The organism is Acinetobacter sp. MYb191, assembly GCF_037572605.1.
Lineage (GTDB): Bacteria > Pseudomonadota > Gammaproteobacteria > Pseudomonadales > Moraxellaceae > Acinetobacter > Acinetobacter johnsonii.
Genome location: NZ_JBBGZP010000015.1, coordinates 57,672 through 171,064 on the forward strand (window position 1 = coordinate 57,672; position 113,393 = coordinate 171,064).

Annotated in this window: 121 protein-coding genes and 4 pseudogenes (1 of these 125 only partly in view); 80 read left to right on the forward strand and 45 right to left on the reverse strand. The window is 42.3% G+C overall.

Annotated elements, in window-relative coordinates:
- Both WH214_RS10420 and WH214_RS10425 read left to right on the forward strand, forming a co-directional pair.
- A protein-coding gene (locus WH214_RS10420) for a TPM domain-containing protein (protein WP_339422080.1) crosses the window boundary here: on the forward strand, positions 1-256 show its end. The gene continues 305 nt to the left of window position 1, outside the view; 256 of the gene's 561 nt are visible here — the last part of the coding sequence; its start codon lies beyond the left edge, outside the window; the stop codon is at positions 254-256.
- Positions 257-451: 195 nt separating this feature from the next.
- Positions 452-886, forward strand: coding sequence for a pilin (locus WH214_RS10425; protein WP_339422081.1), 435 nt, complete (start codon positions 452-454; stop codon positions 884-886).
- A 77-nt stretch (positions 887-963) separates the two neighbouring features.
- Here the strand turns inward: WH214_RS10425 and WH214_RS10430 are convergent, their stop codons facing one another.
- Both WH214_RS10430 and WH214_RS10435 read right to left on the reverse strand, forming a co-directional pair.
- Positions 964-1,383, reverse strand: coding sequence for a type IV pilin protein (locus WH214_RS10430; protein WP_339422082.1), 420 nt, complete (start codon positions 1,381-1,383; stop codon positions 964-966).
- 156 nt (positions 1,384-1,539) lie between these two features.
- Positions 1,540-2,919, reverse strand: a complete 1,380-nt coding sequence (locus WH214_RS10435) for an O-antigen ligase family protein (RefSeq protein ID WP_339422083.1) — start codon at positions 2,917-2,919, stop codon at positions 1,540-1,542.
- Positions 2,920-2,973: 54 nt separating this feature from the next.
- Here WH214_RS10435 and tfpZ point away from each other — a divergent pair, with 54 nt between their 5' ends.
- Positions 2,974-3,720 (forward strand): TfpX/TfpZ family type IV pilin accessory protein, encoded by a 747-nt coding sequence (gene tfpZ, locus WH214_RS10440; protein ID WP_339422084.1) that lies wholly within the window; start codon positions 2,974-2,976, stop codon positions 3,718-3,720.
- 56 nt (positions 3,721-3,776) lie between these two features.
- Here the strand turns inward: tfpZ and bfr are convergent, their stop codons facing one another.
- From bfr to gmk, 6 genes are all read right to left on the reverse strand, one after another.
- Positions 3,777-4,241, reverse strand: a complete 465-nt coding sequence (bfr, locus tag WH214_RS10445; protein WP_339422085.1) for a heteropolymeric bacterioferritin subunit Bfr — start codon at positions 4,239-4,241, stop codon at positions 3,777-3,779.
- Positions 4,242-4,493: 252 nt separating this feature from the next.
- Positions 4,494-4,688, reverse strand: coding sequence for a bacterioferritin-associated ferredoxin (locus WH214_RS10450; RefSeq protein WP_279744400.1), 195 nt, complete (start codon positions 4,686-4,688; stop codon positions 4,494-4,496).
- A gap of 153 nt (positions 4,689-4,841) precedes the next feature.
- On the reverse strand, positions 4,842-5,225 hold the full coding sequence (locus WH214_RS10455; RefSeq protein ID WP_339422086.1) for a RidA family protein: 384 nt from the start codon (positions 5,223-5,225) through the stop codon (positions 4,842-4,844).
- Positions 5,226-5,294: 69 nt separating this feature from the next.
- A complete protein-coding gene (locus WH214_RS10460) occupies positions 5,295-7,394 on the reverse strand; it encodes a RelA/SpoT family protein (RefSeq protein WP_339422087.1) in 2,100 nt (699 codons plus the stop codon).
- A 223-nt stretch (positions 7,395-7,617) separates the two neighbouring features.
- Complete coding sequence (gene rpoZ, locus WH214_RS10465) at positions 7,618-7,899, reverse strand: DNA-directed RNA polymerase subunit omega (protein ID WP_004978050.1); 282 nt, start codon at positions 7,897-7,899, stop codon at positions 7,618-7,620.
- 77 nt (positions 7,900-7,976) lie between these two features.
- Complete coding sequence (gmk, locus tag WH214_RS10470; protein WP_005401338.1) at positions 7,977-8,600, reverse strand: guanylate kinase; 624 nt, start codon at positions 8,598-8,600, stop codon at positions 7,977-7,979.
- Positions 8,601-8,734: 134 nt separating this feature from the next.
- Between gmk and ispH the strand changes: the two genes are divergently transcribed.
- From ispH to rplS, 12 genes are all read left to right on the forward strand, one after another.
- On the forward strand, positions 8,735-9,685 hold the full coding sequence (ispH, locus tag WH214_RS10475; protein ID WP_004978047.1) for a 4-hydroxy-3-methylbut-2-enyl diphosphate reductase: 951 nt from the start codon (positions 8,735-8,737) through the stop codon (positions 9,683-9,685).
- A gap of 166 nt (positions 9,686-9,851) precedes the next feature.
- Positions 9,852-10,313 carry a GspH/FimT family pseudopilin gene (locus tag WH214_RS10480; protein WP_058870400.1) on the forward strand — a complete coding sequence of 154 codons (462 nt, stop codon included), beginning with the start codon at positions 9,852-9,854 and terminating at the stop codon, positions 10,311-10,313.
- Positions 10,310-10,810 carry a type IV pilus modification protein PilV gene (pilV, locus tag WH214_RS10485; protein ID WP_184117989.1) on the forward strand — a complete coding sequence of 167 codons (501 nt, stop codon included), beginning with the start codon at positions 10,310-10,312 and terminating at the stop codon, positions 10,808-10,810. Before WH214_RS10480 ends, pilV begins: the two co-directional genes overlap by 4 nt.
- The gene (locus WH214_RS10490) at positions 10,810-11,715 is read left to right on the forward strand and encodes a prepilin-type N-terminal cleavage/methylation domain-containing protein (protein ID WP_087011740.1); all 906 of its coding nucleotides are present in this window, start codon (positions 10,810-10,812) and stop codon (positions 11,713-11,715) included. Before pilV ends, WH214_RS10490 begins: the two co-directional genes overlap by 1 nt.
- On the forward strand, positions 11,712-12,437 hold the full coding sequence (locus WH214_RS10495) for a pilus assembly protein PilX (protein WP_322853180.1): 726 nt from the start codon (positions 11,712-11,714) through the stop codon (positions 12,435-12,437). The genes WH214_RS10490 and WH214_RS10495 overlap by 4 nt, the downstream gene beginning before the upstream one ends.
- A 332-nt stretch (positions 12,438-12,769) precedes the next feature.
- Positions 12,770-16,351: a pilus assembly protein gene (locus WH214_RS10500; RefSeq protein WP_339422088.1), complete on the forward strand. Its 3,582-nt coding sequence runs from the start codon at positions 12,770-12,772 to the stop codon at positions 16,349-16,351.
- Between the two features lie 14 nt (positions 16,352-16,365).
- On the forward strand, positions 16,366-16,839 hold the full coding sequence (locus tag WH214_RS10505; RefSeq protein ID WP_339422089.1) for a type IV pilin protein: 474 nt from the start codon (positions 16,366-16,368) through the stop codon (positions 16,837-16,839).
- A complete protein-coding gene (locus WH214_RS10510) occupies positions 16,840-17,298 on the forward strand; it encodes a type IV pilin protein (RefSeq protein WP_339422090.1) in 459 nt (152 codons plus the stop codon).
- A 145-nt stretch (positions 17,299-17,443) separates the two neighbouring features.
- Complete coding sequence (rpsP, locus tag WH214_RS10515) at positions 17,444-17,701, forward strand: 30S ribosomal protein S16 (RefSeq protein ID WP_004718284.1); 258 nt, start codon at positions 17,444-17,446, stop codon at positions 17,699-17,701.
- 28 nt (positions 17,702-17,729) lie between these two features.
- Positions 17,730-18,278 (forward strand): ribosome maturation factor RimM, encoded by a 549-nt coding sequence (gene rimM / locus WH214_RS10520; RefSeq protein ID WP_004978035.1) that lies wholly within the window; start codon positions 17,730-17,732, stop codon positions 18,276-18,278.
- A gap of 27 nt (positions 18,279-18,305) precedes the next feature.
- Positions 18,306-19,046 carry a tRNA (guanosine(37)-N1)-methyltransferase TrmD gene (gene trmD, locus WH214_RS10525; protein ID WP_335998677.1) on the forward strand — a complete coding sequence of 247 codons (741 nt, stop codon included), beginning with the start codon at positions 18,306-18,308 and terminating at the stop codon, positions 19,044-19,046.
- A gap of 140 nt (positions 19,047-19,186) precedes the next feature.
- Complete coding sequence (rplS, locus tag WH214_RS10530; protein WP_004691454.1) at positions 19,187-19,561, forward strand: 50S ribosomal protein L19; 375 nt, start codon at positions 19,187-19,189, stop codon at positions 19,559-19,561.
- 59 nt (positions 19,562-19,620) lie between these two features.
- Here the strand turns inward: rplS and WH214_RS10535 are convergent, their stop codons facing one another.
- From WH214_RS10535 to WH214_RS10545, 3 genes are all read right to left on the reverse strand, one after another.
- Positions 19,621-20,592: an esterase/lipase family protein gene (locus WH214_RS10535; RefSeq protein WP_279697167.1), complete on the reverse strand. Its 972-nt coding sequence runs from the start codon at positions 20,590-20,592 to the stop codon at positions 19,621-19,623.
- 173 nt (positions 20,593-20,765) lie between these two features.
- Positions 20,766-21,731, reverse strand: coding sequence for an esterase/lipase family protein (locus WH214_RS10540; protein WP_339422091.1), 966 nt, complete (start codon positions 21,729-21,731; stop codon positions 20,766-20,768).
- A 54-nt stretch (positions 21,732-21,785) separates the two neighbouring features.
- Entirely contained in the window at positions 21,786-22,817 is a 1,032-nt protein-coding gene (locus tag WH214_RS10545) for a lipase secretion chaperone (protein ID WP_339422092.1), read from the reverse strand.
- A 154-nt stretch (positions 22,818-22,971) separates the two neighbouring features.
- Between WH214_RS10545 and truB the strand changes: the two genes are divergently transcribed.
- The 3 genes from truB (at position 22,972) to WH214_RS10560 (ending at position 25,296) form a co-directional block, all read left to right on the forward strand.
- Complete coding sequence (truB, locus tag WH214_RS10550) at positions 22,972-23,877, forward strand: tRNA pseudouridine(55) synthase TruB (protein ID WP_339422093.1); 906 nt, start codon at positions 22,972-22,974, stop codon at positions 23,875-23,877.
- Positions 23,878-23,911: 34 nt separating this feature from the next.
- Positions 23,912-24,679 carry a sulfite exporter TauE/SafE family protein gene (locus tag WH214_RS10555; protein WP_236769228.1) on the forward strand — a complete coding sequence of 256 codons (768 nt, stop codon included), beginning with the start codon at positions 23,912-23,914 and terminating at the stop codon, positions 24,677-24,679.
- A 158-nt stretch (positions 24,680-24,837) separates the two neighbouring features.
- Positions 24,838-25,296: a hemerythrin domain-containing protein gene (locus tag WH214_RS10560; RefSeq protein WP_004978028.1), complete on the forward strand. Its 459-nt coding sequence runs from the start codon at positions 24,838-24,840 to the stop codon at positions 25,294-25,296.
- Positions 25,297-25,338: 42 nt separating this feature from the next.
- Here WH214_RS10560 and WH214_RS10565 read toward each other — a convergent pair whose 3' ends face one another.
- From WH214_RS10565 to serA, 3 genes are all read right to left on the reverse strand, one after another.
- Positions 25,339-26,211: an EamA family transporter gene (locus tag WH214_RS10565; RefSeq protein WP_184118014.1), complete on the reverse strand. Its 873-nt coding sequence runs from the start codon at positions 26,209-26,211 to the stop codon at positions 25,339-25,341.
- A gap of 177 nt (positions 26,212-26,388) precedes the next feature.
- Entirely contained in the window at positions 26,389-27,264 is an 876-nt protein-coding gene (locus WH214_RS10570; protein WP_078425491.1) for an EamA family transporter, read from the reverse strand.
- Positions 27,265-27,402: 138 nt separating this feature from the next.
- Positions 27,403-28,635, reverse strand: coding sequence for a phosphoglycerate dehydrogenase (gene serA / locus WH214_RS10575; protein WP_004691438.1), 1,233 nt, complete (start codon positions 28,633-28,635; stop codon positions 27,403-27,405).
- 364 nt (positions 28,636-28,999) lie between these two features.
- Between serA and WH214_RS10580 the strand changes: the two genes are divergently transcribed.
- Complete coding sequence (locus WH214_RS10580) at positions 29,000-30,409, forward strand: FAD-binding oxidoreductase (RefSeq protein ID WP_339993324.1); 1,410 nt, start codon at positions 29,000-29,002, stop codon at positions 30,407-30,409.
- Between the two features lie 140 nt (positions 30,410-30,549).
- Positions 30,550-30,921: a hypothetical protein gene (locus WH214_RS10585; protein WP_004978014.1), complete on the forward strand. Its 372-nt coding sequence runs from the start codon at positions 30,550-30,552 to the stop codon at positions 30,919-30,921.
- Between the two features lie 97 nt (positions 30,922-31,018).
- Here the strand turns inward: WH214_RS10585 and WH214_RS10590 are convergent, their stop codons facing one another.
- A complete protein-coding gene (locus tag WH214_RS10590) occupies positions 31,019-31,267 on the reverse strand; it encodes a LuxR C-terminal-related transcriptional regulator (protein WP_339422095.1) in 249 nt (82 codons plus the stop codon).
- A complete protein-coding gene (locus tag WH214_RS10595) occupies positions 31,267-31,587 on the reverse strand; it encodes a PAS domain S-box protein (protein ID WP_339422096.1) in 321 nt (106 codons plus the stop codon). Before WH214_RS10595 ends, WH214_RS10590 begins: the two co-directional genes overlap by 1 nt.
- A gap of 435 nt (positions 31,588-32,022) precedes the next feature.
- On the opposite strand from WH214_RS10595, the gene WH214_RS10600 reads away from it, so the two are divergent.
- Positions 32,023-33,360, forward strand: coding sequence for an MFS transporter (locus tag WH214_RS10600; RefSeq protein WP_339422097.1), 1,338 nt, complete (start codon positions 32,023-32,025; stop codon positions 33,358-33,360).
- A gap of 278 nt (positions 33,361-33,638) precedes the next feature.
- The gene (gene craA / locus WH214_RS10605; protein ID WP_151836793.1) at positions 33,639-34,868 is read left to right on the forward strand and encodes a chloramphenicol efflux MFS transporter CraA; all 1,230 of its coding nucleotides are present in this window, start codon (positions 33,639-33,641) and stop codon (positions 34,866-34,868) included.
- Positions 34,869-34,981: 113 nt separating this feature from the next.
- Here craA and WH214_RS10610 read toward each other — a convergent pair whose 3' ends face one another.
- The 5 genes from WH214_RS10610 to WH214_RS10630 all read right to left on the reverse strand — a co-directional run bounded on the left by WH214_RS10610 (position 34,982) and on the right by WH214_RS10630 (position 40,361).
- Positions 34,982-35,281, reverse strand: coding sequence for a DUF3817 domain-containing protein (locus WH214_RS10610; protein ID WP_078389988.1), 300 nt, complete (start codon positions 35,279-35,281; stop codon positions 34,982-34,984).
- Between the two features lie 114 nt (positions 35,282-35,395).
- Complete coding sequence (yccS, locus tag WH214_RS10615; RefSeq protein ID WP_339422098.1) at positions 35,396-37,546, reverse strand: YccS family putative transporter; 2,151 nt, start codon at positions 37,544-37,546, stop codon at positions 35,396-35,398.
- 215 nt (positions 37,547-37,761) lie between these two features.
- Entirely contained in the window at positions 37,762-38,313 is a 552-nt protein-coding gene (sodC, locus tag WH214_RS10620; RefSeq protein WP_339422099.1) for a superoxide dismutase [Cu-Zn] SodC, read from the reverse strand.
- Between the two features lie 144 nt (positions 38,314-38,457).
- Positions 38,458-39,579 (reverse strand): AI-2E family transporter, encoded by a 1,122-nt coding sequence (locus WH214_RS10625; RefSeq protein WP_168158788.1) that lies wholly within the window; start codon positions 39,577-39,579, stop codon positions 38,458-38,460.
- A 137-nt stretch (positions 39,580-39,716) separates the two neighbouring features.
- On the reverse strand, positions 39,717-40,361 hold the full coding sequence (locus WH214_RS10630) for a ParA family protein (RefSeq protein ID WP_339993330.1): 645 nt from the start codon (positions 40,359-40,361) through the stop codon (positions 39,717-39,719).
- 123 nt (positions 40,362-40,484) lie between these two features.
- Here WH214_RS10630 and WH214_RS10635 point away from each other — a divergent pair, with 123 nt between their 5' ends.
- A complete protein-coding gene (locus tag WH214_RS10635; protein WP_131230694.1) occupies positions 40,485-40,958 on the forward strand; it encodes a Holliday junction resolvase-like protein in 474 nt (157 codons plus the stop codon).
- A gap of 62 nt (positions 40,959-41,020) precedes the next feature.
- Here the strand turns inward: WH214_RS10635 and WH214_RS10640 are convergent, their stop codons facing one another.
- Positions 41,021-41,665: a class I SAM-dependent methyltransferase gene (locus WH214_RS10640; RefSeq protein ID WP_339422101.1), complete on the reverse strand. Its 645-nt coding sequence runs from the start codon at positions 41,663-41,665 to the stop codon at positions 41,021-41,023.
- 175 nt (positions 41,666-41,840) lie between these two features.
- On the opposite strand from WH214_RS10640, the gene WH214_RS10645 reads away from it, so the two are divergent.
- Positions 41,841-42,401 carry a hypothetical protein gene (locus tag WH214_RS10645; protein WP_004691412.1) on the forward strand — a complete coding sequence of 187 codons (561 nt, stop codon included), beginning with the start codon at positions 41,841-41,843 and terminating at the stop codon, positions 42,399-42,401.
- A 218-nt stretch (positions 42,402-42,619) separates the two neighbouring features.
- Here the strand turns inward: WH214_RS10645 and WH214_RS10650 are convergent, their stop codons facing one another.
- Complete coding sequence (locus WH214_RS10650; protein WP_004691410.1) at positions 42,620-42,952, reverse strand: HopJ type III effector protein; 333 nt, start codon at positions 42,950-42,952, stop codon at positions 42,620-42,622.
- Positions 42,953-43,339: 387 nt separating this feature from the next.
- On the opposite strand from WH214_RS10650, the gene crcB reads away from it, so the two are divergent.
- The gene (gene crcB, locus WH214_RS10655) at positions 43,340-43,717 is read left to right on the forward strand and encodes a fluoride efflux transporter CrcB (protein ID WP_004977981.1); all 378 of its coding nucleotides are present in this window, start codon (positions 43,340-43,342) and stop codon (positions 43,715-43,717) included.
- A gap of 123 nt (positions 43,718-43,840) precedes the next feature.
- On the opposite strand, the gene WH214_RS10660 is transcribed toward crcB, so the two are convergent.
- Both WH214_RS10660 and WH214_RS10665 read right to left on the reverse strand, forming a co-directional pair.
- Complete coding sequence (locus WH214_RS10660; protein ID WP_004691406.1) at positions 43,841-44,095, reverse strand: type B 50S ribosomal protein L31; 255 nt, start codon at positions 44,093-44,095, stop codon at positions 43,841-43,843.
- A gap of 129 nt (positions 44,096-44,224) precedes the next feature.
- Positions 44,225-45,523, reverse strand: coding sequence for an ABC1 kinase family protein (locus WH214_RS10665; protein WP_339993334.1), 1,299 nt, complete (start codon positions 45,521-45,523; stop codon positions 44,225-44,227).
- Positions 45,524-45,716: 193 nt separating this feature from the next.
- On the opposite strand from WH214_RS10665, the gene WH214_RS10670 reads away from it, so the two are divergent.
- Positions 45,717-45,926 carry a DUF1737 domain-containing protein gene (locus WH214_RS10670; protein WP_004691402.1) on the forward strand — a complete coding sequence of 70 codons (210 nt, stop codon included), beginning with the start codon at positions 45,717-45,719 and terminating at the stop codon, positions 45,924-45,926.
- Between the two features lie 55 nt (positions 45,927-45,981).
- Here the strand turns inward: WH214_RS10670 and WH214_RS10675 are convergent, their stop codons facing one another.
- Both WH214_RS10675 and WH214_RS10680 read right to left on the reverse strand, forming a co-directional pair.
- Complete coding sequence (locus WH214_RS10675; RefSeq protein WP_234964128.1) at positions 45,982-47,283, reverse strand: MATE family efflux transporter; 1,302 nt, start codon at positions 47,281-47,283, stop codon at positions 45,982-45,984.
- 101 nt (positions 47,284-47,384) lie between these two features.
- A complete protein-coding gene (locus WH214_RS10680; RefSeq protein WP_035326225.1) occupies positions 47,385-47,846 on the reverse strand; it encodes a DMT family transporter in 462 nt (153 codons plus the stop codon).
- Between the two features lie 124 nt (positions 47,847-47,970).
- Between WH214_RS10680 and hemW the strand changes: the two genes are divergently transcribed.
- The gene (gene hemW, locus WH214_RS10685) at positions 47,971-49,125 is read left to right on the forward strand and encodes a radical SAM family heme chaperone HemW (RefSeq protein ID WP_339422103.1); all 1,155 of its coding nucleotides are present in this window, start codon (positions 47,971-47,973) and stop codon (positions 49,123-49,125) included.
- Between the two features lie 254 nt (positions 49,126-49,379).
- Here the strand turns inward: hemW and WH214_RS10690 are convergent, their stop codons facing one another.
- A complete protein-coding gene (locus WH214_RS10690) occupies positions 49,380-49,757 on the reverse strand; it encodes a hypothetical protein (RefSeq protein ID WP_339422104.1) in 378 nt (125 codons plus the stop codon).
- A 502-nt stretch (positions 49,758-50,259) separates the two neighbouring features.
- Here WH214_RS10690 and hchA point away from each other — a divergent pair.
- The gene (hchA, locus tag WH214_RS10695) at positions 50,260-51,129 is read left to right on the forward strand and encodes a glyoxalase III HchA (protein WP_339422105.1); all 870 of its coding nucleotides are present in this window, start codon (positions 50,260-50,262) and stop codon (positions 51,127-51,129) included.
- Between the two features lie 124 nt (positions 51,130-51,253).
- Here hchA and WH214_RS10700 read toward each other — a convergent pair whose 3' ends face one another.
- Entirely contained in the window at positions 51,254-52,015 is a 762-nt protein-coding gene (locus WH214_RS10700) for a substrate-binding domain-containing protein (RefSeq protein ID WP_339422106.1), read from the reverse strand.
- A 360-nt stretch (positions 52,016-52,375) separates the two neighbouring features.
- The gene (locus tag WH214_RS10705; RefSeq protein WP_078389970.1) at positions 52,376-54,199 is read right to left on the reverse strand and encodes an acyl-CoA dehydrogenase C-terminal domain-containing protein; all 1,824 of its coding nucleotides are present in this window, start codon (positions 54,197-54,199) and stop codon (positions 52,376-52,378) included.
- A gap of 231 nt (positions 54,200-54,430) precedes the next feature.
- Between WH214_RS10705 and WH214_RS10710 the strand changes: the two genes are divergently transcribed.
- On the forward strand, positions 54,431-56,848 hold the full coding sequence (locus WH214_RS10710) for a hypothetical protein (RefSeq protein WP_339422107.1): 2,418 nt from the start codon (positions 54,431-54,433) through the stop codon (positions 56,846-56,848).
- A 42-nt stretch (positions 56,849-56,890) separates the two neighbouring features.
- Here the strand turns inward: WH214_RS10710 and aroE are convergent, their stop codons facing one another.
- The 3 genes from aroE to hemF all read right to left on the reverse strand — a co-directional run bounded on the left by aroE (position 56,891) and on the right by hemF (position 59,211).
- Positions 56,891-57,679, reverse strand: coding sequence for a shikimate dehydrogenase (gene aroE, locus WH214_RS10715; protein WP_339422108.1), 789 nt, complete (start codon positions 57,677-57,679; stop codon positions 56,891-56,893).
- A gap of 98 nt (positions 57,680-57,777) precedes the next feature.
- On the reverse strand, positions 57,778-57,984 hold the full coding sequence (locus WH214_RS10720) for a hypothetical protein (RefSeq protein ID WP_126035159.1): 207 nt from the start codon (positions 57,982-57,984) through the stop codon (positions 57,778-57,780).
- Between the two features lie 285 nt (positions 57,985-58,269).
- Entirely contained in the window at positions 58,270-59,211 is a 942-nt protein-coding gene (gene hemF / locus WH214_RS10725) for an oxygen-dependent coproporphyrinogen oxidase (protein WP_339422109.1), read from the reverse strand.
- A gap of 267 nt (positions 59,212-59,478) precedes the next feature.
- Between hemF and hemN the strand changes: the two genes are divergently transcribed.
- A complete protein-coding gene (gene hemN, locus WH214_RS10730) occupies positions 59,479-60,843 on the forward strand; it encodes an oxygen-independent coproporphyrinogen III oxidase (RefSeq protein WP_445206364.1) in 1,365 nt (454 codons plus the stop codon).
- Between the two features lie 59 nt (positions 60,844-60,902).
- Here hemN and ribA read toward each other — a convergent pair whose 3' ends face one another.
- A complete protein-coding gene (gene ribA / locus WH214_RS10735; RefSeq protein ID WP_159151594.1) occupies positions 60,903-61,505 on the reverse strand; it encodes a GTP cyclohydrolase II in 603 nt (200 codons plus the stop codon).
- 305 nt (positions 61,506-61,810) lie between these two features.
- On the opposite strand from ribA, the gene dxs reads away from it, so the two are divergent.
- The 8 genes from dxs (at position 61,811) to WH214_RS10775 (ending at position 70,943) form a co-directional block, all read left to right on the forward strand.
- On the forward strand, positions 61,811-63,712 hold the full coding sequence (gene dxs / locus WH214_RS10740; protein WP_339422111.1) for a 1-deoxy-D-xylulose-5-phosphate synthase: 1,902 nt from the start codon (positions 61,811-61,813) through the stop codon (positions 63,710-63,712).
- Positions 63,713-63,828: 116 nt separating this feature from the next.
- A complete protein-coding gene (locus WH214_RS10745) occupies positions 63,829-64,659 on the forward strand; it encodes an inositol monophosphatase family protein (protein WP_004691373.1) in 831 nt (276 codons plus the stop codon).
- A 735-nt stretch (positions 64,660-65,394) separates the two neighbouring features.
- Positions 65,395-67,317 carry a DEAD/DEAH box helicase gene (locus WH214_RS10750; RefSeq protein WP_339993342.1) on the forward strand — a complete coding sequence of 641 codons (1,923 nt, stop codon included), beginning with the start codon at positions 65,395-65,397 and terminating at the stop codon, positions 67,315-67,317.
- 402 nt (positions 67,318-67,719) lie between these two features.
- Positions 67,720-68,538 (forward strand): ABC transporter ATP-binding protein, encoded by an 819-nt coding sequence (locus WH214_RS10755; RefSeq protein ID WP_004691369.1) that lies wholly within the window; start codon positions 67,720-67,722, stop codon positions 68,536-68,538.
- Complete coding sequence (mlaE, locus tag WH214_RS10760; RefSeq protein ID WP_004691368.1) at positions 68,535-69,314, forward strand: lipid asymmetry maintenance ABC transporter permease subunit MlaE; 780 nt, start codon at positions 68,535-68,537, stop codon at positions 69,312-69,314. Before WH214_RS10755 ends, mlaE begins: the two co-directional genes overlap by 4 nt.
- Positions 69,314-69,988, forward strand: coding sequence for an outer membrane lipid asymmetry maintenance protein MlaD (gene mlaD, locus WH214_RS10765; protein WP_339422112.1), 675 nt, complete (start codon positions 69,314-69,316; stop codon positions 69,986-69,988). The genes mlaE and mlaD overlap by 1 nt, the downstream gene beginning before the upstream one ends.
- A gap of 20 nt (positions 69,989-70,008) precedes the next feature.
- Positions 70,009-70,644 carry an MlaC/ttg2D family ABC transporter substrate-binding protein gene (locus WH214_RS10770; protein ID WP_004691364.1) on the forward strand — a complete coding sequence of 212 codons (636 nt, stop codon included), beginning with the start codon at positions 70,009-70,011 and terminating at the stop codon, positions 70,642-70,644.
- Positions 70,645-70,655: 11 nt separating this feature from the next.
- Positions 70,656-70,943 (forward strand): STAS domain-containing protein, encoded by a 288-nt coding sequence (locus WH214_RS10775; RefSeq protein ID WP_004691363.1) that lies wholly within the window; start codon positions 70,656-70,658, stop codon positions 70,941-70,943.
- A gap of 82 nt (positions 70,944-71,025) precedes the next feature.
- On the opposite strand, the gene WH214_RS10780 is transcribed toward WH214_RS10775, so the two are convergent.
- Positions 71,026-72,039: a CorA family divalent cation transporter gene (locus WH214_RS10780; RefSeq protein WP_004691361.1), complete on the reverse strand. Its 1,014-nt coding sequence runs from the start codon at positions 72,037-72,039 to the stop codon at positions 71,026-71,028.
- Positions 72,040-72,191: 152 nt separating this feature from the next.
- On the opposite strand from WH214_RS10780, the gene WH214_RS10785 reads away from it, so the two are divergent.
- A complete protein-coding gene (locus WH214_RS10785) occupies positions 72,192-72,791 on the forward strand; it encodes an LOG family protein (protein WP_339422113.1) in 600 nt (199 codons plus the stop codon).
- Positions 72,788-73,192 (forward strand): NUDIX hydrolase, encoded by a 405-nt coding sequence (locus WH214_RS10790; protein ID WP_339422114.1) that lies wholly within the window; start codon positions 72,788-72,790, stop codon positions 73,190-73,192. The genes WH214_RS10785 and WH214_RS10790 overlap by 4 nt, the downstream gene beginning before the upstream one ends.
- Here WH214_RS10790 and WH214_RS10795 read toward each other — a convergent pair whose 3' ends face one another.
- The gene (locus WH214_RS10795) at positions 73,193-73,840 is read right to left on the reverse strand and encodes a ComF family protein (RefSeq protein ID WP_339422115.1); all 648 of its coding nucleotides are present in this window, start codon (positions 73,838-73,840) and stop codon (positions 73,193-73,195) included.
- Entirely contained in the window at positions 73,827-75,872 is a 2,046-nt protein-coding gene (gene recG, locus WH214_RS10800; RefSeq protein WP_339422116.1) for an ATP-dependent DNA helicase RecG, read from the reverse strand. The genes WH214_RS10795 and recG overlap by 14 nt, the downstream gene beginning before the upstream one ends.
- Positions 75,873-75,905: 33 nt before the next feature.
- Between recG and WH214_RS10805 the strand changes: the two genes are divergently transcribed.
- Together WH214_RS10805 and WH214_RS10810 are read left to right on the forward strand one after the other, a co-directional pair.
- On the forward strand, positions 75,906-76,721 hold the full coding sequence (locus WH214_RS10805) for an NAD-dependent epimerase/dehydratase family protein (RefSeq protein WP_339422117.1): 816 nt from the start codon (positions 75,906-75,908) through the stop codon (positions 76,719-76,721).
- 240 nt (positions 76,722-76,961) lie between these two features.
- On the forward strand, positions 76,962-77,753 hold the full coding sequence (locus tag WH214_RS10810; protein WP_339422118.1) for a DUF4393 domain-containing protein: 792 nt from the start codon (positions 76,962-76,964) through the stop codon (positions 77,751-77,753).
- 139 nt (positions 77,754-77,892) lie between these two features.
- On the opposite strand, the gene plsB is transcribed toward WH214_RS10810, so the two are convergent.
- Positions 77,893-80,466, reverse strand: coding sequence for a glycerol-3-phosphate 1-O-acyltransferase PlsB (gene plsB, locus WH214_RS10815; RefSeq protein WP_339422119.1), 2,574 nt, complete (start codon positions 80,464-80,466; stop codon positions 77,893-77,895).
- A 291-nt stretch (positions 80,467-80,757) separates the two neighbouring features.
- On the opposite strand from plsB, the pseudogene WH214_RS10820 reads away from it, so the two are divergent.
- Together WH214_RS10820 and WH214_RS10825 are read left to right on the forward strand one after the other, a co-directional pair.
- Positions 80,758-81,630, forward strand: a pseudogene (locus tag WH214_RS10820) (acyl-CoA thioesterase).
- 230 nt (positions 81,631-81,860) lie between these two features.
- Positions 81,861-83,120, forward strand: coding sequence for a dicarboxylate/amino acid:cation symporter (locus tag WH214_RS10825; RefSeq protein ID WP_339422121.1), 1,260 nt, complete (start codon positions 81,861-81,863; stop codon positions 83,118-83,120).
- Positions 83,121-83,175: 55 nt separating this feature from the next.
- Here WH214_RS10825 and WH214_RS10830 read toward each other — a convergent pair whose 3' ends face one another.
- From WH214_RS10830 to WH214_RS10855, 6 genes are all read right to left on the reverse strand, one after another.
- Complete coding sequence (locus tag WH214_RS10830; protein ID WP_339422122.1) at positions 83,176-84,120, reverse strand: metal-dependent hydrolase; 945 nt, start codon at positions 84,118-84,120, stop codon at positions 83,176-83,178.
- 140 nt (positions 84,121-84,260) lie between these two features.
- Entirely contained in the window at positions 84,261-85,121 is an 861-nt protein-coding gene (gene yihA, locus WH214_RS10835) for a ribosome biogenesis GTP-binding protein YihA/YsxC (RefSeq protein ID WP_339422123.1), read from the reverse strand.
- A 103-nt stretch (positions 85,122-85,224) separates the two neighbouring features.
- On the reverse strand, positions 85,225-85,674 hold the full coding sequence (locus WH214_RS10840) for an RrF2 family transcriptional regulator (RefSeq protein WP_339993350.1): 450 nt from the start codon (positions 85,672-85,674) through the stop codon (positions 85,225-85,227).
- Positions 85,675-85,763: 89 nt separating this feature from the next.
- The gene (gene hmpA / locus WH214_RS10845; protein WP_067762922.1) at positions 85,764-86,972 is read right to left on the reverse strand and encodes an NO-inducible flavohemoprotein; all 1,209 of its coding nucleotides are present in this window, start codon (positions 86,970-86,972) and stop codon (positions 85,764-85,766) included.
- Between the two features lie 149 nt (positions 86,973-87,121).
- The gene (locus tag WH214_RS10850; RefSeq protein ID WP_339422124.1) at positions 87,122-88,705 is read right to left on the reverse strand and encodes a helicase HerA-like domain-containing protein; all 1,584 of its coding nucleotides are present in this window, start codon (positions 88,703-88,705) and stop codon (positions 87,122-87,124) included.
- A gap of 8 nt (positions 88,706-88,713) precedes the next feature.
- Positions 88,714-89,922, reverse strand: coding sequence for a PLP-dependent transferase (locus WH214_RS10855; RefSeq protein ID WP_339422125.1), 1,209 nt, complete (start codon positions 89,920-89,922; stop codon positions 88,714-88,716).
- A 161-nt stretch (positions 89,923-90,083) separates the two neighbouring features.
- Between WH214_RS10855 and WH214_RS10860 the strand changes: the two genes are divergently transcribed.
- The 31 genes and pseudogenes from WH214_RS10860 (at position 90,084) to WH214_RS11010 (ending at position 107,255) form a co-directional block, all read left to right on the forward strand.
- Entirely contained in the window at positions 90,084-90,821 is a 738-nt protein-coding gene (locus WH214_RS10860; protein ID WP_339422126.1) for a type 1 glutamine amidotransferase, read from the forward strand.
- 264 nt (positions 90,822-91,085) lie between these two features.
- Positions 91,086-91,397 (forward strand): 30S ribosomal protein S10, encoded by a 312-nt coding sequence (gene rpsJ / locus WH214_RS10865; RefSeq protein ID WP_000070912.1) that lies wholly within the window; start codon positions 91,086-91,088, stop codon positions 91,395-91,397.
- Positions 91,398-91,457: 60 nt separating this feature from the next.
- Positions 91,458-92,096, forward strand: a complete 639-nt coding sequence (gene rplC / locus WH214_RS10870; RefSeq protein WP_004691328.1) for a 50S ribosomal protein L3 — start codon at positions 91,458-91,460, stop codon at positions 92,094-92,096.
- A gap of 11 nt (positions 92,097-92,107) precedes the next feature.
- Complete coding sequence (gene rplD / locus WH214_RS10875; RefSeq protein ID WP_004691326.1) at positions 92,108-92,710, forward strand: 50S ribosomal protein L4; 603 nt, start codon at positions 92,108-92,110, stop codon at positions 92,708-92,710.
- Complete coding sequence (gene rplW, locus WH214_RS10880; protein ID WP_004691323.1) at positions 92,707-93,027, forward strand: 50S ribosomal protein L23; 321 nt, start codon at positions 92,707-92,709, stop codon at positions 93,025-93,027. Before rplD ends, rplW begins: the two co-directional genes overlap by 4 nt.
- An 11-nt stretch (positions 93,028-93,038) precedes the next feature.
- Positions 93,039-93,863, forward strand: coding sequence for a 50S ribosomal protein L2 (gene rplB, locus WH214_RS10885; protein ID WP_004691322.1), 825 nt, complete (start codon positions 93,039-93,041; stop codon positions 93,861-93,863).
- A gap of 19 nt (positions 93,864-93,882) precedes the next feature.
- Positions 93,883-94,158 (forward strand): 30S ribosomal protein S19, encoded by a 276-nt coding sequence (gene rpsS / locus WH214_RS10890; protein WP_004281508.1) that lies wholly within the window; start codon positions 93,883-93,885, stop codon positions 94,156-94,158.
- Positions 94,159-94,167: 9 nt separating this feature from the next.
- On the forward strand, positions 94,168-94,497 hold the full coding sequence (gene rplV, locus WH214_RS10895; RefSeq protein ID WP_004691320.1) for a 50S ribosomal protein L22: 330 nt from the start codon (positions 94,168-94,170) through the stop codon (positions 94,495-94,497).
- A gap of 1 nt (position 94,498) precedes the next feature.
- A pseudogene (gene rpsC / locus WH214_RS10900) lies at positions 94,499-95,315 on the forward strand (30S ribosomal protein S3).
- The gene (gene rplP / locus WH214_RS10905; protein ID WP_004691317.1) at positions 95,255-95,668 is read left to right on the forward strand and encodes a 50S ribosomal protein L16; all 414 of its coding nucleotides are present in this window, start codon (positions 95,255-95,257) and stop codon (positions 95,666-95,668) included. The pseudogene rpsC and the gene rplP overlap by 61 nt, the downstream one beginning before the upstream one ends.
- A complete protein-coding gene (gene rpmC, locus WH214_RS10910; RefSeq protein ID WP_004650482.1) occupies positions 95,668-95,865 on the forward strand; it encodes a 50S ribosomal protein L29 in 198 nt (65 codons plus the stop codon). Before rplP ends, rpmC begins: the two co-directional genes overlap by 1 nt.
- The gene (rpsQ, locus tag WH214_RS10915; RefSeq protein WP_004691314.1) at positions 95,862-96,119 is read left to right on the forward strand and encodes a 30S ribosomal protein S17; all 258 of its coding nucleotides are present in this window, start codon (positions 95,862-95,864) and stop codon (positions 96,117-96,119) included. Before rpmC ends, rpsQ begins: the two co-directional genes overlap by 4 nt.
- A gap of 92 nt (positions 96,120-96,211) precedes the next feature.
- On the forward strand, positions 96,212-96,580 hold the full coding sequence (gene rplN / locus WH214_RS10920; protein WP_004657680.1) for a 50S ribosomal protein L14: 369 nt from the start codon (positions 96,212-96,214) through the stop codon (positions 96,578-96,580).
- Between the two features lie 9 nt (positions 96,581-96,589).
- A complete protein-coding gene (gene rplX, locus WH214_RS10925) occupies positions 96,590-96,907 on the forward strand; it encodes a 50S ribosomal protein L24 (protein WP_004691313.1) in 318 nt (105 codons plus the stop codon).
- Between the two features lie 15 nt (positions 96,908-96,922).
- Entirely contained in the window at positions 96,923-97,459 is a 537-nt protein-coding gene (rplE, locus tag WH214_RS10930) for a 50S ribosomal protein L5 (protein WP_004691311.1), read from the forward strand.
- 9 nt (positions 97,460-97,468) lie between these two features.
- Positions 97,469-97,774, forward strand: a complete 306-nt coding sequence (gene rpsN / locus WH214_RS10935; RefSeq protein ID WP_004691309.1) for a 30S ribosomal protein S14 — start codon at positions 97,469-97,471, stop codon at positions 97,772-97,774.
- A 12-nt stretch (positions 97,775-97,786) separates the two neighbouring features.
- Entirely contained in the window at positions 97,787-98,182 is a 396-nt protein-coding gene (rpsH, locus tag WH214_RS10940) for a 30S ribosomal protein S8 (protein ID WP_004691308.1), read from the forward strand.
- 13 nt (positions 98,183-98,195) lie between these two features.
- Complete coding sequence (gene rplF / locus WH214_RS10945; RefSeq protein WP_004691306.1) at positions 98,196-98,729, forward strand: 50S ribosomal protein L6; 534 nt, start codon at positions 98,196-98,198, stop codon at positions 98,727-98,729.
- Between the two features lie 14 nt (positions 98,730-98,743).
- The gene (rplR, locus tag WH214_RS10950) at positions 98,744-99,094 is read left to right on the forward strand and encodes a 50S ribosomal protein L18 (RefSeq protein ID WP_004650473.1); all 351 of its coding nucleotides are present in this window, start codon (positions 98,744-98,746) and stop codon (positions 99,092-99,094) included.
- Between the two features lie 2 nt (positions 99,095-99,096).
- Positions 99,097-99,594 carry a 30S ribosomal protein S5 gene (rpsE, locus tag WH214_RS10955; RefSeq protein WP_004691304.1) on the forward strand — a complete coding sequence of 166 codons (498 nt, stop codon included), beginning with the start codon at positions 99,097-99,099 and terminating at the stop codon, positions 99,592-99,594.
- 6 nt (positions 99,595-99,600) lie between these two features.
- Positions 99,601-99,777: a 50S ribosomal protein L30 gene (gene rpmD, locus WH214_RS10960; RefSeq protein ID WP_004691302.1), complete on the forward strand. Its 177-nt coding sequence runs from the start codon at positions 99,601-99,603 to the stop codon at positions 99,775-99,777.
- A 3-nt stretch (positions 99,778-99,780) separates the two neighbouring features.
- Positions 99,781-100,221, forward strand: a complete 441-nt coding sequence (rplO, locus tag WH214_RS10965; RefSeq protein ID WP_004691300.1) for a 50S ribosomal protein L15 — start codon at positions 99,781-99,783, stop codon at positions 100,219-100,221.
- Positions 100,222-100,266: 45 nt separating this feature from the next.
- A pseudogene (gene secY, locus WH214_RS10970) lies at positions 100,267-101,586 on the forward strand (preprotein translocase subunit SecY).
- Between the two features lie 19 nt (positions 101,587-101,605).
- Positions 101,606-101,722: a 50S ribosomal protein L36 gene (rpmJ, locus tag WH214_RS10975; RefSeq protein ID WP_000867907.1), complete on the forward strand. Its 117-nt coding sequence runs from the start codon at positions 101,606-101,608 to the stop codon at positions 101,720-101,722.
- Positions 101,723-101,829: 107 nt separating this feature from the next.
- A complete protein-coding gene (gene rpsM / locus WH214_RS10980) occupies positions 101,830-102,186 on the forward strand; it encodes a 30S ribosomal protein S13 (protein ID WP_004691296.1) in 357 nt (118 codons plus the stop codon).
- A gap of 19 nt (positions 102,187-102,205) precedes the next feature.
- On the forward strand, positions 102,206-102,592 hold the full coding sequence (rpsK, locus tag WH214_RS10985; protein ID WP_001040166.1) for a 30S ribosomal protein S11: 387 nt from the start codon (positions 102,206-102,208) through the stop codon (positions 102,590-102,592).
- Between the two features lie 12 nt (positions 102,593-102,604).
- Positions 102,605-103,231: a 30S ribosomal protein S4 gene (rpsD, locus tag WH214_RS10990; protein WP_004691294.1), complete on the forward strand. Its 627-nt coding sequence runs from the start codon at positions 102,605-102,607 to the stop codon at positions 103,229-103,231.
- A gap of 16 nt (positions 103,232-103,247) precedes the next feature.
- Positions 103,248-104,255, forward strand: a complete 1,008-nt coding sequence (locus WH214_RS10995; RefSeq protein ID WP_004691292.1) for a DNA-directed RNA polymerase subunit alpha — start codon at positions 103,248-103,250, stop codon at positions 104,253-104,255.
- An 18-nt stretch (positions 104,256-104,273) separates the two neighbouring features.
- Positions 104,274-104,639, forward strand: a complete 366-nt coding sequence (gene rplQ / locus WH214_RS11000) for a 50S ribosomal protein L17 (RefSeq protein WP_004691290.1) — start codon at positions 104,274-104,276, stop codon at positions 104,637-104,639.
- A gap of 195 nt (positions 104,640-104,834) precedes the next feature.
- Complete coding sequence (locus tag WH214_RS11005; protein ID WP_339422127.1) at positions 104,835-106,325, forward strand: flavin-containing monooxygenase; 1,491 nt, start codon at positions 104,835-104,837, stop codon at positions 106,323-106,325.
- Between the two features lie 138 nt (positions 106,326-106,463).
- Positions 106,464-107,255, forward strand: a complete 792-nt coding sequence (locus tag WH214_RS11010; protein WP_339422128.1) for an alpha/beta fold hydrolase — start codon at positions 106,464-106,466, stop codon at positions 107,253-107,255.
- Positions 107,256-107,289: 34 nt separating this feature from the next.
- Here the strand turns inward: WH214_RS11010 and WH214_RS11015 are convergent, their stop codons facing one another.
- The gene (locus WH214_RS11015) at positions 107,290-108,462 is read right to left on the reverse strand and encodes an acyl-CoA dehydrogenase family protein (RefSeq protein WP_339422129.1); all 1,173 of its coding nucleotides are present in this window, start codon (positions 108,460-108,462) and stop codon (positions 107,290-107,292) included.
- Positions 108,463-108,654: 192 nt separating this feature from the next.
- On the opposite strand from WH214_RS11015, the gene WH214_RS11020 reads away from it, so the two are divergent.
- From WH214_RS11020 to WH214_RS11040, 5 genes and pseudogenes are all read left to right on the forward strand, one after another.
- Positions 108,655-108,912, forward strand: coding sequence for an FAD assembly factor SdhE (locus WH214_RS11020; RefSeq protein WP_004977895.1), 258 nt, complete (start codon positions 108,655-108,657; stop codon positions 108,910-108,912).
- A gap of 5 nt (positions 108,913-108,917) precedes the next feature.
- Positions 108,918-109,304 carry a protein YgfX gene (locus WH214_RS11025; RefSeq protein WP_339422130.1) on the forward strand — a complete coding sequence of 129 codons (387 nt, stop codon included), beginning with the start codon at positions 108,918-108,920 and terminating at the stop codon, positions 109,302-109,304.
- Positions 109,305-109,824: 520 nt separating this feature from the next.
- Positions 109,825-110,862 carry a hypothetical protein gene (locus WH214_RS11030; RefSeq protein ID WP_004977889.1) on the forward strand — a complete coding sequence of 346 codons (1,038 nt, stop codon included), beginning with the start codon at positions 109,825-109,827 and terminating at the stop codon, positions 110,860-110,862.
- 71 nt (positions 110,863-110,933) lie between these two features.
- Positions 110,934-111,506 (forward strand): rhombosortase, encoded by a 573-nt coding sequence (gene rrtA / locus WH214_RS11035; protein ID WP_004977887.1) that lies wholly within the window; start codon positions 110,934-110,936, stop codon positions 111,504-111,506.
- Between the two features lie 182 nt (positions 111,507-111,688).
- Positions 111,689-113,291: pseudogene (locus WH214_RS11040) on the forward strand (TRAP transporter large permease subunit); the annotation flags it as partial.
- Positions 113,292-113,393: the final 102 nt, after the last annotated feature.

The window sequence follows — 113,393 nt, forward strand, 5'->3', positions numbered from 1 at the left end:
CGGGATTTTGCTTTACTTAAATTTGTGTGAACGCAAAGTCGAGATTGTCATTGACCGTGGGATACAGCAAGCCACCACACAGCAGGTATGGAGTGAGGTCTGTCAGAGCATTATTGAAAAAATGGCACAGCGAGAGTATCGGCTGGCTTTAACCGACGGTGTTACACAAATTGGGAGTATTTTGGATCATTTTTATGCCAATAAGATAGAAGACAAAGCTGATGAATTGAGCAATTCGCCAATTATGTTGAACTAGAAAGAGGTAAACTGACAATATTTGTCAGTTTTTTACATAAAAAATACAATGCCAAAAAATAAATTTTTAAATAGTGAAATAAAGTGCTGTTTTTTATTTGAAAATAAATATAATAAAAGTTGGCATAATACATGCTAATTACAAAGTAGCTTAAAAAGCTTATAAAAAATTAACAAAACATTTGTGGAGAATGTTATGAAATCAGTTCAAAAGGGTTTCACCCTTATCGAGCTAATGATCGTTGTTGCGATTATCGGTATTCTTGCAGCGATTGCGATTCCTGCTTACCAAGATTATATTGCGAAATCTCAAGCTGCATCAGGTTTAGCAGAAATCACGCCAGCAAAAACGCAATTTGAGTTAGCTGTAAATGAAGGTAAGACACCTTCTATCACTGCTTCCGATCCTGGTTTTATCGGTGTAACCGCTAGTAGTGCGCGTTATTGTACGGTTTCTTTAGTCGGTACATCACCAAACTTTACTGGTATTGAATGTACATTGAAGAATGGTAATGCAACAAAAATTAATGGTAAAACTTTAACTTTGAATCGTGATGCTGCTACAGGTACATGGAGCTGTGCAACAGGTGGTAGTTTGGAAGCGAAGTATAAACCTGGTTCATGTTCATAATTTGAATTCAAAAAAAAGAGAGCTAAGGCTCTCTTTTTTTGAATTCAAATTAATTGATTTAAAGCTAAACTAATAAATTAAATACAAGGTGTAGGTAAGTATTTATTTGGAATATCAATACTTTCACATGAAAAATGACCATTGGTATTACGTGAGAAATAGAGTTCAGCTAAATTTCCTATCCCATTTTTATTTTTGAGCTTACAACTAATGGCTTTATCTGCAACACCGAAGGTGTCTGGAGCGGTAACACTAATTATGCAAAAGTGTGTAGAGCTTTGCAAGCTGATATCTTCAGCAGTTGTAATGGCTAAATAGTTATGATTTGCATTAATTTCATAGGAGGCTATACCTTCTGAGATCTCATAAAAAGCTGAGTTAATGCGACTTTTAATCATATAGCTTTGATATAAATTAATTGATATCGCTGCGAGTATGCAAATAATGGCAACAGCAATTATGAGTTCAATCAATGTAAATCCCATGTTTATTTTCATTAAAATTCTCCTTCATTATATGAAACAGAGCAAAAACAATACCAAACATATTTTAATATAAATCAGTGTCTTGTGTTTTATAGATCATATCTGACAAAAAAATTGTCAGAAGTTGTCAATAATTGCAAATTAATATGAGCAAAATTGTTAGTTTCATTATTTATGTAAATTGGATATAGGTAGTAGATGTATAGCTCGCCCTTGATCCCAAAAATTAGGAGCACCGAAATCATCAATACTTATACATGTATCGCATAATATATCTTGTCCATGAATATACAATAGGGAAATTAATGATAAGTATGAAATAATGGCCCATAGTTTTTTGTTATATTGAAAATAATTCGTTGGTTCTGAAATAGTATAAACTTTTAAAAAACTCAGTAAAAAAGCTATAAATGTAAGGCTGATAATTTGGCTTACTGGGTATACGAAACTTCCAGAAAGTAAACTATTAAAGAAAATAGCAATTGCTCCTGCGATAAGGAAGATGGGGATATTTTTACGTTGCTTATAGACTGCTTGTATGATGGGAATTAAGCTTAATATGAGAATAAAGATTGCAATACCCCATTCTGATAGTGATTTTAGAAAAAAGTTGTGCGGGTGAGTTGGTAATAGAAATGGTGTATGTAACATAAAGTTATTTCCACCAACGCCAAGGATAGGGTGTTCAAACCAAAGATGTACAGCTTTTTCCCATAAATCGAGCCTTCCACTACTGGTAATGCGGTTAATAGATGGGCCTATCGCTTCAGAAAGTGAGAGGTGATAGAGGTTAAATATGACTAAAGCCAAAATAAAAGAAATGATCGGGAGTTTTAAAAATTTACGTTGATGATTGGGTGTAAATATTAAACTGACACAGAGACCAATAAAAATAGATAGTAAGCAGGCACGTGCACCATGGAATAGAAAGCTTAAGAGGTAAATAGTGGACACAATATATAAGCTACTTTTTAATAGCTTATTTTTTTGAAAGTCAAAATTAGAATAAATTGGCTGTAACCAAATGAGAAATAAACATGGAAGTAGAGCATCATCCAACATTCTAATATTCGTAAAGGATTGCGTCCAAACACCGTCTCCTCCTTGTAGTCGATTAACTAGTGCAATTGGTAAGAAAATAAGGCTCAACATTGGTAAAAATGCAATAGATGTAGCAATGTTTTTGGAAAGTTTAGAGTAGTTTTTTATTAAAAATGAATAAATTAAAGTAAAATTGATGAGTAAAAAAATTAAACTGGCTTCTGCCATCGCACGATCAAAGGCTGTGGAGAAGCTTATGGTTAATATTGCTAAGAATGATATCGAAATAATTGAAATAAAGGTTAATAAATGCGCTTTCCTTGATTCTATAAGATATTGATTTTTAATTAAAAAAGCGGAAAAAGCAAAAGTAAATAAAATAAGTATTTCATAAATACGCCATGCATCATAGGGATAGCTGGTCCAATAAATACTTAAGCTGGAATAGGCAATGAAGCAAAAAAAGGGAATAAGAATAAGTAATATCTTGGAGATATAATTTTGCATTGAAGTATAATTTTAAAAATTTTACATATTGTAAACAAAGTGAAGGGAAAGTAAATGACGGATACGCTTCAACTATTTCGTGAAAAGTTTAATGCATTTTTAATACATCTATTCGTATCAGTTTTAATTCTATTTATCGTTTTTTTGATTGTATATTTTTTGTTATACCCTTACCCGCTACTGACAGCTACAGGAGGTAAAGAGATTTTATTAATTATGGTCATGATTGATATTGTTCTAGGTCCTTTGCTTACTTTTATTGTATACAGAAAATATAAAAAGACACTCAAGTTTGACTTGGCTATCATTGGTCTGATTCAACTTATTGCATTGATATATGGCTTATCCAGCATGGTTTTGGCAAAACCATGTTGGATTGTTTTTAATCAAAATAAATTTGAGCTTATTCAATGTAGTCAGATTGTGGGAGATACTGGGAAATCAGACTACCAGTTAGCTCTGTTTGAGCGTCCTATTTTTAGAGCTGTAATGTTGTCTCAGGATCCTAAGCTAAAGTCGGAACAAGTCTTTGATGAAGTTTTGAGTGGTATATCTCTAGCGCAGCGACCAGAAAATTATGTAGACTTATCTAAAGTCACAGAAAAAATACAAGAGCAGGCTCAAAGTGTAATGCTGTTAAAACAATATAATAATGCAAAACAAGTTGATAGTATTTTATCTAAATATCCTCAAGCAACTAGCTTTGTTCCTCTAAAAGCAAATGCTGTTGATATGACTGTTTTAATCAATAAAGACAAAGGTGAAGTACTTAAGATCGTCGATCTTCGCCCTTGGAAGTAAACCTAAAACCATAATAAAAAACCTGCATATGCGGGTTTTTTATTGATGAAAAAGTCTTAAATTTGACTTTGAATATAATTCTCTACACCGATGGTTTCAACTAGATCGAGTTGTGTGATTGTCCAGTCTAACCATTCTTCTTCTTTTTCTAAAATCTCTTGAACAAGATCTCGAGTAACGTAGTCCAACTGCTCTTCGGAAAGCTTAATAGCGGCTTGAATGGATTCAATGTTCTCTTTGGTTTTACGGACATCACAGTTAAGAACTTCAACAGTATGTTGGCCGATGTAGAGTTTACCCAAGTGTTGTAAGTTTGGTAGACCTTCTAAAAAAAGAATACGTTCAATGATTTTGTCAGCATGCTTCATTTGGCGTATCGATTCTTTATACTCGGCAGAACCGAGTTGCTCAATTCCCCAGTCATTAAACATACGAGAGTGTAGGAAGTTTTGGTTAATGGCAGTTAAATGATGATAAAGCACCTGATTTAACTGATTAATTACATCACGATTGCCTTTCATGAGAAAGCTCCATTCAAACTGCGGCTTAAAAATAATATCAATAACTTATGAGAAATATCTTAAACAACAAAGTGGTTTTTGGCGAGTAATTTATAGAACAGCAAATGAAAATCGCAATCAAAAGCATGCGGGATCGAAATTCTATTTTGGGTGTTTTACAAAAGAAAACCCGCCTAGAGTCATAAGCGGGGGAGGAGCTACTCATACAGAGTAAATTTATAATTATGGTTTTCTAGCAAATCAATCAAATATCTAGGCCGCAATGGCTAAGCGTGAGGCAATGGCAGATACTTCAGCACTGATAATTGAGCGTGCTTCCGGTGCACAGCGACCACAGCATGTTCCGAGATCCAGCATCTCGCGAACTTCGCGATAACTGCCCGCACCATTTTCAATAGCGTCTTTAATATCTTGATCTGTAATACCACGGCATAAGCACACGTACATTTCAGCAAGCCACATGAAAGAAATAAGATAAGTGATATTATTGATAATTGTTATCTTTTGTCAATAAAAATCATTTGAAATCTCATTTGTCTTTATTGGAGTTTTGGATAAAAAAAAGCCACTCAATCGGTGGCTTTTTTTTAAAAATATAACTTATTGATTAATAATCACAATACCGTCCATCTCTATTAACGCATTTTTAGGTAGGCTGGCTACACCGATCGCTGCGCGTGCAGGGTAAGGTTGTGCAAAATATTCGCCCATAATTTGGTTGACCAACTGGAAGTTTGAAAGATCGGTTAAGAAAATATTCAACTTCGCGATATCTGCCAGCGTTCCACCAGCAGCTTCGCAGACAGCTTTTAAATTATCAAATACACGGCGAATTTGTGCTTCAATGCCTTCAACCAACTCCATACTGTATGGGTCTAAACCGATCTGACCAGAAAGGTAAAGTGTATTGCCGACTAAGATTGCTTGCGAATAAGTGCCGATCGCAGCAGGGGCATTTTCAGTATGAATTACTTGGCGGGACATCGTGTTCTCCTATTTTATTCACCATCAATCATAGCCTAGATTGGCATTAAAAGGTGCGGATTTAAACAATTAACTCGCAATCGATGTTTCCGCAATACTCACTGGTTGAGCCAGTCGACTAATACGCGGGAAGCCAAAATGCATACGTAGATCGCGAATGATTTTTGCAATTTGCTTGCGATTGTGTACCACAACATTGACATAAGTCTTGTCATCTTGATTGCGTACCATTTCGACCCCAATTTTTTCTTTACGGCATTGATAAATTAGGTCGGAAATTTGTTCATCATCCATGGCCATGTTAATCAATAAATATGCAGTGAAACTAATTTCTTCTTCGTTCTCATTAGTCCATTGCAACGGCATGATGTTTTCAGGGTGTAGATGTTGTTCATGCAGCAGATTGTGACAACGCGCACGATGCACAATAAGGCCGCGGCGTGATAAATGTCCTTGAATTGGGTCACCCAACACAGGGTTACAGCAATGCGCGTATTTGACATCGACACCTTCAGTACCTTGAATGAGTCGGTCAGATTCCTGTGCACTTTGGTCATGCGCAAACAAATGATTCGCGACCAACTGCGGCAGTAAATCGCCCACGGCAATTTGCTCGAATAATTGGTCTTTACTTTCGATATGTCGCCATTGTAAAAGCTCTAACCAATCTGATTCGGTTAAATCTTTAATGGATACATTGAAGAGCTTTAAAGCGCGATTTAAAGCTTGCTGTCCAACAAGGCGTTGTTCTTCGATGTCTTGTTCACGCAATATATTTTGTAAGGCACGACGGGCTTTTTGCGTATTGACGAAGCTGAGCCAATCAGGGTTTGGGGTGGCCAAAACATCAGTAATAATTTCAATCACCTGACCACTGTGTAATGGCGTAGAAAGTGGTTTAGTTTCCCCATTGATTTTCGCACCTACCGCATGGTTACCTAAAAATAAGCTGGCAGAATATGCAAAGTCGACTACCGTTGCCCCTTGCGGTAACTCGTGTAGATGACCTTGTGGGGTATACACCCAAATTTTCTCTTGGTGTAAATAATCGAGCAGTTCGCTAAAAGTGGTTTTAGCACAGGCTCCATCGATCAAGACATTCAAGTTCTGCATCGAGGCTTGAATCGCAGAGCGGCAAGCTTGTGGAGCACTATCGCCTAGGACCACACCAAAACGCGCCGCTTTACGCATCAGCTCGGTTTGAATGGTGACTGATAAGGTTGTGTTTTCACCTTTTAAGCGTAGTAGCAGTGATTGGTTACCACCTGGGAGGGGTTTACGAATATGGTCTGCAAAGTGTAAAACTTGAAAACTCTCTCGCAACACATCGGCTAAGCGGTCACAGTCAGCAATGCTATTTAGAATAATTTCAAAGGCGTGACTATGCGTGAGTTCATGTAGATCAATATCATTTTTAACAAAGTGGCGTAATAGTTCGATATTGTTATTTTTCTTTTTAATGCGACCCGAGATTTGATGGGTTTTTAACAGCTCAGTGAGATTATTTTCCCATTTGCTTTGATATTCACAGCGTTTGGGTTTGGTTTGTAGGAGGGCTTCTTGGACATTGTTATACATGTCGAGATCAAGATTTTGATAACACAAATGTTCGAGGTTATCGCCCATCTCATTCATACCAACAATACGTGCCATTGGGACAAAAATATCAAAGGTTTCTTGGGCAATACGTGCACGCTTATCAGGACGCAATGCATCCAAGGTGGTCATGTTGTGATAGCGATCAGCCAGTTTAATAATAATGACACGTGGGTCTTGTAGTGTGGCTTGCAGAATTTTTCGGAAAGAAGCGGCTTTGTTATATTCTTTATCGCTGGATTGGCTAAGCTTGGTGACGCCATCGACCAGTTCGGCGACAGTTTTTCCAAATTTTTCTGTAATATCTTCTTTGCTAAAGTCTGTATCTTCAATCACATCATGTAAAAGTGCCGCCATCAGGGTTTCGGCATCTAGACGCATATGCGCTAAAATACAACTTACCGCAATTGGGTGCAAAATATAGGGTTCGCCACTTTTACGGGTAATACCATCATGGGCAATATCCGCATAATCACAGGCCGCAAGCACTCGCTCGACGTCGCTTTCAGTTAAGTAAGCATCGATAATAGTTTTGAGCTGTTGTTTAGCTTGGCTGACCATTGGGCCTGGCATAAAACACCTTTAAGACGTAGCAATTACAAGAAAATTTTACTGATTCCCTAATGAAAAGCATATTGCATGAGTTGTCAATTTATTCATTGAGAGAAAAGCAAAAAAGATACACCTAAACCACGATGAATCCTATCTTCTAGTTATAACGTGTATTGCACAAATATAAAAGTTATCCAATAAAAAAGCCTAGTTAAAAACTAGGCTTTTAAACGATAAATTTTTCTTATTGGAAAGAAAAACCATCTAAATTCAAATTGTTTGCAGAAAGTGCAAGATCAAGACTTGAAGTTTGGTAGTCTTGCTCACGTTGTTTCAAAATATCTTTAGAAACATGACCGATTGCGATTTCACGTAATGCAACAACAGTCGGTTTGTCATTGTCCCACTCAACAGTAGGTTCAATGCCTTGACGTGCCAATTGACGCGCGCGTTTGCTTGCCACTAGTACAAGCTCAAAGCGGTTGTCTACATGGTCTAAACAATCTTCAACGGTTACGCGTGCCATAAGAGTTCTCGTTACAAAGGCTAAAATTAAACAGACTGTGCAGTATAAGGTGCTTTGTCTGTAGACTCAAGTTTTAATCACTTTTCAACAGGGGTGATCAGCTCAGAAATCATTTTTTGATGACGGCTCGCTTGTTGAGTAATGACTAAACGATTGGCAATAATCACAGACTCAAGATCGTGCAAAGCTTTATTAAAGTCATCATTAATAATTACATAGTCGAAGTTAACATATTGTTGCATGTCTTCAACTGCACAGCCTAAACGACGCTCAATCACTTCAACCGAGTCTGTACCGCGGTTAGACAGACGTTGACGCAGATCAAACTGGCTTGGTGGTAAAATGAAAATTTGTTTAGAGTCAGGAAAAAGCTTACGAACTTGCTGTGCGCCTTGCCAGTCAATTTCTAATAGAACATCATGGCCTTTTGCGAGTTGTTCTTTCACAGTAGCTTGAGCTGTACCGTAGTAATTACCAAATACTTCGGCGTATTCAATAAAACCACCTTGCTCAACCAAGGCCAAAAATGAGTCTTTTTCGGTAAAATGGTAATGTACACCATCAAGTTCGCCGGGACGTTGCCCACGTGTAGTATGAGAAACAGAAACGTGAAGGTTCGTTACACGGTCAAGGAGGGCTTTTACGAGGGATGTTTTGCCTGTTCCTGAAGCTGCAGAAACGACAAACAAGAGACCCGACATGATATTTTTCCTGATATGATAAAATATCTTCTCTATTTTAGAGCAGACAAGGTTTAAACGAAATAGCAAGGCGTCACTTTGTTTGCATTTATTTTATTAGTTTCCGCTGATTGAAAAGTGGTATCGAGGAACATATGGAAATTGTATTGGCCAATCCACGTGGTTTTTGTGCAGGTGTTGACCGTGCGATTGCCATCGTAAATCGTGCGCTTGAGTGCTTTAATCCGCCCATTTATGTACGACATGAAGTGGTGCACAATAAATTTGTCGTGGACGATTTACGTCAACGTGGCGCAATTTTTGTCGATGAATTGGATGAAGTACCTGATGACAATATTGTAATTTTTAGTGCGCATGGGGTTTCTAAAGCAGTACAGATCGAAGCCGAACGTCGTGGTTTAAAGGTTTTTGATGCAACCTGTCCATTGGTGACCAAGGTTCATATTGAGGTCACTAAATATGCCCGTGAGGGGGTTGAGGCCATCTTAATTGGTCATGAAGGCCACCCTGAAGTTGAAGGTACCATGGGGCAATATGACCTGAAAAATGGTGGTGCGATTTATTTGGTTGAAGATGAGCAAGACGTGGCCGAGCTTCAAGTGCATCATCCTGAGCGCGTGGCTTTTGTTACTCAAACCACGTTATCGATCGACGATACTGCAAAAGTGATTGATGCGTTACGGGCGAAATTTCCTGAGATTCAAGGGCCGCGTAAAGATGACATTTGTTATGCAACTCAAAACCGTCAAGATGCGGTGCGTGATTTAGCAACCCAATGTGATGTGGTGTTGGTGGTCGGTTCACCAAATTCATCTAATTCGAACCGTTTACGAGAATTGGCCGAGCGAATGGGTAAAGCCGCTTATTTGGTCGATAATGCAGATGAACTTCAACAGGCATGGTTTGAAAATATCGCCAAGGTTGGCGTCACAGCGGGTGCATCTGCACCTGAAATTTTAATTAAGCAAGTAATTCAACGATTACAAGATTGGGGCGCAACACCACCACAAGAGCTTGCTGGAACGGAAGAAAATATTACCTTTAGTTTGCCAAAAGAGTTACGTATTGCGGTAACTCAAGCCTAAAAGGTGGATTGGTTAACATTCTAATTTTATTGAAAAATTGACAGATGATTGTAAATTGGCAATCATCTGTTTTTTTATGCCTTTTATCCTGTATTGTGCTGATTGTGTAAAGAATTAGAATATGATTTTAAATAGGGTAAAGTTTTGTTGCCTTGGGGGAGGGAGTATGCAAAATAAACATAAAGGGTTCACCTTAATTGAGCTGATGGTGACGATTGCTGTTATGGCAATTATCGCGATGATGGCTGCACCTTCTTTCGGGGATATGTTACAGCGCCAAAATTTAAATAAAAGTACAAAAGAATTGGTTGCTACTTTAAATCAGGCAAGGGCAAAAGCTGCTTTAGAGCGTAGAGAAATTACAGTTGAATTATTGTCTGCGGATGAAAATACTGACGATACGTTGAATTGGATGCCAGTCGGTAAGTCCAGTTTAAAGACTGGTCGTGCGACAGAAATAGTTTTTATGCCGACAGGCCTAGTGAAAGATCCAGCAGCAAATCAAATCATTGCCACAGATACGAGTTTTGAAATTTGTGATGCATCTTCTGATCCTAAATATTCCAGAATGGTCACGATATCTAAAATGGGGGCGATCCAGCAGATCGTTGAAGGGGATTGTTCATGATAACTATAAAAAAGCAAGCAGGTGTTGGGTTAATAGAAGTATTGGTTGCCTTGCTGATTCTTGCAGTTGGTGTACTTGGTTTTGTAGCGTTGCAATATCGAGCAATTGAGGCATCTAGTGAGGGGGCTAACCGTGTGCAAGCAATTAATTTGGCACGAGATTTAGCTGAGAAAATTCGTGTTAATCGTGATCAGTTGGGTGTGTATGCTACGGCTGTTGCGGGAAATGCAACCAATATCACCAATCCGAATTGTTACACAGCATTTTGTACGCCAGCACAAATGGCGCGTTTTGATGCTGCACTTACAAATTTGTCTGCTCAACGGGTGGGGATGACAGTCAATATGTTTGCTTGTCCAGAGGTGAGCAATGGTCGAAGATGCATTTATGTTGCTTGGGGGGATACCAGTGCAACCAATGCAGATGGTTTAAATAACTGTACTACAGCAGGTGCTTACCGTGATGAATCGACTTGTGTAGTCATGGAGGCCTACTAATGAAAATACAAAAAGGCTTTACACTTATTGAACTCATGATTGCTCTAGCTCTTGGACTCATTGTGGTTGCAGCAGCAGCAATGTTGTTTTTGACAGGGGTGAAAAGTAGTCAAGTACAACAAGGGATGGCGGACTTACAAGACAATGCAAATTTTGGGCTTAACTATATAACTCAGGATCTTAGATTAGCCAATCTAGATACTGTTGAAGCTGCGATGAATGACGCTTTACTTCATGGGGGAGTTGTTTTGAGTCAATCCAATTTGCCTACAGGAATTCAAGCTGGTGTGGGTGATGTTTTATTAAGCCAAAGTAATGGTGATGCAGTTGGTCGTGATAATGAGTGGACTGGTGCATCGAATGTAACTCAAAACAGTGATCAACTCGTAATTCAGTATAAACCAGCACAAACAGGTGGTTTTGATTGCGAAGGGCGTGAAATTACGACAGTAGATCGTATGGTTATTCAGCGTTATTTTTTGCGAATAGATGCAAATGCTGGGGCTGGGGAGGGGAACCCTTTAGCTTTGGCATGTGATGCTGGTAACTATAGTGACACCAATCTTGCTCGTTATGGTGATGCTGGTGAAATCATTATGAAACGCGTTGATCATTTTCGTGTATTGCTTAATGTGAGTAATGCTACTGGTAACCGTCGATATATAGGTATTCACGAATATATGGCATTGACAGGGACTAAACCGCGTATTTTAGGGGTGAGTTTAGGTGTGCTCGCACGCTCAGGCCAGTCTACGGGTCAAGAGGTGTCGACAGCACAAGACAATGCTTTTGTAGTGTTAGATCAAGATGTAGCAATTGGAGCGAATGGGAATCCGCAAGGTTTTATTCGTCAGGTCGTGACTCAAGAGGTTGCAATACGTAACGCGTTGGGGGAGAGAGAATGATGATTAAACAACAACATGGCTCGACACTCATCGTCGTATTAATCCTTTTATTGGCGATCACTATTATTGGTACATTAGCTATTCGTCAAAGTATGGTGTCATTAAATATTGCGACCAATAGTCAAGCTCAACAACTCATGATTCAAAACTCTGATGCTGCAACATTTAATGTTGAGGATACAAATAATTTATTACGCAGTTTAGCAGCTGATGGCATGTTTGGTTTTATTAAAGGTCCTGAAAACAAAGGTAAAGAGTTAGTGTTTTGCTATAGAGGCAGCCGAGCTCAATTCTTTACTTTGTCGCAAGCGAGCATGGTCTATGTGAATGATAGTGGAAATATTGTGAATACGGATCAAGGAGTAAGTGGCTTCTGTCGAACAGGAGCGAATAATGCAAACTTTTTTACCAGCGAACGTAGAGCTGTCATGACCCAAGTATCTGTGAGTTTTACAAATTCGGTATCATCTACACCATTCCAAGACTCAGTTCGTGGCACGGATGAAGAACTATCTAAAATTCAAAAAACAGATCGAGTGATTGTGAATACGACTTCACTAATGCCTGCACTTACTTCAGCAGATACAGATGATATTGATGATTGTTTAGATAGTCATATTAGTAATAGTTCAACGAATGGTGTAGCAAATTGTCTATCGGATTTAAATGTACCTTTTACAACACATGTCACTGAATATACGTTAGGTCAGGCATTTCTTTAAGGGTGAATGAAATGAAAATTAAAAAGAAAGAACAACTTATAGCTCATCCTTTAAAGAAAGCATTGGCTGTGAGCTTATCAGCTCTTATGGCAGGATTTGTGTTTAGTGCAACTGCTTCATATGCGAGTGATATTGAGATTTATCAACAAGCACGCTCAGGAAATATCTCTTTAATGTTTGTATTGGATATTTCAGGAAGTATGAGATATTTTGATGCAAATAATCAGGAGCTTACCAGTTGTAGCAGCGGTGCGAGAGAGACGGCATTTAGTGGGAATGGAATTTCTTATAATCGACGTTATTGTGAAATTAGTAGTCGAGAATATTATTACATGCGCTCTGGTGGGAGAAATAACCGTAAATGGTATCGTTGTGGAGGAGCTGCATCAGGGAGTACATCAGTAAATAAAACGGATTGTACTTATGCGCTAACTAGTGAACCAAGTCTTTCTGGACTTGATGATGATGGTGGTGGCAACCCGCAATATTATTATAAGAATGGAGCATCTACTCCTTATTATGATCGTATCACTTTAGTTAAGGATGCAATGTACCAGCTTTTATATGGCGCAAATGCCATTGGTAAAGATAAATTTTTTGGATTGACAACCTATTCTATTAATGGTGATGGTACTCGGGGGCAAGTTCGTATTCCTGTTCAAAGGCTAGGTTTAGATACTGAAGCCACCTTAGCTTCTGAAACACATCGTAAAAGCCTAATGACAGAAGTAGCGAATCTTGAGGCTAATGGCGGTACACCAACAGCGAATGCGTATGCAGAAGCTGCTGCGTATATGTTGGGTACCTCTACTTCAAATCGTAATAGATATGCATATTATAATAGTTATTGGTATGAGTGTAGTGGGCTTACTGGTTCTACTTGTACTTATACTGGTAATCGTTATTCATCGGTTGCTCGAACTTATGGAGCGCAATCGTGTAATTTAGCCGCAAGTAATGGTTCTTTTTCTGCAACATGTTATTATTCTGCGACCAATTCGGCATCTGGACAATATGCTGCGGGTAGTGGTGTATTAGCAACTGATTACTCAAAATATAAAATGCCAACCTCTTTATCTGCACAGTTAGAGCCAGATGCAGATACCAAGCAGTGTAGTGGTCAAGGTATTTATGTTCTAACCGATGGTGTTCCAAATGGGAATAATTCGGCACAGAGTTTAATGCAAACTGCGTTAGCTGGAAGTAGTGCATTTACCTGTTCTGATTCAAGTGGTGGGTGGGATTGTGTAGAAAAATTTAGTACGCGTATCTTGAATCAAACAACCAATGCTAGCCCACGTGACTTAAAACTCAAAACAGCTGTTGTTGGATTTGGCTCAGCTTATAACTCAATCCCTTCGTATAATAAAAACTTATCTGAAGAAGAAAATATCGCATTACTAGGCACGGTGAATGATGATAATGACGAAAAACGTGCAGCGCGTTGGGGTATCCGTGGTCAAGGTGGTTGGTATGCGGGTACAAGTTCTCAAGACGTTATTGATAGCGTAAACGATTTTATTAATAACTTGTCAACAGAAATTCCAGCTGTAACAACAGGAACATCAACGATCCCAAATGATCAATTAAATCCTGCTGCATTGCAAAATTATGCATATTATCCACAGTTCCAACCGACCCCTGATAAGAGCTATCAATTATGGGCGGGTAATCTGAAAAAGTATAAAGTTACTAGTACAGGTACGCTGGTCGATAAAAACGATGATGTTTTTGTCAATAGCCAAGGTAAAATTGGTGATAACTACGATTTATGGTCTGCCGATGCGGTTACGGGTGTAAATCAGGATGATGAATCCATTCTTGGTAGCAGTAAAAATAGATTGGTTGGTGGTGTCAAATCACGGTTAAAACTACGTTCAAATACGAATGGTGCAATACAGCGCAAAATATTAACAGACAGACCTGCAACAGCAACAAATAATGAATATTTAGATGCAACTACATTAAGAGCGTTGGATTTAACTTTGGTCAACAGCACTGATCCAGCTAGAGGATATTTATTATCATTGCTTGGTTATCGTGTAAATGCCAAACAACCTCAAACCATTACAAATACGTCGATTGCTCAAGCCGAGGAGTTGCGTCAGGTGGGTGCTGTAATGCATTCTTCGCCATTACTTCTTACAAATCAAGGGAAAGTGACATATGAAAATGGTGTTCTAGGCTCTGAAGAGCGAGATGACTATATTTTATTTGGAACCACGCAAGGTGTTTTGCATATAGTTGATGCAGATACTGGAGAAGAAAAATTCGCATTTTTACCGAATAGTATGGTGGAAAACCAAAAGGATGCATTGTTAAACTTTGATACCACGATTGGTGGAATGGATAAGTTGTATTATGGGGTCGATGGTCCTTGGACTTCTTATACTGAATATGTGAATGCAGCAGATGATATGTTAACTGTTGGGGCGGGTTTAAATAGTCGATCAGGTAAACAGATTGTTTATGGCGGTTTACGTATGGGTGGGCGTAATTATTATGCGCTGGACTTAGCTGATATCAATAATCCAACACTTAAATTTACTATAACCCCGCCTGCATTAAGTCAGTGTTCGAGTGCAAATCCGCTTGCGTGTATGGGGCAAAGTTGGTCTAAGCCTACATTGACTTGGATCAATTGGAAAGGGACCAAAAAACTGGTTATGTTAGTTGGTGGTGGTTATGATGCGGAGGGGCTACCAACATCCATTAGTAGTATGCCTGAGACTACAGCGGCAGAACGCGCAGCTAAACAAGCAAAAATCAAATATTACCGTGGTTATGAATATAATGACTATGCTCAAACCAATAAGATTGGTTCTGGTGTGTATATGTTTGATGCGCTCGATGGTAGTTTGTTGTGGTGGGCAAGTGCGAATGCAACAGTGCATACATCACCAACAACAGCAAACCCTGGCCCGACTTATGCTCCAACAAATGGTACAGCCAGTTCTTATGATGTAGACATGAAATATAGTGTGGTGAGTCAGATTAAAGCTGTAGATAGAGACTCTGATGGATTAACTGATCACTTATACTTTGGTGACTTAGGTGGTCAAGTTTGGCGTATCGATTTAAATAATAAAGCTGGTGCGAATACAGCATTATTTGCCAAACAGCCTACAAAAGTACTTAATTTAAACAATGGTACATACAGTCCACGTTTCTATGAGATGCCTAGTTTCTCAACATATTCAGAAGGTGGAACAATTTTTGGTGTTGTATCGATTGGTAGTGGAAACCGAAGTCAACCTCTCGCAGAATATAGTACAAGTACCGATTATAAACACGATGGTGTTTTTAACTTATATGATAAAGACGTAGCGAGAAGTGATTTATTTAACTTAACGAGTGCAAATGCCTATAGTGTTACGTCGAATGATTTACATACCAAAGGTGTGAGTTTATTGGCTGAGGGAAGTAGTGTTGGAACTACTGCAATTAATCAACTCGTTGCACTTGATAATACCAATAGATTTGCTATTACCACTTATAGAGCTCCTTATGCCTTAACTCAGGGTTGGTACTACTTATTTAAGTCCTCTCTAGTACAGAGTGAGAAGGTGATGTCGACACCATTGGTTATCAATAATGACATGTTTGTAACTACTTTTGATGGAAGTCGAAATGGAATGTCAGGAGACTGTGGGGCTGGTGTAAAGGGTGAAAGCTTCATGACTTTATTCTGTATGCCGTATGGGCAATGTAATGGTGGGACATCTACTTCTTATAGGCTAAGTATGGGGGCAGGTATCGTGGGTGGTGCTGTTGGTGCAGGTGATGGTAGTGGGATGCAGCGACTTATTGTTGCAAACGTAGATACATCAGGGGTTACGGGCAATGCTATTTTAGATAAACGTTACAATACTGGGAATAAACTGATTCCTCAGCGTTGGTACGATCGACGTTAATTTAAGGAGGAACTATGAAAAAAATAATAAAGTCCTCTGGATTTACATTGATTGAACTAATGGTTGTTGTAGTAATTGTTGCGATTTTCGCAGCAATTGCTATACCGTCATACCAAGAGTATGTACGACGCGCGGTAGCCAGTCAGGCACAACAAGAGATACAGCGATTAGCTACTTTGTTAGATCGGCATAAAGCGCGTAATTTTAGTTATCGAGGATTTACGACGACAAGTGCAGTATTACCTGTGGGAGCAACCGGCTCTGCGATTAAATATACATTGACGATCAGAGATGGAAATGATCCAGATTTAGAGTTAACAGATGATGATGCTGCAGGTCGGAATTGGGCAATTCAAGCTGTGAGTTCGGACGATAAAAATTATACGATGCTACTTACAAGTACAGGGATGCGTTGTAAGAATAAAACTACAGCAAATGTTGATTTTGAGAGTTGTGGCAGTACCGCGAATGGTAGTGAGGAGTGGTAAATGAATAAAGGATTTACGCTTATTGAACTCATGATTGTGGTTGCAATTATTGGTATCTTGGCTGCTATCGCATATCCATCTTATCAAGAGCATGTACGAAAAACAAAGCGTGTAGAAGCTCAGGCTGAACTGGTTGCCCTAGCTAACCAAATTCAGCGTTATAAAGTATCCAACTTTAGGTTTTTATTGGCGAATGGTAACCCGATCACATTGGAAACATTAGGTTATACACTCAATGCAAATGATAATCTTGAAATTCCACAAGATAGTGATCCATTGTATGAAGTATCTTTAACAGATGTTGCAGCAAATACATGGACATTAACAGCCACTCCCATTGATGGAACCATTCAGGAAAATGATGGGGTTAGTATTTTGAATCACCGCGGGGAAAAATGCTGGACTAAAGGTGCATCGACTTGTGCCCTAAGTGAAACATCCAACTGGGACGGCAGATAAAATCCAAATTCAAAACTGTGGATAAACAAATTTTAATCTTTCTTTCGCAGCAAAGATAACGTAAAATATTGCCCTCTATGAAAGGGGTTTGAAATGTTCCGGTGGTCGGGGCAGGGATAATCCGTAAAAACTATAAGGTTGTATCATGGTAGTTATTCGTCTTGCACGCGGTGGTGCTAAAAAACGTCCGTTCTATCAAGTTATTGTAACTGATAGCCGTAATGCACGTGACGGTCGTTTCATCGAACGTATTGGTTTCTTCAACCCAACAGCTCAAGGTAAAGCAGAAAAACTTCGTTTAGATGCTGACCGTTTTGCACACTGGGTTGCTCAAGGTGCTCAACCATCTGAACGTGTTGCTTCTTTAGCTGCTCAAGCTAAGAAAGCTGCAGCTACTGCATAATTTTTGCTAATTAAGTAGTAGGTAGCCCATGACACCAACACAGAATGTTCCCGAAGATCGTATTCAGATTGGACAGTTACGTTCAGCATATGGATTAAATGGGTGGCTCTGGATCTATTCCAATACAGAACCGATGAGCAACATCTTTGACTATCTGCCTTGGTACATTGAAACCAAAGCAGGTTGGCAAACAATAGATGTAAAACGTTGGAAACCGCATGGCAAAGGCTTAGTTGTTTCGCTCAAAGGCGTCATTGATCGCACTGCAGCAGATAACCTAGTTGGCGCAAATGTCTGGATTTCAAAAGCGCAACTTCCTAAAGCAGGAATGGATGAGTTTTACTGGTCAGATTTGAAAGGCTTAACAGTGTTAGGTTTGGATGATGAAGAACAAGAAGTAAATCTCGGAAAAATCCATGAAATGTTTGAGACAGGTGCCAATGATGTGATGGTGGTTCACGCAACACCAGACAGCGTTGATGCTGAAGAGCGTATGATTCCATGGCATAAAGATGTGGTGCAACGCGTTGATCTCGAAGCTGGTCGTATCTACGTGAATTGGGGCGTAGATTACTAATTATTTTTGGAAATACGGGGGTCTGCGATGTTTTTTGCAGTCATTACGCTTTTTCCTGAAATGTTTGAAGCGATTACAGCCTACGGTATTAGCGGGCGTGCAGCAAAAAGTGATTTAGTACAAGTAACTTGTATTAATCCTCGTGATTATGCTGAGGGCAACTACAAACGAGTGGATGAACGTCCATTTGGTGGTGGTCCAGGTATGGTGATGATGGCTGAGCCTCTGGCAAAAGCAATTCAACATGCCAAAAAGCTTGCCATGCAAGCAGGTGCAGTTCATGTTCCTGTGGTGTATATGTCACCGCAAGGAAAAACCTTAAATGAGCCTGCAGTACAACAGTTTGTCGACTATGATGGATTGATTGTATTGTGTGGTCGTTATGAAGGGGTTGATGAACGTTTGATCCAAAAGTATGTTGATCAGGAATGGTCCATAGGGGATTACGTTTTATCGGGTGGCGAGCTTCCTGCGATGGTTTTATTAGACAGTATTATTCGGAGACTTCCGGGTGCAATGTCTGATGAACAGTCTCATGTGCAAGACTCATTTGTGGATGGTCTTTTGGACTGCCCACAATATACCAAGCCAGACCATTTTGAAGGTTTGGATGTCCCTGAAGTCTTAAAATCGGGACATCATGCCAATATTGAGAAATGGCGGTTTTTGCAGCGTTATCAACGAACACAACAACGCCGACCTGAGTTGGTGGAAAATGTGGAGTTGACGAAGCAGCAAAAGAAATGGCTAACAGATTTGAATACTTAATTCAGAGTATTCTTTTAATAGGCTCTTTGTGCATTGAAGTGGTCAAGCATAAAGAGAAAGATAATCGGGTCTATGCGATTTAGCCTCTATACCCAGCGGATATCAGACCTCTTCTGACCCGCACATATTGGAGATACCCCATGAGCGGTAAGCATCCTTTAGTACAAGCTGTTGAAAATGCACAGCTTAAACAAGACATCCCAGCTTTTGCACCAGGCGATACAGTTATCGTTCAGGTTAAAGTAAAAGAGGGTGACCGTGAGCGTCTTCAGGCATTTGAAGGTGTTGTAATCGCGAAGAAAAACCGTGGCTTGAACTCTGCGTTCACAGTACGTAAAATTTCTAGCGGTGTTGGTGTTGAGCGTGTTTTCCAAACTCACTCTCCAATCGTTGCTAAAATCGAAGTGAAACGTCGTGGTGACGTTCGTCGTGCTAAACTTTACTACCTACGTGAATTGTCTGGTAAAGCTGCACGTATTCGTGAAAAGTTACCAGCTCGTAAAGTTAAAGCTTAATTTTAAGTTTTATACGAGTAAAAAAATGCGCCCAATGGCGCATTTTTTATGCCTAAATTTTAGAGTCCTTGAAGCTTCAAACGGTTGGCGTGTTGACGATAAACATCCACAGGGTCTGGAGCAAAAATAGAACGTAGTCCAAAGAACTGGTTAATCACATCTAAATGGTTCCAATTATAGTTATCGCGCACGGTCTTACCATACTTGGCACTACAACGTGAGACTAAGCCATCGTTATCATTGGGCGCTTGCATGAGTAAGCCTGTCGCCGCCAGTAATGAGTCTGGATCAAGTACGTTCGTCAACGTTGAGTTGCCAGAGAAAGAGTAAAAATAAACTCCATTTTCTTTCGCTAAGCCTTCACCACAGCTTGTTTTTGGCATACCCAGTGGATATTTCTGTGCAAAAGCTTTAGAACCAGCTTGACTTAAACTTTTACCAGCACCGAGTGCATCATGTGGAAGTGAGTTCGGATCTTGCTGTTGTGCCCAAACAATAGCCTTGGACCCAAAGTTGATTAAGCCTACCAGCGGTTGTTCTAGCGGCGTACCTTGCGCGGAAATAATCAAATCCGCCACAGGAGAGCCTTTTAAAGGACTAGAAATGGCTGTTGCAGACGCGATTTTATTGGGCATAACATTTGAGACATAGGCAATACTATGTCCGCCGTGACTATGACCAAGCAAATTGACTTTGGGTGCTCCTGTAATCGCTAAGATTTCATCAACTTGTTGCAGCAGTTGTTCACCACGAACTTCAGATGTGTTGAATGGAGAAACGCGTGTTGCCCATGCGTTTGCACCGTTACGGGCTAAATCTGGCAAGATTTGATACCAGTAATCCACACCAAGTTCATCGGTTCCTGCTCGAATCCAGCCACCCATACCATGTGCAAAAACCAAAGGGTATTTGGTCTTTGCATAATTAGAGGCAACGTAGTTTGATTTAATTTGTGAAGCAGCTGCTTGCGTTTGTGTAGCAGCAAGTGTGCAGGTCGACAGCAGTCCAGCTATCAATAATCCATATTTCATTGATCATCCTCGTTTTTTATTTTTTATGACGACAATTTAAGTTGTCAAAAATGAGTATAAAGGTGAGGGAGGAGGAGCGTAGAGAAATCCGATTAAATTAAATACAGTTTGTAACTGGATAATTCTAGGAGGCATCCCTCCGAAACGTTAAAGATTCGAAGGGAAAATTAGAACTAGAGTCCTTGCATTTTTAAGCGATTGGCATGTTGGCGATAGACATCAACAGGGTCTGCGCTAAATAGTCCACGTAGTCCCATAACTTGGTTGACCTCATCTAAATGATTCCAGTCATAGTTATCACGGATGACTTTACCGAAGTGTGTACTACAGCGTGCCACTAAACCATCATTGTCTAAATGTCCATAGGCCAAAGGCCCCAACAGTGAGATCGCACTATCTGCAACATCGAGAATGTTCGTGACTTGAGACGTGCCTGTCCACGAATAGTAATACACGCCATTGCTGGATGTTGCACCGCTCTTGTTACAGTCTGAAGCCAGTGCTGTTGTTGGATATTTCTGATTAAAAACACTGGAACCTTGCTCACTAATTGAGGTGAGTGATGCTGTTAAATTGCTTTTTAATGCAGGGTTACTTTGCCCATAAGCAAGCATAGGACCAATAATATAATCAGCCGTTAGGCTGAGCAGTTGTGTTCCACCTTGATTGGCAAGAAGCTGGTCTGCCACTTTTGAACCTCTAAATGTTGCTCCCACACCTGTCAGTGAGGCCACATATTGCGGTTTAACTGCTTCTACATAGCGAATGGTTGGTCCACCATGACTATGTCCAATCAAATTAACCTTGGGCTTGCCTGTCAGGGCGATGACCTCTTCAACTTGTTGTAGTAACTGTTCACCCCGTACTTCAGTTGATTCTAAAGGGGAAATTTGTGCTGCAAAGGTGGTTGCTCCATTTCGAGCCAAGTCGGGTAAAATTTGATACCAGTAATCCAGTCCAAGTTCGGCAACGCCCACTCGGCTGAACCCAAACATGCCATGGGTAAATAGCAATGGATATTTAGTTTGAGCATAATTACTTTTTACGCTTGCAGTCACCGTCTGTAAACCAGCTGTGGCTGTGGTTGCGCTGAGTCCAAGGCTGGTAACCAGACCCACGAGTGACATTGTTTGTATCATTCTTTTCGTTATAAACATTTTTTTCATCCTGAAAAAGTCAAACACGGTATAGCTTTAATCTGCGAACGGAAGTTTTCCTCCCGTATCATGCGTGGTTTCAAAGGCTCCTAGTCGAAGTTGTTCTTGTGAATTATTAAACTGTTGATCACGTAGTTTTTGAATGGCTTGCTGCTGCGCGTCTTGACTCATGTTGCTGTTGAGAATGTTGTCGCGTTGTTCTAAGTAAGTATTGACCCGAGATTTCCAATTGCTTCGATCTTGGTCGAGTTTTTCTAGACGTATTGTCGCTTCGGCACCGACAAGATTCTGGCGCATTTGGCGAATTTCTTCGGCAGAGCCACCGCGCGCTTTAATATCTGAGGTTAGTTTACGCAGATCTTCGAATTTGGAAAGTTGTTCTAGGTTTTCTTTCCAATCTTCAGGCAGTTGAGCAAACAGTTCTTTCAGTTTCTGCGCTTTTTGTACTTCAGTTAAGGACTGATCTGTCATGATGCTCATACGGTCTAATGTATATTCATGATAGGTATTTTCAGCGCCAAAGAGGCCTTCGATTTCATAGTCGGAAAAGAATTGGCTGCGTAGGTTTTTCATCAAAGTAAAAATTTTACGATAGTACTCAGGGTCTTCTTTATTTAGGTTTGGCTCCTTCAGACTACCCAATTGCACACGATAATCTAAATAACGAGTCCAAAGATCTAAAATTTGCTTAAGCGCAGGTTCTTTATAACCTTGCTGGATATAGGCTTTAAAATCTTGCTTGATCTGGTCAATATTTTTTTCACCATATTGGGTAATAAAATATTCAAAACAATTACGAGTCTGTTCATTTACAACTAAGCGATTACTTTGGTCGAGCACCAGTTGGCAGTTGACTTCAGTGTCCTGTTGGCTGTTACTGACAAAAGGCAACCCTGATGCATGTGGCAAGTCTGATGCTGCGGGTAATAAGCCTGTAGTATTTTGAGTGCTAGAGCGAATCGACTCTTGGTTTGAGCCAACAGTTGCATTGGGTGCGAGCCAAATGAGAAATCCGAGAATGACAACGATGATCACGGCGAAAATGAGCCATAATTTCTTTTTTTGCATATCCTATGCCTAACATCCCTATTGTATTTTTTATTTGGTTCATATGACTGAACTCGATTTATTCTGAAACAAAAGGGTAAATAAACAACAGAAAAGTTGTAAAACTAGACAAGCGGTTGATAGTATTGCGGCAGCTTTAAGACGTGTCTATGTTATGAAATCATCTGCTTCAAAAATCCAGCGCCGTGCAGTGAATGGTGTATTTTTATTGAATAAGCCATTGGGGATCAGTTCAAATGCGGCATTGCAAAAAGTGCGTTGGTTATACCGTGCGCAAAAGGCGGGGCATACAGGAGCGCTTGATCCATTAGCATCGGGACTGTTGCCGATTTGTTTGGGCGAAGCGACCAAGTTTTCGCACTTTTTGTTGGACTCAGTGAAGCGCTATCAAACCACAATCCAGCTGGGTCACAGTACCACCACAGGTGATGTAGAAGGCGAGCAGTTGTTAGAGCAGGTTGTACCTGAGTTAACCGAAGAGCTGATTCAGCCCGTTTTGGCTCAGTTTATGGGTGATATTCAGCAAGTGCCGCCGATGTATTCCGCTTTGAAGAAAGATGGTCGTCCTTTATATGAGCTAGCCCGTAAAGGGATTGAGATTGAGCGTGAAGCACGCCCGATTACCATCTCTGCGATTGAGCTGCTTTCATTCACAGCAAACAGTGTCACCCTTGATATTACCTGTTCAAAAGGCACATATATTCGTGTTTTAGGCGAAGATATTGCGAAGGCATTGGGGACTTATGGTCATTTGACTTATTTACATCGCATTAAAACGGGTCATTTTGATCTCATTCCAAGTTATACCATTGAGTATTTGGAAAGTTTGTCTGAACAAGAGCGCGAAGCACTGTTGTTACCTGTGTATGCACCCGTAGATCATTTTCCTAAAGTACAAGTTCCAGAAGGGCGCAGTGAATACTTTAGTCGCGGTATGGAAAGTAATATTGAGCATACAGCGGAAGCGCAGGTCTTGGTTTTCGATGGGGAAAAATGCTTAGGTTTGGCTGAAATTACGGATAAGAAAAGATTGGTTCCAAAGCGGGTTTTAAATCTATAATCGAAATATATCACTCGGTAAAAAAGGATAAGGCGTGGACATCGACATTATTATCAGTCTGATCTTTTTTGCCTTTTGTGCAGGCGCAATTGACGCTGCCGTCGGTGGTGGTGGGCTGATCCAAATTCCCGCTTTGATGAATGCATTTCCGTCGATGGCACCTGCCACTTTATTTGGCACCAACAAATTAGCGGCAGTGGTGGGTACAGCCACTTCCGCCGTTTCCTTTGCCCGCAAAGTTCGCTTTGAATGGAAACTTTTGGCTGTGGTCGCAGTGTGTGCCACCATCAGTTCATTTGGGGGCGCGGCCAGTGTGGCCATGATTCCAAAAGAAGTCCTCCAACCCTTTGTCTTGGTCATGTTGATTGTGATGGCGGTATATACCTTCATGAAGAAGCAATTTGGGCAAGTGCATATGGCGCAGCGTGTGACGCCTAAAATTTTGCTGTTGGCGGGAATCGGAAGTTTAGCCATTGGTTTTTATGATGGTTTGTTTGGCCCAGGTACGGGCAGTTTCTTTATTTTCTATTTTATTCGCTATTTACGCGTTGATTTTTTACATGCGGCGGCATTGGCTAAAATTGGCAATGTGATGACCAATCTTGCAGCGCTAAGCTTTTTCATTCCCTCGGGGCATGTGCTCTTTGCTGTAGGAGGCACGATGGCCGTCGCAAATATGATCGGGTCTATTTGTGGGGTAAAAATGGCGCTGAAATATGGCAGCGGCTTTATTCGTATTTTATTTCTTATTTTGGTGACGATTCTGATTGTAAGATTGAGCTATCAAATGTTTTTGATGTAATGGTGCGATACCTTTAAAACTTCATTACAAAAAACGCGCAGTCTGTGACCTCATTTCTCGTTTATTGCATTTAAGATCAATACAGCGCACTCAATGCTGTGCCAAGAAGCTTTTCAATAAAAAATGATGTTTTAAGTTGAACGGAACTGGAGCATAGAATGAATATATTTGAAGCCTTAAGAGAAAGTCACGTTATACAACGAAATTTGGCTGAACGACTACTCCAAACTTCAGGGGATACGCCTGAGCGCCGTGAGCTATTTGAACGCCTTAAAAATGAATTATTTGCTCATGCTGTTGCAGAAGACCGTTATTTTTATATCCCGTTAATGATGACTGATTCGGGCCTCAACATTACCCGCCATGCTTTGGCAGAACACCATAAAATGGATGAGTTATTGGAACAATTGACTGAGACGGAATTCTCAAATCCGGGCTGGTTGGCAATTGCAAAAAAATTATCGGAAACGGTACATCATCACTTACAAGAAGAGGAGCATGGTTTTTTTCAGCAAGCAGGAAAAATCTTACTCGATGCTCAAAAGACTGCGCTCGCCAAGCAGTATCAGCAGGAATACAAAAAGTACAAAAAAATTGAAAAAGACAGTTTGGTTTAAGTCCATTTCAAACAAAAGATGGCGAGTGCCATCTTTTGTGATTTAAAGCGCATCATCACTTTGCGGTTTGGCTCTAAAGGTAACACCAACGGAGGCAATCATAATGCAAACTAGCGCCAGCGTTTGCCACATGCTAATTTGTTCTTTCAGTAGTAACCAACCTGCCAAGGCTGCTAAAGCCGGCGACAAACTTGAAAGCGTCCCATAGCTGAGTTTACTTAAACGTTTCAAAGCCATGAGGTCTAGAGCATAGGGAATGGTTGTGGCGAGTAGTGCAATCAATAAGGCTTTGGGCCAGTATTCCGTTTGCATTAGCGCTGTAGGATTATGCGTGGCACTAATCGGCAGAAGCACCAAGGCTGAGATCACAATAGCAATACTGAGGGCATGCATGCCGATATTTTGACGGACGACTTTTTGCCCAAAATAGATATACAGCGCCCAGCAAGCACCCGCTGAAACCGCAAATGCAGCACCTAAGAAAGAGAAGTTGGTTGCATTGGCTTGATGCCAAGGCACCATCAGCGCAATACCTAAAATCGCTAATCCGACCCAAATATAATCACGACGTTGTTTGATCGAGAGTAGCGCTAAAGTTAAAGGGCCTAAAAACTCTAAACCTACGGCAATACCTTGCGGCAGTCTACCCAGTGAAGCGTAGAATAAAATATTCATGAGGCATAAGGCTGCCGTATAGCTCAGTAAATCTTTCCACTTTAAATGCGGTAGGCGTTTAATGATGCTCCATGAGCGGAACATCAGCACAATTAAAATTGCGGCAAAGCACAGTCTAAGGGTCACCACGGTGAGGGGATCCAGCACGGCAATCAACTGCTTGGCAAAAGAAGCACTGATTTGATAGGACAGCATGGACAAGACCATGAACATCACTGCCATCAGTTGAGAATTAGGCATCATGCACACATTAGGTCATAGCGACCTGTTATTTTAAGACGGTGGATTAGTATAACGATTCAGCACCCAAGTTGGCTGCTGAATAAGCTGATTTTTTAAATGCAACGACATGAATTTAAAAGTAATCGATACAGCCTTTGGATTTAAAAGCTAAATTCAAACATCGAATCACATCGTTTAAACTGCGGCTTGGCGGTTTTTCTGGGCTGTATAAGTACAACCAATAGATGCCATGATAATCACACTGAGCGCAAGCCACTGTGACCACAATAGTTGTTCGCCTAGAAAGACAAAACCGGATAGTGCTGCGATAGCAGGTTCAAGACTCATGAGCGTCCCAAAACTTAAAGCGGTTAAATTGCGTAGCGCAATCATTTCCAAGCTAAAAGGCAGAGCGCTGGCCAAAACTGCCAAAGCTACGAAATAGATCAGGTTTGAGGGTTCAAACACATTTGTGGGTAAACCACTGAATAGGGCGAGCGGCATTAATATCAGCATGCCGACAAACATGCCTAAGCACACGGTATGGTTGCCCGAAACACCCGATGGGCGCTGCCCCGCCACGATATACAAGGCCCAACATGCACCTGCACCTAGTGCAAATGCGATCCCAAGAGGGTCTAAAGGTTGAGCAGCTTGGTCGAATGGAAACAGTAAAACCAAGCCTAGAATCGCCAGCCCGACCCAAACAAAGTCAAAGCGTTGTTTGGCATAAAACAGAGCAACACTGAGTGGGCCAATAAACTCGAACGACACTGCAATGCCGAGCGGCAGGCGAGCAATGGATAAATAAAACAATAGGTTCATGCCTGCCAAAGCAAAACCATAGCTGAGAATGGCTTTATATTTGACTTGCTTAAAGTCAACCTGCCAAATTTTAAACAATACGGCCAAAATGATTGATCCCAACAGTAAGCGCATGGCGGAAACGGTTAAAATGGGAAATTGATCGAACAGCACTTTGGCCAGTGAACCACTACTTTGCAAGCTGAGCATTGCAATCAGCAATAAAAAGGTCGCTTGAAGGTGGGGAGTACTTTTTAGATTTGGCATTATTAGAATACTAGATAGGGAGGTGAATACTTGCGAAAAGTAGCGGAGAATGTGCTTGGGTCGCACATAAAATTTTAACAAGTATTCAAAAATAAAAAAACCACAGCTTGGCAGCTGTGGTTTTTAAATAGAGTCGAATTAGAACAATACGCGAACGCGGATTGTGCCTTCAACGTCTTGTAGAGTATCTAAAGCTTCTTGAGATGCTGTTGCGTCTACATCCATCACCAAGTAACCAACATCACCTTTGGTCATTAAAGACTGACCAGAAATGTTGATGCCGTGTTCAGCAAACAAGTTGTTGATTTTTGACAACACGCCTGGCACGTTTTTGTGGATGTGAAGTAAACGGTGTTTACCTTCGGTCAACGGTAACGCGATTTCTGGGAAGTTCACCGCAGATAAAGTCATACCTTTATCTGAATAAGAAACGAATTTCTCAGCCACTTCTAAACCAATGTTTGCTTGCGCTTCCATGGTCGAACCACCCACGTGAGGAGTTAAGATCACGTTTGGAATGTTACGTAGTGGAGAAATGAACTCTTCACCATTGGCTTTTGGTTCTTTCGGGAACACGTCAACCGCAGCACCAGCAACATGACCTGATTTCAAGGCATCTGCTAAGTCTTCAATCACGACACATGTACCACGTGCCGCATTGATGAAGATTGCACCTTCTTTCATTTGTGCAAATTTTTCTTTGGTCATGAAGTTACGTGTAGACGGAACATCAGGTACATGCAAAGAAACAACATCAGCATTGGCTAAAAGTTCGTTTAAGCTACCGACTTGACGTGCATTACCTAATGGTAGTTTTGTTACTGTGTCGAAGTAGATCACTTTCATACCTAAGCTTTCAGCAAGGACAGAAAGTTGTGAACCGATTGAACCGTAACCGACAATCCCTAAAGTTTTGCCACGAGTTTCGAACGAACCAACCGCTGACTTGTTCCAACCGCCTGCATGTGTATCTGTCGATTTTTCAGGTACACGGCGAAGAAGAAGAATAGCTTCAGCAAGTACAAGTTCAGCCACTGAACGTGTATTTGAGTATGGCGCGTTAAATACTGGAATACCACGAACCATCGCAGCATTTAAGTTCACTTGGTTGGTACCAATACAGAAACAACCAACAGCGATTAATTTATTCGCTGCTTCAAACACTTCTTCAGTGAGTTGTGTACGGGAACGAATACCAATGAAATGTGCATCTTTAATCGCTTCTTTCAACGCTTCACCTTCAAGCGCAGTTTTACGATAATCGATGTTGGTGTATCCGGCAGCATTTAGTGTGTCGATTGCGTTTTGGTGAACGCCTTCTAACAACAAGAAACGAATTTTATCTTTAGGAAGTGAAAGATGTTGGCTCATTACGGCTCCGCTACAAAGGCCAAATTTAGTGGCGATATAATAGCACGTACCGCGCCCGATATACATTTCCTTTATACAGACTCTATTGGGTATTTTTAGTCGCTATAGTGCGTAAAAAAGTCTTTTTGGTCTAATTAAACTAATCATTTCAAAGGTATCCTGAATAAAACAGCTTTTTCTGCGGGAAACAGAAAAAATGCCTTATAATATGACTCCGTGAAAATAAGCCAGTTGCACATTGCTGCTTAAATCCTCACGAACTGCCTGAGCCTTAGGGCATGGAAAGACTGAAATGAAGCGCTTTTCATGCAGAGAATCCTAGCGCCAGAAACAACTTGTTTACTTCTTGCAAGGTCTGAAAACGATGAATGCTCCAGTCGCTTTAACCCCAGAGTTATTGACCCAATTGACAGCAATTGTAGGTGAAAACCGCATTAAAACCGATGCGGATAGCCTTGAAAATTGGGGACGCGATCATACCAAACATTTTGATCCAAACCCGTCAGTCATCGTTTTCCCATCGAGCACGGAACAAGTGCAAGCGATTGTGAAACTTGCAAATGAGTTTAATTTTGCGATTACACCATCGGGTGGTCGTACTGGCTTATCTGCCGGTGCAGTCGCTGCCAACGGTGAAATTGTGGTGAGCATGGACAAGATGAACCAAATCTTGGAATTCTTCCCAGCAGACCGTATGGTTCGAGTCCAAGCAGGCGTGGTGACTGAACAGTTGCAAAACTATGCTGAAGAGCAAGGCATGTATTACCCCGTCGATTTTGCTTCTGCGGGTTCGAGTCAAATTGGTGGAAACATTGGCACCAATGCAGGCGGTATTAAAGTCATTAAATACGGCATGACGCGTAACTGGGTACTCGGTTTAACTGTAGTCACGGGTAAGGGTGATGTGCTGCGTTTGAACAAAGGCATGATCAAAACCGCGACGGGTTATGCACTACAACATTTATTCATTGGTGGTGAAGGGACACTGGGCTTGGTGACTGAAGCTGAAATCAAGCTGGAACGCCAACCGCAAGACCTTCAAGTAATGGTGTTGGGCGTGCCTGACTTTGATGCTGTGATGCCTGTACTGCATGCTTTCCAAGCAAAAATTGACCTGACTGCATTTGAGTTCTTTGGTGAACTGGCAATGCAAAAAGTGTTGGCACATGGTCATGTACAACGTCCATTTGAAACCGAATGTCCATTCTATGTGTTGTTAGAATTTGAAGCGCCATTTGAGCCAATTATGGACAAGGCGATGGAAATTTTTGAGCATTGCATGGAACAAGGCTGGGTACTGGATGGCGTGTTGAGCCAAAGCCTCGATCAAGTGGAAAGCTTATGGCGTTTACGTGAAGACATTTCTGAGTCGATTGCTCCATTTACACCATACAAAAACGACATTTCAGTGTTGATTACCCACGTTCCTGCATTTATTAAACAAATTGATGCGATTGTGGCAAGTAACTATCCAGACTTTGAAATCTGTTGGTTCGGCCATATTGGTGACGGTAATTTACACTTAAATATTTTAAAACCGGCTGATTTAAGCAAGGATGAGTTCTTTGCCAAATGTCAGGTGGTTAATAAATATGTCTTCGAAACTGTGAAAAAATACGACGGTTCAATTTCTGCGGAGCACGGTGTTGGTATGACCAAAAAACCATACCTTGACTACACGCGTTCAGCAGAAGAAATTGAATATATGAAGGCATTGAAGCAAGTTTTCGATCCAAACGGAATTATGAACCCAGGTAAATTATTCGACCTTTAAGTTCGAATTGAATTTTAAAAGCGCATCCATGGTGATGCGCTTTTTTATGACTGAAGGAACTGAATTACATTTACTAAATAGTGTAATAGGCCTAAAAAAGGCATGATGGACTGATAAATAATGAATTTTGGGTGGGATTTATGTTGCGTCTTATTTTAGCTTCAGCCGTATGTGTGGGATTATTGTCTGGTTGTGCGACGACCAAAGAGTTAGTGAATAAAGTCGGCTCGTCAGATACGCCGTTGGCTCAGGTACTTAAAGAGCGTCCAGATTTGCGTAATGAGTTGGCTACGGTTGAAATCCGTCAGTACTTTAATACGGTTGAGTCACCGACTGCGGCAGAAGTTAAAGTGACTGAAACAGGGTTGTTAGATGATTCGGTGAAGTCGGTGCGTACCGTGTATAACTTTAAGTTGGTCGATGGCGACTGGGAAAAAACTGCGACGAAAACCTCTTACCAATGTGCGCGCGGTAAAAATACCAAGAACTTCCAAACAGCGAAGTGTTCTTGATTGAAATAGATCCTTGTTTTGTTGGTAATAAAAAGGCGTATTGGGTTTACGCCTTTTTATCATGGTCATGTTGAATCATTCGAACAAAGATGACGTCTTAAAAATGCGTCAGTCGATTCTGAATAATAATTTTAGAGCTGAGCTCACTTTTAGAATGAGCACCTAGCTTCTTCATTAAATTGGCTTTATGAACCTCGACTGTACGATGTGACAAGCAAAGTTTTCGTGCAATTTCTTTACAGGTTAGTCCATTTACAATGAGTTGCGTAATCTCAGACTCGCGTTTGGTTAACTTCTGTTTACTGGTCAGCGGATGCTGTTCTTTACGTTCAAAATGCCACACCATCAATTGAAAAGGATCTTCAGGGGGAGTGTACGTCCATGGGTATGTGTCCAGAAAATCTCTCCACTTTTATGCTGCATAAAGCGTTGATCCGAATAATGCAGGCTATTTTTTTGCAATAGGCTTTGCAAAGCATCATTTCCGACTTTTTCATAGTCTTCAATACTGGGGAAAATTTTAATAATGGAGTGATGAAGAAGCTCTTCACGTTCATAACCAAACATCTGAGCAAAGGCATGATTCATTTCGACCATATGCCGATTACTGAGCACCACGATAGGTGCGGGGCTAAAATCAAAAGCCAATTTATTATAGTGAATCATAATAAGTATCCATACTTAGTATATGAAGCAATATAGTAAATTGTGCTGAATTAGCAATTGTAAAAAATGACCTTTTTATCCTTTCTATTGTTTTCAATGATGCATTTTTGATCCAGATATTGGGGTAGCTAAGTGCATCCTCAGCGCTTAAAAATCAAGAATCTATTTTTAAGCTATTGTAACTTAAATAAAAAATACTTTATGAAAACTACTTAAGTAATTAAGTAGATTGACTCTATTTCAAGATTAATCCACATTAATAAATTAGTGAATTTTAGTTCACTTTTATAATATTTTTCTTAAAGTTATGAGTCGTCATAGCTTTAAAGCTCATGAAATCATAACCAATATCGTTATAGTCACGTGGTTTAAAAATCAGGACAGATTTTAAACGTGACAGAAAGCAGACAATACTAAGAATTGCAAGAGGTGGGTATGGAGCAGATACAAGGATCGGGTCTTCCACATAAAAAGTCTTCTCACCGTTTGGCTGGAATCTCCAGCATGGTGGGAACGACCATAGAATGGTACGATTTTTTTATTTATGGTGCCGCTGCGGCGCTGATTTTTAATAAATTGTTTTTCCCCAATTTAGACCCTTTAACTGGGGTATTAGCTGCTTTCGCCACCTATGCGGTGGGATTTATCGGACGACCGCTAGGTGGGATTGTTTTTGGACACTTTGGCGACAAGATTGGTCGTAAAACCATGTTGTTAACCACCTTGATTATGATGGGAGTTCCGACGGTTTTGATCGGGCTGTTACCGACTTATGAAAGTATTGGTTATTGGGCAACCTTCTGTTTGGTCATTCTTCGATTTATTCAAGGTATGGCGATGGGGGGCGAGTGGGGCGGTGCTGTTTTGATGGCAGTTGAGCATGCACCCGAAGGTGGCAAAGGTTTCTGGGGGAGTTTGCCTCAGGCCAGTGCAGGCGGAGGTTTATTACTGGCTTCTCTTGCTTTAGGCGCTGTTTCTTTACTGCCTGAAGCTAGCTTATTTAGTTGGGGATGGCGATTACCATTCCTTGCCAGCATTCTGTTATTAGGAGTAGGTTGGTATATTCGCGTAAAAGTGCCTGAATCACCTGACTTCGAAAAAGTGAAAGAGCAGGCACAGGAAATTAAAGTTCCTGCTATGCAAGTCTTTAAAAATCACCCACGTGAGTTGCTGACGATTATTTTTGCGCGTGCAGCGGAAAATGCTTGGTTTTATATTGCCTCTACATTTGCCTTGGCGTATACCACCACCAAGTTAGGAATTCCGCGTCAGGATATTTTATTTGCAACGATTTGCGGTGCAGGCTTAATTATGGTGATGACACCATTGTGTGGTCACTTATCGGATAAAGTCGGGCAACGAAATATGTTTATGTTTGGTCTCTTGGTCTTGGCATTATATTGCTATCCATTTTTCACCATGTTGGGGACCAAAGACCCAGTATTGGTTTGGACGGCGATTGTGTTAGGTATTGGTGTGGTTTTCCCCATTATGTATGCACCACAAGCCCAGCTATTTGCCCGTCAATTTCCAGCTGAAATTCGTTACAGTGGCATTTCCATTTCTGTGCAATTTGCAGGTGTATTAGGAGGGGGTTTAGCTCCGCTTATTGCAACTAAACTCTTGAGTATTGGCGATGGCAGTCCGCATTTAATCATTAGTTATATTGTGGGGATGGCTGTATTTGCAATCATTTGTTCTTTCTTTATGAAGCCAGATCATCTCACTCGTGAACCGAACACGATAAAAGTCAAAACTGAAATCTCAGCTTAGCTACTGTAAGAAAAATTACAATTTATCAAGTTATAAACTGCTAAAATACACCCACTTAAACTAGTGGGTGTATTTAGTTTGAGTTATAAAAATCTCACAACTGAAATCGTTTGATCTATCTTAGACACCTTGTGAATACGGTGTATTAAGCCGCGAAATCTCAGCGCATTCAAAAAACGTAATTTAATAAATTTTCTCAGTGCTTGCCATTGGGCTTAGTCGTCTCTCCCTCCAACGGACTTCGCTCAGGCTTGTACGCATTTTATATGTAGATAACAATGCAAAACGTACAAACTTTAAAGTTAAGCCGTGCCACATTGATGTTTCCTTTGGCATTGGTTTTATTCGAATTTTCGGTCTATATCGGTAACGATTTAGTCCAGCCTGCCATGCTCGCGATTACTCAAGACTTTGGGGTAAGCAGTGCATGGGCACCATCGTCTATGTCCTTTTATTTACTGGGCGGTGCCTGTGTCGCGTGGCTACTTGGGCCACTCTCAGACCGGTTAGGCCGTAAAAAAGTGTTGCTCGCAGGTGTGGCATTTTTTGTGCTGACTTGCCTCGCGATTTTACTCACTCAAAATATTGAGTCCTTTTTGGCGCTCCGCTTTTTACAAGGCGTGGGGTTATCGATGATTTCTGCTGTGGGTTATGCCGCAGTACAGGAAAGTTTTGAAGAGCGTGATGCCATTAAAGTCATGGCACTCATGGCCAATATTTCTTTGCTGGCACCGCTGCTTGGTCCAGTAGTGGGCGCGTTTATGATTGACCATGTGTCATGGCATTGGGGCTTTATTGGCATCGCCTTTTTGGCTTTTTTAAGTTGGTTTGGTTTAAAAGCCAAAATGCCTGCAACACAACAGCGTCATTCTAAAAAGCCGCTGCGCTATATTTGGGATGACTATAAAACGGTCTATAAAAATAAGACCTTTTTGGCGCTCACATTTGGCCTACCGATGGTCGCGATGCCTTTGATGCTGTGGATTGCGCTGTCGCCTGTGATTTTGGTGGAAGAACTTGGCTTGAGCAGTATGCAATACGGCTTGGCACAGTTCCCCGTCTTGGGCGGTCTCATTCTGGGCAACATTGTATTGATTAAAGTCATCGATAAAATGGCACTGGGTAAAACTGTGTTACTCGGCTTGCCTTTGATGTTCGTTGGTACGCTCTTGGTGGTACTCGGCACTATTTTCCAAAGCTATTTCTTGCCGTTACTGATTGTGGGGATGACTTTGGTGAGCTTCGGCGAAGGTATCAGTTTTTCTGTGTTATATCGCTTTGCTTTGATGTCATCGGAAGTGTCCAAAGGGACGGTTGCCGCAGCAGTTTCCGTATTGATGATGTTTACATTCTTCTTCGTGATTGAACTGGTTCGCATGGCTTATGTGGCATTTGGTCTTTGGGCTTATAGTTTAGTCTGTCTCATTTTGATTGCATTATGGTTTAGCTTTCCACGTGCAACCGTGAAAAAAGTGATGCAAAAACGACTTGAGAGTGGTGTTTACTAAAATTTTATTCGCTGAATTCAGCGAGGTTCACATCAAAAAAAGCGCGCATTCATTTGAATGGGCGCTTTTTATTACTGCTCTAAAAAATCCTTTTTAAAGCCAGTTTTTTTAACTCAGGCTTCAGCTTGCTTAGGTTCTAATTTTTTAATTTTGGCATCAAACACAAAAGGCCCAAAAGGTAAGATTGAAGCGATCAAACCTAAAATAAACATCTTCAAAGACCATTTTTGCTTTTCACATACCACAAACAGCACAATTAAAAACAAGATAAACAATACGCCATGACCCATACCCACGTATTTGACTAGGATCGGGTTATCAAAGATGTATTTCATTGGCATCGCAACGAATAACAACAGTAAAAAAGAAATCCCTTCTAAAAATCCTACAACACGTAATGTCTGAATGTTCATGGTCAAAAAATCTATGAGAATGAAGCTCGAGTGTACGCAAGAACCAGATAAAAATGAACCACAATACACCCGTACATCATGAACCTTTTAAAGATCGTCGTTGTGTCATCCGTTTTATTTAATGTCTCGGGCGAGCAGTTCAGTTTTTAACTTCAGCAATTCGGGCAGAGTTTCCAGTAGTAGACTGATTTGTTTGAGTACCAAGTGTAAATTCTGATTCATGGTTTCTTGAGCATTTAAGCATTTAATCTCTGCCAGTTTTTGCTGGATGTCGAGTTCAGCTAATGCCTGCTGATGGAGCAGTACATGATTCAGCGTATTTTGACACCACAGCATGAGTTCCAGCACTTGCGTATCCTGCACCAATTCTCGGTGACTTCCCAAAGCAGAAATATAACTGAGTTGACTGTGGCTATATACCAAGTAGCGAAAAGCATGATGTACCAGTTCTGGGTTTGGATTGGGTTCAGTACTAAGACTGGAGATCATGTTCGCCAGTTCAGTTTGGGCATTATGCGCAGTACGTCGCGCACTGCGGTAAGCGAGACTATTATTTTTGCCGTGTTGATATTGTTCACAAATGGCATTGAAATAGTTGAGGGTTGCATCGGATGCTTTTTTTATGGTGTTGGAAATATTGCGGAAGTCCCAATCGGGCCAAATAAAACTCACTGCGAACCAAGCAATGGCACAGCCAATGAGGGTGTCTATAATTCGTGGTAAAATAATGGCATAGCCTGCACCTTTTAAATTAAAAATCAGCAGCACCATGAGTGTTGCCATCAGGGTCGCCATGGCATATTTCTTGGAACTGAGATAGAAAAAGCACACGCCAAAAATAATGGTTAGTAGCAGTTGTCCTTCAATACTTGGGACGAAATATAGCAGCGGAATCCCTAAAACAACGCCCAAAATAGTGCCTAAGGTTCGCATTTTTAAGCGGCTTTTGGTGGCGAAATAACGCATTTGGCAAACAAATAAACTGGTGAGCAAAATCCAATAGCCATGTTGCGCAAAGGGCAGAAGCGAGATGCCATAACCGACAGCAAAGACAAAGGCGATACGCACCGCATGGCGAAACAGTGCGGATTGGGGAGTGAGATGTTGGCTGAGTTTGAGCCACAGATCATGCCAATCATGAATATCATCATCATATAAGTTGAGGTTATCAATATGCTGTTGATAACGCTGTTCTTGGCGCGATTGTAGTTCGTTGAGGTGCTGAAAACGTTCATGCACACTGTCCAAATTATTTAAAATCAGTTGTAGATTTTTGACTTCAATATTGTGTGGATGATCTCGAATCCAGTCTTGCATGGAACTGTGTAAATTCAGCAACGCCTGAGTGGTCGTTGGATCTGATACATAGGTTTGATTGTTCAAAATACACCGTGCCAAAGCCTGACAGGCAAGGGCTTGCAGTCGAATATTTTTTTGAATACGAAAAATGAGATCAGTTCGGCTAAAGTTTTGATGTAACTGCTCATAGTGCAAATAATTAGAGCTGGCTTGTTCATGAATGTCTTGAACGAGAAAATAGAGGTTGAGCCAATAAATTGTATTTTGGTTGGCGCGAGATGCTTTTAGTCGCGTCAGTAGTGAGCTTTTGGTGTGGTTAAAACTTTGCACCACAGTACTGTTTTGTAAGGATAAATCGTAGAGCAGCGCTTCTACATTGTCTCGATTGTCTGGGTCGAATAGATGTGCTTTCGCGTTGAGCAAATCGGCAACTTGATTAAAACAGCGGGCTAAGTTGTCCTGAACGGCCAAGGTGGGTTTAAGAATATAAAACACAATGGCGGTACAGCCATACCACAATGCTCCCAAGACAAAACAACTGGGTTGAAAGTACCAAACCGAATATTCACCTAGGCCAAACATGCTGTATAGGGAAAGTAGAATGGTGCCAAAGCTCATCGCTGCATAGCGTTGCCCCAGTGCCCCCAGTAAAATAAAACAAGCACTAGACAGTGATAAATATAAGATGAAAAAGAATTTATAAGGATGCAAAAAATCTAAGATGCTACTGACGCTAAAGAACAAGACACAGACATAGGCAAGGTTTCTGAGACGAATACTGAGCCTATCGTCGAAGTCGGTCAGGGCTGTTGCAATTGCACCTAATGTGGTCGGAACGATGAGCTGTTGCAGTCCTAAGAAATATAAACCTAAGGTTGTACCACTCAGCACAATCAAAATTTGCAAGCAATACATAAAAATTGCATTGGACTGAAAGGACTGAAACCACTGACGAAAATTGTTCACGATGTAATAGTCTAGGCTTAGTTTTATTTTGGTTTTAGCCTGAACTTTTTTCAGGGCACTGTCAATTTAATGCGGTGCTCCATTGCATGAAAAATTCACCTATGACAATAAAAAATGCAGCAGAGCATGGCTCCGCTGCATTGTGTATAAGTTGAAACTTATCCACAGATACGAGGTCAGAACACTGTTTTATTCACAGTGCAAAGGCGATAGCCTTATTTAATTAAGCCACAGGCGATACGGTCACCGCCACCGCCAAGTGGTTTAGGGGTGTCTGAATAATTATCACCACCTGCATGTACCATCACCGCTAAGCCCTCAACGTCAGCTAAACTTAAGCGAGGAGCGAGTAAATTGACTTTTGCATTACCTGCCGAATCGACATTCAAGATTGGTAAATCACCCATATGGCCATTGAGTGGTGTGCCATGGTTTGGTGCTTTTTCTGGGTTAAAGTGTCCCCCAGCGGCTAAAGCAGCCACAGGTTTTCCTTCTTTTTCAGCTACATCACACGAACCTTTTTCATGGATATGAAAACCGTGTGGACCGGGTGGAAGTTGAGTTAAATTGGTTTGAATCGCTAAACCAACAGGGCTATCAATAAAACGAATGGTGCCAATTTTTTGTCCCACACCTGCAGTTGAAACGGTGTGTACATCGACGTCTTTGATCATCGTATTGGTTTCAGTGGGTGTAGTGGTACATGCTACAGTCCCTAAACCGATTAAAGTCACAAGTGCGCTTAATTTGAAAGCAGAAGACAACATGTTGGATCCTTTTTTCCTTAAAATTCAGAACCATTCAAACAAAGGCAGGGCTTCGGTTCAATGTTGTCCGTAGAGTGTTTTTGTATCTGATATAAAAAACGCATACTTTCGAGGAAAGCATGCGTTCAAGTCATTTCACTGAACTTATTTTTTGGGCGTATCTAAAGGCTCTTCGGGTGGATCGTAAGCCAATGTCGCTTTCGGCATCATTAGGGGTTCATTGACTTGTTCATGTAGCCATTCGCGCCAAATGGCTAACAGTACTGCTAGAATCACGGGGCCGACAAATAAGCCGACCATACCAAAGCTGGCTAAACCACCCAATACACCAAACATGATCAGTAAGAACGGAATTTGCGTTGCACCTGAGATCACCAATGGGCGAATCACATTGTCTGCTGTGCTGACCACACAAACCCCCCACACCATCACTCCAATCGCTTCAATAGTCTGCCCTTGAGAGAATAACCATAAAGACACGGCACTATATGCCACAGGAGGGCCAAAAGGAATGAGTGCAAAGATAAAGGTCACAATGGTCAGTACCATTGGGTTTGGGACACCAGCAACAAAATAGCTCAGGCCTGCCAAGAGTGCTTGCGCAATTGCAGTCAGGCCAACTCCATAGACCACAGCACGCGTTGTTTCTGAAATGGTGTCTAAATAGTGGTGGATACGTGGGCCAATCACCATTTCCAGCGCTTTACTGACCTGATTTAAAATGGTTTGTCCGTCACGATAGAAGAAGAATAACGACATCACTGCAAAGCAAAGTTTAAAAATATTTTTACTGATTTCACTTAGCACCAAACGGCCATAATTTAAGTGGCTTTGAAACCAGCCCGAAACATTTTGCACAATACTGTTCGGATCGGTATTGATTTCTTTTAAAGTACGAGTGACTTCTTTACCAATAATCGGCAAATCCCGAATAAATTGCGGAACATCTAAATGACCTGAGAACACTTGTCTTTGTAGTTCATAAAATAGATTACGACCTTCATGTTGCAGCATAAAGATAGCAAAGGTCAGCGGGATACCGACAACTAATACCACCATACTGATCATGATGGTGGCGCTTAAGGTTGGACGTGGTCCACATAGTTTCTGTACTGAGTGATATAAAGGCCATGTGATGTAGGCAATAATCGCAGCCCAAAGCACAGGTACAATAAAGTATTTCAGGACTTGAAAGCTCAAATAGAACAGAATAAAAATCAGTCCAAATAACAATACTTTTTGTAAGGCTGGTGCGTATCGTTGCACGGTATTCACTGCTATATCTCTAAGGTCAAAGTCATATTAACTGAAAAAAATGCGCACGAGAACGTACCCTTGGTAAGTTCTCGTGAATAACCGACTATAAATAGGGAATAGTCCCGTTTTATCTATAGCAAAATATTTTAGAACCAAGCACTTGGGTCATCGACAATGGCATTGAGCAGCGGTTGCCATTGACTTTGAATGGAGAGGTAATTCTTTTGTGTTTTATCAAATACGCTTAAACCTTGCATTGCCAATTGGCCATATGCAGTACGTTCTGAAATCCACGCTATAGGCTGTTGTTCAATTTTTGCAAAAAAATCTTGGATGTCTTTGGCACTGGCGCTGTTGGCTTTGACCCGATTGGCCAAAAGAAAAATTTGCACTTTGCCTTTACGAATGCGTTTAATGTCTTGTAAATGCTTTAAAAAACGACGGGTACTGTCAATATCAAAAAACGAGGGTTGCAGTGGGGTCACAATCGCATGCGCTTCACTGACCAGCTGTTCGGCATGCTCACCAGACAGCGCACCCGGCGCATCGATAATTAAATATTCAATGTTTTTAGGCACTTCACCTATCGATTTCTCATGGCGCCAATCTAAACTTTGAATATGCGCCACTTGCTCTGGACGCTGTTTTAACCACTGACGAGCAGATTTTTGATTATCCGCATCGGCCAAAGCTACTTTATAACCTTTTTGTGCGAGTGCCGAAGCTAAATTGATTGCGGTTATCGTTTTGCCACAGCCACCTTTTTGGTTGGCGATTAATATCGTTTTCATGACCTTAAATGATTTTATTCTGCTCACCCCTAGCATATCATTCTTTTGTGTGTCGCATATGACACCAAACCAAAGTTGTAAGTTTAAATCTTGCTACCTGTAGCACAAAATTAGGAAAGAACCATGTCCATATGGATGGCAATGTTGATCGGTGCAGCAATTGGTGTGGTCTTGACCACCCTTATTTTAAGTCACAGCCGAAATGGACGCATCAAAGCAGAATATGAGCGCTACATTGCCGAATTAGAATTAGAGCATCAGCAGGCTTTAACCCATGCACAAAAGCGCAGTGTCAATACCAGTCGTGCGGTGCTTAAAGGCAAAATGGCGGAGCAACTGGCCCCGATCATGCCGCAATTTGAATACTTACCTAGCGATGCCAAATTTTTGGGCGATCCTGTCGACTATGTGGTATTTGATGGCTATACCGACCTGCGTGATGGTGAAGGGCGACCAGAGGATATTGAAATTGTTCTCATTGATATTAAAAGCGGTGGGGCGAGGTTAACCAAAGGACAAGTTGCTATTGCGCAAGCGATTCAAGCTGGGAGGGTTCGTTTTGAAACGGTCCGCATTGACTTTGATACGATTGAATAAGCTTGGCGATGTTCACCCATGAAAGTATCTTGCTTGATATAGAGCAGGTGCTTTCTTCATGACTATGATAGCCCGTCACTTGAGTATGGCTTTTGAGCGCGTGCAAAAAACATCAGTTGTCCGAGTTTCGGAATACCTTCGGCATAAAAGTAGTGCTGTTCTATCATATTAAATCCTGTTGCTTTTAAGGCCTGTTCAATATTTCGATTGAGATGGCAGCCATCGGCTAAACGCTTTTGCACAGGCGTGAGTAAGTGTTGTAGGCGCTGAATATAAAGGTTATTTGTATTTAATACGTGCTCCACCACATGTAAGGTGCCACCCGGTTTGAGCACCCGTAATATTTCCGCCAAAGCCTGTTCTAGCTCAGCAATACTACACAGTGTCCATGTACTGACTACATGCTCAAGGCTATGGTCAGCAAAAGGCAGCTTTTCCGCACGGGCTTGTACATGATGCACTTCAAATGCTGCTGCTTGTATCCGCTCTAAAGCCAAATGATAAATTTCAGGACTGGGTTCAAGGGCAAAGACAGTATCGACATTTTGATAAAAGGGCAGATTCAGCCCTGTACCAAAACCAATTTCCAATACCTCTCCCTGAATTGGCAAAAGCAGTTCGTGGCGTTTGTCCATTAAGCTTGGTACTTGCATGACCTGATTCAGGACATGTGGAAAGATGTGTTGTTGATAGTATTTATAAAGCATGATTGTTTTTTGGGGCTCTGTTCTTCAGCTCTAGCCGAACTGAAAAGTGCTGTGGCTAAAAGTAGACTGCATAATTCATTCATAATGTTACTAAGTTCATAAGCTTCTTTTCAGGAAACTGGACTAAGATGAAATTGTTTCGTATTTTCCTAGGTTGATGGGAATGAGGTTTGCAATGAAATCTAAATTTATCCTGCTCGGTTTACTCAGCAGTTTGCTGTTGCCCATCAGTGCAAGTGCCACTGTGGATTACAACATTGCCAAAGGTTTAGCACCGACCTCTAAAGATCAATCGATTTCGGTATTGAAACCGTTTAAAGGTGATTTTCGAATTTTAGGTTCTAAAATGTATTCGGATGATGCACAAGCTAAATTCTCTCCGATTGACTACGCCGTGAGTTGGGGCTTGTTTGCTGAACCTGAAATTGCACGCCATATTACCGTGAATCAATACGACCGTTATCTCAACTGGAAAATTGATCGTTTGCCTGTGCCTGCCGAGCAAGCCATGCAAATGGTGTCAAATATGCACATCATTCCAGCCAACCCTGAAATTGCTAAACAAATTAAACACGTGAAACGTGGTGATTTGGTTCGTTTAAAAGGTGAGTTGGTTGAAATTAAAGACAAAGATATGGTCTGGACCTCATCCTTAACCCCGACCGATACGGGCGATGGAGCATGTGAAGTATTTCGGGTCAGCTCAATCCAATGGATCGAACGGGTAAAGGGGTAATGTGGAAGTAGCGCTGAGTTATTTCATCGTGCTGTTTTAATGTTTTCTAGGCGATTAATAGCCATATGAAGTCTTGCTCCACGTGAAACCTACTTGTCAAATCTGTGGATTCTTATAGGTGTATCAATGTTAATAGTGTTTATAAATATCTGATAATAAAATTAATATTGTATTTGTTTAAAACCACGTTCAAGTAACTTGAACGTGGTTTTTTATCTTTATTTTGCAGTTAATGCCGTACCATCAAATTCAATACCATCCCATCCATTCAACATAAATTGACGAATATTTTGATGATCTGTTGCATCAGGTGTGGCTAAAACAGAAGCATAGTGTTCTGCAAATAGGCTTAAAGTTTGCGTTTGATCGAGGCCTTGAAGCTGTGCAAACGAAAACACTTTTGCACTGCCTTGGTTTTCAGTTGCTGCATTGTGCTGTAAACCATTTTTAAATGCAGTTGGTGTATGTGTATAGGCTGCTTCAATGAATGCCAATACATCTGAAAATTTTGCTTCGCCCGCTGCAAGCTGAGCCAATAATACCTGTGCCATGCGTCTATTTCCGACTAAATTTATGTCCACATCATACCCAAAAATTGCATGTTTGGGAGTTTTTGCCTGAGAGAAAACCTTCTGTTTTGCATGAAGAACGGGTGCTAGTGATTTTGGGAATCTATGTTGTATTGGTCATAGAGCACACTAGGGTGAAGTAAAGATATTCGGCGATGCAGGGTTCAATATCCCATGTAAAGCATGTGCGAGTTCGAATGCTAATGTTCACTTTTGAGAGTGAGACAATAAGATATGTAAGGATCAACAACCGATGTTGAAAAACCTTGAAGTGCGAGGATTGATTCAGGTTTAATAGCATTATAGTTGATGAGCTGTGGATAACTTCGGACTTATCCATACGCATTTTGTAAAGAATAGGATAGGTCAATGAATTGGATCTTGGTGGCAATGGGGGGCGGAATAGGGGCCTGTTTACGCTACGGTGCAGGATTATGGTTGTTTAAACCCAGTATGAGTTTTCCATGGCCGACATGGTGGATCAACATCATCGGTTGTTTTGCTGCGGGTGTTTTTTTTGCATTTAGCCAGAAGTTTCCAGTACTGCAACAAGAAGCACGTTTATTTTTGATGGTAGGTATATTGGGCGGTTTCACGACATTTTCGAGTTTTGGTCTCGAAACTTTTCAGCTTTTTAGACAGGGACAAACTGTATTGGCTTTGAGTTATGCACTGTCTAGTTTAGTGGTGGGCGTCATCGTGCTTGGGATCGGATTTTATCTGTTAGATAGTGTGCTTAAACATTAAGAAAAAAAAGATGGTCAAAATAGGAACCAGAAAAGAACGCATAAAAAAGAAGCCTAAGCTGGAGGAGGTCTTAGGCTTCTTGATATCTTTACTATAACGCGTATAGCTTAAAGAAAAATGAAATTATTGTGAGCGTTTGAAACGCGCGAAACGTTTATTGAAGCTTGCAACACGACCTTCATTACTGGTTTGACGTTGTTCACCGGTATAAAACGGATGTGATGCACTTGAGATATCTAAACTGACGTAAGGATAAGTCTTGCCTTCATACTCACGAGTTTGATGACTTTGTAAGGTACTGCCGATCACGAAAAACGCGTCGGCATTGGTGTCGTGGAACAGGACTTCACGATACTCTGGATGAATATTGGCACGCATAGACTTCTCCTTAAATGTATTATTTTGGAATGTTATAATATAACAATTGATGAGTCAAAATAAACCCCGTGATTTTATGTAACGGGGTTTATTGAGTTGTAGCGATTTTATCGTGCCTACAGTCTTTATTTAGGCAGGCGGTGGCACCAATTCTTCGAATAGATCATTAAGGTTGTCGTGCACTTTGAGATGAATCAGGTTCCAATAATGTCCTGAGACTGTGCGATTGACCATTAGCGTATCGGGCGAGGGTTTAAACACATCCCAATATTTCAGCGATGGCTTGACCAGTTCAATGCCATCATGATGCGCTGAGTTCTCAGCAAAGTCATACAAAGTGGTCAGTGGACGCATGAGCACTTCTAACCATGCTTCATACAGTTCGGCAGGAAATTTGCCTTGTTCGGACATGGAGTGCAAAGCAGTCAGTTGCTGCTCCATGGCCAAGATATTACTGTCGCGCGCTGCTTGAATCAGCTGCTTAAAATGCATCACGATTTCAGTCGATAGGGTTTTGACACCGCCGTAGTCATATACGATCACGCTACCATCTTCTCGGAAAGCAAAGTTGCCCGGATGTGGGTCGCAGTGGAAGCGTTTTAAAAATAAAATCACACGACCAATGGCACGGAATAAACGACGGCCCAGTTCATTGCGCGTGTCTTGTGACCATGTACTGGCAGTTTCAATGCTTTCGCCGTGCTCCAAGCTTAAGGTCAAAATATGACGGCTTGAATAGTCTTTGTAGACTTGAGGAATAATAATTTTAGGGTCTAAAGCTTGATGAAAGGTGCGTGCGACCTCTAAGTTTTGGGCTTCTATTTGATAGTTTAGTTCGTTGTCTAAACTGTCCTGAATTTCTTTAAAGAGTTGATCTTGCAGCTTACGGTCAATTTTGAGCACACCCATCAAGCGAAGCGCTAAACGGACTTGTTTTAAGTCACTTTCACAGGCTTCTTCTACACCCGGATATTGAACTTTAACTACAACTTGCTCACCACTTGGTAAAGTGGCTTTATGCACTTGGCCAATGGAGGCCGCGGCAAAGGGTTGTTCTTCAAAGGCTGTAAAAATTTGATTGAGCGGTTTGCCCAGTTCTTTTTCCACTTGAGCTTTGATCTCTTGAAAAGGCATCGCAGGCGCTTGACGTTGTAATTTACTAATCGCACGTGCCACTTCAGGCGGGAAAATGTCTTTGTATTGAGATGCAATTTGCCCGACTTTCATCACGGCACCTTTCATTTCACCTAAGGTGTCTGCAATTTGAAGTCCAATGTCCTGAAAAAGCTGACTGCGCGCCGCATTTTTTTTATATTCATCGGCATTGAAGTTTTTAATTGAATTGGTCACAGTTTTGGTTGCGATACTTGCTGTCATGCTGGCAAGTTTCATAAAGCGACGACCGGGCGTACGAGTCGTATTTGCCATGCGATATTCCTCGGGGCATCTTCATTACATCTCAGATTTGATCATAGGCGACAAATGCAAAACTGCCTACTTTAAATTGTTAAGCTGATGTTTCTATTTAAATAATAGTGGTCAATTGAGTGAATTGCACACAAGATGTCGCTGCATTTAAAAATCGCTTTACACTGTGCGAAAAAATTTGAGTAAGAAATAAATGAAAGTTTATCGTTATTTTACAGGCAAGGACGATGTGCATTTTTGTGCGCGTGTCACCAAAGCACTGAATGAAGGTTATAGCCTGTATGGTTCACCCACCATGACCTTTAATGGCAGTGAGGTGATCGTGGGGCAGGTGGTGGTTAAAGACGTTGAGGATGAGAGTGAAGTGCCACAAGGTCTGAAAGACGCTTTGGCACAACAGTAGAACAGCTGGAATAGAAGAAGAGTCTGGCTCCTTCCTATTCCATGCCATGCATGACTTATGGATAGTCCTGACTGAGGCGTTTATTGTTGTTATAAAGACGGAGCAGGAGCAGGGCACACGCCACGCTTAAACCGACAATCAGTCCAATCCAAACACCTGCTGCACCTATGTTGGTGTAGCGCGCCAAATAAATGCTGACAGGAAAGGCCACGATCCAATAGGCAACCATTGTGATCCACATTGGGCCTTTGGTGTCTTGCATGCCGCGTAAGCAGCCTGCGGCACTAATTTGCCAAGCGTCCATCAGTTGGTAGGCGAGTGCGAACAGCAGTAAATACATCGCAACTTCCGATACTTCATGATCCGAGGTATAAATCGCTACAATTTCAGGACGAAACAGTGCAATCAGCAGCATGGTCATCAGCGCCAAAACCGTACCTGTAGCCAGTCCGAGTTTTTGCACCTTTCGCATTGCGATCCAGTTTTTCTCGCCATAATAAGTCCCGACACGAATGGTTAGGGCGATGGCAAGGGACATCGGAATCATAAACAACTGAGAGGTGACCGACATTGCAATTTGATGCGCCGCCACAATGGTTTCACCCAGTGGACTAAGAATAATTGCAGCGGTACTAAAAATACTGACTTCGAAGAAAATCGCTAAGCCAATGGGTAAACCAAGTTTTAAAATGCGTTCGATCCAGTAGCGATCCATCTTCTCCCAAGTACTAAACACTTGAGTTTTTTGATATGCCGAAGCTTTGAAAATATAAGTGGCCAAGGTGAAAAACATGATCCACTGTAAAATTGCAGTGGCAAATCCACAGCCTGCTGAACCGAGCGCTGGAATCGGGCCGAAACCATACATAAAGACAAAGTTCAGTGGAACCAAAAGAACCAAGGCCGCTAAGCTAATGACAGTGACAGGACGTGGGTGACCAAGTGCCTCAGAGTATCCACGCAGTGCTGCATACATAGTCACCGCGGGCATGCCAAAGCCAATGGCATGTAAAAATAAGCTAGCTTTAGGCAGTAAGTTTGCAGGTACACCCATGAGTGGCAGTAAGAGCGGCATGCTTTGTAAGATTAAGCCCGCAATGCTTCCTAAAATAAAGGCTACCCAAAGGGACTGACGGGCAATGGTGGCGATTTTTTCAGGAGTGCGTGCGCCATTGGCTTCTGCCACCAATGGTGTTGTCGCAATCATGATGCCGCTGAACAGCAACATCACTGGTATCCATAAGCCGACACCAACGGCAATCGAGGCTAAATCGGTAGGAGATAAATGTCCCGCCATGATGGTATCAATTAACCCGAGACCCGCTTGAGAAAACTGCGTGATCAGGATGGGCAGCATTAACACCAATAACTTTTTTAATTCGAAACGATGGGACGTGATTTTATTTGTAGTCGACACAAAAATTACTCATATTCATCATGTGCTTGGTCTAAATAAATTCAGCGTTGTAAAGTGAGAAGCACACCAATAAAAATTACGACGCCACCAAGTAAACGCTGCCAATTTACAGGCGTTTTTTCGGTACCAAGTAGACCATAGTGGTCAAAAATCACGGAGGTCAGGATTTGTCCAAAAATAACCAAACCTGAAAACGTGAGAAAGCCTAATTTAGGCGCAGTATAGATGCTTATACTGATGGCATAAACCCCTAAGCAACCACCGAGCCATAAGTACCATGGAATATTGGAAAAATCATGTAACTGTGGTTTGTCGACGGGCTGGAGTACAACCAAAAGTGCTAAAACGCAGGTTCCAATGAAGAAGGATAACAATGCGGCTTGTAGTGGAGAGTAAAAATATTCTCTGAGCTGTGTATTCAGCGCCGTTTGAAAAGTCATAGCAATGCCAATACCAAAGGCCAGTGGTAGCATAAACAGCAAGTGGCTCGATATTTTCATCATTTTAAACCATTCATTCTTCTTGTCTTTTTATCAGTCTAATCCAAATAGACACAGATTTCATAAGTGTCTTGATGCAGTCATGTTAAAATATGCAAGATTACCGCTGTGCTTTAGAGTCTCTTCCTTGACTGATTTACATCCTGCAAATATTCCGTTGTCTTTATATATTCACATGCCGTGGTGTGTGCGTAAGTGTCCCTATTGCGACTTCAACTCGCATGCGGTGCCAGATGGCAAGTTGTCTTTAGATCTAGAGCAAGAATATTTACATGCTTTGGTGGAAGACTTTAAAACTCAGCTTGAGTTTGCTCAAGGGCGGCATATTCATAGTGTGTTTATTGGCGGCGGAACGCCGTCTTTGATTTCAGCACAAGGGTATCAATGGTTATTTACCCAGTTAAAAGCATTACTGCCTTTTGAGGCGGATTGTGAAATTACTTTAGAAGCCAATCCAGGCACAGTAGAACATGACCCTTTTGCCGATTATTTGGCAGCAGGTATCAATCGGTTATCGATCGGGGTTCAAAGTTTTAACACTGAACATTTAACCAAGTTGGGACGAATTCACAGTAACGCCGATGCGATTTCAGCAATTGGTCTTGCGCGTGATGCAGGCTTTAAACGTATTAATGTCGACCTGATGCATGGTCTGCCTGAGCAAACTTTAGAGCAAGCTTTACTTGATTTAAAGCTTGCCGTGGACAATGGTGCAACGCATATTTCATGGTATCAACTCACGATTGAACCGAATACCGTGTTCTTTAGAACCAAGCCTGTCTTACCTGTGGACGATGTGCTAGAAGAAATTCAGGCCCAAGGTGAAGCTTATTTAAAAGCACAGGGTTTTATCAATTATGAAGTTTCGGCATGGCGTAAAGAGCAGCCTTCCGCACATAATTTGAATTACTGGCAGTTTGGCGACTATTTAGCGATTGGGGCAGGTGCACATGCCAAAGTTACACAACCAGATGGAGTCTATCGTTTCCAGAAAACACGTTTACCCAAAGACTATTTGGCTAAAGTCCCAGCAGAGCATGTGCAGTTTAAGCAGATTGAAGCTGACGAACTTCCATTTGAGTTTATGATGAATGCTTTGCGTTTAAATGATGGGGTTGCAGTTGAAAATTATGCGCAGCGGACAGGTTTGAATCTGGATAGTTTGGCTGAAACGTTGGACTCACTACGCAGTCGAAAATTAATGGTAGATGATGCCACGCGCTTAGCATGTACCGAGCAAGGGCATGTGTTTTTAAACTCAGTGTTAGAAGAATTTATCTAAGTTTTATAAAGCCATGCTTGTGTGAGTTGCAATCATGGCTTTGAATTGAGCTTGAAAGCGATATACGATTTTGTATATCCACAATTTGAATAGATATTTTCTTTTAAGTTCACTTAAGTTCTAGTTCAAACGTTGAACAATAAAAAAATTGACGATTCAATCGGCCTTTTTACATAAAGACTCATTCAAAGCCCAATCTGTGATTAGTGTTTCATGTATCTATATCGTTTTGATTTAAAAAATGACTGAATGATTTAATCATCATAGATCAGATCATCTTCATGCACATTGATAAAGTCAGGTTGCGGATTTGTATCAAATTGAACCGCAGCAATGGACTCTTTGCCTAAAATCTTTGCTTTTCCCACTCTGTGCATACCATCCATTAAGCGACCTTGAGCACATAAAATGATGGGATAAGATAAATCTGCCTCTAGAGTGAGTTGCATATGCGCAATAATGTCTTGAGTGGTTGGGTGAGTATCTGGATACCAATAAGCTTCGTCTAATTCCTTGATGTCTGATAGCGGAACTTGCCTGACTTGAAAAGATTGAGTGAGTTCGACCAAGTGATCGACATCCCAAATACAGGTATCGTTTTCAACCTTTCTAAAATGATATTGCTTTCTCATCAGGATTAAAACCAGCTAAAAATACAAAAGAATTAAAACATAAAGTCTAAAAGAATACTTGTGTGTGAAATTAAGCGAGTTAATAATCGTCAGACATTAAATAGCCAGTCATTTTTGATTCAGCCGATAATGAATAGCGTTGATTCATTTGTACGAATTAGCTTACATCAATTCCCGCTTTTTTCGCCTATGCGCCTGCCTGTAAGTTTTCTAATATAGAACCATAGAGAGCAGGATGCTCCAATAGAATAACAATAAAGATCAGCTCAAGGACGAAGGTACGACAGGAGTCATACCTCAGCACTTAATACGAAAAACCCCGACAGGATGTCGGGGTTTTTTTATTGTGCAATTTTTTATCTTGTTATACAGGCAAGCTTATATTTACATCTTAAAACAGAGCCACTTTGAAACTTTGTTATGCTGAATAAATGAGCTGAGGTACAGAACTCTAGGTTTCGTAAAACTGAAAATAACCAAGCAATAATAAAGGAGAATCAGCATGGCACAGACCAGCCAAAACCGTAATCCAACCCCTGATTTAGCTGAAGATAATGCCTTTTTTCCATCACCTTATTCACTTTCCCAATACACCGCCAGTAAAACTGACTTCGATGGAACCGACTATCCAACACCCTATATTGGGCATAAAAAAGTTTTGATGGTCGCAAGCGATGAGCGTTATTTACTGATGAAAAATGGCAAGTTTTTTTCCACAGGCAACCACCCTGTAGAAACTTTACTGCCCATGTATCATTTAGATCGCGCAGGATTCGACATTGATATTGCCACGTTATCTGGCAATCCCGTTAAACTTGAAATGTGGGCGATGCCTCATGAAGATGCGGTTGTACCTGCAACATTCCAAAAATACTTAGCCCAATTTAAGAAACCTTTAAAACTGGCAGATGTATTGAAAAACAGTTTAGGTGATGACTCTCCCTGTTTGGCTGTTCTTATTCCCGGTGGGCATGGTGCTTTAATTGGTCTACCAGACAGTGAAGACTTAAAAACCTTACTGAAGTGGGCGGTGGCAAAAGATAAATTTGTCATTTCGTTATGTCATGGGCCAGCAGGTTTATTGGCAGCCGCGGTTAATGAAGCGCCTGAAAACTATATTTTTAAAGGCTATAAAATGTGTGTGTTCCCAGATGCACTCGATCAAGGGGCAAACTTAGACATAGGTTATATGCCAGGAGAATTACCGTGGTTGTTGGCAGATCGCTTAGAAAAGTTGGGTGTTGAAGTGGTCAATAAAGAGATGTCGGGACAGTGTATTCAAGACCGTAAGTTAATTACAGGAGATAGTCCTTTAGCATCGAATACCTTGGGTAAAATGGCAGCACAAGCGCTTTTGGCTGAGGTTCAGTAGTTATATCTTCTTCAATCAAGAGCGCCGTGGCGCTCTTTTTTATGTCCAATTTTCTTATTAAAAGTTCGATTTTTTAAGCTTGGAAACTGATCTTGAATGTGGAAGAAAGATTAAAATTAAGCACTCATTTGTTCCAACCAAACTGTTTAAAAATCGCATGGCCTTGTGAAGAGTTTAAAAATGCAATAAAGCTTTTTGCTTCAGGATTTTTTAGACTGTGCTGAGTCCGTGCAACACCTGCATCACGGTAAATCACCAGTTCAGGTTCGATCGGAATAATTTGCCCAATGTCTGGATTACTGACCCCCCAAATATTGAACACCAACCATGCATCATAACTGCTGTCTGTTTCCCATGCTTTTTTCGCTGCGCCTGTATTGGGCGCATACATGGCGATATTTTTACGGAAGGATTTTGTGAGCTGAATGTTACCTGTTCTGCCTGCAATATCTTCCCACATGCCCACTTGGCCTGCACCATGTGTGACCAAAACTTTAGTGTTTGGTTTACTTAGATCTTTAAATCCTTGAATATGTTTGGGATTGCCTTTTCTGACTAAAATGGCAGCAGGGCGTAAGTAGAGTGGCTCAATTGAGTCCTTTAAGATTTTGTCAGCAAATACGCTTTCTAAATCAGACATCATGGCTTCCGAACCGCTATAGATGATGTCGGCATCGAGTTTGGCTTTGTCGGCCCATTGTGAAGTAGGACCAGCGGTTACATAGACATCAATTCCAGTCTTATTTTTAAATTGTTTCGCTGCTTCATGCATTGCTGGTGCTGGCCCACCTGGACCATATATATTGATCGCCGCAATAGCGTCCATTGATAAAAAGCCCAGCATGAGCGGAAAAATATAGTGGCTGAGCTTATGCTTTCTTAACATTGTTATTCCCTTTATTGATATTTGAATGCTGATAATATTTGTTTTTCTGATGTATTTGAATCTTTATATTATTTTTTTTGTTAAATGATTTTTTAAATATGAACGCCATTTTCTTACTTAAATTTAAGTTGTAGAAAGACAGAGCCATGACAAAATTTTTAACGCACTAACTCTAAAAAACTATCAGAGAGCGTAGAGAACTCTTTTTAACTGTGTAGGGAACGCTTTTACCAAAGTCTAAAGATGAGGCCAGAAAATTGGAGCGACAGCTAAGTTGCTGGGGGAGTTGGATTGTTGTAAGGTCGGACAAGAAATAAAAAGAGCGCCTAGGCGCTCTTTTTATCATTTTGACACTATTAATTAGTAGTCAAAGCTAAAGTGTTCAGGTGCTAAAGAAGTCATGGTTTTTGAAGGATTGACCATTGCTTCGGCATGACCTTGGGTACGTGGCAATAAACGTTCGAAATAGAAGTCAGCTACTTTAATTTTTGCTTTATAGAATTCAGCAGATTCTTTGCCATCACCAGAAGCCAATTTTTCTGAAGCCACAGCCGCTTGTTGTGCCCAGAAATACGCCATCATTACATAGCCAGAGAACATCAAGAAATCGACAGAAGCTGAAGATACCACGTCACGGTCTTTACGAGCTGCAAGCATAATGCGAACAGTTAAGGCATTCCACTGTGCGCATACTTTGGTTAAGTCCCATGCAAAACGACGCATGTATTTGTTGCGTGCCTGTTGACCACAGAATTTTAAAATTTCAGTGGTGTAGTCGCGAATCACTTTACCTTTAGAGGTCAGAAGTACTTTACGACCAATTAAGTCAAGTGCTTGAACACCTGTAGTGCCTTCATACAATGTCGCAATACGTGCATCACGTGCAATTTGCTCCATGCCCCATTCTTTAATGTAGCCATGACCGCCATAGACTTGCATACCGTGGTTTGCAGCTTCCAAGCCTAATTCAGTTAAGAAGCCTTTTAAAATTGGGGTATAGAATCCTAAGTGATCATCATGTGCTTCAAATGCAGCAGTATCGCCACGTTCAAGCGCATCTGCCATTTTGTCGGCAATTTGCGCTGCATAATAAATCATTGAGCGACCGCCTTCAGCAATCGCTTTTTGTGTTAGCAACATACGGCGAACGTCAGCGTGATGAATAATAGCATCCGCCACTTTTTCAGGGTCTTTCTTGCCAGAAAGTGCACGCATCGACATACGTTCTTTGGCATATGGAAGTGCACCTTGGAAAGAAAGCTCAGCATGTGCAATACCTTGAATTGCCGTACCGATACGTGCGGTGTTCATAAAGGTAAACATGGCATGTAAGCCTTTGTTTGGCTCGCCAATCAAGTAACCCACAGCATTGTCAAAGTTCAGCACTGCGGTTGCAGAAGCACGAATCCCCATCTTATGTTCAATCGAACCACAGGTCACAGGGTTGCGTTCACCAAGGCTGCTGTCTGCATTGACCAAGAATTTAGGCACAATGAACAGAGAAATCCCTTTGGTGCCTGCAGGTGCATCTGGAAGACGAGCAAGTACGATGTGAATGATGTTCTCAGTTAAATCTTGCTCACCTGCAGAGATGAAAATTTTGGTGCCTGAGATGTTATAAGTGCCATCGGCATTTAATTCTGCTTTGGTCTTTACTTGACCTAAGTCGGTGCCACACTGAGGTTCAGTTAAACACATGGTACCTGACCATGTACCTGCCACTAAGTTCGGCATATACAGATTTTTCTGTTCATCTGTACCAAACTGTAAAATGGTGTTCATACAGCCGATGCTTAAACCTGGGTACATTTGGAAAGACCAGTTTGCTGTGCCCATCATTTCCGATTTAATCAGATTTAAAGATTGAGGCAGGTTCTGACCGCCAAATTCTTCAGGGAAAGACAAACCTTGCCAGCCACCTTGGACAAACTGGTCATAAGCGTCTTTGAAGCCTTTTGGGGTTTTTACTTCACCATTGTCGAAGGTACAACCTTCTTCATCGCCCGATTGGTTTAAAGGAGATAAAATATTTTCACAAAAATCTGCTGCGCCTTCTAAGATCATATCTACCGTATCAGCGTCGGCAGCTTCACCATTCGATAGGGTTTGATAATGTGCAGGATAGTCCAGCACTTCATTCATTAAGAAGCGAATATCATGTAAGGGAGCTTTATATGCAGGCATGTGTGTAATCCTAATTTAGAAATAGTATTGGATTATTTAAATCGATCATTTCATTATTCATACATCGTATCAAAATACATTGATAGATCCGACTTGAGAAAATGTCAGAAAGGCGAATTGGTAGATAAAATCATCAATCTAAAAAGACAGTTCTGTTACACTGACTCGATGGTCTTTTGATCATGTACTTTTTTAATAAACTATAATTAACTCAGGTTTTCAGCAAGTATTATGCGCTTAAAATATATAACACTTTGTTTATTGGGTTTGAGTATCAGTGGGTGTACTCAGCATGTCATTAAATCCAATGCCTCTTCAGATCAGCAGCTCGGGCAACAAGCCACGCATGGTCTTAATGCCATGTTTGAAAATGCTAGCTATGATTTTAAAGGTCAGTTCTCTATTCAATCTGACTTTAATTTTAATGAGTCCAAGCCAAAGACTCAGCTAAATTCCAAGTCTAATGCTCAGTCAAATGGGACGAATTTAGATCCAGAGTTGAAAAAGCAATTAGATCAGTTATTAAAAAATCAAAAGATTTCCTTTACCGCCAAAGAAAAACAAGCCTTATATGATGCACTTGCACGTGAACAAAATCCGTATGCATCACTGTATAGCGGTGGTGAATCCCGTTCTGCTAAGGTTCAAATCGCAGAATCTTTGGTGAATTTACTCAATGACTTACAGTTTAGTTATCAGGGCTCTGTGCATTTCCGTCAAAAATTGGCAGCATTGACTTTGCAGTTAAGTTATCAAAAACCAACCTTACAAGTGCAAGCACAGTTGCCGATGGTGGTTGATTTTAATGATTATAAATTTTACACCAACTACTTTGCCTTTATGCCGTTCATGGTGAATCGTGAAAGTCAGGATCGTTTTGCCTACATTGACTTTTCTAAGCATAAAGACGCATTTGGTCATATTGATTTTAAAAAGTTTGCTGAATATTTGAAGCAGATGAATGCACTGCCATATGCTTTGGCAGAGCCAAATCAGGTGCATAGTGTTGATTTAAGCAAGTCAGAAAAAGAAGCAGGGCTAAGCAAGAAAATTCGCTATATGGGTGACTTAGAAACAGCACAAGTACAATTGGGCTTATTTGAATACGTCAATAAACTGCACTATACCCAACAGATACAAGCTTTTGATGCTGAGAGTCTGATTGAGGATGCCGCAAAAACACCAAGTGCAGCGGATGAAACAATGCAGGCAGCGAAAGAAGCAGAGATTGCTGCAAGTAGCGCAAGTGAAGACCCGGCCTATGATTCACTCGAACGTGTCAGTCATTTGGTGAACCAAAAAATGCAGAACCTGAGTGGTTATGGGCAGAGCGATGAACAAGACATTGTTGTAGATGCTACGGTTGATGCAGCAGCAGATGTGGCTTATGCGCAGGCCGCGACAGAAGATGCTGATGAGACAGCAACTGAGGTGTCTGTTTCTGCAGCACCAAATACACTATCTGAAGAAGCTTGCGATGCTCTCATCAACAGCAAGAACATTCCTATTGGTAAAGTGACCGCATGCCGTGATTATCAAGATATTGATGTACTTGCACCTAAAGTAACCAATAAAGTTGTAGATGAAGAGAGCTTTGGACAAGCAGCGACCAATGTTTTGGAAGAGTTGAAACCACTCTTTACCGCGTATCAAACAGAGCAACTGGTAGACGCACAAAGCTTTAAACAACTTTGGCAAAAACATCAGGCTGAAATTACACCGATCATGGCACAGCTGGGTAGCGAACGTTCACCGTTTGTGATGGATGTTGGACTCGACCAAAAAGGTCGTGCGCAAAACATGGATTACAACATTGTGATTAGCGATGAGCAAATTGGTAAGCTGCAAATCAAGAGCACCAATCAGGTGTTTAACTATGGCAGTGCGACAGCCATTGACCGTCAAGCTTTAAGAAATGCAAAATCGATTGAGGAAGTGTCTAAAGGCTCATTGCTGGAAAATGTAGTGAAAGGCATGCTGGGTCCGTTAGGTGCAGACTCATCAAGTGCAGAGAGCGTATCATCAAGCACAACAGAATTACCTAAGGCCATTTCAGATTATTACCAGCAGGCAGCGCAGCAAAGCTATGCACGTCAGCATTCTGAAGTCAAAGCCTATCAAGCGGTATTTGCTTTGATGTTTGCCGCACAGCGTCCAGAGTATATTCGTTACTATAGCTCAGCGACCATCAATGAAATTTCAGAAGTTTATGCCTATGAGTTCATGGATGTTGCAGAGCCGAAGGGTGCAGCACTTAAACGTCTGAATCAGTTACGTCAAAAACATGCTTTACAGCACGAACAAGACTTTGATGAGCTGGGAGAAAGTATCGCCAATATTGTTAATGATGCACTGGAAGATGTACAAGAAAATCAGCAATGGAAAGATTTGGCGAAGAAATACAAAACTAAGCAAGCGGTCTTTGCTCAGGTCTATCAAGACAAATTTACCGATACCTATGAGATTGACCAAGAGCAAACTGCATATTTGACTCAGTCTGCACAAGTCTTTGCTAAAGCATTTGCAGATGACCTAAAAGGTCAATTGACAGAAAAATCGTTGCAAGGTTTGAAGCTTGAACATGACGACTTCTTTAGCGACTCGACCTATTACGAGACCTATAAAGCCGTACAGAAAAACATGAACTAATGAAAAAAAGAACCTCTGCGGAGGTTCTTTTTTTATTTGTGCTTATAAGAAATCTTTCAGGTTCGGTTTGATGCCATTCCAAATCGAAAAAGATTCAATCGCCTGACCAACCAGCATGCCATAGCCTTCAGAGGTGGGCACGCCGCGAGCTTTGGCTTGATCTAAAAAGGTCGAAGGTTTGCCATAGGCCATTTCATAGGCATATTGAAATTGCAAAGCTTCAGGCAGAATTAAGGCATCGCCACTTAGGCTGGCAGAGGTTGCATTAATCACCAAGTCAAACTGACCTTCGAGTGCATCTAAGCCGATGGCTTGCAATTCGGCTTGCGGCACAGCTGCTTTTAAGTCAATCACCAGTTGCTCTGCACGGGCCAGGGTACGATTGGCAATCACAATTTTTTTCACCCCTGCTTGGACCAGTGGATAAATGACGCCGCGAGTTGCTCCACCTGCACCGATGATTAACACATCAGTCTGGTCTAAGCTCCAGTCCAACGCGCGAATGGCATCTACTAACCCTTGTCCATCGGTGTTGTCACCATGTAATTGACCATCGACCATCCACAGCGTATTAACAGCTTTTGCGATTTTAGCGCGTTCAGTGAGGACTGTGCAGGCGGCAAAGGCTTGTTCTTTAAAAGGCACAGTGACATTAAGACCCATGCCACCCTGTGAGAAAAATTCTTGGATATTGGTTAGGAAGCCATCCAGTGGCGCAAGACGTTTACTGTAGTTGAGGTCGAGCCCCATTTTTTGTGCAAAAGCATGGTGAAGTTCAGGTGAGCGAGACTGCTCAATCGGGTTGCCAATGACAGCGAATTGTTTGCTCATCGCACCAAATCCATGTGAGAAATGCCGTTCAATATACGGCAAATTACACGCAGGCTAAAGCGTTCAGTGTTTTTTATCAACAGAGAAAAGAAAGGCGATTATGGATTGCAGATACTGTGAATCACATCAAACAATAATTTTGCTGCGGTCAGGGTTAAGCCGATACCTGCAAATACGGTGATGCTGATGGATGCATTGTCATTAAACGCACTTTCAGAAAAAATAGTGGTACTGATTGAGCTTAGCAACACAATAGCAAAGCAGAAAAGAACCATGGTGGTCGAGCTAACTCTTTTTGCGAACATGTTTGGGACCTCAGAGAACAGCAAAGGAGGATACTAAATATTGATGTCATTAAAATGAATACATTGAAAATGACTTAATTTAGCTTACGTTTTTTGCGAACTTAAAAGAACCCAATTGCTGTTTTAAACCTGTGACAATGCTTTAATAAATGCAAAGAAATGACGCTTTGTGTAGAGGTCATTCTACGGGGAATTGATCGGGAAATATATAAAATTTAATGTATAAGCTGCCCTAATCTAGTGAAAAGGGCATGTGCGAAGAAATAGAATTGTAAGACTGTGTGTCTATTTGAGCAGGTTGAGCCAATCTTGGGGTTTCAGGTAAAAGTCGGTTAGTTTTTTCTCAGCGGAATCCGCCTCCCATTCAGGTCGATATGACCAACCGGCCAAATTTGGCAAGCTCACTAAAATCGATTCAATCCGGCCACCTGTTTGTAAACCAAAAAGTGTGCCGCGGTCATAGACCAAGTTATATTCGACATAACGACCACGACGATAGATTTGAAAGTCGCGCTGTGCTTCGCTATATGGCTTGTCTTGGTTACGTTGGAAGATCGGAAGAATAGCTTCTAGGTAGCCATTGCCGACAGCTTGAATATATTGAAAACAGGTTTCAAAGTCCCATTGATTGAGATCATCAAAGAACAATCCACCGACACCACGTTGTTCGTCACGGTGTTTTAAATAGAAGTAGTCATCACACCATTGTTTATGTTCGGCATAGACTTCAGCGCCAAAGGGCGCACATAAGTCATGCGCCGTCTGATGCCATGACAGCACATCTTCATCATTTGGGTAAAACGGAGTGAGATCAAAACCACCTCCAAACCACCAAATTGGATCTTGACCTTCTTTTTCAGCCACGAATAATCGCACGTTGGCATGTGAAGTCGGGACATTCGGGTTTTTCGGATGGATCACCAGAGACACGCCCATGGCCTGTGCTTTGGCGCCTGCAATTTGCGGATGGCGTTCAGTCGCTGAAGCAGGGAGTTTTGAGATATTGATGTGTGAGAACATCACCCCACCTTTTTCAATCACCGTGCCATTTTGCAGTACGCGTGAACGACCACCACCGCCTTCAGGACGCTCCCAATCATCTATTTCAAACTGTGCAGTCCCGCCGCCAGCACGTTCTTGTTGTTCAAGTGCGGCACAAATACGAGCCTGTAAGTCGAGGAGAAATTCGCGAACACGTTGGATATCCGCAGATGTTGGGTGCTGCATGAAAAGCCTCATGGGAAAAGATGAAAACTGCCTACATCAAAACATAAAACAGCAAAAAGATTAAGAATATTTTCCGAAGAGTTCTACCGCAGTATTCGATGTCGTGAAGCATTTTAAAAATGAAATGCTGCCATTCGAAAAATAACCTGACCAATTCGCTAGGTTGAATTCTGATTCTAAGCTCAGCAGAATAACCACAGTACAGACCCGAGTTTGGCGATGCAGAATAGGCTGCATCTTCAGAATGCGGAAGAGCTGATGGTAAATATGAGCGATTCATTGATTCAAAAATACAATGTTCCTGGTCCACGTTATACCAGTTATCCAACGGTGCCGTATTGGGAAGAGGCGCATTTTTCCTTAGAGCAATGGAAACAGACGCTGAAAACATCGTTTGCTGAATCGAATTCGACTGAAGGCATAAGTCTGTATATTCATCTGCCTTTTTGCGAAAGTCTTTGTACTTTTTGTGGCTGCCACAAACGCGTGACCAAAAAGCATGAGATGGAACAGCCCTATATTCAGGCTGTTTTAAAGGAATGGTTTCTTTATTGTGAATGGCTTGAAGAAAAGCCGCGCATTAAAGAAATTCATTTGGGCGGCGGAACACCAACCTTCTTTTCTCCAGCGCACTTAACTCAGTTGATTGAAGGTATTCTCGCGCAGGCAGAGATTGCCGAGCAGTATGAGTTTAGCTTTGAAGGGCATCCGAACAATACCACTCGGGAGCATTTGCAAGCCTTGTATGACTTGGGCTTTCGCCGTGTTAGTTATGGGGTGCAGGATTATAATGAAACCGTACAAAAAGCCATTCATCGGATACAGCCTTTTGAACATGTCGAGCAAGTGACGCAGTGGGCACGTGAAATAGGCTATAGCTCAATTTCACATGATTTGGTCTTTGGTCTGCCTTTTCAAAACCTTGATGATGTCCTCAACACCATTGATCAAACCAATCGTTTACGCCCAGACCGTTTAGCTTTTTATAGTTATGCGCATGTGCCTTGGATCAAGGGCAATGGACAGCGTGGGTTTAAAGACCATGATGTGCCGAAAGATGAAGTAAAACGCCAGTGTTATGAGGAAGGAAAAAATAAATTACTGGCACAGGGTTATCATGAAATTGGTATGGATCATTTTGCTTTAGAAAGTGATGCGATGTATCAATCATTTCAGGCAGGCACTCTGCATCGCAATTTTATGGGTTACACCGCATCGAAAACCCAAGTGATGATTGGTTTAGGTATCTCATCCATCAGCGACAGCTGGTATAGCTTTGCGCAAAATGAAAAAAAACTCGAAGATTACTATGCACGACTGGAAAACAATGAAATTCCTGTCTATCGCGGGCATATTTTAAGTGCCGAAGATTTGATGATTCGTCGTCACATTTTAAATTTGATGTGTAGCTTTCAAACGTCGTGGGCAGATCCAAGTATGCAGTTTCCTGAATTGGCTGAGGTCTTGGGACAACTGGAAGAAATGCGGGACGATGGTTTATTAGAGATTAAGCCACAGAGCTTACGAGTAACTGAGCAGGGCAAAGCCTTTGTACGCAACATTTGTATGGCGTTCGATTTGCATTTAAAACGCCGTCGACCTGAGAGTCGTATTTTCTCCATGACCATCTAATCTGATTGAAGCGCTCTAAACCAGCTTTTTCAAGTAGGCTTAGAGCAAATGATTAAATTTTAAAAATCATCTTTCTTGTACAAGTGTGCCATGCGTTCATGTTTGGTTTTTAAATATTCTTCATTGAAAGGATTTAAACCGACCGTCAATGGTACACGATCCACCACATTGATCCCTTGCTCTTGCAGTGCTGCAATTTTCAATGGATTGTTAGTAATCAAACGGACTTGTTGAATATTTAAATGCTCCAACATAATACTGACCATGTCATAACGACGTGCATCGGCAGGGAGGTTGAGCATCAGATTGGCATCAACGGTGTCATGCCCTTGGTCTTGTAGCGCATAAGCACGAATTTTATTGGTGAGCCCGATGCCACGACCTTCTTGGCGTAGATAGAGAATTACGCCTTGCCCAGCTTCATTGATTAGTTTTTGCGTGGCTTGCAATTGTGGACCACAGTCACATTTCAGTGAAGCAAAAGCATCGCCCGTGAGACATTCGGAATGGACCCGGACTAAAACGGGTTCTGTGATCGGCTGATCCAAACCTTTTGAGAGTGCAACATGTTCTTCACCGGTCTTAGGATCTTGAAATACGGTGATGTTAAACTCACCAAAAGCAGTCGGTAAACGGGATGTGGCAACAAATTCAATAGGCACAGCTAAACCTGTAAATAGTTCAGAAATTGGCTAAAGTATAGCGTAATGCATCGACATTGGTAGAATTGCATCCATGAATTTATGCAGAAGATTTTCTTTTTTGTATAAAGCGAACGATAATAGTTGATAAATAGTAAGATTATTCAGGATAATCACCTGCACTAAACGAACACCCAGTGAGAGCACTGCTCAAAACTGCATCGCTAGAAATATGGCTGATTGAAGGTGATAGCATTCGACGATATGATCGAATTACCCATTTGACCTAGCTAGATTTGCCAGGCTTTAGAAGGCTTTGCCATATTATGTTGTATACAGAAATACCAGCTCATCGCCCTGTAACACCGTTGTTGGATACGATTGATCATCCTCAACAACTTCGCTCGCTTGAGCAAAGTCAATTAGCACAAGTGGCAGACGAGCTACGTCAATTTATTCTGTATGCCGCAGGACAAAGTGGGGGACACTTTGGTGCAAACCTCGGTGTAGTCGAGCTCACCGTGGCATTACATTATTGCTTTAACACACCGAATGACCGCTTAATTTGGGATGTTGGTCATCAAGCCTATCCGCATAAAGCATTAACGGGCCGCCGTGAACAGCTCACCACGATTCGTGCCAAAGATGGTTTAGCTGCCTTTCCTGCGCGTGATGAATCGGTGTTTGATACCTTTGGGGTTGGACATTCTTCGACTGCGATTTCAGCAGGCCTAGGTATGGCGCTGGCACGTCGTTATCAAAACGATCCATGTGAAGTGGTCGCGATTATTGGTGATGGGGCGATGACAGCGGGTATGGCCTTTGAAGCTATGAACGATGCAGTCGCGCATGATGCGGACCTGATGGTGGTGCTAAATGACAACGATATGTCGATTTCATGCAGCACAGGTGGTTTTGCTAAACATTTAGCTTCGATTTGGGAGAGTGGTCAGTCCATTAATATTTCAGCGGATGGCGAAGCCTATGTGCAGCCACACCCTGAATGGACCTATAACTCACGCTTACATAGCGCAGCGACAGATGCGGCCGACAACGTATTTAAAGCGATTGGTTTTGATTACTTTGGGCCTTTTGATGGGCACGATGTCGAGCAGTTGACACAAGTCTTTACCGCGTTGAAAAAACGTAAAGGGCCACGTTTAATTCATATCTATACCAAAAAAGGGAAAGGCTTTGCACCTGCTGAAGCTGACCAAATCAAATATCACGCGATTACAAAAATAAATGCCAAGTCTGCTCCACAAACAGCGCCCAAATATTCAGATGTCTTTGGTCAATGGTTATGTGATGAAGCCGCACAAGATGAGCGTTTACTGGCGATTACCCCTGCCATGTGCGAAGGCTCAGGTATGGTGGGTTTTGCTAAACAGTATCCACAGCGCTTTTTTGATGTTGCGATTGCAGAACAGCATGCCGTGACTTTGGCGGCGGGTATGGCGTGTGAAGGCTTAAAACCTGTGGTGGCCATTTACTCGACTTTCTTGCAACGCGGCTATGATCAATTGATTCATGATGTGGCCCTGCAAAATCTAGATGTTACCTTTGGTATCGACCGTGCAGGTTTAGTGGGTGAAGATGGGCCGACTCATGCTGGGGCCTATGACTATGCCTTTATGCGCACCGTACCGAATTTGGTGATTATGGCGCCAAAAGACGAAAATGAATGTCGTCAAATGTTGCATACTGCTTATTTATACAATGGCCCTGCCGCAGTGCGTTACCCGCGTGGCAATGGTTTGGGTGTTGAGATTCAACAACAGATGACCCCGATGGAAATTGGTCAGGCTGAAATTGTAGCGAGCTTTAATGATACCCAAGACGACGTTATTAGCATTCTTGCCTTTGGTAGTCGGGTTCAGGCCGCAGTAGAGGCAGCACAGAAATTGGCTGAGCAAGATTTAGCGGTTCGTGTGGTGAATATGCGCTTTGTTAAACCTCTTGATGAAAAGATGATAACGACTTTAGCATCATCAACAGCTTTATTTGTTACGGTTGAAGAACATGCGGTGATGGCGGGTGCGGGCAGTGCAGTCAATGAATATTTGGCACAGGCTCAAATTGTGAAACCGATGTTAAATCTTGGTTTAGCGGATACATTCATGCATCAAGCGACTCATGCGCAAATGTTGCATCAGGCAGGATTAGATGCAGAAGGCATTGAAAGCTCGGTGCGCCAAGCATGGTCAAAACTTGTACATATGGTTTAAGCACCGTTTTTAAATTTTAGAAACATTTTTTCCCTAAAAGCCCCGATCTTTGATAAGATGCGCGGGCTTTTATGCATTATTCTTTATCAATATCTTCAAATTGTAGTGGGTGTTCAATGGAACCTATGGTGGTGATGGCTGCGCGTGCGGCTCAATTAGTCGGTCAAGAGCTTTTAAAAGCGCATCAAAATCGTCATAAGCTCGATCTACAAGTCGAAGAAAAAGGAATTGATGGTCCTGTAACGCGTGTAGACCGTTATTTGGAACAATTGGCTATCGATACCCTACGTAAAAGCTATAAAAATCACAGCTTCCTTGGTGAAGAGTTTGGTTTTCAAGAAGGTAAAGGTCACGACGCAGATTGGTGTTGGATCATCGACCCACTTGATGGCACTCTAAACTTCATTAACGGTGTTCCTCACTTCTGTATCTCTATTGCAGTTCAACATAAAGGCATTACTCAACACGGCGTGATTTACGACCCTGTGAAAGATGAATTGTTCTCTGCAAGTCGTGGTCGTGGTGCCATGATGAACCAACGCCGTATTCGCGTAAACGTGAAAGACAGTCTTGAAAATACATTCATGTCTGTGGGTCATGCTTACCGTGCAAAACGTAATGGTGAAGTGATTTCTTATGCAAAAAATCATTTTGATTCGTTGTTAAATGTGACTGAAGCTGGTGCGCAATACCGTCGTACAGGTTCAGCAGCATTAGATTTGGCGTATGTGGCAGCAGGTCGTTTCGATGCATATTTTGAACTCGGCTTAAAGCCTTGGGATATCGCAGCTGGTGAGTTGATCGTGAAAGAAGCGGGCGGCACAGTGGTTGATGCACGTGGTGGTAGCGAATCTATGGAAAATGGCCAAGTACTGGCATGTTCTATGAAAATGTTGAAACCTCTGATGAAAGCAGTTGTACCTGCTTGGGGTGAAGCTGCTAAGTAATAGTATGCAGATCGTGTTTTAAGACATTGAAAAAGCCCTCATAAGAGGGCTTTTTCTTTAATAAAGATGAAAAAAAGTAAAGGCCCTTGTAGTGATTTATTTTATGGCTTTGACCTCTATAGATTGTAAAACATAGGCTATGCCAGATTCTGATCACCTCTGAATGAAGATCACTCTATCTCAGAAATATAGTGGGTTAAAATTAGCCAACGTCCCCTATTTAAGTAGCATTATAGACCTGTATTACCTTGCCATATCCTGATAGTACTAGAACAAGAGCGAGTACAATTAATTGCGTCATATGGTTGATAGTTGAGGGGGGGAACGAAGAAAGCTATTCAATATTTTTCTAGATGGTCAAAAAAATTAAAGTGAAAACCTGCATTTATTCAATCTTTGAGGAAAATATTGTATCAATTTCACGAAAAGAGGTGACTTTTAAAAATATCCTGCTATACTCCGCCCACGCACTAAATTTCGTTCATTACCTGAACATTCTCTTCTATCATTGTGTATGCGCGTCCGGTCCAAAGAGAGGACATTATTTCGCGCCCCACCCAATCGCTTAAGCGATTCCTTCAGGTTGCGGCTGTAATCAAATGTGCGTTATACGCATCGTCGTTCTCGGATCGCCGCTGATTCTATATTTTCAGCGATTATTGCTGTGCCGCTTTTTGCCGATGTCCATCAGACCATATATTTAATGGAGCACCCATTTTTCGGGTGAAATACTCTATGAGCAAAACTTTTGCTGATTTTCCTTTACATGAATCGTTACAACAAGCTTTACAAAGCTTAGGTTTTACTTCTCCTACGCCTGTACAGGAACAATCGATTCCTGCAGCTTTAGAAGGTAAAGACCTTTTAGTATCTAGCCAAACAGGTTCAGGTAAAACTGCAGCGTTCTTACTTCCAACGTTAAACGCACTTGCAGCACAAGAGACTTTCGTTCCGTTCAAAGAACGTATGAAAGCAATTACTCAACCAAATATTTTGGTTCTTTGCCCAACACGTGAGTTGGCGCAACAAGTAAGCCAAGATGCGATTGGGTTTGTCCGTCACATGAAAGGTGCACGTATTGCAGCGATCATGGGTGGTATGCCGTTTGGTAAGCAAATCCAACAGTTAAAAGGTGCGCAAGTTGTTGTTGCGACTCCAGGTCGTTTACTTGACCTTGTAAACCGTCGTCAAATTAAATTATACCAAGTTGATGCGCTTATTGTTGACGAAGCAGACCGTATGCTTGATCTAGGTTTCTCTGAAGACTTAGAAGCAATCAGCGATCTTGCTGCAAACCGTAAACAGACTTTAATGTTCTCTGCAACATTTGCTGGTCGTATCATTACACTTGCTGAACGCATGATGAATGATCCACAACGTATTGCAATCGAAACTGGTCACTCTACGAATACTGACATCACTCAGACTTTACACTGGACTGATGGCTTTGAGCACAAGAAAAAATTACTAACGCATTGGTTAAGTGCTGAAGACTTAGATCAAGCTGTTGTATTTGCTTCTACTCAAGAAGACACCGATATGTTGGCTGAAGAACTTGCTGAAGCAGGTTTATCAGTTGTAGCACTTCATGGTGCTATGCCACAAACTGTGCGTAACCGTCGTTTACGTAGCATCCGTGAAGGTCGTGCAAAAATTTTAGTTGCAACCGACGTTGCTGCACGTGGTCTTGACGTACCAACCATTTCACACGTAATCAACTTCGGTCTTCCAATGAAGAACGAAGACTATGTACACCGTATTGGTCGTACAGGTCGTGCGGGTCGTACTGGTAAAGCAATCACTTTAGCAACTTACCGTGAACGCGGTAAAATCCGTGCTTTAGAAGATTTCTTAGATGCGCGTTTGAATGTATCTGAAATTGAAGGCCTTGAGCCATCTCCACCTCCTGCACGCGGTAGTCGTGATGGCGGCGGTCGTGGTCGTGATGGTCGTGGTCGTGATGGCGGCGGTCGTGGTCGCGGTGGTTTCGGTGGTCGCGATGGCGGCGGTCGTGCTCGTTTCGAAGGTGAGTCTAACTTTAAACGTCGTGAAGGTGGTGATGACCGTCCACGTCGTAGCTACGATGACAAACCTCGTGGTGATCGTCCATCATTTGGTGGTGAAGATCGTCCACGTCGTGAGTTTAATAATGATCGTCCACGTCGTGAAGGTGGTTTCGGTGATCGTCCACAACGTTCTTTTGATGACCGTCCAAAACGTGATTTTGGTGATCGTCCAGCACCACGTCGTGAAGGCGGTTTCGGTGACCGTCCGCAACGTTCGTTTGATGACCGTCCAAAGCGTGAATTAAACTCTGATCGTCCACGTCGCGAAGGCGGTTTCAACGATAAGCCACGTTTTGACTCGAATGATGACAACCGCGGTAACCGTGTAGACTACAAACCACGTCGTGAAGGTTCTTTTGGTGATCGTCCAAAACGTGATTTTGGTGATCGTCCAGCGCCACGTCGTGAAGGTGGTTTTGGCGACCGTCCACAACGTTCTTTTGGTGATGACCGTCCAAAACGCACTTTCGGTGGCGAAGACCGTCCTAAGCGTACTTTTGGTGGCGAAGACCGTCCGAAGCGTGAATTTAATTCAGATCGTCCACGTACTGAAGGTGGTTTTGACCGCCCACGTCGTAAGTTTAACGACTAAGTCTGAATGAATAAAAAAACCAGTGGAAACACTGGTTTTTTTTTGTCTACGGCTGTAAAAAAATAAATTAAAATGTATACTGAGTCATATTTTAATTGTATTGATAATAATGATGCACAATAATGAGGTTGAATCAATCGCCACACTCTCTGACGTGAAAGAGGTCAATATGGCACATTATCTCGGACTCTTTTTGCTGATTTGCAACATTCTTTTCTTTGTCTATAGTCGTTATGGATGAAGCAATTCATCTTATGTAGCTTGTTTTCGCAGTTCAAATAAATATAAATACAACCAACTGAAATCAATTCGTGCACAAAATTAGACACGGAATACGCTAACATATCGTTTTTTAATCCTTTATAGTATGCATGCTGAAAAAATGCAGGAAAACGCACAGCTATGAATAATCAAGCGCCTCTGACTGCTCAAGCCCTCATTGAGGTCAAAGACCTGAGCTTTAAGCGAGGGGAACGTGTCATTTATGATCAGGTCAATTTAAAAATTCGACAGGGTCAAATTACGGGCATTATGGGACCATCGGGTACAGGTAAAACCACTTTACTGCGTTTAATTGGCGGTCAATTGACCCCTGACCAAGGTGAAGTGCTTTTTGATGGGCAAAATATTGCGAAAATGTCACGCAAAGAGTTATTCGCTGCGCGTGCGCGTATGGGCATGCTTTTTCAAAGTGGCGCATTGTTTACCGATATGTCGGTGTATGAAAATGTGGCCTTTCCGATAAGAGCACATACCAAGTTGCCAGAACATTTACTGTCAGAAATTATATCTTTAAAACTTGAATCTGTCGGCTTACGCGGTGCAGAACAGATGATGCCTTCTGAGCTCTCAGGCGGGATGAACCGTCGTGTGGCTTTGGCACGTGCAATTGCACTAGATCCTGAGCTGATTATGTACGATGAGCCATTTGCAGGACAAGATCCAATTGTGAAGGGTGTACTCACACGTCTGATTCGATCATTGCGAGAAGCTCTTGATTTAACAACAATTATTGTCTCGCATGACGTGGCTGAAACCTTATCGATCGCAGACTATATATATGTTGTTGCTGAAGGTAAGGTGCAAGGTGAAGGCACGCCTGAACAGTTACAGGCGAATGCCTCTCCGTTTGTTAAACAGTTTTTAACAGGTGCAGTTGAAGGGCCTGTCGATTATCAATTTAGCCATAAGGCATATCTAAATACTGAGGTGCAAGCATGAATGCGATAGCACTCTTAGGTCGACGCGTGATTGAACGGGTTCGCGGCATTGGTGTTGCCAGCCTGATGTTATTACAAATTTTATTTTCGATGCCCACTGCTTTAGGTGTTCGGTTATTTGTTTACCAAATGTACCGTGTTGGGGTGTTATCGCTGCTCATTATTGTGGTGTCAGGGCTATTTATTGGTGCGGTACTTGGCTTACAGATGTATAGCATCTTGGTGACCTTTGGTAGTGAAGCGATGCTGGGTACAGCTGTTGCATTGACCTTACTCCGTGAGTTAGCACCTGTGGTTGCGGCATTGCTGTTTGCAGGTCGTGCGGGTTCTGCATTAACGGCTGAGATTGGCTTAATGAAAGCCACAGAGCAGCTGTCCAGTATGGAAATGATCGGGGTTGATCCACTTAAACGTGTGATTTCGCCGCGACTTTGGGCAGGTATTTTTAGTTTGCCGATGCTGTCTGTCATCTTTGCTGCGGTGGGGATTATGGGCGGTAAAATGGTGGGTGTAGACTTCTTGGGTGCAGATGAAGGCTCTTACTGGAGTGGCATTCAAAGTAGCGTAGAATTCTATAAAGATGTCCTGAATGGCACCATCATTAAAAGTTTTGTTTTTGCTTTAATTTGTACATGGATTGCGGTGTATCAAGGTTATGCCTGTGAACCGACATCTGAAGGTATTGCGACATCAACCACACGCACTGTGGTGTATTCATCGCTCTGTGTTTTAGGTTTTGATTTTGTGTTGACTGCGGTCATGTTTGGAGGTGTTTAATGAAATCACGTGCAAGTGAGCTGGCAGTCGGCATATTTGTCATTTTATTCGGTATCGCTTTGTTCTTTATTGCGATGCGAGTAAGTGGCTTGGTGGGATCAAATCTCAGTGATCGCTATGAAATGAGCGCAACCTTCGATAACGTGAATGGTTTAAAACCACGTGCGAAAGTGACGATGAGTGGGGTAAAAATTGGTCAAGTCGATCAAATAAGCTTAGACCCTGTGACACGTTTAGCGACTGTTTCTTTTTCTTTGGATGGTAAATTAACGACCTTTAATGTAGCACAACTCAAAGAAGTTGAAAAGAATGCACTTGAAGAGCTTCGTTACAGTAGCGACTATACCGCTGCGGATGCTGCGCAACAAAAAGAAATGGAAAAGCAACTTATTGCGAACATGAAGTCCATCACCAGCATTGATGAAGATGCTTATATTATGGTGGCAACCAATGGTCTGCTAGGTGAGAAGTACTTGAAAATTGTTCCAGGGGGTGGTTTGAACTACGTGAAACGTGGTGAAAGCATTGGCAATACCCAAGGCACAATGGACCTAGAAGACTTAATTACTAAATTTATTACCGGTGGTGCAGGTAAATCGAAAGATGCTTCAGCAACAACTGAGCAACCTGAAACCGCTGAAACAGCAGATGCCAACGTGTCATTTGTTGAATGATTTGAAGAGGACCAATTGTAGTGAATACTTTATTGAAACAAACACTGACAGCTAGCATTTTAACTACAATGTTTGCAGGTACTGCTTTTGCAGCACCAAGTGAAGCACCACCTGCTTTTGTTAAAAAAGTGGCAGATGGTTTGATTGCGCGTTTAAAAGCGGATCATGCCAAGCTACAAAACAACCCAGCTGCTGTGAAAACGATTGTTCGTCAAAACTTAGACCCATATGTGGACTCACAAGCGTTTTCTCGTATTGTTATGGGGACTTATGCAACCAATCAATACAGTACAGCTGCACAACGCGCGAAGTTTGAAAATAATTTCCGTGAAACACTGATTGAAAATTACGGTACTGCATTTGCGAAGTTCAGCAATCAGACATATACCATCCGTCCGTATAAAGAAACCAATAGCAAAAACCCTGTGGTGACGATCGACTTTAATAACAAAGGCGAAAAAATCCCAGTGTCTTTCCAGTTGGCGGATAAAGGCAACCAATGGAAAATCCGTAATATCAATGTGTCGGGTATCGACCTTGGTTTACAGTTCCGTAATCAGTTCGCGGCAACGGTTAAACGTAATGGCGGCGATCTAGATAAAGCGATTGCAAACTTCCAACCTGATGCAGAAGCAGCGGTTGAAAAGAAAAAATAAATAGGTGAAAGGTGATTAACTTTAGCAATCAGGAAATGCAGCTTTCAGGTCAGATTACATATGACAATGCTGAAAGTTACTATCAACAAGGTTTGAAGGTGATTCAGTCACAGTCTTATCCTGTGGTGGTGAATCTGGCCCAGCTTGAGCATGGTAGTACATTAGCATTAGCAGTATTGGTGCGTTGGTTGCGTCAAACACCCGATGCACATAGTTTACATTTTAAAGCTGTACCTGAAAAAATGATGAAGGTAATTCAAGCCTGTCATTTACAGGATGACTTAAAGTTAATCCCTTAAATAAAAAAAGCACCTTAAGGTGCTTTTTTTTATATGTTGCGTTTCTTAAATCTATTTGGAAAAGCAATGTCTTAACGTGTACTCAAATCCATTTTTTCCAGCGGAAGTAAATGAGCGGACCAATCAGGAACGCCATTAAGATCAGGCTCACCACAATAAAACTGGTGCCACCTTTGGCAAAAGGCAACACGTCGGTGTTCATGCCGTAAATACTGGCAATCAGCATCGGTGGAGCGAGCATACTGGGTAAGATAGAGAAGCGACGAATTGTGTCATTCTGCTCGGTGTTAATGAAGCCTGAGGTGGTGTCCAGTAAGAAGCGCACTTTTTGGAACAAGAAGGCATCGTGCTCAACCAGTGAGCGAACGTCTTCACTGAGCTCTCGAATGTCTGCATCATAAATATGACTGCCTAAAGCACGTGGGCGTGATAAAAAGGTCAGTACACGACGTAAGTCAATCAAGCACAGCTGTGCTTTTCCAAGCATATCTTCCAAGTGGGCCAGACGTGTAATCATGTCATCTAAGTCGAGAATCATCTCGCGGTGACGGTTATTCAGTACTTCTGTGGAATACTTTTCCAAGTCCTTGTGGATATCTTCTAAGATATCCGCAAGCTCGTCCAGCTTCGCCTCGAGTAAACCGAGTAAAATCCACGTTGGATCTTTATAGTCGATTTCGTAGTCATTGCGGCGCGCACGCGCACGAAAGGCACGGAATGCCACCAATTTTTCACCACGAAGGGTAAACAGGCGCTCTTTATGCAAAATGAAAGCCACAGTTTGTACCGTGGCAAGGGCGCCGCTGCTTTCTTCAGGCTCACCATCGACTTGATAGTTTTTATTTTTCGTTAAAAAATACGTACTGATATGCAAAATACCGTCGTCATCACGGTAGAATCGAGCTGAAGATGAAATGTCTTCGAGTGATTTTAGCGTAGGTAAATTTTGTTCATATGCATCTAAAATCCACTGTTGTTCTTCTTGGGAGGGAGCAATGAGGTCAAGCCAGACCAAATCGGGCTGAAGATCGAAATCGCCATTAATGGTGATGTCTTCTAAGCTACCGCGCTCTGTGGCGTAAAAGGCTTCAAGCATGCCGTCTTTCTCCTTTGCGCAGTAATGGTTGAAGTGGATGGGTGTATTTTAGACAAGGATTGCAATAAAAACACTGATCGAATGGTTAAATTGCTAAAAAATATCCATTCATTTTAGTGAAGTTGCATGACAATTAAATATCAGAGTAAAAAATGACAAATTCAATTGCGATCTTTTGTGGTTCCGCATTAGGTTCAGATCAAATCTTTTCCGAAACAGCACGTCAGGTTGGACATGCCATTGCAGAACAAGGCAAAACCTTGGTCTATGGTGGTGGCCGTTCGGGCTTAATGGGTATTGTGGCAGACAGTGCTTTAGAGGCAGGCGGTCAAGTGATTGGCGTGATTCCACACGTGTTGGTGGATCGTGAGTTGGCGCATCAAGGCCTGACCGAGTTACATATCGTCAAAGATATGCAAGAGCGTAAACTGAAAATGTCAGCCTTGTCGGATGGATTTATTGCAATGCCAGGCGGTGCAGGGACTTTAGAAGAAATCTTTGAACAATGGACGTGGGCGCAGCTCGGCATTCACCTCAAGCCGAATGCCTTTTTAAATGTAAATGGCTTTTATGATGATTTAATTCAGTTTCTGAAAATGACCACCGACAAAGGTTTTACTCACGCACGCTTTACCGACAGCCTGATAGTATCGGATTCGGTGAAAGCCATTTTAAAGCAGATGGATCAGTTCCAAGCACCTGAACCGAAGTGGGGCATGGTCGATCCTGAGTTGTTGGATGTCAAAGCATGAAGGTGATTACGGTCGCTGCAGCTATTATTGTGAATGAACAGCAGCAGCTTTTGTTGGTGCGCAAGCAAAATACCGCGTGTTTTATGCAAGTGGGCGGTAAGCTTGAGCCCAATGAAGCACCTGAGCAAACCATGCTGCGTGAGATTCGGGAGGAAATTGGAAGTGAGGCTACGATTGAACAGTTTGTCGGTCGTTTTGAAACAGCCACTGCTAATGAACCTGATTTTAAATTGGTGAGCTATGTTTACCATGTTCAGCTTCAACAAGCGCCACAAATTGCGGCTGAAATTGCCGAAATGAAATGGGTCAATTTAAATGATCAACAGACTACACTTGCACCGCTGACCACTGAGGTGGTCATGCCATGGGTACGTGAACATTTGCTGATTGACGTAGTCTAATTATTCAAGCGCATAGGCAATACACGCGGCGCTGACTTTATGACAACCCAATTGTTCAAGCTGTAAAGTCAGGGCCTGAATGGAGCTGCCTGTGGTCACGACATCATCCAAAACCAAAACGCGTCGGTAGCGTTTTGCATACTGGCGCTGTTGTGGATCGATTTTAAATTGTTGTTGAATTTGATCTAAGCGCTCCAGTCGACTGAGTCCTTTTTGCGAATGTTGATGTAGTCGTATCACAGGCTGCCAAATGGGAACATTTAACTGCTTGGCTAAGTCTTTGGCGAGGATCATCGATTGGTTATAGCCACGTTCCGCTAAACGCTGGGTTGAAATCGGCATAGGAACAATTGCTTGTACTTTAGGTAAGCGAATTTGCTGAAGAATGCCCGAAAGTAAAGGCTGCCAATGCAGTTGTTGTTCGTATTTGAACTGCTGAATCAGATGATCTAAAGGATATTGATACTGCCCTGCGACATGAATACTCAGTTCTTGTTTTTCAACGGTCTGTGGATGTAGTGGAAGTTGTTGCCAGCAGTCCAGACAGACCGAATGCAGATCTGCGCGTACAATGCCACACAACTGACAAGGCTGTGCTTTGTGTAGTAACTGTTTGGCGGTGTGCAGTAAATGACTAAACATAGGCATAGCGTGGTGCTTCAGGTAGCCAGCGTTTCAGTAAGGCTTCAGCATTTCTAGGATAGTCTTTTAAAATCTGCGCTGCGACATAATGTGCTTGATTGAGCAAATGATCATCACGCTCCAGTTTGGCTACGCGAAAGCCCATATCACCCGTTTGTTTGGTACCGAGCAATTCACCGGGACCGCGGATTTCCAAATCTTTTTCGGCAATTAAAAAGCCATCATTGGTTTCACGCATGATGCGTAAGCGTTCTTGTCCATTTTGAGACAGCGGGCTTTTATATAATAGTGCGCAAAAGCTAGCCTTAGCACCCCGACCGACACGGCCACGTAATTGGTGTAATTGAGAGAGTCCTAAACGTTCCGCATTTTCAATCACCATGATTGAGGCATTTGGTACATCGACCCCCACTTCAATCACTGTGGTCGCAATCAAGAGTTGTAATTCATTGGCTTTAAACTGTTGCATCACGGCTTGTTTTTCGTCGGCTTTCATTTTGCCATGTACAAGGCCAATGTTGAGTTCGGGGAAGCGTTCTTTAATTTCTAAATACGTTGCTTCAGCAGCTTGAGCATCTAAGGTTTCAGACTCTTCAACTAAGGTGCAGACCCAGTAGGCTTGTTTGCCTTCGAGGCAGTTGCTGGCAATACGCTGTAGGACTTCTTCACGACGGTCAAGTGGAATGGTCACGGTTTGAATCGGGGTTCGTCCGGGTGGAAGTTCATCAATCACGGACGTGTCCAAGTCTCCATAGGCGGACATGGCTAAAGTCCGTGGAATAGGGGTTGCGGTCATGACCAATTGATGTGGGGTCATATTCTGCGCACCTTTATTGCGTAGGGCTAAGCGCTGATCGACCCCGAAGCGGTGCTGCTCATCGATAATCACTAGCCCGAGTTTGGCAAAGCGGACATTATCTTGAAACAGGGCGTGTGTACCTACCACCAGATGTGCTGTGCCATCTACAATCGCTTGTTCGGCTGCGGCACGGGCTTTGCCTTTTTGTTTGCCTGAAAGCCACGAAACGTTCATCCCTAAAGGCTCAAACCATTTTTTAAAATTGAGATAATGTTGTTCCGCCAAAATTTCAGTCGGTGCCATTAACGCCACTTGCCAACCTTCTTCTAAAGCATGGCAGGCTGCGACTCCTGCAACCAAGGTTTTGCCTGCGCCGACATCGCCTTGAACCAAACGTAGCATTGGTTTATTGAGTTTTAAGTCTTGTACGATTTCTTTGGAGACACGCTTTTGTGCATTGGTCATTTCAAAAGGCAGACTGCTGAGCAGTTGTTTGGCAAACTGACGACTGGCAGAAATACGTGGGGCTTCAATCTGTTGGATATAGGCACGACGGCTTAATAGACTGACCTGATGCGCAACCAACTCTTCAAAAATCAAACGTTGCTGGGCAGGGTGTAAGCCTTGGCTCAGTTGCAGCATATTGGCATCGATTGGGGGGTGATGGATGTAGTCCAATGCCTGTTTAAGTGCATAGCCATTGGTAAATTTTGCGGGAAGCAGTTCAGGTAAATCATCACTGTGCTTGGCTAAAGCCTGTTTGATGTATTCACGAAACTTAGGTTGAGTGAGACCCTCTGTGCTGGGGTAAATCGCAGTCAGTTGGGTTTGTGGAAGCGGGGTATGTTCTGTAATGAGTTGAATTTCAGGATGATACATTTCCAAGCCACGCACACCCACACGGACTTCACCAAAAATGCGTAGACGGTTACCGATCTTTGCACGGTCCGTTAAGCCTTTATAAATATGGTAAAAGCGCAAAGTCACTTTGCCAAAGTCGTCTTGCAGTCCAATCGCCATCGATTTACGTTTACCCGGTGGAAAGTCCACGCCTTGAATCGTTCCTTCGAGTAGGTAGCTACGTCCCACAGTCAATTGGTTCATGGGGATGATCGTGCTACGATCTTCATAGTCTCGTGGCAGATGAAACAGCAGATCATCTGTAGTGAAGAGATTCAACTTTTCAAGTAGTGCAGCAGAGGCAGCTCCGACCCCCTGCAACTGATGGACTGCAGCCATGTCCCCTCAACTTTGTCTGTGATTTGGTGCTAAATGCATATTTTATTTATAGGTTATGGTAAAACATCTCAGCGTGTTGCTAAACAGTTATTTCAGCAAGGCCACCAAATTACCACAATTAGTCGAAGTCCGAAATCAGATGATTGGGCTGAGCATTTGACTCAAGATATTCATCAGTTGGATCTGTCTCAAGTCGCACCGATTGATGCCATATATATCTTACTCTCGCCTGAGAGCAGTACGGTGGAGGCGTATCAGCGAACTTTTGTAGACTCGATTGAACCCATGCTACATGCCTTAAAAAGTCATCCTTTAAAAAAAGTGATCGTGGTTTCTTCTACACGGGTCTATGGTCAAAGTGCAGGTGAGCGAGTTGATGATGACACGTGTCCCCAACCGAGCGATGCGCAAGGGCAAGGGCTATTGAACATGGAAACTTTGTGGCAACAGGCTTATCCATCTGAATGTGTGATTGTGCGTCCAACAGGAATTTATGGGACTTCAGTTGCACGTATGATTAAACTTGCAGAAACCACAAAATTTTATCCAAAACTGCATTGGTCGAACCGAATTCATATTGAGGATCTGGCGGCTTTTTTAGTGCACTTGCTTCACGTGGAACATACTGAAAAGTCTTACATTTGTAGCAATAGCCAACCCCAGCCTTTACATGAAATTATTCAATGGTTTCAACAGCAGTTAGGACTACCAGCTTTGGTTTTGGAAAGTGATGTGCCATCAGGCAAGCAAATTTATGCTACGCGGATGCAGCAGATGAATTTTGAATTACACCATCCACATTGTTTTGATGATTACTTGGCGTTGTTAGCAGTGTGTGAGTCAAAATAATTTTTTACTTTCACTCATAAAAAATCTGAAATGTAAAGAATCAGTTAAAAGCCAATCTAGGATGCTGAGACTTTTAGATTAGCTTAGTGTAAGATTATGATTTGTATTGGATAAAATAAAGAATTTCGTATAACAGCCATTATGTTAAATGGTTTGTAATATGCTCTTTAAAATTTTTAGAAAAATTAAGTGAATTGTTAGATACTAGATATAAATATTTACTAAATATTGAGATAAATTATGGCGTTAATTGATACTTCTGGTTTAGAGCCATTTGCTGATTTAATAAAAGAAGTTTATGGCGATTTAGCTAAACCTGGTGTACAGAATGTGGGTGCTGCCTTAAGTGCAGTATTAGGTTTAGGCGTAACTCTTATGTGGCCAATCATGTGGGCAAATGCGAGGTCTAAAATAGCCTTAGAAAATAATCTTGAAGCATATCGAGATCGTTTAAAAGAGGTTCCTCCTGAGCAGATCACTATTGCTCCTCCAGAAGTGGCCATGCCTATTCTAGATAAACTTGGCTATGTAACAAATGAAGAGTTGAAAAAACTATATATTGAGCTTTTAGCAAAAGCCTCAATCAAAGACTTAAACAATCAAGCACATCCCAGCTTTGTTAATATTATTAATAACTTATCTCCAGATGAAGCAAAACTAATACAATTAATTATTCCTGAAGATAGAATTCCTTTTATCAAAATACGCCTTAATCTTGCAAATGATAAAGGGGGAATAGATATAGACAATCCTGTAGTCATAATTCCCGATTTATCATTAGATTTCCCAGAAAATTTAGGTGCTTATATTAGTAATCTAGTTGGAGTAGGTCTTCTACAAGTAAAAGAAGGGACTTATCTGACAGATGAAAAGCAGTATATTTCTCATATGAAATATTTTGAAAGTAAAAAGCCTGATTACGAAGTTATTTATAGGGCTGTAGAAAAAGCGAACAAGGCTTATGATACCGAAAAAGGCTTGATACAAGTTACTAAATTAGGACACATGTTCTTTAAAGCGGTGTATCCATGAATGATTTTTAATTCTAGGAATATTTATTTTTTCTAAAATTAATATAATAGAGCTTATACGAAATAGATTTTAATTTTTATTCATAGACTTACAGCATAGGCACCTACCTTTTGTAGATACCTATGCTTTTAAAAAGAAATTACTTCTTCTTACGTTTCAAACGCTTCTTCGCTTGTTCAGCAGCGACTTTGTCTAGCGTGTCTTTCAGTTCTTCATCGCTGAAAGTGGTGATGTGTTGCAACATTTGTAGCGTGACATCATCTAGTACCAAGTTGGCATATTGCGCAACGTTTTGGAAGTTCTCATCAAACACAATAGCGTTGTCTGAGTTGGTGCTGATATAACCCTGTTGCGTGAGCACTTTAATAAAGCTTTGGAACAGGGCTTTGTCAAAGAATTCAGGCGAATTGAACTCATACAGGACAGACAGACGCTGACCCACCAAATGACTGAGCTCTTCAACCTGACGTGCTGAAATGTTCCCAGAACCACGTTGTGTAATTAACGCAAGCGTCATGTAGTAACGCTCAAGACTCTGCATGACTGGCGCTGCCAATACCACCAACTGGTTATGATCTTCGCTGTTTGGAGCAGGAGAAATCAAATTGCCTTCGGCATCTTCAGAAATCAGTTTGGCTTGAATCAAACCATCTACATAGGCACAGATTTGATCTTTGAGTTCAGCATCTTCCCATTTTAAAAACAGTTCAGCTTTTAAGAATGGATATAGCGTGCGAATTACATTGATTAAATCACCACGGCCAATGGTTCCATTGTGTTCAACCAAAGCGGCAACAAGAGATGGCAATACAAAGGCATGCAAAATGTTATTACGGAAGTAGGTCAGCAGTACCGCTTGATTGTCCGCAATCGCAATAATGTCACCAAGAACGTGATTGACGCGTTTGATCAGTTTCAGCTTTAAACCATAAGCAATGATTTCTTTACCTGATAATGGAGTGACCAAGAGGCGCTCATCATAAGGAAGTGTCGTCAACAACTTGCGATAGGTATCGAGCTGTTTGATGCAGATTTCTTCATCCAGCGTATGCTTCTCAGTGGCCAACAGAACCAAAGACAGTAATGAAACAGGGTTCACTACAGCTGCACGGTTAATATTTTCTAAAATTGCGTGTGCTGAACTGTTGACTGCATCAGAGACTTCTTGCGGAATTGGATCATCATTTTTAGCAATTTGCACATTCTCAGCGCCATGCTTTTTCAGCATGTCATCGAGGAAAACAGGCTCGCCAAAGTTGAGATGGACTTTACCGAAAATACGTTCAATTTTGCGTAAAGTTTGCAGAATCCCAAAGACAGACTCAGCTTCTTTGGGTTTACCGTTCATCTCACCGACGTAGGTTGCGCCTTCCATTAAGCGTTCATAGCCGATATAGGTCGGAACAAAGACAATCGGTTTGGCACGACCACGCAAGTGACTGTGCACGGTCATGGCTAACATACCTGTCTTCGGTGGTAGCAGACGACCTGTACGTGAACGACCACCTTCGATGAAGTATTCCAAAGGCGTGTTACGCGACAAAATGCTGTATAGATATTCTTTAAAGACCGAAGTATAGAGCGCGTTACCGCGGAAAGTACGGCGAATAAAGAATGCACCGCCACCACGTAGGATTTGCCCAACAAATGGCATATTTAGGTTATCGCCCGCAGCAATATAAGGCACCATCAAACCACGGTTATACACCACATAAGACAGCAGTAAATAGTCGATATGGCTACGGTGGCATGGGGTATACACAATTTCGTAGTCTTTAGCTAACTCACGAACCGTATTGAAGTTATGGACTTCAACCCCGTCATAGAGCTGGGTCCATAACCGTGCCAGCGCCATTTCTGCAAAACGGATGGTTGAATGCGAGTAGTCCGACACGATTTCATTGACATAACCAATAGCACGACGTTCTGCGTCCAACATGCTAATTTTGCCGCGGATACTTTCACGGCGAATCGCATCCTGTACATCACTGGCTTTAATCAATGAATGCATCACGTTGCGACGGTCTGAAAGGTCAGGGCCGAGTACCGCCTCACGGTGTGCATCGAGCTGATTATTTAAGGTGTTTAGAATGTAGGTCGCAGGTGATAAATTCGGATAGGTGGTTTTTGCAAAGTCGACCAAAGCCCGTAAAGACTGACTTTCATGAAACTCTAAAAATGACTGACGACCATGTAAACCAATATTCATCAGCTGCTTCACCGTACTTGGTGTTGCCCAAGTGTCGGTAAATAACAATTTAAACCAAGAGTCTTCTTTATCTGGTGAACGTCCCCACAGTACCGTCACAGGTACCAGCTCCACATCTAAATCGGGTTGTTGTTCTAAAGCTTCAACTAGACGTAACAGACGTGGTGGAAAGGTGTGTGGTGAAGGGTTAAGTAAATTATTTTCATCGCTATGCTGTAAAAACACGATCGATGCTTTTTCTTGATGTGTCCCCACGACCAAAGGATCGAGTGCAGGAGCAAGCTTTAAACGACGTGTTTCACCATCCACTAACAGCGCATTACTGCGAGAGTGATTTTGAAGCACATAACAGACAATTTTTTTGGGATGGCCTGAAGCTGCTGGGTCAGCATCTGTTGCTGTCGGTTCTGTTGGAACCTCACCCAATACATGTGGGGTTACTATGAGGTCAAGAAGCTTACTTGAAAGCTTTCTATACATTTGACCAAAGCCACTTTTGGACATATACACTCCTGCTTAAATGACCAATCCCGCAGTTTGTCTGAAGGGGTATTTATTTTGCGTAATTGTAAACATAAACCGTATGTCATTTCCTGACAAATTTGTTTTATATGGTGAATTTTATCGTTAAAAATCGTATTTTTAGTCGGAAATAACGAAAAAAACTTATGACAACTCAGTCAAGTAATCTATAGGGTTTTAGTCTGAATTTATGGCAAAATAGATTTTAATATCGATATCATACCTCATCACTTTACAGAAAAATCTGGTCTCTCACCATTAAGTAGGTTGTTTATGAATGCTTTAACCCAAGAGTTGGTTGAATTACTGAGCCTCGAAAAAATTGAGGAAAATATCTTTCGTGGACAAAGCCGTAATTTGGTTGGGAAGCGCGTTTTTGGTGGGCAAGTCTTAGGTCAGGCCCTGCGTGCGGCATCATATACGACGGATCGTCCAGCTCATTCTTTACATGCATACTTTTTATTTGGTGGTGATGTGAACGCGCCGATTATCTATGAAGTTGATCGGATTCGTGATGGTCGTAGTTTTGTCAGTCGCCAAGTGCGCGCTATTCAGCATGGTAAAACCATCTTTATGTGCATGGTGTCTTTTGCTGATAATGAAGAAGGGCTGAATTACCAAATCGGTGAGCCTGAGTATCCAATACCCGAGTCGTGAAAGTCTGAGGCTGAACTGAAAAAAATGATGGTGGAATTTGTGCCTGAAAATGTGCGTGCAAGTTTCATGCGCGATCGTCATGTGGAAATTCGTCCGATCAATCCACAGAACCCGTACCAGCCGCAGCCTGAAGCACCTGTGTATGCGCACTACATTCGCACGCATGACCGCATTGCAGCAGAGGTGGATGAGATTTCGTTGCATCAAGCGATTGCTGCATTCTATTCAGATTTCACTTTAATGACCACGGCACTGCGCCCACATGGTTTAAGTTATCTTTCGCCAAGTTTGCAGTGTGCGAGTATCGATCATGCCATGTATTTCCATAAACCCTTTCGCGTGGATGACTGGATGCTGTATGACATGGATGCGACAGTCAGTGCCAGTTCACGCGGTTTGAATTTTGGACGAATGTGGCAAAATGGTGAGTTGGTGTGTAGCACCACTCAAGAAGGTTTGATTCGGCTCCGTGAAATCGAAGCCCAATAAAGCCTGAGTAGAGAAAAAGCTGAGTGATATGACTCAGCTTTTTTTATGACTGATTTTATGACTGAAAGGTGGTCAGGGCAGAGCTAGAAGTTGAGCTTCAATTGTAATGGTCTCACCTTTTGGAGAGAGGCATATGGGGAAATGTGCAGTACTTGTGACAAAAAAATGCTCGATTCTAGTCCATTCACATGGCATAGTTTCCCAAAGAAATCTTTGAAAAGCATGAAGCTATGAGCTTAAACACGCAAATTCTAATTGCAGCGATCTTCGGGGTCATCTTCGGATTTATTTTAAATCTTTTCCCTGAGACCGCTTTTTTAGAGATGAGTTTGTATGGCATCGGGGTGGTTAGCAGTATTTTTATCGGTCTATTAAAAATGCTCCTGATTCCTCTCATTTTTAGCTCAATTGTGGTGGGGGTATCCAACTTACAAGCGGGTGGACAACTCTCCCGTGTTTGGAAAATTACGGTGGCATGTTGTGTCACCACCACGACTTTGGCGCTGATATTGGGTTTAAGCTGCGCGCATTTATTTGAAGTCGGTAAAGGTGTCGATATTGCCATGTTCCAAGACGCCATGGCCTCTCATCAAACTCCAGATACGCTCACTCCATCTTCGTTTTTTACGAACTTTATTCAAAATACGCTGATTAACCCATTCAAAGCTTTTGCCGAAGGCAATGTTTTAGCGGTAGTGGTTTTTGCGTTGTTCATAGGTGTAGCGCTCGTCAAAGGCGGCGAAAAATTCCGTACCGTGCGTAAGCTGAGTCAACAGTTCTTTGACATCATGATGTTGATGATTGGCTGGGTGATGAAGCTAGCCCCGCTAGGAATTTTTGCACTACTCGCCAAGTTGATTGCCACTGAAGACATTTCGGTATTGAGTCGTTTGGCTGAGTTTGCGGCTGTGGTAACGGGCACCACCATTTTTCATGGTTTGGTGGTTCTGCCGCTATTGCTGTGGATTTTTGGCAAGATGAATCCGATGACCTTTTTTAAAGGCACACGTGTGGCGTTAATTACTGCTTTTGCCACCAGTTCAAGCTCGGCAACTATGCCTTTATCACTCAAGTGTGCGCAAGAAAATCTTGGTGTACGTCCGCAAACGGCGGGCTTTGTGATTCCGTTGGGGACGCAGCTCAATATGGATGGTACTGCGCTGTATGAGGCAGCGGCAGCTTTGTTTATTGCCAACTTGATGGGGCTAGATTTGACCTTGAGTCAACAGTTGGTGGTGTGTCTGACGGCGATGATTGCCTCTTTAGGTGCTCCGGGAATTCCGAGTGCAGGCATGGTTACCATGATTATGGTATTGCAGTCTGTCGGGCTTCCTGCTGAAGCGATTGCGATTTTATTGCCGATTGATCGCTTACTGGATACCGTGCGTACTGTGGTAAATGTACAAGGCGACATGATGATTAGTGTGGTGGTGGATCGACATACCCAAGATTTGGATGCACCTTTGCCCAATTTATCGAATCCGTCTTAAGTTTTGCTCTAAAATAAAAAAAGCAGCTTAATAGCTGCTTTTTTTGTTTTAGGATTTAAGCGACTTTGAGCATGGCACGTTTTGCCGCAGGGGATTGGTCTAAGTAGGCAATGGCATCTTCTGTTTTGGCTTCGTGTACAGGGTCATACCACGGCACTAAATAGCCAAATTGCTGTGAGATGAGCCAGAGTGGACTTGGCAACACTTGATGATTCCGTTTAGAAATAGACAGCCACTCACGCCAAATCCAAGGTTTAAACAGACTGGGTTGAATCGACTTAAAGCGGTCATCTTGTTTCATAATATGAGCTGCACCATCGACCCATAAGCCCAGCACCGCAGCAATCACCACCAGACTCAAATAATAACGCGCAATGTAGCCACCACCTAAGTGTCGGTACAAATCAAATGCGACGGTACGGTGTTCAATTTCTTCTGCGCCGTGCCATTTGATCAAGTCTAACATCGCAGGGTCAGCGCCCATTTTTTCCCATTCGGTGTTGTCCAGTGCATATTTTCCAAGGACACAGGTCATGTGTTCTACCGTGGCGATAATACCGAGTCGAAATAGATCCCACTGGTGCTCCAGTGCTTTGGGCACAGTGAGATCTAGTGGTTTATCGGCCAGTAATTTTCCAAATAAGAAATCCATTAATTTGAGATTACGGGAGACATCAATATTTCTTTGGCTGAGATACTCTTTGTTGGCTGAGTTGTGTGCCTGCGCATGCATGGCTTCTTGGCGGATAAAGGCTTGTACATCTTGCTTCAGCTTTTCATCGCTAATTTGCGGTAAGACTTTGTTATAGAGGCGGCAGAACCAGAACTCACCTGCGGGCAAGATCATATTAATTTCATTGATGAAATAGCTGGCAAAAGGTTGGTTTGGAATCCAATCAATCGGACTGTCTTGCCACTCAAACTTAACTTTGCGGGGCTTAATTGTGTAGGCAATAGAGGAACGAATTTTGTTTTTTTTCAATCGAGACCATAATTTCATATGCTGACCTATTTTTATATGTGTTGAACTTTTTCACGGGCTGAATAAAGTCAGTATAAAAAAAAGTCCCCGATTGTGATTAGCAATAGGGGACACAGATACAGCAATAGATGATGCTTTTATAGGTTGGCGTTTAAAACTTAAGCCTCAGACTGTGGTTTGGTTTCCACATCGTCTTCAGCATCAAGATCTATAGCGGCTTCAGTATCTTCATCGAATTCTTCTGTATCCAGCTCATCGGCTGTCGCATCTGGAATGCTGCTTAAGTCAAAGTGTTGGGCTTGGTCTAAAGTAAAATTCAGTCGTCCGCCCATCACACTTGCCAGTTCTTCTAGGCCTTGTTTATTGAGGGAAGAGAACAATTGAATTGAGAAATCAAGTTTCATTTTTTTCAATTGGGCTTTAACTTCTTGTAATGCTTTAGAGGCAGGGCCACGGTTGAGTTTATCGGACTTAGTTAGCAGTACATGCACAAACAATTTACGTGAATAAGCCCATTCCAACATCATCACGTCAAAGTGCTGTAGCGGATGACGAATATCCATCAACAACACTAAGCCTTGTAGGCTTTTACGCTGAATCAGGTAGTTTTCTAACTCTTTTTGCCACACGATTTTCATCGCTTCAGGCACGGCTGCATAACCATAACCGGGTAAGTCGACGAGACGTTGATCGGGATTACCCAGACTGAAAAAGTTAATCATCTGCGTACGCCCTGGTCTTTTCGAGGCACGAGCCAATTGCTTTTGGTTGGTTAAGGCGTTGATCGCACTAGACTTACCTGCATTTGAACGACCCGCAAAGGCAATTTCATAACCTGTATCTTCTACACACAGGTTGAGCTTCGGAGCACTCATTAAAAACTCTGCTTTACGCAGCCAGTTGAGAGCGCGCACAGCATATTCAGTAACTGCAGAATCTACCTTTTTTTCATAGCTAATTTTTTGCTTTGGGGCAGCAGCAATTTTACTGTTTTTGGATTTTCCTCGGCTGTGGTGCATAACTCAACTTCAATTTATGATCTACAATCAGCCATTATAATGGAAGTCGAGCAGGCAATCGACCTTTGCAGCGTAAAGTCCGTAATCTTGTCTATAAAAGACCTTAATTTGCAAGATTGATCAGGTTAATCGGTGAGTGGGTCGTGAATTTATTATGAGCCTCAGTGCCCAGTACATCAGCTAATGTATATTGGTCTAAGCTGTGATAGAACTGATCCAGTGCTTGATCTAAGATCCCTTTCAGTCCGCAATTTGAACGGAGTACACAAGGTGGGGTGTTACATTCCACAATGTTCTGATCCGCTTGTAAGACCCGTACAATTTCGCCCAGTCTTAAATGGAGGGTTTCTGGATTGAGCCGAATTCCACCGCCACGACCACGTGCAGTAATAATCCACTGCTGTTTTGCCATAAAGTGTACGATTTTCATCAAGTGGTTTTCAGACACTTGTAGTGCTTGCGCCAGTTCTGCAATGGTATGCGGCAGTGCTTTCGGCTGTGAAACATACATCAGAATTCGCAAAGCATAATCGGTAAATTTATTGAGCTGCATGAGGGTACTGATCGTTGATAAGCAAAAAAACAAAGGGCTAGTCTAGCATAACCTGACTAACCCTCTCTATTTTATGCCGATGGCATGGGTTAGTGGTGAACACCACCTGTGCCAAAAGCTTCACTGTGAATATTTTCGGCAGGAACACCACGGGCTATCAGGGCTTTTTGTTGTTCTGCCATAAATGGCATTGGGCCGCATAAGTAGTAGTCAGCTTGAACAGGTAGAATCGCGCTATCGATTGTACTCAAATCAAGGCGACCCTTCGCATCATAATCTTGACCCAAAACATCGCTTTGATGTGGGAACTCATATGCAGTAAAGGTGCTTAAGCGCGGGTATTTGGCTTTTAAGTCATGAATGTGTTGTTTCATGGCATGCACTTGTTTGCTACGGCAGGCGTGTACAAAAGTCACAGGCTCTGGCATATCTAAAGTCACCAACTGATTTAGCATCGCCACCATTGGCGTGAGGCCAACACCACCACTAATAAAAACATTACGTTTGTTTGGGTCAATCAGGTAGAAGTTACCTGTTGGTGCAGACACTTCAATTTCAGCACCTTCGGCTAAACCATGCAGAGTATTTGACACCCAGCCTCCTGCCAAATCGCCTTTTTCATCTTCGCGTTTGACCGAGATACGTAAATAGTCAGCTTGAGGGCTAGTTGAAAGGGTGTATTGGCGAGGTTGTTTTAGACCAAGTTCCTCAACAAATACACGGACTGAAATGTACTGACCTGCTTCATATTTTGGTAAATCACCACCGTCCACAGGGGCAAGATAGAAAGAAGTGATTTCATCGCTTTCCACTACTTTCTTCGCGATTTTAAAGTTGCGCCAGCCTAACCAGCTACCTTTGGTTTGTTGATGTTGCTCATAAATCGCTTTTTCAGTGCTAATGAATAAATCAGCCAATTGACCATACGCTGTAGCCCAAGCATCAATCAATGGATCTTCCATTGAAATACTTAAAACTTCACTAATCGAATGGAGGAGGTTTTCCCCAACAATGTTGTAGTCAGGGGCTTGAATATTCAAGCTGACATGTTTGTGAGCGATTAGTTCAACCACAGGAAGCAATACAGAAGGATCTTCAATGTTTTCTGCATAGGCCAACACAGCACCCGCCAAAGCTTGGGCTTGAGCACCACTGCGTTGATGCCCCATATTAAAGGTTTCTTTTAAATTAGGATTATTGCCTAACATACGGTTATAAAAATAACCTGTGAGTGCGACACCGTTTTCACGAAGGACGGGAACAGTTGCTTTTACAAGGTCAATTTGCTGCGGAGTCATGTTTGATCTCTCTTGGCTATCATTTATAAGATGTATTTAAAATATACCTTTAAAGATGCAATGTAAATACATCTTTAAATAAAAGCTTAACTTTTATATGGGATATATGAATATCCCATAAGTTTTGATTTTTAGATTTAAAAAGTAGATCACTTACGACCAAACAAAGAGCCGAGTAAACCACGGACGATTTTTTGTCCCGTACTGCCCCCAAGGCTACGTGCTGCACTTTTAGCGAACGTCCCCACTGTATCTTGAATCAGCTTCTCACGCTGTTTTGCTTCACGTTCAGCTTCTTTCTGCTGTTCTTTCGCAATCCGCTCTTGCTCACGTGCTTGTTGCTTCGCTAGTGTTTCAGCTTCTTTGGCCTGCTGTTTCGCTAGCGCCTCTTGTTCTTTGGCTTGTTGTTTCTCTTGCTCTATCTGTACCGCTTGTTGTTGGCGTTCAACCACTTTATTTTGTAGAAGTTCAAAAGCACTTTCACGGTCTAGGCTTTTTTCATAAATGCCTGCCACGATACTTTGTGAAATTAAGGTTTGACGTTGCTCTGGGCTAATAGGACTGAAAGACGAGTAGGGTGGCATCACCCATGCGCGCTCCACGACTTGCGGCGTGCCTTGTTCATCTAAGCAACTAATCAAAGCTTCACCCACAGCTAGTTCAGTGATGGCTTGCTCAACCTTAAATTCAGGGTTGGCACGGAAGGTATCCGCAGCCGTTTTTACTGCTTTTTGATCTTTCGGGGTAAAGGCACGTAAGGCGTGTTGTACGCGATTACCGAGCTGTCCTAGGACGCTTTCAGGCAAATCCAGTGGGTTTTGCGTGACAAAGTAAATACCAACCCCTTTGGAGCGGATCAGGCGCACCACTTGTTCAATTTTTTCTTGCAGCGCTGCACTGGCATTATCAAACAGCAAATGCGCTTCATCAAAGAAGAACACTAGCTTGGGCTTGTCCATATCGCCAACCTCAGGCAGCTGTTCAAAGAGTTCAGAGAGCATCCAGAGCAGAAAAGTGGCATAGAGCTTTGGAGTATTCATGAGCTTGTCTGCGGCTAAGATATTGATATAGCCATGACCATTACTGTCGGTCTGAATAAAGTCTAGAATATTTAAGCTGGGCTCCCCGAAGAATTGATCACCGCCTTGATCGGCCAGTGCCAATAAATTCCGTTGAATCGCGCCAAGGCTGGCAGGAGATAGGTTGCCATATTCGGCTTTAAACTCTGCGGCATGTTCACTGACATAACCAATCATGGCTTTTAAGTCTTTAAAGTCGATCAGTAACATGCCTTGATCATCTGCAATACGAAATACCGCAGAAAGTACCCCTTCTTGGGTGTCATTTAAATTCAGCATACGTGCCAGCAACAGCGGGCCAATTTCGGTAATCGTGGTACGAATAGGATGACCTTGTTCAGCAAATAAATCCCAAAACACCACGGGTGAGGCAGCAAAGGGAATGCTGTCGATGCCTAAACTTTTAATGCGTTCATCAAATTTTGGGTTGGATGCGCCTGCCTGCGCTAAGCTGGAAACATCACCTTTGGCATCGGCTAAAAATACGGGCACCCCGAGTCTGGAAAAACTTTCAGCCAACACCTTCAGGGTTACGGTTTTACCTGTCCCTGTTGCCCCTGCAATTAAGCCATGACGGTTGGCAAACTTCGAGTGTAGAACAACATCTTGTTGGGTATTCGTGGTTTTCTTGGCAATGATGATCGGGGTGCTCATACTTCTTCCTATTCAATTTTTTTGTGATGGTTATTCAGTTGTTTTAGTGCGTTTTCTATATCTTGAATTAAATCGGCAGGATGTTCTAGTCCTATACAAAAGCGAACCAATAAACCTTGTTGTAAATGTGTATGCTCAAGTGCACGCATGTCTTTGAGGTCATACAGCATCACCAAACTCACAGGACCGCCCCAACTAAAGCCGAGTTTGAAGAGTGATAGGGCATCACAAAACTGACGAATATCCTGCAGATCAAATTCAGGCTTGAAAATGACACTGACCAAACCTGCACTGTGTTGATCGACACAAATGTCTTTCCAATATGAATGACCTGCAGCACTCGAGTCAGCAGGGTGTAAGACCTGCACAAATTCTGGTTGTTGTTTTAGCCATGCCAAGAGTTGCAACGCACTTTCAGACTGCGCGGCATAACGAATGCGCATTGATGCTAGACTGCGTTGGACTTGAGCAACATCATCCCCAGAGACGCTAATGCCTTGAATGGCATGCGTGCGAAAGAGTTGATGATGTAAAGCTCGCTCACGTGTCACGACTGAGCCCATTAAAATGTCTCCACCGCCACTTGGGTACTTGGTTAAAGCATGTACCGTCACATCTACACTTAAATGCTCATCACTAAAATCAAAAGCATTAAAGGCAAGACCAGCGCCCCATGTATTGTCTAAAGCAGTGAGCACATGATACGTTTGCGCCTTTTTCACCAGTCCAACCAAATCTGGAAATTCCAGTGTGACTGAGCCTGCTGCTTCTAGCCAAATCAGTTTTGCTTTTTCCGTCGGTTGGAAAGAGGACACATCAATAGGGTTATAAACACGAACATCAATGCCATAGTGTTTTTCTAGATTACGAAGATTCTCCATGTTTGGCCCGTAAATATTATCCGCTACCCAAACTTCATCACCATGACTTAAAAAACATGAGTTCACTAGGTTGATGGCAGATAAACCACTTGGTGCCAATAAGCAGTAGGTTCCACCCTCAATTTGTGCAATGTTATCGCCCAGTGTAAATGTGCTGGGGGTGCCATGGGTGCCATAACTATAGTCATAGTCATCGGTCCAATGGCGATTAAACAGTGCATCTGTATCTTTAAAAATAATTGTCGATGCACGATACAGGGGAGGTTGGACCGTTGAAATGTACTGAGGCGCTTGTCTTGGTGCATGAACCAAGGCAGTTTGCGGATTTTTTTTCACGAATTGACTCATCATAAAGCGCTAAATTGTTTTTAGCTTAAGAGAAAGTTTCTAAATAGGCGAGAAAATTGAACAAATGTGAATAAAGGTAAGCAAAATAAAAAGTTGGCGTCAATTTTGCTAAATCATCGATAAGGATAGTAAAAAGAAGGCATAAGCGCATGACGTCGCATTTAAAAGTACATTATTTTCAGCATATTGCTGGTGAAGGGTTCGGCAGTTGCTATACGTATTTAAAACAACAAGGTGCAGTGATCAGTGCAACAGAGTTTTTTGCTTTACCTATAGATCAAGCCTTAGAGATAGAGGCTTTACCGAGCATTGAGGATGTTGACTTACTCATCATTATGGGCGGTACCATGAGTGTGAATGATGAAGTGAATTTTCCATGGTTAAAGATCGAGAAGCGTTGGTTAAGACGTTACTTGGCCGCAGGAAAACCCGCGATTGGTTTATGCTTGGGTGGGCAATTGATTGCCAATGCGCTCGGTGCCGCGGTCAGTCGCAATGAACAACAGGAGTTGGGTTGGGCGACAGTACGCAAAATCCAGCACGTCCCAACAGAATGCTTTGAGTTACCTGAACAGTTTAATGTGATGCAATGGCATAGCGAGACCTTTGAAATTCCAAAAGGTGCTGTACATTTGGCTGAAAATACCGTCTGTCGTAATCAAATGTACCAAATTGGAAAGAATGTATTGGGTTTTCAATTTCACCCAGAGATCGTGCCAGAAACCTTGGCACTCTTTTTAGAAAATGATGACGAACTGAATAAGTTTTCGGGGCAATACGTGGCAACTGAAACAGAATTGAAAAAATCGCCGAAATTAAACTTTATTGAGGGAAATCAAATTCTTAATAATGCAATTGATTATGTGTTACGGCAAACAGTCTGTTGATGCTTTTTTAAGCTACTGATAATCCAAACAAATTGAATATATTGTAAAAAACCAAAAATGGATTTGCTTATGCATTAAACAATGGCTATAATGAGCGACCCTTTAATGAAAGGGGGTTAACTGCGAATAAAGTAGTTAACATCGTGACAGTCGTGGCATCGATCATGACCTTAGTGATATTTCACTGCTCTTGACACTTACCTTTTAGTGGGGTGAGATGCGTCAGGAGTGATTCTTTATATATTTGGCTTGGAGTTTACTGGTATGTCTAACCAGAGAATTCGTATCCGTTTGAAGTCTTTTGATCACCGTTTAATTGATCAATCAGCTCAAGAAATCGTAGAAACAGCAAAACGTACTGGTGCACAAGTTTGTGGTCCAATTCCAATGCCTACACGCATTGAACGTTTTAACGTTTTAACATCACCACACGTTAACAAAGATGCGCGTGACCAATACGAGATCCGCACTTATAAACGTTTGATCGACATCGTTCAGCCTACAGACAAAACTGTAGATGCATTGATGAAGTTAGATCTTGCAGCTGGTGTTGATGTTCAGATCGCATTGGGTTAAGGCTTTCGGGTTAATTAACGCTCTAAGTTAATTAGGCCGCTTTTTTAGAGGTTTATGCACATGGCTATTGGTTTAGTCGGTCGCAAGTGCGGTATGACACGTATCTTTACAGATGCTGGTGTTTCTGTGCCTGTTACAGTGATTGAGGTTGATCCTAACCGCATCACTCAAATCAAAACGCTTGAAACTGATGGTTATCAAGCGATTCAAATCACTACTGGTGAACGTCGCGAATCTCGCGTAACTAACGCTCAGAAAGGTCACTTCGCGAAAGCGGGTGTTGCTGCTGGTCGTCTAGTTCAAGAATTCCGTGCAACAGAAGCTGATCTTGAAGGTCGTGAAGTTGGTGGAACTATCGGTGTAGACATGTTCACAGTTGGTCAAGTTGTTGACGTAACTGGTCAGTCGAAAGGTAAAGGTTTCCAAGGTGGTGTTAAGCGTTGGAATTTCCGTACGCAAGATGCTACTCACGGTAACTCACTTTCTCACCGTGTTCTGGGTTCTACAGGTCAAAACCAGACTCCTGGTCGCGTGTTCAAAGGCAAAAAAATGGCTGGCCATTTAGGTGCTGAGCGCGTAACTGTGCAGGGTCTAGAAATTGTATCTATCGACGCAGAACGTTCAGTTTTAGTAGTGAAAGGTGCGATTCCTGGCGCTACTGGTGGTGACGTAACTGTTCGTCCTACGATCAAGGCCTGAGGGGAAATAACGTGAATTTAAATACTGTTTCCGGCTCTGCTGTTGAATTATCAGAAGTTGCGTTCGGTCGTGAATTCAATGAAGCTCTTGTACACCAGGTTGTTACAGCTTATTTAGCTGGTGGCCGTCAAGGTTCAAAAGCTCAGAAATCACGTGCAGACGTTTCTGGCGGTGGCAAAAAGCCATTCCGTCAAAAAGGTACTGGTCGCGCTCGTGCTGGTTCTATTCGTAGCCCAATCTGGGTAGGTGGTGGTAAAACTTTTGCTGCTCGCCCACAAGATTGGTCTCAAAAAGTTAACCGCAAAATGTATCGCGGTGCAATGCAATGTATCTTAGCTGAACTTGTTCGCCAAGATCGTCTTGTATTGGTTGAAGAGTTTGCTGTTGCTGCTCCAAAAACTAAAGAGTTGCTTGCAAAACTTAACGACTTGAATGCTACTCGTGCATTGATCGTTACAGAATCTGTAGATGAGAATCTATACCTTGCAGCGCGCAACATTCCACACGTTGATGTGGTTGATGCTGCTGCTATCGATCCTGTTAGCTTGATTGCGTTCGATAAAGTTGTTATGTCTGTAGCTGCTGCTAAGAAAATTGAGGTAGAACTCGGATGAACAACGAACGTATCTATCAAGTCCTACAAGGACCTGTATTCTCAGAAAAAGCACAAGTTTTAGGCGAAACTGCTGGTGTTCAAGTTTTCAAAGTTGCACTTGATGCAAACAAACTTGAAATCAAAAAAGCTGTTGAGCAATTGTTTGGTGTTCAAGTTGTTAAAGTTAACACAACGATCACTAAAGGTAAGACTAAACGCTTTGGTAAAACATTAGGACGTCGTTCTGATGTTAAAAAAGCATACGTCACCCTGAAAGCTGGCCAAGATGTTGAAATGGCTGACTTGGGCGATACCGCTGAAAGCGCAGCGGAATAAGGACGAGAATTATGCCAATTCAAAAATGTAAGCCAACGTCTCCTGGACGTCGCTTTGTAGAGAAAGTCGTTCACGACCATCTTCACAAAGGTGCGCCTTATGCTCCGTTGGTTGAAGCTAAAAAACGTACTGGTGGTCGTAATAACAACGGTCACATCACGACTCGTCACGTTGGTGGCGGTCACAAGCAGCACTACCGTCTAGTTGACTTTAAACGTAACAAAGATGGTATTCCTGCAACTGTAGAGCGTATTGAATACGATCCTAACCGTACAGCACACATTGCACTAGTATTGTATGCTGATGGTGAGCGTCGCTACATCATCGCGCCTAAAGGCCTTCGCGCTGGCGATAAAGTTCAATCTGGTAACGATGCTCCAATTCGTCCAGGTAACTGTTTACCGCTTCGCAACATGCCTATCGGTTCTACTCTTCACAACATCGAACTTAAAATCGGTAAAGGCGCGCAATTAGCTCGTTCTGCTGGTACTTCAGTTCAGTTGTTGGGTCGTGACGGTTCTTACGCTATCGTTCGTTTACGTTCTGGTGAAATGCGTAAAATTCACGTTGAGTGCCGTGCAGTTCTTGGTGAAGTTTCTAACCAAGAAAGCAACCTTCGTTCACTTGGTAAAGCAGGTGCAGCACGCTGGCGTGGCGTTCGTCCTACCGTTCGTGGTATGGCGATGAACCCAGTAGATCACCCGCACGGTGGTGGTGAAGGTCGTAGCAAAGGTATTCAACCTGTAAGCCCATGGGGTCAAAAAGCTAAAGGGTACAAGACACGTACCAATAAGCGTACGACTAAGATGATTATTCGCGACCGTCGCGTTAAGTAACAAGTAAAGGAATCTGACAATGCCTCGTTCTCTGAAAAAAGGCCCATTCGTCGATGCGCACTTGTTCGCTAAGGTTGAAGCGGCTATCGCGGCTAATAACCGTAAGCCGATCAAAACTTGGTCGCGTCGTTCGATGATCCTCCCAGATTTTGTTGGTTTAACAATTTCTGTACATAATGGCCGTAACCATGTTCCAGTGATCGTATCTGAACATATGGTTGGTCACAAACTTGGTGAATTCGCGCCAACTCGTACCTATCGTGGTCACGGTGTTGACAAGAAATCTAAACGTTAAGGTGCTATGATGGAAGTTACTGCTAAATTACGCGGTGCCGCTATCTCGGCACAAAAAACTCGTTTGGTTGCAGACCTAATCCGTGGCAAATCTGTTGCTCACGCGCTTAATATTCTCAACTTCAGCAACAAAAAAGCTGCAGTTTTGGTTAAAAAAGCATTGGAATCTGCAATTGCAAACGCTGAACACAATAACAGTTTAGATGTAGACGACCTTAAGGTTACTACGATTTACGTTGATGAAGGCACTAGCCTTAAACGTATTATGCCACGTGCTAAAGGCCGTGCAGATCGTATTACTAAGCGTACTTGTCACATTACCGTTAAGGTAGGGGTTTGATATGGGTCAGAAGGTTCATCCAATCGGTATCCGCCTTGGTGTTGTAAAACGTCATAACGCCAACTGGTATGCGAGTCCGAAACAATACGCTGAATACTTGCTTAAAGATCTTCAAGTTCGTGAGTTTTTAACTAAAAAACTTAAGAATGCAATGATCAGCAATATTCTTATCGAACGTCCTACGGGCGCTGCTAAAGTAACTATTAGCACTGCACGTCCTGGTATCGTTATCGGTAAAAAAGGCGAAGACATTGAGAAACTACAGCGTGAACTTACTCAAATTATGGGTATTCCAGCGCAAGTAAGCATCAATGAAATCGATCGCCCAGACTTAGACGCTCGTTTAGTTGCTGAAGCTATCGCTTCTCAATTAGAAAAACGTGTAATGTTCCGTCGTGCTATGAAGCGTGCGGTTCAAAACACAATGCGTGCTGGTGCTAAAGGTATCAAAGTTGAAGTATCAGGCCGTTTAGGTGGTGCTGAGATTGCTCGTACTGAGTGGTATCGTGAAGGTCGCGTACCTTTGCATACACTTCGTGCAGACATCGATTATTCAACTATGCGTGCTGAAACGACTTACGGTACGATTGGTGTTAAAGTTTGGATCTTCCGTGGTGAGATCTTGGGTGGCATGAAACAAGTCATGAACCCAGCTCCAGCTGAAGAACGTCCAGCTAAACGCGGTCGTGGTCGTGGTGAAGGTCAAGAGCGTCGTGGTCGTCGCAATGATCGTTCTGCTGAAAAAGGAGAATAATCCATGTTACAACCTAAACGTACTAAATTCCGTAAAGTGCAGAAAGGCCGTAACACTGGTCTAGCTCACCGCGGTAGCTCGGTATCTTTTGGTACAATCGCACTTAAATCTGTTGAGCGTGGTCAAATGACTGCTCGTCAAATTGAAGCAGCGCGTCGTACAATCAGCCGTCGTATTAAACGTGGTGGTAAGATCTTTATCCGTGTTTTCCCAGACAAGCCGATTACTTCTAAGCCTCTTGAAGTGCGTATGGGTAAAGGTAAAGGTTCTGTGGAATACTGGGTTTGTCAAATCAAACCAGGTAAAGTCTTGTACGAAATTGATGGTGTTAACGAAGAATTGGCTCGCGAAGCGTTTACGCTTGCAGCTGCTAAACTTCCGTTTAAAACCACTATCGTGACTCGGACGGTAATGTAATGAAAACTAAAGATCTACGTGAAAAGTCGGTAGAAGAGTTGACAGCTTTGCTTGATGAGCAACAGCTTAACCAATTCCGTCTTCGTATGGCAAAAGCAACTGGTCAATTGGGTAAATCGCACGAAGTTGCACTTACTCGTAAGACAATTGCTCGTATTAAGACACTCCTTACCGAAAAACAGGGGAACGGACAATGAGTGAACAAACAGTTCGCACGTTAACCGGCAAAGTAGTAAGCGACAAAATGGACAAGTCTATTGTTGTACTTATCGAACGCCGCGTTCAACACCCGTTGTATGGCAAATCAATCCGCCGTTCAACTAAATTACATGCTCACGATGAGAACAACACAGCTAAAACTGGCGACGTTGTGACTATCAAAGAAAGCCGCCCAATTTCTAAAACTAAGTCTTGGACTCTAGTTGAAGTTGTTGAAGCTGCTGCTGAGTAATTAGACGTATCTGTTGCATCATCGGTTAATTTCGAGTACTCTTTGAGCCTTTCGAAATTGTGACCGGTGATGCTCGGTTTTGGAGTAGGGCAATGATTCAAACCGAAAGTATGCTAGACGTAGCAGACAATAGTGGTGCTCGCCGCGTACAATGTATTAAAGTACTTGGTGGTTCACACCGTCGTTATGCTTCTGTTGGCGACATTATTAAAGTTACTGTAAAAGAAGCTATTCCACGCGCACGTGTTAAAAAAGGTGACGTGATGAATGCTGTTGTAGTTCGTACAAAATTCGGTATCCGTCGTCCAGACGGTTCAGTGATTCGTTTCGACGATAACGCTGCTGTTATTTTGAACAACAACAAAGCGCCGATTGCAACTCGTATTTTCGGACCAGTGACTCGTGAACTTCGTACTGAACAGTTCATGAAAATTATTTCACTGGCTCCTGAAGTTCTATAAGAGGCAATCATGGCTAAGATTAAAAAAGGCGATCAAGTTATTGTGATCGCAGGTAAAGAAAAAGGCAAACAGGGTACTGTTCTGTCTGTTTCAAATGACCGTGTTATGGTTGAAGGCCTTAACTTGGTTAAGAAGCATCAAAAGCCGAACCGTGCAACAGGTGCTGAAGGCGCTGTAGTTACACAAGAAGCTTCGCTTCATATCTCTAACGTGGCAATTTTTAATGCTACAACCCAAAAGGCTGACCGTGTTGGTTACCAAGTGACTGAAGGCGTGAAAACTCGCGTTTACAAGTCAAATGGTGAATCAGTGGCGGTAGCGAAGTAATAGGTTGAAAAGGCAATGGCCAGACTTAAAACGCGTTACAACGACGAACTTAAGGCTCAATTACAAGAGACTTTAGCCGTTAAAAATGTGATGGATATTCCTCGCATTACTAAAATCACGATCAACATGGGTGTTGGCGCAGCTGCTGCTGACAAAAAACTCCTTGATGGTGCTCTTGCTGATATGCAAGCTATCGCTGGTCAAAAACCAGTTCTTACGTTAGCTCGCAAATCAATCGCTGGTTTCAAAATCCGTGATGGTTGGCCGATTGGTTGTAAAGTTACTTTACGCGGCGAACGCATGTACGAATTCTTAGACCGTCTAATCTCGATTGCGATCCCTCGTATCCGTGACTTCCGTGGTTTCTCTGCGAAATCATTTGACGGTCGCGGCAACTACTCAATGGGTCTTAAGGAACAAATCATGTTCCCTGAAATCGATTTTGATAAGATTGATCGTATTCGTGGTATGGATATTACCATCACTACGACTGCTCGCACCGATGACGAAGGCCGTGCGCTTATGCGTGCATTCGGCTTCCCGTTCAAATAAGAGGTCGATATGGCTAAGAAAAGTATGATTAATCGCGAATTGAAACGCGAAGCTACTGTTGCTAAATACGCTGCAAAACGTGCTGAATTAAAAGCTGTTATTGCAAACGTAAATGCTAGCGACGAAGAGCGTTTCGAAGCGATGATGAAATTCCAAGCATTACCACGTAATGCGTCTCCAGTACGTTTACGTAACCGTTGTGGTTTAACTGGTCGTCCTCATGGTTACTTCCGTAAGTTCGGTTTAAGCCGTAACAAATTACGCGATACAGTAATGCAAGGTGATGTACCGGGCGTTGTTAAGGCAAGCTGGTAAGGAGCGCTATAGATGAGTATGCAAGATACCGTTGCCGACATGTTAACTCGTGTTCGTAACGCGCAAATGGCAAAGAAACAAACAGTTTCTATGCCTAACTCTAAGTTGAAGGTTGCTATTGCAAACGTCCTTCAACAAGAAGGTTACATTTCAAATGTAGAAGTTGCTGATGCTGAAGGCAAAGCAACTCTTACTTTGACTTTAAAGTATTTCGAAGGCAAACCAGTTATCGAAACTGTGAAACGCGTAAGCCGTCCAGGTCTACGTCAGTATCGCGGTAAAGATGCACTTCCGAGCGTTAAGCAAGGTTTAGGTATTGCAATTGTTTCTACAAGCAAAGGCATCATGACTGATCGCGCTGCACGTGCTGCAGGTATCGGTGGTGAAGTTATTGCTTTTGTTTCTTAATAGGTGATTCCTCATGTCTCGTGTGGCTAAAGCCCCAGTAACTGTACCTAACGGTGTAACAGTTACTCAGAACGGCCGGCAGGTCGAAGTGAAAGGTAGCAAAGGTACTTTGTCTTTCACCCTGCATGCGCTGGTCGAGCTTAAACAGGAAGACGGTATTTTAGCGATTGCTCCAAAAGCTGAGTCGAAAGACGCTTGGATGCAAGCTGGTACTGCTCGCGCTGTGCTTAACAACCTTGTAAAAGGTGTGAGCGAAGGCTTCGAACGTAAGTTACAACTTATCGGTGTTGGTTATAAAGCTGCGGTTAAAGGTAACATTGTTAACCTTAACCTTGGTTTCTCTCACCCGATCGACTATACGCTTCCTGAAGGTGTAACTGCTGAAACTCCTACAGCAACTGAAATTGTTCTTAAATCTGCTGATAAAGCACGTTTAGGTCAGGTTGCTGCAGATATCCGTGGTTACCGTCCACCAGAGCCTTATAAAGGTAAAGGTGTTCGTTATTCTGACGAAGTTGTACTTCGTAAAGAAGCTAAGAAGAAATAAGGCGCGAGGTTCTTATGAACGAAAAGAAACAATCCCGTTTGCGTCGTGCGAAAAGCACACGCTTGCACATCCGTGCGTTGGGTGCGACTCGTTTGTGTGTAAACCGCACTCCGCGTCACATCTACGCTCAAGTTATTTCAGCAGATGGTGGCAAAGTTTTAGCGCAAGCTTCAACTTTAGATGCTACTTTACGTGCTGGCACAACTGGTAACGTTGAAGCAGCTACTAAAGTAGGTGCTTTAATCGCAGAACGCGCTAAAGCAGCTGGTGTTACTAAAGTTGCATTTGACCGTTCTGGTTTCAAATATCATGGTCGTATCAAAGCCTTGGCTGATGCTGCTCGTGAAAACGGCTTGGAGTTCTAATCATGGCTAAAGTTGAACAAAACGAAGGTCTTGTTGAAAAGCTGGTTGCCGTTGATCGTGTAGCCAAAGTTGTTAAGGGTGGTCGTATCTTCTCTTTCACAGCGTTGACTGTGGTTGGTGATGGTAATGGTCGTGTAGGTTTTGGTCGTGGTAAAGCACGTGAAGTTCCAGCTGCTATTTCTAAAGCACTTGAAGCTGCTCGTCGCAACATGATTACTGTTGACCTTGTTAACGGTACTGTACAGCACCCTATTAACGCGCGTCACGGTGCAAGCCGTGTTTACATGCAGCCTGCTTCTGAAGGTACTGGTGTAATCGCTGGTGGTGCTATGCGTGCAGTTCTAGAAGCTGTAGGCGTACGTAACGTATTAACAAAATGTTATGGTTCTACTAACGCTGCAAACGTAGTAAACGCGACTTTTAATGGTCTGCGTGATATGACTTCTCCTGAGAAGGTTGCTGCGAAACGTGGTCTTACAGTAGAACAAATTCAAGGGTAATCAATCATGAAAACGATTAAAGTTACCCAGACTAAATCTTCTGCGCATCGCTTGAAAAATCACAAGCTTAGCCTACAAGGTTTAGGTCTGCGTCGTATTGGTCATACTGTAGAAGTGCAAGATACGCCTTCTAACCGTGGTATGATCAACCAAGTCTACTATATGGTTAGTGTAGAGGAATAAGCCATGACTCTGCGTTTAAATGAGCTTGCACCTGCTGAAGGTGCAAAACGTGAAAATCGTCGTCTAGGCCGTGGTATCGGTTCTGGCGTTGGTAAGACTGGTGGCCGTGGTGTCAAAGGTCAGAATTCACGTAAGAGCGGTGGTACTCGTCCAGGCTTTGAAGGTGGTCAAACTGCGTTATATCGTCGTTTACCTAAATTCGGTTTCACTAGCCAAATCGCTTTGAAAACTGCTGAAGTACGTTTATCTGAGCTTACTAAAGTGGAAGGTGACATCGTTAGCCTGGAAACTTTAAAAGCTGCAAACGTTGTACGTAAAGATATGTTACGTGCTCGTATCGTACTTTCTGGTGAAATTACTCGTGCATTCACTGTTCAAGGTGTTGCTGTGACTAAAGGCGCTAAAGCTGCTGTTGAAGCTGCTGGCGGTAAAGTCGAGGAGTAATCGCTAGTGTCTATGTCTCCTAGTTCTTCAGGTCATGTCAATATGATGAAAGGCCAGCCATTTCATGTGAAATACCGTGAAATTATTCGCCGCATGATGTTTCTCATCGGTGCATTATTGGTTTTTCGACTAGGAGCACATATTCCAGTACCAGGCATTAATAATGCCGCACTTGAAAATCTTTTTAATGCAAACCAAGGCACGATCCTTGGTTTGTTTAACATGTTTTCAGGTGGTGCATTAGAGCGTATGTCCATTCTTGCTCTTGGGATTATGCCGTACATTTCTGCATCGATTATCGTGCAGTTAATGTCTACAGTTATTCCTTCGCTGGAAGCTTTAAAGAAAGAAGGCGAACAAGGCAAGCGTAATATTAATAAATAACCGCGACAGGGTACATTGTTCCTTGCACTTGTGCAGGCAATTGGGATGTGTGCTGGTCTGATCAGTCAAGGGATTACCTTAACTGCAGGTCTGGCTTTCTACGTACCAGCTGTAACCTCTTTGGTTGCAGGTACAATGTTCTTGATGTGGTTAGGTGAGCAAATTACCGAACGTGGGGTGGGCAATGGTATTTCCATGATCATCTTCGCCGGTATTGTTGCAGGTTTGCCGAATTTAATTCTGCAATCAATATCATCAGTAGATAATGGTCAAACCAGTCTAATTGGCTTGGTGATTTTTGGCGTGTTGTCTCTGGCTGTATTAGCTGCAATTGTGTTTATTGAGAAGGCGCAACGTCGTATTCCGGTAAACTATGCTCAAAAACAACAAGGACGTCGTGTATTTACTGCACAGCAGTCGCATTTGCCATTGAAAATTAATATGGCCGGTGTGATCCCAGCGATTTTCGCAAGTTCATTGCTTTTGTTCCCTGCGAGCTTAGGGCAATGGGTGGGTAGTGCAGATCCGAATGCGGGTATTATCAAACGTAGTTTGCAAGATTTGGCATTGGTGCTTTCGCCTGGTCAGCCGTTGTATTTGGTGCTCTTTGGTGCGTTAATTATCTTTTTCTGTTACTTTTATACAGCGCTTGTATTTAGCCCGAAAGAAGTATCGGAAAACTTGAAACGCAGCGGGGCTTATGTACCTGGTATTCGTCCAGGTGAGCAAACTGCTCGTTACTTAGATCATATTCTTAACCGTTTGACATTTATTGGCGCGATTTATATCACCATCATTTGCTTAATGCCGATGATTTTACAAAGCTCATTTGGTATTCCATTCTCTTTAGGTGGGACATCTTTGCTTATTGTTGTGGTGGTAGTGATGGACTTTATGGCTCAGCTGCAAGCACATCTCACCTCGCATCAGTACTATAATCAAACGTTAATGAGAAAAACGACTGCTCATCCTAAGGGATAAGCGCACTTGAGGTTTCATCATGAAAGTACAAGCTTCTGTAAAGAAAATTTGTGGTAGCTGTAAAGTTATCCGTCGTAATGGGGTTATTCGCGTAATTTGTAGCGCAGAACCTCGTCATAAGCAGCGTCAAGGTTAATCTGATCAAGACCTGTTGATTTCAGTAGGCTAATTAGGTTATTATCCGCCCCTCAAGATTTTTGTGGGGCGGTTGATTGTCTTAACTGCCTTTTTGGAGAAAATTGAATGGCTCGTATTGCCGGTGTAAACATTCCGGATAACAAGCATGCTGTTATCTCTCTAACGTACATCTTTGGTGTAGGTCGCCACACTGCTAAGAATATCTTGGCTGCTGTTGGTATCGCGCCGACTACAAAGATCCGTGAATTAGATGACGCTCAGCTTGATGCGATTCGTGCAGAAGTTGCTAAGGTTCCGACCGAAGGTGATTTACGTCGCGAAATTTCCATGAACATTAAACGTTTAATGGATTTAGGCTGCTACCGCGGTCTTCGTCATCGTCGCAGCTTGCCTGTCCGTGGACAACGCACCAAAACTAACGCACGTACCCGTAAAGGTCCGCGCAAACCTATTAAGAAATAAGATTTCTGGAAGCTAAAAGATGGCTAAAGATACTCGCACACGCAAGAAGGTCACTCGTACCGTCTCTGAAGGTGTTGCACACATTCACGCTTCTTTTAATAACACCATTGTGACTATTACCGATCGTCAAGGTAATGCACTGGCTTGGGCTACCTCTGGTGGACAAGGCTTCCGTGGATCACGTAAATCAACTCCGTTTGCTGCTCAGGTAGCTGCTGAAGTTGCTGGTAAAGCTGCTTTAGACTACGGTTTGAAAAACTTGGACGTCCTTGTAAAAGGTCCTGGTCCTGGTCGTGAATCTGCGGTTCGTGCTTTAGGTGCAGTGGGTTATAAAATTAACAGCATTACCGATGTGACGCCAATCCCGCACAACGGTTGCCGTCCACCTAAAAAACGTCGCGTGTAAGGAGAAACATTCATGGCTCGTTATATTGGTCCAAAATGCAAACTCTCTCGCCGCGAAGGGACAGACCTGCAATTAAAATCTGGCGTTAAACCATTTGACGTCAAAACTAAAAAAGCTGCTAAAGCTCCTGGCCAACATGGCGGAGCGCGTGGTGGCAAACAATCTGAGTACTCACTACAATTACGTGAAAAACAAAAAGTACGTCGTATGTACGGTGTTTTAGAGCGTCAATTTAGTAATTACTATAAAGAAGCTGCTCGTGTGAAAGGCGCAACTGGTGAAAACTTGTTGAAACTGCTTGAAAGCCGTCTTGATAACGTCGTTTATCGCATGGGTTTTGGTTCTACACGTGCAGAAGCTCGTCAGCTTGTATCTCACCGCTCGATCACTTTGAATGGCCGTCGTGTTAACATCGCGTCTATCCAAGTTAAAGCTGGTGATGTAATTGCTGTGCATGAAGGTGCTAAACAACAATTGCGTATCAAAAACGCAGTTGAATTAGCTGCACAACGTGGTATTCCTTCTTGGATGGAAATCGACCATTCTAAGTTGGAAGGTACGTTTAAAGCTGCACCAGATCGTTCAGATTTACCTGCTGAAATCAACGAAAGCTTGATTGTAGAATTGTATTCTAAATAATCCTTGAGGTAGCAATATGACGCGTACTGCAAATGAGTTTCTAACTCCGCAAGCGATCAAGGTCGAAGCGGTTAGCGGGACCTCGGCAAAAGTTATTCTAGAACCCTTAGAGCGTGGCTTTGGTCATACTCTGGGCAATGCTTTACGTCGCATCCTTCTTTCTTCTTTACCTGGCGCTGCTGTGGTTGAAGTTGAGATTGAAGGTGTCGAGCACGAGTACAGTACTTTGGAAGGCTTGCAGCAGGACATCGTCGAGCTCTTGCTGAACCTAAAAGGATTGTCTATTAAGCTGTTCGATCAAAATGAAGCTTATTTGACATTAGAGAAACAAGGTCCTGGCGACGTAACTGCCGCTGACCTTCGTTTACCTCATAATGTTGAAGTGGTTAACCCTGAACATTTGATCGGTACTTTAAGTGCTTCAGGCTCATTAAAAATGCGCTTGAAAGTTTCTCAAGGTCGTGGTTATGAAACTTCTGACTCGCGTTTCCCAGAAGGCGAAACTCGCCCTGTAGGTCGCTTACAGTTAGATGCTTCTTATAGCCCAATCAAACGTGTGTCTTACACAGTGGAAAACGCTCGTGTAGAACAACGTACAGACCTTGATAAATTGGTCATTGATCTTGAGACCAACGGTACAGTTGATCCTGAAGAAGCGATCCGCAAAGCGGCAACAATCTTGCAACAACAAATTGCAATTTTTGTTGACCTTCAGAAAGATCAAGCTCCTGTTGCTCAAGAACCTCGTGAAGAAGTTGATCCGATTTTGCTTCGTCCAGTAGATGATCTAGAGCTTACTGTTCGTTCTGCTAACTGTTTGAAAGCAGAAAACATTTACTACATTGGTGATCTTGTGCAGCGCACTGAGGTTGAGTTACTCAAAACTCCTAACCTTGGTAAAAAATCGCTTACTGAGATCAAAGATGTTCTGGCTTCAAAAGGCTTACAACTCGGCATGCGTTTAGAGAACTGGCCACCAGCTAGTCTCCGTATGGACGATCGTTTCGCCTATCGTAGCCGTTAATTAAGTAGGACTATCACCATGCGTCATCGTAATAGTGGTGTGAAATTAGGCCGTACAAGCAGCCATCGTAAAGCGATGTTTCAAAACATGGCTAACTCTTTGTTTGAGCACGAGTTGATCAAAACAACTGTGCCTAAAGCAAAAGAGTTACGTCGTGTAGCTGAGCCTTTAATCACTTTAGCTAAAAACGATACTGTTGCAAACCGTCGCTTAGCGTTTGCTCGTACTCGTTCAGCAGCAACTGTTGGTAAATTATTTACCGTTCTTGGCCCTCGTTACAAAGAACGTAACGGCGGTTATCTACGTGTTCTTAAAGCGGGCTTCCGTGCAGGTGATGCTGCGCCGATGGCTTACGTTGAACTAGTAGATCGCGAAGTTAAATAATTTCGTAGAACTATTCAGTTGTTCTTAGAAAAAGACCAGTGTTTCACTGGTCTTTTTTTATGGGTTTTTGTTCGACAATCTTTGTATTTTGGCCTGTAGTGACATATTTTACGAAATATCTGCTTAAACTTGACATTGTGTATTGTCAGTTTTGTGGTTTAATAAGAACAGAATATAAGACAGGATAAAAACAACATGGATAAGCACGTCGATCTGCTCATTGTAGGTGCTGGTATTTCAGGCATTGGCCTTGCGGCACATTTAACCAAGCATTGCCCACAACGTTCGTTTGAAATACTTGAACGTCGTGACAGCTTTGGTGGAACATGGGATTTGTTTAAATACCCAGGTATTCGTTCTGATTCAGATATGTCGACCTTTGGTTTTAATTTTAAACCGTGGCAACAAGCCAGCGTTTTGGCAGATGGTTCTTCGATTAAGGGCTATTTGGCGGAAGTCATTGATGAACAGAAACTCAAAGAAAAAATTCATTTTAAGCATCGTGTACTCAGCGCTAATTATGATTCTGCTCAGAAAAAGTGGCAGGTAGTGATTGAGAATGCAAAAGGCAAAAAAGAAAACTGGATTGCAAATTTTGTGTTTGGCTGTACAGGCTATTATAACTACGACCAAGGCTACCAACCTGATTTTCCAAATAAAGAAGTATTTAAAGGCGAATTTGTAAATCCACAGTTTTGGCCTGAAAAATTAGATTATACAGGTAAAAAAGTCGTCATTATTGGTAGTGGTGCGACAGCGATTACATTGGTGCCTGCGATGGCCAAAGGTGGGGCCGCGCATGTCACTATGCTACAACGCTCTCCAACTTATATTGCTTCGGTACCATCGATTGATTTTGTATATGACAAAATGCGTAAAGTGTTGCCGGAAGATGTGGCTTATAAACTGACTCGTGCACGTAATATTGGGATGCAACGCGGAATTTATGCACTCGCGCAGAAGCAACCGAAATTATTACGCCGACTGCTGCTCCAGTCGATTAAAATGCAGCTCAAAGGTAAAGTGGACATGAAACATTTTACCCCAGAATATAATCCTTGGGACCAACGTTTATGTGTGGTGCCAGACGGTGATTTATTTAAAATTCTTCGTTCAGGCCAAGCCAGTGTTGAAACAGATCAGATTGAACGCTTTACCGAAACGGGTCTCCAATTAAAGTCTGGTCAGTATTTAGAGGCAGATATTGTCGTCTCAGCCACTGGTCTAGAAATTCAAATCTTGGGTGGTATACAAGCGACCATTGACGGTAAACCGTTAGATACCTCTAAACATATGTTGTATCAGGGCGTGATGGTCAGTGATGTACCGAATATGGCGATGATTATTGGCTATATTAATGCGTCATGGACATTGAAAGTGGATATTGCAGCTGAATATATTTGCCGCTTACTCAACTATATGGATCAAAAGCAGTGGGCTGAAGTGATCCCGCAAGGGGATGCGACAGAGCTGATGGAAGATACGGTTATGGGCAGTTTAAGTTCGGGTTATATTGCCCGTGCCGCAAATGTGATGCCAAAACAGGGTAAACATGCGCCATGGAAAGTCAGCAATAATTATCTTGAGGATCGGAAGACATTGAAAAGTGCTTCTTTTGAGGATGGAGTACTGAAATTTGCTAAACGTGATGCAGCATTGGATCAGAAACCTAAACTGGTGTCTTAGGCTGAGTGGTTGATTTAAAAAGGAGCGTAACGCTCCTTTTTTAAGGAAATGACTTTTGGGTGTTCTGTTTTTACTTTCTTAAACTGAAGGACTATTGGATGATTTTAAAAACTTAAAAGATAATGAATAGGGAATATTTTGAATATCTTAGAACAAAGTTACCAAGTCCCATTTGCATCAAATATGATTCATGCCAAAAAATGGCACACTGATGCAGCAGATCATGCTTTAGCTCCGATTATTTTAATGTACGATTCATTAGGTTGTGTGGCTTTGTGGCGGGATTTTCCTGCTCAACTGGCACAAGCGACCGCGCGCGTGGTCTATGCCTATGATCGCTTAGGTTTTGGTTTATCCGATGCGAGTACGCAGCCCTTGGTGCATAGTTTCGTTATCACTGAAGCAGAACAGACCTTTAAAGCTGCATTAGATTATTTTTCGATCCAGGATTTTGTTGTCCTAGGACATAGCGTGGGTGGTGGGATGTCTGTTGCGATTGCTGCGGCGTATCCAGAGCGTTGCCAAGGATTAATTTCAATCTCTGCACAGTATGCGGTTGAAGCGCTGACACTGAAGGGGATAAGTGAAGCAAAAATTGGCTTTCAACAAGCGGGACAAATGGAACGTTTAGAGAAATATCACCCTGAAAAGGCGCAGTGGGTGCTTGATGCATGGACTGAAACATGGCTATCACCCATTTTCCAAGATTGGAATTTGGCCAGTGTGATTGATGGTGTGCGTTGTCCAACTTTAGTTATTCATGGTGAACTGGATGAATACGGCAGTACGGCACAACCCCAGCAGATTTTTGAAGGGGTGTCTGGGCAGGCTGAACTGCATATTTTAGAAGGTCTACATCATATGCCACATAAAGAGCAACCAGAGTTGGTGGTTGCTTTGATTGCGGAGTTTCATCAAGCACATTGTTAAAAGTAAAAGCCCATCGAAAGATGGGCTATTTGAGTTAAAGAGAACGTGAAATGAGCTCTTTCATAATTTCATTGGTTCCTGCATAAATGCGATTGGCACGATTATCTAGATAAGCTCGTGCAATCGGGTATTCCAGCATATAACCATAACCGCCATGCAGTTGTAGGCATTCATCAACAACTTTAGAAAACATCTCAGAAATTTTATATTTGGCAGCCGCTGCGGCATCAATGTCGAGACTCTCTTCCAGTTGCAATTGCATACAGCGGTCAAGGTAAGCACGGCAAAAATCGATTTCTGTGCGTAACTCCGCCAGTTTAAAGCGGGTATTTTGAAAGCTTGAAATTGTTTTTCCAAAAGCTTTACGCTCTTTGGTGTATTGAACAGTATGCGCTAGTGCTGCTTCTGCACCCGCTTGGCAGATAATAGCCACCAACATGCGCTCCCAAGCCAGTTCTTTCATCAGCATCATAAAGCCCATGCCTTCCATACCCAGCAGATTTTCTTTGGGCACGCGTACATGATCAAAAAATAATTCGCAGGTGTCTTGTCCTTTCATTCCAATTTTATTGAGGGGTTTACCTTTACTGAACCCCATACGATCAGCTTCAACGATGATTAATGAGAGGTTGGCTGAACCTTTTTCGCTGTCGCCCGTCTTACAGACCACAATCGCCATATCGCAGAGATAGCCATTGGTAATGAAGATTTTGGAGCCATTGATAATGTAGTCATCCCTGTCTAAAACAGCTGTTGTTCGTACCGCTTGTAAGTCTGAGCCTGTGCCAGGTTCAGTCATCGCAATGGCTGTGACGGTTTCACCCGAAGCCATCCGCGTTAACCAATAGTGTTTTTGTACTTCACTGCCAAAGTTATTGATATAGTTCGCGACAATGTCAGAGTGTAGTGAAAACCCAGTTGAGGAATCCATGGCATAGGCTTGTTCCTCAATCAAAATCATACTGTACAAACGGTCTACACCCGAGCCACCATAAGCTTCAGGCATAGTGGCGCACAGCAGCCCCATGGCGCCTGCTTTATTCCATAGTTCACGATCGACATGCTGCTGTTGTTCATATTTTTCAATATTTGGAACAACTTCTTTGGCATAAAACTTTCGAACAGTTTCTCGAAATGCCTCGTGTTCAGCATTAAATAAGTTGCGCGGCAGCATATTGTTTAACGGGCGAATTGCGCCTGATTGCATGGAAGCTCATCCTGATGTTGTTATTTTGCTAAGAGAGTAGTGAAAAGCAGCACATGCGACAATGGACTGAATGCTCAAATCTATTTGATTTTTTGATGAGTTTTGCCAGTTGTTAAAATTGCGACATTTAACTAGTGGCGAGGGCGGTGTGATCGGTTAAACTAAGCCGTTTCAATTAATTTGGGGAATGTAATGACTGAAGAAATGAGCTTGGAAGAACGTAAAGTAATCTACCGTGCACGTCGTGGTTTAAAAGAAATTGATGTGTACTTTGACCCTTATGTGAAAAATTATTATCTTCAGGCAGATCCTGCGGAAAAGGCCATGTTTGCGGCCTTGGTTGAACAAGAAGATCCAGATTTGCTGGATTGGTTTATGGAAGTCTCTGAGCCGCCACGCCCTGAAATGAAAACCTTGATTCAAAAATTAAAGCATTATGTACACGGATAAGTGCAATGGAACATCGTCATTTTCAACTTAAACCCAGCCGCCTGGCTTATGTGTTTCAGTTGTCGATTTATGCCGTTCTGATGCTGGTCTTGTATCAGCTACTTCCTTTAGGAGTGTGGCTGGTCGCTTTGGTTGCAGGCTTTGTGCTGTATTTGTTTTTTCTACGTGGGCCGCAATATTTTCAGCTTCAGCATTTAGATGGCCGTGATTGGTCTTTGTCACTTCAGAAACAAACCAATGTGCAACGAGTGCAAATCAGCCATATTGTTGATCATCGTGCTTATATTGTGATTTATTTTCAACACTTTAGAGCTAAACCGATGTTGGTTTGGTGTGATCAGTTACCCATCACGCAATGGAAAGCCCTGAAAATACTCACTAAAATGCAATAATTGTTGGACAATTTTAATTCGCATTATTTATTTAAGTGATTGAAAAATAATAAATATAACCGTATCGCATTTTACTTTGTCTGACATATCTGAAGAAACTAATGTGCTTTTTAAGATTGTCAGACAACTTTCCTGCAGTTTTTTGATCTTAAAATGTACATTCAAATCACCAACAGCAAACAAGGAAAATCGTATGATGATCCCAACTTGGATGTTTCTAGTGGTAGCAATTGTGTTAGCGATTGTTATAGGACGATTAGGAACTGTGCTGAAGGAACGACTTGCACCAAACAAAGCCTAGCTAGGCTTCACAGTTGATAAGTAGCATGTGCCGAACCGTCGCTATGCTACTTTTTTTTGCCTAAAAAAAAGTTGAGGCGTCATTTTAGTCAATTTTCCGCTTTTTATTTCATGGCACAGTAGTGGTCTGATTTAGAGTAAATACTCTTTTCTTCGGAAAATGCTTCTGCTATGTTTGTCAGCATGGACACATACAATTATACAAATAGAGGACAGGAAAATGTCGCAAGTCCAAAAAATAGGCCAAGGTGTGGCTGTTGTAGCGCTTACAAGTTTATTATTTTCGGGTTGTTCACAAGTGGTTAAAACAGGCGCCAATGTTGCGCTCGGGTTTAGTGAAAAACATATAGTACCGCCTATTTTAGCCATGGAAGATGCTGAGATGGTGTGTAACTCAGGCAATGCTTTGACTCCAGCGATTATGTCGACCAAAGACATGGGGGCAGATCCAACGCGTGTGGCAGTTTTACTGTATTCAGCATCGGGTATTTGTGCGGAGAATCAGGCGCTTGAGGCAGAGTTACGTTATTTGCGTGCCTCGAAAGCAGGCAATGTTTCTGAAGCACAGGATGCTCGAATTGAACAAAAGCGTTGGGCGGCGACTGCGGCACAACGCCAATATACCGGCTATCAACTTTTTCAAAACCGCTGGGAAAAGAAATATAAGAAACCATTGGGTGAAGGCTGCCCAAAAATGAACAGTGATTTGGATCAAACTGTATATATGCTGGGGATGTTGAGTGGGTTACAAGCCATGACCAATGATATTAACTCAGGTGGTGCAGTCAATGTGCCTAAAGACATTGCAGCCATTGTTGAACGTGGGATGGTGTGTCTAGACAATGAAAAGTTTTGGGGTGCGCCGAATGCAACACGTGCGGTGATTTGGACCTTATTGCCAGGTGCGGGTGAAGGTAAACCTGATCCATATCAGACCTTGAAACAATCGATGCAAATTGGGGAGCAAAAAGGGGTTCGCTTATCTCATGCAATGTATGCTATAGCGGCTCAAGCCAGTGGTGACGATGCCAAAATTCGTGATGCATTGAAAAGTTATGCGGCTTCCTATAGTGATGAAAAACAGAGCAATCCACAATTTAAACTGATTGATAGTATGGCCTCGAGTATGGTTCAGGGGATTTCAGATCGTTATTGGACTGAACACACGGGGACACGAACTGGGGATGGTGGTATGGCGCACTTCTGGGATGAAAAAGAAGACCGTTCTGAGCTAGATGAGTTGTTTAGTGAAAGTTAACCAATTTTAAACTGAGCCGAAGCGCAGAAAAAATAACAATAAATAAATGAGCAACACGATAAGGACATGTGATGCATGATCAATTTCTGAATCGAAAAATCATTTTGATTGCGTTTGTCGTGTCGATCTCGGCATGCCTACAGATTTTTAAAGATCAATTTATTTATTGGCGAGTGGATATTTTTCCTGAAATTTGGCGCTTGTGGACAGCGCACTGGGTGCATGTGGGATGGATTCATTTTGCACTCAATATGCTGGCTTTTATGTGCTTGCCTTTTATTTTTCCACGTGCGCGCGTCTGGCATTTTGTGGCGTTATTGCTGATTTTACCGCCGTTGATTAGTCTGAGTTTTTATTATTTTCTGGCGGATATTGAAGCCTATGCTGGTCTGTCAGGGGTGCTGCATGGGATGTTCACTGCCATAGCCATTGTCCATTTGCTATACCGTAAAGAACGGATGTTTGCGAGTTTGGTGCTGTTTCTCATTTTAGGCAAACTGATTTGGGAAAATACCTTTGGCGAGAGTGCTACGGCTGAACTGATCGGTAGCCCTGTTTTGGTCGAAGCGCATTTGTTGGGCGTGATCTGGGGGATTGTGATTGCAGCTTTATATTTAATTGGGGTGAATCTATTTGATGAATAGAGGATTGACCTAAATTCTAAAAAGAAAATCTAGATTGTCATATTCAAAAATATAAATTTGATGAAAAAATAAACAAAACAAAAATCTAAAGGCATAGAGAAAGGACAAGCTCGAGCCGACTAAAACGACAGGTTCTACGGTGTATTGCGCCGAATAGAACTGTAATAAAAATAGGAAACAACATGCAGAATCATGGACAGCGCAGATCAGGACTCGATCTGCTGAAGTATATATGGACCGAGTGGATTTCTACTTTTTTCATTCTGATTTTACTGTTACTTACGCTATTAATTGGTACAGGTGAAATGATCCATGGCCAATTGCTACGTATGGGTGAGCGCTTATATGGCGACCCAGCCACGGGTATGCAGTATTCTTTTTTAAGGGCAGAGCCTGCCAAGCCAGAGTGTAATCGTCAGCCGAATGTGGATGCTATGGTCAAAACCCAAATGCAAGCCAATGCTGCGGATGAGTTCGCTGACTTTTTTGGCACAGCTTCGGAAGCTGATGTGCGTGCATCCATTTTGGCGGGTGTGCAGCAGTGTGAAGAAAAGTATCAGTTTTATGATAAAGCCATGCAACATATGGAGGCACACCCAAGTATCCGTGCCTATCGTAATTTTGAAACCACCTTTTTCGGTATTTTTAAATTCGGAACAGAAAATCGTGCCATTCTATTGATTTTTATGGTGGTCTTAGCTGCGATTAGTGCGACTTTAAAAATCCATCATATTGGTTTGCGTGGCCCTGCCACCAAGCTGGATTATCGGGTTTATAGCCTCCTGATGACATTCGGTAATGGTCTATTAGCCTACTCGAGCATTAGCCAATTTAATTCAGTCAAAGATTCGGGTGTGCCGATGAATGGCGAAACTCAGCTGATTTATTGGCTGTGGATGATTCTATTTTCGGTACTCACATTGATAAGTGTGTGGCAGCTGTTTAGCCCACCGAAAGAGGCTAAAGCTGGCGGACGTCTAGGCTTTGCTTTTCTGAGTGTGCCGCTGTATGCCTACATGGCGGTGATTACGGGTGTGGCATTTATCTTCTTCATGGACTACCCAATGGGACAAGGGATTTACTTGGGACAGTTGGTTGAGTTCTCTAGTATTTTCCTGAATTTAGCGCTCTTCATCTGGGCGGGGATGTTGCTGAAACAAACCCGTGTTGTGGATCTGTTCTTAAATATTTTGCGTCCATGGAATTTGGCGCCTGAAACACTCACCTGGTTGATTTTAATCGCTGCAGCCTTACCAACGGCATATACCGGTGCATCGGGGATCTTTGTGATTGCAGCAGGGGCGATTATTTATAAAGAAGTCTGGAATGCAGGTGGACGTCGTCAGTTTGCTTTGGCTGCAACGGCAATGTCAGGTTCGCTGGGTGTAGTTTTGCGTCCATGCTTATTGATTGTGGTGGTGGCATCCTTAAATAAAGAAGTCACGACGGATCTGCTTTATCAATATGGTGTTTACACGTTCTTACTGACCTCAACACTGTTTTTAGTGGTTTCACTCTTCTTTGCAGAGAGTAAATTCCGCATCGCGGCACCGAGTTTGGCCGCACCGAAATCAGGGCGTGCTTTCTTAGCAGTTGTACCTTATATCGTGATTTTTGTCCTCACGTGGATGTTCTATAAGTACTTATTAGACACTGATTTAAATGAATTTACTGCACCCGTGATGATGCCTGTAATTTTATTGATGATCGTGTTGTTTGATAAATTGCGTCATCAGCCTGCGCCTTTGCCTGCTGTCGGTCATTGGGATGAGACACTCAGCGCAAATTATAATTCAAGTGCTGAGCCTGCTTTAGCTGGTGCGCAAGTTGCCCATGCAGAATACCGTGAAGGGTTACATGGTAATGCCGCAGATGATGGACAAGTGG

What these genes read in the sequence shown, in the direction of transcription:
- rplN (WP_004657680.1), top strand. Translation starts at nt 96,212, where the DNA reads ATGATTCAAACCGAAAGTATGCTAGACGTAGCAGACAATAGTGGTGCT.
- WH214_RS10455 (WP_339422086.1), bottom strand. Translation starts at nt 5,225, where the DNA reads ATGTCCCGCCAAGTAATTCATACTGAAAATGCCCCTGCTGCGATCGGC.
- WH214_RS10590 (WP_339422095.1), bottom strand. Translation starts at nt 31,267, where the DNA reads ATGGTGTGGCATTTTGAACGTAAAGAACAGCATCCGCTGACCAGTAAA.
- WH214_RS10795 (WP_339422115.1), bottom strand. Translation starts at nt 73,840, where the DNA reads ATGCCTATGTTTAGTCATTTACTGCACACCGCCAAACAGTTACTACAC.
- hemF (WP_339422109.1), bottom strand. Translation starts at nt 59,211, where the DNA reads ATGCAGCACCCAACATCTGCGGATATCCAACGTGTTCGCGAATTTCTC.
- rpsD (WP_004691294.1), top strand. Translation starts at nt 102,605, where the DNA reads ATGGCTCGTTATATTGGTCCAAAATGCAAACTCTCTCGCCGCGAAGGG.
- hemN (WP_445206364.1), top strand. Translation starts at nt 59,479, where the DNA reads ATGAGCGATTCATTGATTCAAAAATACAATGTTCCTGGTCCACGTTAT.
- rpsP (WP_004718284.1), top strand. Translation starts at nt 17,444, where the DNA reads ATGGTAGTTATTCGTCTTGCACGCGGTGGTGCTAAAAAACGTCCGTTC.
- WH214_RS10450 (WP_279744400.1), bottom strand. Translation starts at nt 4,688, where the DNA reads ATGTACGTGTGCTTATGCCGTGGTATTACAGATCAAGATATTAAAGAC.
- rplQ (WP_004691290.1), top strand. Translation starts at nt 104,274, where the DNA reads ATGCGTCATCGTAATAGTGGTGTGAAATTAGGCCGTACAAGCAGCCAT.
- WH214_RS10500 (WP_339422088.1), top strand. Translation starts at nt 12,770, where the DNA reads ATGCGCTCTGGTGGGAGAAATAACCGTAAATGGTATCGTTGTGGAGGA.
- rpsQ (WP_004691314.1), top strand. Translation starts at nt 95,862, where the DNA reads ATGAGTGAACAAACAGTTCGCACGTTAACCGGCAAAGTAGTAAGCGAC.
- WH214_RS10710 (WP_339422107.1), top strand. Translation starts at nt 54,431, where the DNA reads ATGCGCTTAAAATATATAACACTTTGTTTATTGGGTTTGAGTATCAGT.
- WH214_RS10600 (WP_339422097.1), top strand. Translation starts at nt 32,023, where the DNA reads ATGGAGCAGATACAAGGATCGGGTCTTCCACATAAAAAGTCTTCTCAC.
- pilV (WP_184117989.1), top strand. Translation starts at nt 10,310, where the DNA reads ATGATAACTATAAAAAAGCAAGCAGGTGTTGGGTTAATAGAAGTATTG.
- serA (WP_004691438.1), bottom strand. Translation starts at nt 28,635, where the DNA reads ATGAGCCAACATCTTTCACTTCCTAAAGATAAAATTCGTTTCTTGTTG.
- WH214_RS10755 (WP_004691369.1), top strand. Translation starts at nt 67,720, where the DNA reads ATGAATAATCAAGCGCCTCTGACTGCTCAAGCCCTCATTGAGGTCAAA.
- hmpA (WP_067762922.1), bottom strand. Translation starts at nt 86,972, where the DNA reads ATGACTCCGCAGCAAATTGACCTTGTAAAAGCAACTGTTCCCGTCCTT.
- rplE (WP_004691311.1), top strand. Translation starts at nt 96,923, where the DNA reads ATGGCCAGACTTAAAACGCGTTACAACGACGAACTTAAGGCTCAATTA.
- WH214_RS10850 (WP_339422124.1), bottom strand. Translation starts at nt 88,705, where the DNA reads ATGAGCACCCCGATCATCATTGCCAAGAAAACCACGAATACCCAACAA.
- plsB (WP_339422119.1), bottom strand. Translation starts at nt 80,466, where the DNA reads ATGTCCAAAAGTGGCTTTGGTCAAATGTATAGAAAGCTTTCAAGTAAG.
- rpmC (WP_004650482.1), top strand. Translation starts at nt 95,668, where the DNA reads ATGAAAACTAAAGATCTACGTGAAAAGTCGGTAGAAGAGTTGACAGCT.
- WH214_RS11025 (WP_339422130.1), top strand. Translation starts at nt 108,918, where the DNA reads ATGGAACATCGTCATTTTCAACTTAAACCCAGCCGCCTGGCTTATGTG.
- WH214_RS10545 (WP_339422092.1), bottom strand. Translation starts at nt 22,817, where the DNA reads ATGCAAAAAAAGAAATTATGGCTCATTTTCGCCGTGATCATCGTTGTC.
- WH214_RS10745 (WP_004691373.1), top strand. Translation starts at nt 63,829, where the DNA reads ATGGAACCTATGGTGGTGATGGCTGCGCGTGCGGCTCAATTAGTCGGT.
- gmk (WP_005401338.1), bottom strand. Translation starts at nt 8,600, where the DNA reads ATGTCGGGTCTCTTGTTTGTCGTTTCTGCAGCTTCAGGAACAGGCAAA.
- WH214_RS10490 (WP_087011740.1), top strand. Translation starts at nt 10,810, where the DNA reads ATGAAAATACAAAAAGGCTTTACACTTATTGAACTCATGATTGCTCTA.
- aroE (WP_339422108.1), bottom strand. Translation starts at nt 57,679, where the DNA reads ATGAGCAAACAATTCGCTGTCATTGGCAACCCGATTGAGCAGTCTCGC.
- WH214_RS10630 (WP_339993330.1), bottom strand. Translation starts at nt 40,361, where the DNA reads ATGAAAACGATATTAATCGCCAACCAAAAAGGTGGCTGTGGCAAAACG.
- yihA (WP_339422123.1), bottom strand. Translation starts at nt 85,121, where the DNA reads ATGCACCACAGCCGAGGAAAATCCAAAAACAGTAAAATTGCTGCTGCC.
- craA (WP_151836793.1), top strand. Translation starts at nt 33,639, where the DNA reads ATGCAAAACGTACAAACTTTAAAGTTAAGCCGTGCCACATTGATGTTT.
- ispH (WP_004978047.1), top strand. Translation starts at nt 8,735, where the DNA reads ATGGAAATTGTATTGGCCAATCCACGTGGTTTTTGTGCAGGTGTTGAC.
- WH214_RS10595 (WP_339422096.1), bottom strand. Translation starts at nt 31,587, where the DNA reads ATGATTCACTATAATAAATTGGCTTTTGATTTTAGCCCCGCACCTATC.
- rplS (WP_004691454.1), top strand. Translation starts at nt 19,187, where the DNA reads ATGAGCGGTAAGCATCCTTTAGTACAAGCTGTTGAAAATGCACAGCTT.
- rpsM (WP_004691296.1), top strand. Translation starts at nt 101,830, where the DNA reads ATGGCTCGTATTGCCGGTGTAAACATTCCGGATAACAAGCATGCTGTT.
- rpsK (WP_001040166.1), top strand. Translation starts at nt 102,206, where the DNA reads ATGGCTAAAGATACTCGCACACGCAAGAAGGTCACTCGTACCGTCTCT.
- rplO (WP_004691300.1), top strand. Translation starts at nt 99,781, where the DNA reads ATGACTCTGCGTTTAAATGAGCTTGCACCTGCTGAAGGTGCAAAACGT.
- mlaD (WP_339422112.1), top strand. Translation starts at nt 69,314, where the DNA reads ATGAAATCACGTGCAAGTGAGCTGGCAGTCGGCATATTTGTCATTTTA.
- WH214_RS10670 (WP_004691402.1), top strand. Translation starts at nt 45,717, where the DNA reads ATGAAAGTTTATCGTTATTTTACAGGCAAGGACGATGTGCATTTTTGT.
- WH214_RS10750 (WP_339993342.1), top strand. Translation starts at nt 65,395, where the DNA reads ATGAGCAAAACTTTTGCTGATTTTCCTTTACATGAATCGTTACAACAA.
- WH214_RS10860 (WP_339422126.1), top strand. Translation starts at nt 90,084, where the DNA reads ATGACGTCGCATTTAAAAGTACATTATTTTCAGCATATTGCTGGTGAA.
- WH214_RS10570 (WP_078425491.1), bottom strand. Translation starts at nt 27,264, where the DNA reads ATGCCAAATCTAAAAAGTACTCCCCACCTTCAAGCGACCTTTTTATTG.
- sodC (WP_339422099.1), bottom strand. Translation starts at nt 38,313, where the DNA reads ATGTTGTCTTCTGCTTTCAAATTAAGCGCACTTGTGACTTTAATCGGT.
- rimM (WP_004978035.1), top strand. Translation starts at nt 17,730, where the DNA reads ATGACACCAACACAGAATGTTCCCGAAGATCGTATTCAGATTGGACAG.
- WH214_RS10690 (WP_339422104.1), bottom strand. Translation starts at nt 49,757, where the DNA reads ATGAGAAAGCAATATCATTTTAGAAAGGTTGAAAACGATACCTGTATT.
- WH214_RS10640 (WP_339422101.1), bottom strand. Translation starts at nt 41,665, where the DNA reads ATGCTTTATAAATACTATCAACAACACATCTTTCCACATGTCCTGAAT.
- WH214_RS10510 (WP_339422090.1), top strand. Translation starts at nt 16,840, where the DNA reads ATGAATAAAGGATTTACGCTTATTGAACTCATGATTGTGGTTGCAATT.
- WH214_RS10610 (WP_078389988.1), bottom strand. Translation starts at nt 35,281, where the DNA reads ATGAACATTCAGACATTACGTGTTGTAGGATTTTTAGAAGGGATTTCT.
- WH214_RS10560 (WP_004978028.1), top strand. Translation starts at nt 24,838, where the DNA reads ATGAATATATTTGAAGCCTTAAGAGAAAGTCACGTTATACAACGAAAT.
- dxs (WP_339422111.1), top strand. Translation starts at nt 61,811, where the DNA reads ATGTTGTATACAGAAATACCAGCTCATCGCCCTGTAACACCGTTGTTG.
- rplF (WP_004691306.1), top strand. Translation starts at nt 98,196, where the DNA reads ATGTCTCGTGTGGCTAAAGCCCCAGTAACTGTACCTAACGGTGTAACA.
- WH214_RS10995 (WP_004691292.1), top strand. Translation starts at nt 103,248, where the DNA reads ATGACGCGTACTGCAAATGAGTTTCTAACTCCGCAAGCGATCAAGGTC.
- WH214_RS10680 (WP_035326225.1), bottom strand. Translation starts at nt 47,846, where the DNA reads ATGATGAAAATATCGAGCCACTTGCTGTTTATGCTACCACTGGCCTTT.
- trmD (WP_335998677.1), top strand. Translation starts at nt 18,306, where the DNA reads ATGTTTTTTGCAGTCATTACGCTTTTTCCTGAAATGTTTGAAGCGATT.
- WH214_RS10505 (WP_339422089.1), top strand. Translation starts at nt 16,366, where the DNA reads ATGAAAAAAATAATAAAGTCCTCTGGATTTACATTGATTGAACTAATG.
- rpsH (WP_004691308.1), top strand. Translation starts at nt 97,787, where the DNA reads ATGAGTATGCAAGATACCGTTGCCGACATGTTAACTCGTGTTCGTAAC.
- WH214_RS11005 (WP_339422127.1), top strand. Translation starts at nt 104,835, where the DNA reads ATGGATAAGCACGTCGATCTGCTCATTGTAGGTGCTGGTATTTCAGGC.
- WH214_RS10660 (WP_004691406.1), bottom strand. Translation starts at nt 44,095, where the DNA reads ATGCGTGCCAATATTCATCCAGAGTATCGTGAAGTCCTGTTCCACGAC.
- WH214_RS10790 (WP_339422114.1), top strand. Translation starts at nt 72,788, where the DNA reads ATGAAGGTGATTACGGTCGCTGCAGCTATTATTGTGAATGAACAGCAG.
- bfr (WP_339422085.1), bottom strand. Translation starts at nt 4,241, where the DNA reads ATGAAAGGCAATCGTGATGTAATTAATCAGTTAAATCAGGTGCTTTAT.
- rplP (WP_004691317.1), top strand. Translation starts at nt 95,255, where the DNA reads ATGTTACAACCTAAACGTACTAAATTCCGTAAAGTGCAGAAAGGCCGT.
- WH214_RS10840 (WP_339993350.1), bottom strand. Translation starts at nt 85,674, where the DNA reads ATGCAGCTCAATAAATTTACCGATTATGCTTTGCGAATTCTGATGTAT.
- WH214_RS10585 (WP_004978014.1), top strand. Translation starts at nt 30,550, where the DNA reads ATGTTGCGTCTTATTTTAGCTTCAGCCGTATGTGTGGGATTATTGTCT.
- WH214_RS10700 (WP_339422106.1), bottom strand. Translation starts at nt 52,015, where the DNA reads ATGTTAAGAAAGCATAAGCTCAGCCACTATATTTTTCCGCTCATGCTG.
- rpmD (WP_004691302.1), top strand. Translation starts at nt 99,601, where the DNA reads ATGAAAACGATTAAAGTTACCCAGACTAAATCTTCTGCGCATCGCTTG.
- rpoZ (WP_004978050.1), bottom strand. Translation starts at nt 7,899, where the DNA reads ATGGCACGCGTAACCGTTGAAGATTGTTTAGACCATGTAGACAACCGC.
- WH214_RS10720 (WP_126035159.1), bottom strand. Translation starts at nt 57,984, where the DNA reads ATGTTCGCAAAAAGAGTTAGCTCGACCACCATGGTTCTTTTCTGCTTT.
- crcB (WP_004977981.1), top strand. Translation starts at nt 43,340, where the DNA reads ATGAATTGGATCTTGGTGGCAATGGGGGGCGGAATAGGGGCCTGTTTA.
- WH214_RS10460 (WP_339422087.1), bottom strand. Translation starts at nt 7,394, where the DNA reads ATGCCAGGCCCAATGGTCAGCCAAGCTAAACAACAGCTCAAAACTATT.
- WH214_RS10780 (WP_004691361.1), bottom strand. Translation starts at nt 72,039, where the DNA reads ATGCTTGAAGCCTTTTACGCCACAGAGCGCGGTAGCTTAGAAGACATC.
- WH214_RS10645 (WP_004691412.1), top strand. Translation starts at nt 41,841, where the DNA reads ATGAAATCTAAATTTATCCTGCTCGGTTTACTCAGCAGTTTGCTGTTG.
- WH214_RS10665 (WP_339993334.1), bottom strand. Translation starts at nt 45,523, where the DNA reads ATGGCAAATACGACTCGTACGCCCGGTCGTCGCTTTATGAAACTTGCC.
- rrtA (WP_004977887.1), top strand. Translation starts at nt 110,934, where the DNA reads ATGCATGATCAATTTCTGAATCGAAAAATCATTTTGATTGCGTTTGTC.
- recG (WP_339422116.1), bottom strand. Translation starts at nt 75,872, where the DNA reads ATGGCTGCAGTCCATCAGTTGCAGGGGGTCGGAGCTGCCTCTGCTGCA.
- rplW (WP_004691323.1), top strand. Translation starts at nt 92,707, where the DNA reads ATGAACAACGAACGTATCTATCAAGTCCTACAAGGACCTGTATTCTCA.
- hchA (WP_339422105.1), top strand. Translation starts at nt 50,260, where the DNA reads ATGGCACAGACCAGCCAAAACCGTAATCCAACCCCTGATTTAGCTGAA.
- WH214_RS11020 (WP_004977895.1), top strand. Translation starts at nt 108,655, where the DNA reads ATGACTGAAGAAATGAGCTTGGAAGAACGTAAAGTAATCTACCGTGCA.
- rpsJ (WP_000070912.1), top strand. Translation starts at nt 91,086, where the DNA reads ATGTCTAACCAGAGAATTCGTATCCGTTTGAAGTCTTTTGATCACCGT.
- WH214_RS10425 (WP_339422081.1), top strand. Translation starts at nt 452, where the DNA reads ATGAAATCAGTTCAAAAGGGTTTCACCCTTATCGAGCTAATGATCGTT.
- WH214_RS11030 (WP_004977889.1), top strand. Translation starts at nt 109,825, where the DNA reads ATGTCGCAAGTCCAAAAAATAGGCCAAGGTGTGGCTGTTGTAGCGCTT.
- rpsE (WP_004691304.1), top strand. Translation starts at nt 99,097, where the DNA reads ATGGCTAAAGTTGAACAAAACGAAGGTCTTGTTGAAAAGCTGGTTGCC.
- tfpZ (WP_339422084.1), top strand. Translation starts at nt 2,974, where the DNA reads ATGACGGATACGCTTCAACTATTTCGTGAAAAGTTTAATGCATTTTTA.
- rpsS (WP_004281508.1), top strand. Translation starts at nt 93,883, where the DNA reads ATGCCTCGTTCTCTGAAAAAAGGCCCATTCGTCGATGCGCACTTGTTC.
- rpmJ (WP_000867907.1), top strand. Translation starts at nt 101,606, where the DNA reads ATGAAAGTACAAGCTTCTGTAAAGAAAATTTGTGGTAGCTGTAAAGTT.
- WH214_RS10705 (WP_078389970.1), bottom strand. Translation starts at nt 54,199, where the DNA reads ATGCCTGCATATAAAGCTCCCTTACATGATATTCGCTTCTTAATGAAT.
- WH214_RS10540 (WP_339422091.1), bottom strand. Translation starts at nt 21,731, where the DNA reads ATGATACAAACAATGTCACTCGTGGGTCTGGTTACCAGCCTTGGACTC.
- WH214_RS10650 (WP_004691410.1), bottom strand. Translation starts at nt 42,952, where the DNA reads ATGGCACAGGTATTATTGGCTCAGCTTGCAGCGGGCGAAGCAAAATTT.
- WH214_RS10785 (WP_339422113.1), top strand. Translation starts at nt 72,192, where the DNA reads ATGACAAATTCAATTGCGATCTTTTGTGGTTCCGCATTAGGTTCAGAT.
- WH214_RS10435 (WP_339422083.1), bottom strand. Translation starts at nt 2,919, where the DNA reads ATGCAAAATTATATCTCCAAGATATTACTTATTCTTATTCCCTTTTTT.
- WH214_RS10675 (WP_234964128.1), bottom strand. Translation starts at nt 47,283, where the DNA reads ATGCTGCCCATCCTGATCACGCAGTTTTCTCAAGCGGGTCTCGGGTTA.
- mlaE (WP_004691368.1), top strand. Translation starts at nt 68,535, where the DNA reads ATGAATGCGATAGCACTCTTAGGTCGACGCGTGATTGAACGGGTTCGC.
- WH214_RS10805 (WP_339422117.1), top strand. Translation starts at nt 75,906, where the DNA reads ATGCATATTTTATTTATAGGTTATGGTAAAACATCTCAGCGTGTTGCT.
- WH214_RS10635 (WP_131230694.1), top strand. Translation starts at nt 40,485, where the DNA reads ATGTCCATATGGATGGCAATGTTGATCGGTGCAGCAATTGGTGTGGTC.
- rplC (WP_004691328.1), top strand. Translation starts at nt 91,458, where the DNA reads ATGGCTATTGGTTTAGTCGGTCGCAAGTGCGGTATGACACGTATCTTT.
- rpsN (WP_004691309.1), top strand. Translation starts at nt 97,469, where the DNA reads ATGGCTAAGAAAAGTATGATTAATCGCGAATTGAAACGCGAAGCTACT.
- WH214_RS10480 (WP_058870400.1), top strand. Translation starts at nt 9,852, where the DNA reads ATGCAAAATAAACATAAAGGGTTCACCTTAATTGAGCTGATGGTGACG.
- truB (WP_339422093.1), top strand. Translation starts at nt 22,972, where the DNA reads ATGAAATCATCTGCTTCAAAAATCCAGCGCCGTGCAGTGAATGGTGTA.
- rplX (WP_004691313.1), top strand. Translation starts at nt 96,590, where the DNA reads ATGGCTAAGATTAAAAAAGGCGATCAAGTTATTGTGATCGCAGGTAAA.
- WH214_RS10825 (WP_339422121.1), top strand. Translation starts at nt 81,861, where the DNA reads ATGAGCTTAAACACGCAAATTCTAATTGCAGCGATCTTCGGGGTCATC.
- WH214_RS10565 (WP_184118014.1), bottom strand. Translation starts at nt 26,211, where the DNA reads ATGCCTAATTCTCAACTGATGGCAGTGATGTTCATGGTCTTGTCCATG.
- WH214_RS10495 (WP_322853180.1), top strand. Translation starts at nt 11,712, where the DNA reads ATGATGATTAAACAACAACATGGCTCGACACTCATCGTCGTATTAATC.
- WH214_RS10810 (WP_339422118.1), top strand. Translation starts at nt 76,962, where the DNA reads ATGGCGTTAATTGATACTTCTGGTTTAGAGCCATTTGCTGATTTAATA.
- WH214_RS10580 (WP_339993324.1), top strand. Translation starts at nt 29,000, where the DNA reads ATGAATGCTCCAGTCGCTTTAACCCCAGAGTTATTGACCCAATTGACA.
- rplV (WP_004691320.1), top strand. Translation starts at nt 94,168, where the DNA reads ATGGAAGTTACTGCTAAATTACGCGGTGCCGCTATCTCGGCACAAAAA.
- WH214_RS10535 (WP_279697167.1), bottom strand. Translation starts at nt 20,592, where the DNA reads ATGAAATATGGATTATTGATAGCTGGACTGCTGTCGACCTGCACACTT.
- rplR (WP_004650473.1), top strand. Translation starts at nt 98,744, where the DNA reads ATGAACGAAAAGAAACAATCCCGTTTGCGTCGTGCGAAAAGCACACGC.
- WH214_RS10830 (WP_339422122.1), bottom strand. Translation starts at nt 84,120, where the DNA reads ATGAAATTATGGTCTCGATTGAAAAAAAACAAAATTCGTTCCTCTATT.
- WH214_RS10430 (WP_339422082.1), bottom strand. Translation starts at nt 1,383, where the DNA reads ATGAAAATAAACATGGGATTTACATTGATTGAACTCATAATTGCTGTT.
- rplB (WP_004691322.1), top strand. Translation starts at nt 93,039, where the DNA reads ATGCCAATTCAAAAATGTAAGCCAACGTCTCCTGGACGTCGCTTTGTA.
- WH214_RS11015 (WP_339422129.1), bottom strand. Translation starts at nt 108,462, where the DNA reads ATGCAATCAGGCGCAATTCGCCCGTTAAACAATATGCTGCCGCGCAAC.